General features: G+C 50.0%; 108 protein-coding genes, 3 pseudogenes and 3 other annotated features (1 of these 114 only partly in view). Of the genes and pseudogenes, 58 read left to right on the forward strand and 53 right to left on the reverse strand.

The window, feature by feature from the left end:
* From C1714_RS09890 to ppdK, 3 genes are all read left to right on the forward strand, one after another.
* A protein-coding gene (locus tag C1714_RS09890; protein ID WP_102343012.1) for a valine--tRNA ligase crosses the window boundary here: on the forward strand, nucleotides 1-259 show its 3' portion. It extends 2,354 nt beyond the left edge of the window; only the last 259 of its 2,613 coding nucleotides appear in the window; its start codon lies off the left edge, out of view; it ends in the stop codon at nucleotides 257-259.
* 112 nt (nucleotides 260-371) lie between these two features.
* Nucleotides 372-1,304 (forward strand): alpha/beta hydrolase, encoded by a 933-nt coding sequence (locus C1714_RS09895; protein ID WP_102343013.1) that lies wholly within the window; start codon nucleotides 372-374, stop codon nucleotides 1,302-1,304.
* 81 nt (nucleotides 1,305-1,385) lie between these two features.
* Complete coding sequence (gene ppdK, locus C1714_RS09900; protein ID WP_102343014.1) at nucleotides 1,386-4,121, forward strand: pyruvate, phosphate dikinase; 2,736 nt, start codon at nucleotides 1,386-1,388, stop codon at nucleotides 4,119-4,121.
* Nucleotides 4,122-4,314: 193 nt separating this feature from the next.
* Here ppdK and C1714_RS09905 read toward each other — a convergent pair whose 3' ends face one another.
* Genes C1714_RS09905 through C1714_RS09915 form a run of 3 tightly spaced genes read right to left on the reverse strand, consistent with a single transcriptional unit; the run spans nucleotide 4,315 to nucleotide 6,534 of the window.
* Nucleotides 4,315-4,614 (reverse strand): hypothetical protein, encoded by a 300-nt coding sequence (locus C1714_RS09905; protein ID WP_102343015.1) that lies wholly within the window; start codon nucleotides 4,612-4,614, stop codon nucleotides 4,315-4,317.
* Nucleotides 4,611-6,026 carry an ISL3 family transposase gene (locus C1714_RS09910; RefSeq protein WP_167850012.1) on the reverse strand — a complete coding sequence of 472 codons (1,416 nt, stop codon included), beginning with the start codon at nucleotides 6,024-6,026 and terminating at the stop codon, nucleotides 4,611-4,613. The genes C1714_RS09905 and C1714_RS09910 overlap by 4 nt, the downstream gene beginning before the upstream one ends.
* A gap of 34 nt (nucleotides 6,027-6,060) precedes the next feature.
* Nucleotides 6,061-6,534, reverse strand: coding sequence for a DUF6431 domain-containing protein (locus tag C1714_RS09915; protein ID WP_135567918.1), 474 nt, complete (start codon nucleotides 6,532-6,534; stop codon nucleotides 6,061-6,063).
* A 1,254-nt stretch (nucleotides 6,535-7,788) separates the two neighbouring features.
* Here C1714_RS09915 and C1714_RS09935 point away from each other — a divergent pair.
* Together C1714_RS09935 and C1714_RS09940 are read left to right on the forward strand one after the other, a co-directional pair.
* Complete coding sequence (locus tag C1714_RS09935) at nucleotides 7,789-8,424, forward strand: CpXC domain-containing protein (RefSeq protein WP_102343019.1); 636 nt, start codon at nucleotides 7,789-7,791, stop codon at nucleotides 8,422-8,424.
* 2 nt (nucleotides 8,425-8,426) lie between these two features.
* Entirely contained in the window at nucleotides 8,427-8,696 is a 270-nt protein-coding gene (locus C1714_RS09940) for a hypothetical protein (RefSeq protein ID WP_102343020.1), read from the forward strand.
* A gap of 304 nt (nucleotides 8,697-9,000) precedes the next feature.
* On the opposite strand, the gene C1714_RS14685 is transcribed toward C1714_RS09940, so the two are convergent.
* Nucleotides 9,001-9,240: a winged helix-turn-helix domain-containing protein gene (locus C1714_RS14685; protein WP_102343021.1), complete on the reverse strand. Its 240-nt coding sequence runs from the start codon at nucleotides 9,238-9,240 to the stop codon at nucleotides 9,001-9,003.
* 64 nt (nucleotides 9,241-9,304) lie between these two features.
* Here C1714_RS14685 and glpK point away from each other — a divergent pair, with 64 nt between their 5' ends.
* From glpK to C1714_RS10025, 16 genes are all read left to right on the forward strand, one after another.
* Complete coding sequence (glpK, locus tag C1714_RS09950) at nucleotides 9,305-10,801, forward strand: glycerol kinase GlpK (RefSeq protein WP_102343022.1); 1,497 nt, start codon at nucleotides 9,305-9,307, stop codon at nucleotides 10,799-10,801.
* A 51-nt stretch (nucleotides 10,802-10,852) separates the two neighbouring features.
* Nucleotides 10,853-11,059, forward strand: a binding site (T-box leader).
* A gap of 46 nt (nucleotides 11,060-11,105) precedes the next feature.
* Nucleotides 11,106-12,887 (forward strand): threonine--tRNA ligase, encoded by a 1,782-nt coding sequence (gene thrS, locus C1714_RS09955; RefSeq protein WP_102343023.1) that lies wholly within the window; start codon nucleotides 11,106-11,108, stop codon nucleotides 12,885-12,887.
* 102 nt (nucleotides 12,888-12,989) lie between these two features.
* Nucleotides 12,990-13,958 carry a carbohydrate kinase family protein gene (locus tag C1714_RS09960; protein WP_102343024.1) on the forward strand — a complete coding sequence of 323 codons (969 nt, stop codon included), beginning with the start codon at nucleotides 12,990-12,992 and terminating at the stop codon, nucleotides 13,956-13,958.
* Between the two features lie 6 nt (nucleotides 13,959-13,964).
* On the forward strand, nucleotides 13,965-15,848 hold the full coding sequence (locus tag C1714_RS09965) for an alpha-amylase family glycosyl hydrolase (RefSeq protein ID WP_102343025.1): 1,884 nt from the start codon (nucleotides 13,965-13,967) through the stop codon (nucleotides 15,846-15,848).
* A complete protein-coding gene (locus C1714_RS09970; protein ID WP_102343026.1) occupies nucleotides 15,845-16,669 on the forward strand; it encodes an HAD family hydrolase in 825 nt (274 codons plus the stop codon). The genes C1714_RS09965 and C1714_RS09970 overlap by 4 nt, the downstream gene beginning before the upstream one ends.
* A gap of 22 nt (nucleotides 16,670-16,691) precedes the next feature.
* Nucleotides 16,692-18,554, forward strand: a complete 1,863-nt coding sequence (locus C1714_RS09975) for a PTS sucrose transporter subunit IIABC (RefSeq protein ID WP_102343027.1) — start codon at nucleotides 16,692-16,694, stop codon at nucleotides 18,552-18,554.
* A gap of 385 nt (nucleotides 18,555-18,939) precedes the next feature.
* Nucleotides 18,940-19,431 carry an NADH-quinone oxidoreductase subunit NuoE family protein gene (locus tag C1714_RS09980; RefSeq protein ID WP_102343028.1) on the forward strand — a complete coding sequence of 164 codons (492 nt, stop codon included), beginning with the start codon at nucleotides 18,940-18,942 and terminating at the stop codon, nucleotides 19,429-19,431.
* Nucleotides 19,428-19,784 (forward strand): hypothetical protein, encoded by a 357-nt coding sequence (locus C1714_RS09985; protein ID WP_102343029.1) that lies wholly within the window; start codon nucleotides 19,428-19,430, stop codon nucleotides 19,782-19,784. Before C1714_RS09980 ends, C1714_RS09985 begins: the two co-directional genes overlap by 4 nt.
* Complete coding sequence (locus C1714_RS09990; RefSeq protein ID WP_245305095.1) at nucleotides 19,781-20,206, forward strand: ATP-binding protein; 426 nt, start codon at nucleotides 19,781-19,783, stop codon at nucleotides 20,204-20,206. The genes C1714_RS09985 and C1714_RS09990 overlap by 4 nt, the downstream gene beginning before the upstream one ends.
* Nucleotides 20,203-21,402, forward strand: a complete 1,200-nt coding sequence (locus C1714_RS09995; protein ID WP_102343030.1) for a [Fe-Fe] hydrogenase large subunit C-terminal domain-containing protein — start codon at nucleotides 20,203-20,205, stop codon at nucleotides 21,400-21,402. The genes C1714_RS09990 and C1714_RS09995 overlap by 4 nt, the downstream gene beginning before the upstream one ends.
* Nucleotides 21,399-21,725 (forward strand): DRTGG domain-containing protein, encoded by a 327-nt coding sequence (locus C1714_RS10000; protein WP_102343031.1) that lies wholly within the window; start codon nucleotides 21,399-21,401, stop codon nucleotides 21,723-21,725. Before C1714_RS09995 ends, C1714_RS10000 begins: the two co-directional genes overlap by 4 nt.
* Nucleotides 21,725-22,426 carry a PHP domain-containing protein gene (locus tag C1714_RS10005; protein ID WP_102343032.1) on the forward strand — a complete coding sequence of 234 codons (702 nt, stop codon included), beginning with the start codon at nucleotides 21,725-21,727 and terminating at the stop codon, nucleotides 22,424-22,426. Before C1714_RS10000 ends, C1714_RS10005 begins: the two co-directional genes overlap by 1 nt.
* Nucleotides 22,419-22,973, forward strand: a complete 555-nt coding sequence (locus C1714_RS10010) for an ATP-binding protein (RefSeq protein WP_102343033.1) — start codon at nucleotides 22,419-22,421, stop codon at nucleotides 22,971-22,973. Before C1714_RS10005 ends, C1714_RS10010 begins: the two co-directional genes overlap by 8 nt.
* Complete coding sequence (locus tag C1714_RS10015; RefSeq protein WP_102343034.1) at nucleotides 22,970-23,347, forward strand: (2Fe-2S) ferredoxin domain-containing protein; 378 nt, start codon at nucleotides 22,970-22,972, stop codon at nucleotides 23,345-23,347. The genes C1714_RS10010 and C1714_RS10015 overlap by 4 nt, the downstream gene beginning before the upstream one ends.
* A gap of 3 nt (nucleotides 23,348-23,350) precedes the next feature.
* Nucleotides 23,351-25,147, forward strand: a complete 1,797-nt coding sequence (gene nuoF, locus C1714_RS10020; RefSeq protein ID WP_102343035.1) for an NADH-quinone oxidoreductase subunit NuoF — start codon at nucleotides 23,351-23,353, stop codon at nucleotides 25,145-25,147.
* A gap of 12 nt (nucleotides 25,148-25,159) precedes the next feature.
* Nucleotides 25,160-26,926, forward strand: coding sequence for an NADH-dependent [FeFe] hydrogenase, group A6 (locus C1714_RS10025; RefSeq protein WP_102343036.1), 1,767 nt, complete (start codon nucleotides 25,160-25,162; stop codon nucleotides 26,924-26,926).
* A 41-nt stretch (nucleotides 26,927-26,967) separates the two neighbouring features.
* Here the strand turns inward: C1714_RS10025 and C1714_RS10030 are convergent, their stop codons facing one another.
* Entirely contained in the window at nucleotides 26,968-27,537 is a 570-nt protein-coding gene (locus C1714_RS10030) for a DUF5662 family protein (protein ID WP_102343037.1), read from the reverse strand.
* Between the two features lie 110 nt (nucleotides 27,538-27,647).
* On the opposite strand from C1714_RS10030, the gene nusB reads away from it, so the two are divergent.
* The 24 genes and pseudogenes from nusB to C1714_RS10140 all read left to right on the forward strand — a co-directional run bounded on the left by nusB (nucleotide 27,648) and on the right by C1714_RS10140 (nucleotide 51,812).
* The gene (gene nusB / locus C1714_RS10035) at nucleotides 27,648-28,037 is read left to right on the forward strand and encodes a transcription antitermination factor NusB (protein ID WP_102343038.1); all 390 of its coding nucleotides are present in this window, start codon (nucleotides 27,648-27,650) and stop codon (nucleotides 28,035-28,037) included.
* The gene (xseA, locus tag C1714_RS10040) at nucleotides 28,034-29,368 is read left to right on the forward strand and encodes an exodeoxyribonuclease VII large subunit (protein WP_102343039.1); all 1,335 of its coding nucleotides are present in this window, start codon (nucleotides 28,034-28,036) and stop codon (nucleotides 29,366-29,368) included. The genes nusB and xseA overlap by 4 nt, the downstream gene beginning before the upstream one ends.
* Before the next feature lie 5 nt (nucleotides 29,369-29,373).
* Nucleotides 29,374-29,595, forward strand: a complete 222-nt coding sequence (gene xseB / locus C1714_RS10045; protein WP_102343040.1) for an exodeoxyribonuclease VII small subunit — start codon at nucleotides 29,374-29,376, stop codon at nucleotides 29,593-29,595.
* Nucleotides 29,576-30,421, forward strand: coding sequence for a polyprenyl synthetase family protein (locus C1714_RS10050; RefSeq protein ID WP_102343041.1), 846 nt, complete (start codon nucleotides 29,576-29,578; stop codon nucleotides 30,419-30,421). The genes xseB and C1714_RS10050 overlap by 20 nt, the downstream gene beginning before the upstream one ends.
* Nucleotides 30,422-30,428: 7 nt before the next feature.
* Nucleotides 30,429-32,300, forward strand: a complete 1,872-nt coding sequence (gene dxs, locus C1714_RS10055) for a 1-deoxy-D-xylulose-5-phosphate synthase (RefSeq protein WP_102343042.1) — start codon at nucleotides 30,429-30,431, stop codon at nucleotides 32,298-32,300.
* Nucleotides 32,297-33,943: a DNA repair protein RecN gene (recN, locus tag C1714_RS10060; protein WP_102343043.1), complete on the forward strand. Its 1,647-nt coding sequence runs from the start codon at nucleotides 32,297-32,299 to the stop codon at nucleotides 33,941-33,943. Before dxs ends, recN begins: the two co-directional genes overlap by 4 nt.
* Complete coding sequence (locus C1714_RS10065; protein WP_102343044.1) at nucleotides 33,943-35,118, forward strand: DNA polymerase IV; 1,176 nt, start codon at nucleotides 33,943-33,945, stop codon at nucleotides 35,116-35,118. The genes recN and C1714_RS10065 overlap by 1 nt, the downstream gene beginning before the upstream one ends.
* A gap of 14 nt (nucleotides 35,119-35,132) precedes the next feature.
* Nucleotides 35,133-36,083 carry a tyrosine-type recombinase/integrase gene (locus C1714_RS10070; protein ID WP_102343045.1) on the forward strand — a complete coding sequence of 317 codons (951 nt, stop codon included), beginning with the start codon at nucleotides 35,133-35,135 and terminating at the stop codon, nucleotides 36,081-36,083.
* Nucleotides 36,084-36,176: 93 nt separating this feature from the next.
* Nucleotides 36,177-36,388: a binding site (T-box leader), on the forward strand.
* A 143-nt stretch (nucleotides 36,389-36,531) separates the two neighbouring features.
* Nucleotides 36,532-37,476 (forward strand): transporter substrate-binding domain-containing protein, encoded by a 945-nt coding sequence (locus C1714_RS10075; protein WP_102343046.1) that lies wholly within the window; start codon nucleotides 36,532-36,534, stop codon nucleotides 37,474-37,476.
* 12 nt (nucleotides 37,477-37,488) lie between these two features.
* Nucleotides 37,489-38,154 (forward strand): amino acid ABC transporter permease, encoded by a 666-nt coding sequence (locus C1714_RS10080; protein ID WP_102343047.1) that lies wholly within the window; start codon nucleotides 37,489-37,491, stop codon nucleotides 38,152-38,154.
* The gene (locus C1714_RS10085; protein ID WP_277662582.1) at nucleotides 38,147-38,887 is read left to right on the forward strand and encodes an amino acid ABC transporter ATP-binding protein; all 741 of its coding nucleotides are present in this window, start codon (nucleotides 38,147-38,149) and stop codon (nucleotides 38,885-38,887) included. The genes C1714_RS10080 and C1714_RS10085 overlap by 8 nt, the downstream gene beginning before the upstream one ends.
* A 15-nt stretch (nucleotides 38,888-38,902) precedes the next feature.
* Nucleotides 38,903-40,579 (forward strand): M14 family metallopeptidase, encoded by a 1,677-nt coding sequence (locus C1714_RS10090; RefSeq protein ID WP_102343048.1) that lies wholly within the window; start codon nucleotides 38,903-38,905, stop codon nucleotides 40,577-40,579.
* Nucleotides 40,580-40,707: 128 nt separating this feature from the next.
* Nucleotides 40,708-41,721, forward strand: a complete 1,014-nt coding sequence (locus C1714_RS10095) for a sigma-70 family RNA polymerase sigma factor (protein ID WP_102343049.1) — start codon at nucleotides 40,708-40,710, stop codon at nucleotides 41,719-41,721.
* 61 nt (nucleotides 41,722-41,782) lie between these two features.
* Nucleotides 41,783-43,288 (forward strand): Y-family DNA polymerase, encoded by a 1,506-nt coding sequence (locus C1714_RS10100; RefSeq protein WP_425349054.1) that lies wholly within the window; start codon nucleotides 41,783-41,785, stop codon nucleotides 43,286-43,288.
* The gene (locus C1714_RS10105) at nucleotides 43,285-43,764 is read left to right on the forward strand and encodes a hypothetical protein (protein ID WP_102343051.1); all 480 of its coding nucleotides are present in this window, start codon (nucleotides 43,285-43,287) and stop codon (nucleotides 43,762-43,764) included. Before C1714_RS10100 ends, C1714_RS10105 begins: the two co-directional genes overlap by 4 nt.
* 121 nt (nucleotides 43,765-43,885) lie before the next feature.
* Nucleotides 43,886-44,368, forward strand: coding sequence for a helix-turn-helix domain-containing protein (locus C1714_RS10110; RefSeq protein ID WP_102343052.1), 483 nt, complete (start codon nucleotides 43,886-43,888; stop codon nucleotides 44,366-44,368).
* Nucleotides 44,369-44,483: 115 nt separating this feature from the next.
* Nucleotides 44,484-46,649 carry an FMN-binding protein gene (locus C1714_RS10115; protein ID WP_102343053.1) on the forward strand — a complete coding sequence of 722 codons (2,166 nt, stop codon included), beginning with the start codon at nucleotides 44,484-44,486 and terminating at the stop codon, nucleotides 46,647-46,649.
* A gap of 385 nt (nucleotides 46,650-47,034) precedes the next feature.
* Nucleotides 47,035-47,262, forward strand: a pseudogene (locus C1714_RS14690) (relaxase/mobilization nuclease domain-containing protein); the annotation flags it as partial.
* A 37-nt stretch (nucleotides 47,263-47,299) separates the two neighbouring features.
* Nucleotides 47,300-48,031: a relaxase/mobilization nuclease domain-containing protein gene (locus C1714_RS14435; protein ID WP_245305096.1), complete on the forward strand. Its 732-nt coding sequence runs from the start codon at nucleotides 47,300-47,302 to the stop codon at nucleotides 48,029-48,031.
* Nucleotides 48,032-48,154: 123 nt separating this feature from the next.
* Entirely contained in the window at nucleotides 48,155-48,412 is a 258-nt protein-coding gene (locus C1714_RS14290) for a hypothetical protein (protein WP_210115293.1), read from the forward strand.
* Nucleotides 48,413-48,907: 495 nt separating this feature from the next.
* Nucleotides 48,908-49,360 (forward strand): sugar transferase, encoded by a 453-nt coding sequence (locus C1714_RS10125; protein ID WP_210115294.1) that lies wholly within the window; start codon nucleotides 48,908-48,910, stop codon nucleotides 49,358-49,360.
* 226 nt (nucleotides 49,361-49,586) lie between these two features.
* Nucleotides 49,587-50,297 carry a YveK family protein gene (locus C1714_RS10130; RefSeq protein ID WP_102343054.1) on the forward strand — a complete coding sequence of 237 codons (711 nt, stop codon included), beginning with the start codon at nucleotides 49,587-49,589 and terminating at the stop codon, nucleotides 50,295-50,297.
* Between the two features lies 1 nt (nucleotide 50,298).
* Nucleotides 50,299-51,036, forward strand: a complete 738-nt coding sequence (locus tag C1714_RS10135) for a CpsD/CapB family tyrosine-protein kinase (protein ID WP_167850013.1) — start codon at nucleotides 50,299-50,301, stop codon at nucleotides 51,034-51,036.
* Complete coding sequence (locus tag C1714_RS10140) at nucleotides 51,033-51,812, forward strand: tyrosine-protein phosphatase (protein WP_102343056.1); 780 nt, start codon at nucleotides 51,033-51,035, stop codon at nucleotides 51,810-51,812. Before C1714_RS10135 ends, C1714_RS10140 begins: the two co-directional genes overlap by 4 nt.
* A gap of 55 nt (nucleotides 51,813-51,867) precedes the next feature.
* On the opposite strand, the gene C1714_RS10145 is transcribed toward C1714_RS10140, so the two are convergent.
* Nucleotides 51,868-52,980 carry a transposase gene (locus C1714_RS10145; RefSeq protein ID WP_102341502.1) on the reverse strand — a complete coding sequence of 371 codons (1,113 nt, stop codon included), beginning with the start codon at nucleotides 52,978-52,980 and terminating at the stop codon, nucleotides 51,868-51,870.
* A 59-nt stretch (nucleotides 52,981-53,039) separates the two neighbouring features.
* Here C1714_RS10145 and C1714_RS10150 point away from each other — a divergent pair, with 59 nt between their 5' ends.
* Both C1714_RS10150 and C1714_RS10155 read left to right on the forward strand, forming a co-directional pair.
* On the forward strand, nucleotides 53,040-54,038 hold the full coding sequence (locus C1714_RS10150; protein ID WP_102343057.1) for a glycosyltransferase family 4 protein: 999 nt from the start codon (nucleotides 53,040-53,042) through the stop codon (nucleotides 54,036-54,038).
* Nucleotides 54,039-54,171: 133 nt separating this feature from the next.
* Nucleotides 54,172-55,455: a helix-turn-helix domain-containing protein gene (locus C1714_RS10155; protein WP_102343058.1), complete on the forward strand. Its 1,284-nt coding sequence runs from the start codon at nucleotides 54,172-54,174 to the stop codon at nucleotides 55,453-55,455.
* A gap of 240 nt (nucleotides 55,456-55,695) precedes the next feature.
* Here C1714_RS10155 and C1714_RS10160 read toward each other — a convergent pair whose 3' ends face one another.
* Genes C1714_RS10160 through C1714_RS10170 form a run of 3 tightly spaced genes read right to left on the reverse strand, consistent with a single transcriptional unit; the run spans nucleotide 55,696 to nucleotide 57,915 of the window.
* Complete coding sequence (locus C1714_RS10160; protein ID WP_102341322.1) at nucleotides 55,696-55,995, reverse strand: hypothetical protein; 300 nt, start codon at nucleotides 55,993-55,995, stop codon at nucleotides 55,696-55,698.
* Nucleotides 55,992-57,407: an ISL3 family transposase gene (locus tag C1714_RS10165; protein ID WP_167849870.1), complete on the reverse strand. Its 1,416-nt coding sequence runs from the start codon at nucleotides 57,405-57,407 to the stop codon at nucleotides 55,992-55,994. The genes C1714_RS10160 and C1714_RS10165 overlap by 4 nt, the downstream gene beginning before the upstream one ends.
* A 34-nt stretch (nucleotides 57,408-57,441) precedes the next feature.
* Nucleotides 57,442-57,915 carry a DUF6431 domain-containing protein gene (locus tag C1714_RS10170; protein ID WP_135567852.1) on the reverse strand — a complete coding sequence of 158 codons (474 nt, stop codon included), beginning with the start codon at nucleotides 57,913-57,915 and terminating at the stop codon, nucleotides 57,442-57,444.
* 434 nt (nucleotides 57,916-58,349) lie between these two features.
* Here C1714_RS10170 and C1714_RS10180 point away from each other — a divergent pair.
* From C1714_RS10180 to C1714_RS10190, 3 genes and pseudogenes are all read left to right on the forward strand, one after another.
* A pseudogene (locus C1714_RS10180) lies at nucleotides 58,350-59,311 on the forward strand (UDP-N-acetyl glucosamine 2-epimerase); the annotation flags it as partial.
* A 146-nt stretch (nucleotides 59,312-59,457) separates the two neighbouring features.
* Nucleotides 59,458-60,960: an LCP family protein gene (locus C1714_RS10185; protein WP_102343059.1), complete on the forward strand. Its 1,503-nt coding sequence runs from the start codon at nucleotides 59,458-59,460 to the stop codon at nucleotides 60,958-60,960.
* A 256-nt stretch (nucleotides 60,961-61,216) separates the two neighbouring features.
* A complete protein-coding gene (locus C1714_RS10190) occupies nucleotides 61,217-62,440 on the forward strand; it encodes an ATP-binding protein (RefSeq protein ID WP_210115295.1) in 1,224 nt (407 codons plus the stop codon).
* A 370-nt stretch (nucleotides 62,441-62,810) separates the two neighbouring features.
* On the opposite strand, the gene C1714_RS10195 is transcribed toward C1714_RS10190, so the two are convergent.
* The 3 genes from C1714_RS10195 to C1714_RS10210 form a co-directional block, all read right to left on the reverse strand.
* Entirely contained in the window at nucleotides 62,811-64,202 is a 1,392-nt protein-coding gene (locus tag C1714_RS10195) for an ISL3 family transposase (protein ID WP_102341307.1), read from the reverse strand.
* Nucleotides 64,203-64,420: 218 nt separating this feature from the next.
* Nucleotides 64,421-64,963 (reverse strand): hypothetical protein, encoded by a 543-nt coding sequence (locus C1714_RS10200; RefSeq protein WP_102343061.1) that lies wholly within the window; start codon nucleotides 64,961-64,963, stop codon nucleotides 64,421-64,423.
* An 833-nt stretch (nucleotides 64,964-65,796) separates the two neighbouring features.
* Complete coding sequence (locus C1714_RS10210; protein ID WP_135567930.1) at nucleotides 65,797-65,991, reverse strand: hypothetical protein; 195 nt, start codon at nucleotides 65,989-65,991, stop codon at nucleotides 65,797-65,799.
* Between the two features lie 141 nt (nucleotides 65,992-66,132).
* On the opposite strand from C1714_RS10210, the gene proB reads away from it, so the two are divergent.
* Nucleotides 66,133-66,909, forward strand: coding sequence for a glutamate 5-kinase (gene proB / locus C1714_RS10215; protein WP_102343064.1), 777 nt, complete (start codon nucleotides 66,133-66,135; stop codon nucleotides 66,907-66,909).
* A 2-nt stretch (nucleotides 66,910-66,911) separates the two neighbouring features.
* Nucleotides 66,912-67,757: an aldehyde dehydrogenase family protein gene (locus tag C1714_RS10220; RefSeq protein WP_102343065.1), complete on the forward strand. Its 846-nt coding sequence runs from the start codon at nucleotides 66,912-66,914 to the stop codon at nucleotides 67,755-67,757.
* A 25-nt stretch (nucleotides 67,758-67,782) separates the two neighbouring features.
* Here the strand turns inward: C1714_RS10220 and C1714_RS10225 are convergent, their stop codons facing one another.
* From C1714_RS10225 to C1714_RS10350, 26 genes are all read right to left on the reverse strand, one after another.
* Entirely contained in the window at nucleotides 67,783-68,082 is a 300-nt protein-coding gene (locus C1714_RS10225; RefSeq protein WP_102343066.1) for a hypothetical protein, read from the reverse strand.
* Entirely contained in the window at nucleotides 68,079-69,494 is a 1,416-nt protein-coding gene (locus C1714_RS10230; RefSeq protein WP_167850016.1) for an ISL3 family transposase, read from the reverse strand. The genes C1714_RS10225 and C1714_RS10230 overlap by 4 nt, the downstream gene beginning before the upstream one ends.
* Nucleotides 69,495-69,528: 34 nt before the next feature.
* Complete coding sequence (locus C1714_RS10235) at nucleotides 69,529-70,002, reverse strand: DUF6431 domain-containing protein (RefSeq protein ID WP_135567918.1); 474 nt, start codon at nucleotides 70,000-70,002, stop codon at nucleotides 69,529-69,531.
* 414 nt (nucleotides 70,003-70,416) lie between these two features.
* Nucleotides 70,417-70,587: a hypothetical protein gene (locus C1714_RS14295; protein ID WP_210115296.1), complete on the reverse strand. Its 171-nt coding sequence runs from the start codon at nucleotides 70,585-70,587 to the stop codon at nucleotides 70,417-70,419.
* A gap of 312 nt (nucleotides 70,588-70,899) precedes the next feature.
* The gene (locus C1714_RS10245; protein WP_102343068.1) at nucleotides 70,900-71,181 is read right to left on the reverse strand and encodes an HU family DNA-binding protein; all 282 of its coding nucleotides are present in this window, start codon (nucleotides 71,179-71,181) and stop codon (nucleotides 70,900-70,902) included.
* A gap of 76 nt (nucleotides 71,182-71,257) precedes the next feature.
* Nucleotides 71,258-72,229 (reverse strand): DHH family phosphoesterase, encoded by a 972-nt coding sequence (locus tag C1714_RS10250; protein ID WP_102343069.1) that lies wholly within the window; start codon nucleotides 72,227-72,229, stop codon nucleotides 71,258-71,260.
* On the reverse strand, nucleotides 72,226-73,422 hold the full coding sequence (locus C1714_RS10255; RefSeq protein WP_102343070.1) for an acetate/propionate family kinase: 1,197 nt from the start codon (nucleotides 73,420-73,422) through the stop codon (nucleotides 72,226-72,228). The genes C1714_RS10250 and C1714_RS10255 overlap by 4 nt, the downstream gene beginning before the upstream one ends.
* 1 nt (nucleotide 73,423) lies before the next feature.
* Nucleotides 73,424-73,753 (reverse strand): YlxM family DNA-binding protein, encoded by a 330-nt coding sequence (gene ylxM / locus C1714_RS10260; RefSeq protein WP_102343071.1) that lies wholly within the window; start codon nucleotides 73,751-73,753, stop codon nucleotides 73,424-73,426.
* Nucleotides 73,740-74,711, reverse strand: coding sequence for a signal recognition particle-docking protein FtsY (gene ftsY, locus C1714_RS10265; protein WP_102343072.1), 972 nt, complete (start codon nucleotides 74,709-74,711; stop codon nucleotides 73,740-73,742). Before ftsY ends, ylxM begins: the two co-directional genes overlap by 14 nt.
* The gene (locus C1714_RS10270) at nucleotides 74,708-77,644 is read right to left on the reverse strand and encodes an AAA family ATPase (RefSeq protein ID WP_102343073.1); all 2,937 of its coding nucleotides are present in this window, start codon (nucleotides 77,642-77,644) and stop codon (nucleotides 74,708-74,710) included. The genes ftsY and C1714_RS10270 overlap by 4 nt, the downstream gene beginning before the upstream one ends.
* 69 nt (nucleotides 77,645-77,713) lie before the next feature.
* Nucleotides 77,714-78,145: a large-conductance mechanosensitive channel protein MscL gene (gene mscL, locus C1714_RS10275; protein WP_102343074.1), complete on the reverse strand. Its 432-nt coding sequence runs from the start codon at nucleotides 78,143-78,145 to the stop codon at nucleotides 77,714-77,716.
* Entirely contained in the window at nucleotides 78,120-80,312 is a 2,193-nt protein-coding gene (locus C1714_RS10280) for a peptidase U32 family protein (RefSeq protein ID WP_102343075.1), read from the reverse strand. The genes mscL and C1714_RS10280 overlap by 26 nt, the downstream gene beginning before the upstream one ends.
* Nucleotides 80,293-80,802: a DNA-deoxyinosine glycosylase gene (locus tag C1714_RS10285; protein ID WP_102343076.1), complete on the reverse strand. Its 510-nt coding sequence runs from the start codon at nucleotides 80,800-80,802 to the stop codon at nucleotides 80,293-80,295. Before C1714_RS10285 ends, C1714_RS10280 begins: the two co-directional genes overlap by 20 nt.
* Nucleotides 80,799-81,797 carry a DNA polymerase III subunit delta gene (holA, locus tag C1714_RS10290; protein WP_102343077.1) on the reverse strand — a complete coding sequence of 333 codons (999 nt, stop codon included), beginning with the start codon at nucleotides 81,795-81,797 and terminating at the stop codon, nucleotides 80,799-80,801. Before holA ends, C1714_RS10285 begins: the two co-directional genes overlap by 4 nt.
* Nucleotides 81,798-81,804: 7 nt before the next feature.
* Nucleotides 81,805-83,730, reverse strand: a complete 1,926-nt coding sequence (locus C1714_RS10295) for an MBL fold metallo-hydrolase (protein WP_102343078.1) — start codon at nucleotides 83,728-83,730, stop codon at nucleotides 81,805-81,807.
* Nucleotides 83,727-84,203 (reverse strand): helix-hairpin-helix domain-containing protein, encoded by a 477-nt coding sequence (locus C1714_RS10300; RefSeq protein WP_102343079.1) that lies wholly within the window; start codon nucleotides 84,201-84,203, stop codon nucleotides 83,727-83,729. The genes C1714_RS10295 and C1714_RS10300 overlap by 4 nt, the downstream gene beginning before the upstream one ends.
* A gap of 77 nt (nucleotides 84,204-84,280) precedes the next feature.
* Nucleotides 84,281-84,751, reverse strand: a complete 471-nt coding sequence (gene greA, locus C1714_RS10305; protein WP_102343080.1) for a transcription elongation factor GreA — start codon at nucleotides 84,749-84,751, stop codon at nucleotides 84,281-84,283.
* Between the two features lie 61 nt (nucleotides 84,752-84,812).
* Complete coding sequence (gene udk, locus C1714_RS10310; RefSeq protein WP_102343081.1) at nucleotides 84,813-85,445, reverse strand: uridine kinase; 633 nt, start codon at nucleotides 85,443-85,445, stop codon at nucleotides 84,813-84,815.
* On the reverse strand, nucleotides 85,442-85,831 hold the full coding sequence (locus tag C1714_RS10315; RefSeq protein WP_102343082.1) for an NUDIX hydrolase: 390 nt from the start codon (nucleotides 85,829-85,831) through the stop codon (nucleotides 85,442-85,444). Before C1714_RS10315 ends, udk begins: the two co-directional genes overlap by 4 nt.
* Before the next feature lie 11 nt (nucleotides 85,832-85,842).
* Nucleotides 85,843-86,940: an endolytic transglycosylase MltG gene (gene mltG, locus C1714_RS10320; protein WP_102343083.1), complete on the reverse strand. Its 1,098-nt coding sequence runs from the start codon at nucleotides 86,938-86,940 to the stop codon at nucleotides 85,843-85,845.
* Nucleotides 86,915-87,214, reverse strand: a complete 300-nt coding sequence (locus C1714_RS10325; protein WP_102343084.1) for a DUF1292 domain-containing protein — start codon at nucleotides 87,212-87,214, stop codon at nucleotides 86,915-86,917. Before C1714_RS10325 ends, mltG begins: the two co-directional genes overlap by 26 nt.
* A gap of 54 nt (nucleotides 87,215-87,268) precedes the next feature.
* Entirely contained in the window at nucleotides 87,269-87,691 is a 423-nt protein-coding gene (ruvX, locus tag C1714_RS10330; protein ID WP_102343085.1) for a Holliday junction resolvase RuvX, read from the reverse strand.
* Nucleotides 87,688-87,954, reverse strand: a complete 267-nt coding sequence (locus C1714_RS10335) for an IreB family regulatory phosphoprotein (protein ID WP_102343086.1) — start codon at nucleotides 87,952-87,954, stop codon at nucleotides 87,688-87,690. Before C1714_RS10335 ends, ruvX begins: the two co-directional genes overlap by 4 nt.
* A 64-nt stretch (nucleotides 87,955-88,018) precedes the next feature.
* Complete coding sequence (locus C1714_RS10340; protein ID WP_102343087.1) at nucleotides 88,019-88,924, reverse strand: helix-turn-helix domain-containing protein; 906 nt, start codon at nucleotides 88,922-88,924, stop codon at nucleotides 88,019-88,021.
* A gap of 130 nt (nucleotides 88,925-89,054) precedes the next feature.
* The gene (gene alaS, locus C1714_RS10345; protein WP_102343088.1) at nucleotides 89,055-91,700 is read right to left on the reverse strand and encodes an alanine--tRNA ligase; all 2,646 of its coding nucleotides are present in this window, start codon (nucleotides 91,698-91,700) and stop codon (nucleotides 89,055-89,057) included.
* Nucleotides 91,701-91,768: 68 nt separating this feature from the next.
* Nucleotides 91,769-91,970: a binding site (T-box leader), on the reverse strand.
* A gap of 41 nt (nucleotides 91,971-92,011) precedes the next feature.
* Nucleotides 92,012-92,242 carry a hypothetical protein gene (locus C1714_RS10350; RefSeq protein ID WP_102343089.1) on the reverse strand — a complete coding sequence of 77 codons (231 nt, stop codon included), beginning with the start codon at nucleotides 92,240-92,242 and terminating at the stop codon, nucleotides 92,012-92,014.
* Between the two features lie 246 nt (nucleotides 92,243-92,488).
* Here C1714_RS10350 and C1714_RS10355 point away from each other — a divergent pair, with 246 nt between their 5' ends.
* From C1714_RS10355 to C1714_RS10365, 3 genes are read left to right on the forward strand one after another with little or no spacing between them, the layout of a single operon-like run.
* Nucleotides 92,489-93,499 carry an ABC transporter substrate-binding protein gene (locus C1714_RS10355; protein WP_210115297.1) on the forward strand — a complete coding sequence of 337 codons (1,011 nt, stop codon included), beginning with the start codon at nucleotides 92,489-92,491 and terminating at the stop codon, nucleotides 93,497-93,499.
* Nucleotides 93,500-93,502: 3 nt separating this feature from the next.
* A complete protein-coding gene (locus C1714_RS10360; RefSeq protein WP_245305097.1) occupies nucleotides 93,503-94,456 on the forward strand; it encodes an ABC transporter permease in 954 nt (317 codons plus the stop codon).
* Nucleotides 94,457-94,467: 11 nt separating this feature from the next.
* Nucleotides 94,468-95,265: an ABC transporter ATP-binding protein gene (locus C1714_RS10365; protein WP_102343212.1), complete on the forward strand. Its 798-nt coding sequence runs from the start codon at nucleotides 94,468-94,470 to the stop codon at nucleotides 95,263-95,265.
* A gap of 553 nt (nucleotides 95,266-95,818) precedes the next feature.
* Here C1714_RS10365 and tnpC read toward each other — a convergent pair.
* The 14 genes from tnpC to C1714_RS10435 all read right to left on the reverse strand — a co-directional run bounded on the left by tnpC (nucleotide 95,819) and on the right by C1714_RS10435 (nucleotide 109,177).
* A complete protein-coding gene (gene tnpC, locus C1714_RS10370; RefSeq protein WP_102343091.1) occupies nucleotides 95,819-97,660 on the reverse strand; it encodes an IS66 family transposase in 1,842 nt (613 codons plus the stop codon).
* A gap of 18 nt (nucleotides 97,661-97,678) precedes the next feature.
* Nucleotides 97,679-98,074, reverse strand: coding sequence for a hypothetical protein (locus C1714_RS10375; RefSeq protein ID WP_102343092.1), 396 nt, complete (start codon nucleotides 98,072-98,074; stop codon nucleotides 97,679-97,681).
* 87 nt (nucleotides 98,075-98,161) lie between these two features.
* Entirely contained in the window at nucleotides 98,162-98,551 is a 390-nt protein-coding gene (tnpB, locus tag C1714_RS10380) for an IS66 family insertion sequence element accessory protein TnpB (RefSeq protein ID WP_102343093.1), read from the reverse strand.
* Entirely contained in the window at nucleotides 98,544-98,888 is a 345-nt protein-coding gene (gene tnpA / locus C1714_RS10385) for an IS66 family insertion sequence element accessory protein TnpA (protein ID WP_102343094.1), read from the reverse strand. The genes tnpB (C1714_RS10380) and tnpA (C1714_RS10385) overlap by 8 nt, the downstream gene beginning before the upstream one ends.
* A gap of 350 nt (nucleotides 98,889-99,238) precedes the next feature.
* Complete coding sequence (locus tag C1714_RS10390; protein ID WP_210115298.1) at nucleotides 99,239-100,447, reverse strand: BRCT domain-containing protein; 1,209 nt, start codon at nucleotides 100,445-100,447, stop codon at nucleotides 99,239-99,241.
* 64 nt (nucleotides 100,448-100,511) lie between these two features.
* Nucleotides 100,512-100,961 (reverse strand): hypothetical protein, encoded by a 450-nt coding sequence (locus tag C1714_RS10395; protein ID WP_102343096.1) that lies wholly within the window; start codon nucleotides 100,959-100,961, stop codon nucleotides 100,512-100,514.
* A complete protein-coding gene (locus C1714_RS10400) occupies nucleotides 100,958-102,304 on the reverse strand; it encodes a DUF1351 domain-containing protein (RefSeq protein WP_102343097.1) in 1,347 nt (448 codons plus the stop codon). Before C1714_RS10400 ends, C1714_RS10395 begins: the two co-directional genes overlap by 4 nt.
* A gap of 19 nt (nucleotides 102,305-102,323) precedes the next feature.
* Nucleotides 102,324-102,539 carry a leucine-rich repeat protein gene (locus C1714_RS14695; RefSeq protein ID WP_102343213.1) on the reverse strand — a complete coding sequence of 72 codons (216 nt, stop codon included), beginning with the start codon at nucleotides 102,537-102,539 and terminating at the stop codon, nucleotides 102,324-102,326.
* A 723-nt stretch (nucleotides 102,540-103,262) separates the two neighbouring features.
* The gene (locus C1714_RS10410; RefSeq protein WP_102343098.1) at nucleotides 103,263-104,567 is read right to left on the reverse strand and encodes an RNA-guided endonuclease InsQ/TnpB family protein; all 1,305 of its coding nucleotides are present in this window, start codon (nucleotides 104,565-104,567) and stop codon (nucleotides 103,263-103,265) included.
* A gap of 172 nt (nucleotides 104,568-104,739) precedes the next feature.
* A complete protein-coding gene (locus C1714_RS10415; protein ID WP_102343099.1) occupies nucleotides 104,740-106,719 on the reverse strand; it encodes an IS66 family transposase in 1,980 nt (659 codons plus the stop codon).
* Between the two features lie 18 nt (nucleotides 106,720-106,737).
* Nucleotides 106,738-107,133, reverse strand: a complete 396-nt coding sequence (locus C1714_RS10420; protein ID WP_102343092.1) for a hypothetical protein — start codon at nucleotides 107,131-107,133, stop codon at nucleotides 106,738-106,740.
* Nucleotides 107,134-107,220: 87 nt separating this feature from the next.
* The gene (gene tnpB / locus C1714_RS10425) at nucleotides 107,221-107,610 is read right to left on the reverse strand and encodes an IS66 family insertion sequence element accessory protein TnpB (RefSeq protein WP_102343093.1); all 390 of its coding nucleotides are present in this window, start codon (nucleotides 107,608-107,610) and stop codon (nucleotides 107,221-107,223) included.
* Nucleotides 107,603-107,947 (reverse strand): IS66 family insertion sequence element accessory protein TnpA, encoded by a 345-nt coding sequence (gene tnpA / locus C1714_RS10430; RefSeq protein ID WP_102343094.1) that lies wholly within the window; start codon nucleotides 107,945-107,947, stop codon nucleotides 107,603-107,605. Before tnpA (C1714_RS10430) ends, tnpB (C1714_RS10425) begins: the two co-directional genes overlap by 8 nt.
* 732 nt (nucleotides 107,948-108,679) lie before the next feature.
* Nucleotides 108,680-109,177, reverse strand: coding sequence for a hypothetical protein (locus C1714_RS10435; protein WP_102343100.1), 498 nt, complete (start codon nucleotides 109,175-109,177; stop codon nucleotides 108,680-108,682).
* 351 nt (nucleotides 109,178-109,528) lie between these two features.
* Here C1714_RS10435 and C1714_RS14700 point away from each other — a divergent pair.
* Nucleotides 109,529-109,591: pseudogene (locus tag C1714_RS14700) on the forward strand (hypothetical protein); the annotation flags it as partial.
* An 18-nt stretch (nucleotides 109,592-109,609) separates the two neighbouring features.
* Here C1714_RS14700 and C1714_RS14440 read toward each other — a convergent pair.
* Nucleotides 109,610-109,867 carry a hypothetical protein gene (locus C1714_RS14440; protein WP_245305118.1) on the reverse strand — a complete coding sequence of 86 codons (258 nt, stop codon included), beginning with the start codon at nucleotides 109,865-109,867 and terminating at the stop codon, nucleotides 109,610-109,612.
* Here C1714_RS14440 and C1714_RS10440 point away from each other — a divergent pair.
* Together C1714_RS10440 and C1714_RS10445 are read left to right on the forward strand one after the other, a co-directional pair.
* Complete coding sequence (locus C1714_RS10440) at nucleotides 109,838-110,827, forward strand: IS30 family transposase (protein ID WP_245305117.1); 990 nt, start codon at nucleotides 109,838-109,840, stop codon at nucleotides 110,825-110,827. The genes C1714_RS14440 and C1714_RS10440 overlap by 30 nt on opposite strands.
* 1 nt (nucleotide 110,828) lies before the next feature.
* Nucleotides 110,829-111,182, forward strand: coding sequence for a hypothetical protein (locus tag C1714_RS10445; protein WP_102343102.1), 354 nt, complete (start codon nucleotides 110,829-110,831; stop codon nucleotides 111,180-111,182).
* Nucleotides 111,183-111,383 lie beyond the last annotated feature (201 nt).

Here is a 111,383-nt window from a genome sequence, read left to right on the forward strand (position 1 = left end):
GACGGTTGCGACGGTTACGGGCGGAAGTATTTATATTCCTTCGCAGGAGCTTCTCGATGTTGAGGAAGAGAAGAAGAAGCTGACCAGTGAGCGTGTGCGTCTGGAAGGTGAGGTTGCCCGTTCGACGAAGATTCTTTCCAATCCCGGTTTCCTTGCCAAGGCGCCGGCGGCCAAGGTTGAGGCGGAGAAGGCAAAGCTGGCTGACTATGAGAAGCAGCTGGCGGTTGTCATTGCCCGTTTTGAAGCCATTGCCAAATAAAAGCATGCTATAATCGGCCAGAGAGGTATCGGGCGAAGAATGAGAGGAAGAAGGGAAACGTCTAAGTATAGCAACGGGTCCGTTTCTTCCTTTTTTTCGGAAAGGAGAATTCATGTCTGACAGGGAAAATAAGAAGCACTCGTTTCTGAGAACGATCGGTACGGTTGCGGCAGCGGGGACGGCGGCCTATGGCGGTCTTTCGTGGCATCTGTTCAATAAGCTGTTTGATCTGGAACGGAATACGCTGCATTCCGTCAGTCTGCGTCAGGACGGGGATGAGGAGGCTGTGAACCGGTGGCTGGTGCAGGCGAAGCGGACGGATGCGTATCTGCAGTCGTTTGATGGGCTGACGCTGCATGCCATTGTGATCACCAATCATTCGGAAGGTCATCGCTGGGTTCTTCTGGCCCACGGCTTCGGGCAGAGTGCGATGGATATGGCCGGGTACATGCTGGAAGCCGACAAACGGGGCTACAACATTCTTGCCATTGATCAAAGAGGATGCGGCGGCAGCCGTGGCCGTTATTGCGGGATGGGCTGGCTGGAGCACTACGATGTGATCAGCTGGTGCAGCTGGCTTTGTGAGCATGACAGTGACTGTGAGATTGCTTTGATCGGCGTGGATATTGGTGCCAATGCCGTCATGAATGCGGCGGGCGATTATCTGAGTCCGCATGTGAAGTGCGGCGTTGAGGACGGGGGCTGCAGCGATCTGAAGGAGGAGCTGCTGTATCTTCTGAAGAGTGAACCCGATCTTCCGAGCGGTGCCTTCATTGTCGGCATTGACTTCTTCGTGAAGCATCTGCTGCATTTCTCGATCTATGAGTATTCGACGCGGCGGCAGCTTCTGACGGCAAGGATTCCTCTGCTGTTTATTCACGGCAATCAGGATGCGTTTGTTCCTGCAAGCATGGCGATTGCGTGCAGCGATGCCTGCAGTTCCAGGAAGGAACTGGCGCTGTATGATCAGTGCGGCCACAATGAGGCAGTTCGGCAGCCGGATTACTTCGATAAGGTGTTCGGTTTCATCGAAACCGCGTTTTAATCAAGGTTTGGTGCCATCCGATTCTTGTTTCTTGAAAATCGGTAGCATATAATCATTACGGTAATTTTATAGGGAGGCTGTATGGCTAAGAAGTATGTCTATAAGTTCTCCGAAGGAAACGGCTCGATGCGTGAGCTGCTCGGCGGCAAAGGTGCAAACCTTGCTGAGATGAGCAACCTGGGCATGCCGGTTCCGTCGGGCTTTACCATCACGACTGAAGCGTGCATTCGCTACTACGATGATGGTCTCAAGATTGCGCCGGAGATTCAGACGCAGATCGATAAGTATACGGCATGGCTTCAGAAGGCAACCGGCAAGAAGCTGGGCGATCTGAAGAATCCGCTGCTTGTTTCGGTCCGTTCCGGTGCGCGTGCTTCGATGCCGGGCATGATGGACACGATCCTGAACCTGGGCATGAACGACGAAGTTGTAAAGGTTGTTGAGGAGAAGACGCAGAACAAGCGTTTCGCTTACGATTCCTATCGCCGTTTCATCCAGATGTTCGGTGATGTCGTTATGGGACTCAACAAGTCCAAGTTCGAGGAACTGATTGATGCCATGAAGGAAAAGAAGGGCGTCAAGCAGGATGTCGATCTCGATGCGGATGATATGGTTGAGCTGACGAAGCAGTTCAAGGCATTCTATAAGAAGAATCTGGGCGAGGACTTCCCGCAGGATCCGCTGGTTCAGCTGAACCGTGCAATCATGGCTGTCTTCCGTTCCTGGAACAACGAGCGTGCTATCTATTATAGACGGATGAACGATATTCCTGATTCCTGGGGAACCGCTGTATCGGTCATGGAAATGGTCTTCGGAAACATGGGCAATGACTGTGGTACCGGTGTTGCCTTCTCGCGCAACCCTGCTACAGGTGAGAACAAGCTGTTCGGTGAGTTCCTGATGAACGCACAGGGCGAGGATGTCGTTGCCGGTATCCGTACGCCGCAGCCGATTGCTGAGCTCAAGAAGACGATGCCGGGCGCTTACGCTGACTTCGCCCGTATCTCCAAGACACTGGAGAATCATTACCATGATCTGCAGGATATGGAGTTTACGATTGAGCATGGCAAGCTGTTCATGCTGCAGTGCCGCAATGGTAAGAGAACGGCAAACGCTGCTCTGAAGATCGCGGTTGACATGGTCAAGGAAGGCCTGATCACGAAGGATGAGGCTCTGCTCAAGGTTGAGCCGAAGCAGCTCGATGACCTTCTGCATCCGACCTTCGATAAGGCAAGCCTGAAGGAAAAGGCCGGCGATGTAATCGCCAAGGGTCTGGCTGCTGCTCCGGGTGCTGGATGCGGTGCAATCGTGTTCAACGCCAAGGATGCTGAGGCACAGGCTGCTGCCGGCAAGAAGGTTGTTCTGGTTCGTCTTGAGACGTCGCCGGAAGACATTGCGGGTATGCATGTTTCCCAGGCGATCGTTACGGTTCGCGGCGGCATGACGTCGCATGCGGCTGTTGTCGCCCGTGGTATGGGTGCATGCTGTGTATCCGGCTGCGGTGAAATCAAGGTTGATGAAGCCGGAAAGAAGTTCACGGTGAACGGTGAGACCTTCAACGAAGGTGACATTATCTCCGTTGATGGTAATACGGGCCTTGTTTACAAGGGAGAGGTTAAGAGTGTTCCGGCTACAATTTCCGGAAACTTCGCTACCTTCATGAAGTGGGCTGATGAGCGTCGTACGATGAAGATCCGTACCAATGCGGATACGCCGGAAGATGCTGCTCGTGCAGTTGAGTTCGGTGCGGAAGGTGTTGGTCTGGTTCGTACGGAGCACATGTTCTTCAACTCCAAGGAGCGCATTGAGGCAATCCGTATGCTCTGCGTATCCCGTACTCCGGAGCAGCGTCAGAAGGCTCTCGATCTTCTTGAACCGTACCAGACAGAGGACTTCGAAGGCATCTTCGAGGCTATGAAGGGCCGCAGCGTTACGATTCGTCTGCTGGATCCGCCTCTGCATGAGTTCCTGCCGCAGACGGATGAGGCAATCAAGGAAGTTGCTGATAAGATGGGCATCTCCGTTGAAGATGTCAAGGCTGCGGATGTTGAGCTGAAGGAATTCAACCCGATGATGGGTCATCGTGGATGCCGTCTGGATGTTACGTATCCGGAGATCGGTGTCATGCAGACGCGTGCCATCATCAATGCTGCCATCAATGTAAACAAGAAACATCCTCGCTGGCACCTGGAGCCGGAAATCATGGTTCCGCTGGTTGGTGAGAAGAAGGAGCTCGATTATGTCGCTGACATCATCCGTAAGACTGCGGATGAGACGATCGCTGCTGCCAAGGTCAAGATGGTCTACCACATTGGTACGATGATCGAAGTTCCGCGCGGCGCTATCAATGCCGGTGAACTGGCTGAAACGGCTGAGTTCTTCTCCTTCGGAACGAACGACCTGACGCAGATGACATTCGGCTTCTCGCGTGATGATGCGGGCAAGTTCCTGAAGTCCTACTATGATAAGCACATCTATGATTCCGATCCGTTCGCTCATATCGACGTAAACGGTGTCGGCAAGCTGGTGCGCTGGGCTGCTGAGCACGGTCGTGCAACACGGAAGGATATCCATCTGGGTGTCTGCGGTGAGCACGGCGGCGATCCGGCTTCCATCGAGTTCTTCCAGACCCTTGGTCTTGACTACGTTTCCTGCTCGCCGTTCCGTGTACCGCTGGCTCGTCTGGCTGCTGCACAGGCTGCGATCAAGGTTGACGCTGCCAAGAAGGCTGAAAAGGCTGCTGTCAAGAAGACAACAGTTAAGAAGGCCGCTGCCAAGAAGCCTGCTGCTAAGAAGGCTGCTTCCAGAAAGAAGTAATCGTCATCACAAAAGCATTCCTGCAATAACAGGAGTGCTTTTTTTTCTGGCGATCTAAATTTATCTGGGGAGGCCTCGAAATCGAAGTGAAATAACCTGGGGTCTCGGGGCACCCCAAAAAGGTTTATCCGCCATGAAGCCGTCTGGTAAAACAGGCGGTTTTTCTTATGGAAACGAAAAGGAGACGGGCCCGTTAAGGCTGCGTCTCCAGCAGTTCTTCGTATTCGTCCAGAAACATCTCGCAACAGATGGCGATGTGGGCAAGCATCTCGTCTGTACTCAAGGCATACAGGATCCTGTTGTTCGTATGGTCGTGCTGCTTCAGCTCACTTTCAATGCCGCGCATTAATCGCTGCGCTGAGCGGCACATTCGGTTCATGGAACGAATGCGGGCCTGCAGATATTGTTCTGCTTCTTTGCCATACAAACGGGCTCCTTCTGCAGTGATCCATGCCTGTTCGGGACTCAGGGGCTGAAAGCTGGTTGAAGTCATTGCTTAACCTTCTTTGGCGGAATGACAGGATTCAACATTGGCTTGGAGCTCTTTCTGAGCACATAGAGGCAGCGGCTGCGGAACCTGTCCCAGTTGGTATATCCGTTGGCTGCTTTCTTGATCGTCTTGATGATTGAGTTCCGGTTCTCCATCAATCCGTTATTCAGTTTTATGTCGGACACTACCACCTGGCCTGTGTCCTTATCGACTGTATGACGCTGCTTTACGACGATGAAGGAGTTGATAATCTCCTCTCTCCAGCTGATCAGGGTGCGGGAGAACTCTTTCATTTCCGGAATACCACTGGCTGCGAAGGACTGAATCAGTTTGTTCAGCTCCTGGGGAGCAGTATCGTAAGTGCAGTTGTCATAGAAGTCCACAACGTCATCCTTGAGGTCCCATGCCTTTTTCAAATCGGGATGAACGGCTTCGATCATGGCTTTAATTTCGTAATAATTGAGGAACCGGTTCAGCTTGCGGTTCATTTTCCTTGGATGGCCGGGATCGAACAGCTTTTTACCATCTTTGTCTCTGGCGTCCAGCCGCTTGAATATCATCCAGTTGAATGTCTTCAGCAGATAATACTCGTTGGTTTGTGTTTTTGTGCCTTCAATATATTTTGGAGTCCGCTTCATTACTCTGATCCGGACGCTGTCAGCCTTTCTGGAGAGCTCCTGGCTGACATGATAATGGTCAACGGAATGATAGGCCTTAGGGAACAGCTGACGTATGATGGCGCGGTATTCACTATACATGTCCGTGGCAATCATTTTGACGCGCTTTCGCTCTTCCACTGGGATTTTGAGAAAGTAGCTGAGCAGATAATCTTTTCTTCTGCTTGGCAGGATATCCACCGGCTCCTGTGACTCAAAGTCGAGAATAACGAACACATATTTTGAGTTCTCTCCCGGATGATAAAATGCGTAGTTCTCATCCCAGCACATCAATGTGGGCAGAGGTCTTCGCGCCTCCTTTACGTGGGCATCGAAGACGGAGGCAGCGGTTGTGGGAGAGATGTGATACCGCTTAGCGACGGAAGCGAAGGTCTCGGTCTGAATCTTCAAATCGTTCAGAATGTTTTCAACCGTGAGGGCGGAGATGTGCTGCTTCCTGAAACAGAATGGATTGTTCTCATAGTACGTTCGATGACAGACAGGACAGATGTACCTGCGGGCATGATAGAAGATGGTGCACTCACGATCAGTAAAGACGCCGTGGCTTATCTTCTTGTCAATGTAGTCCTTAACCCTTGGCAGGGTACAGCCGCAATCGGGACAAGGCGGATGATCCGGCCGCAGTAAAACATGGACAGACGCACTGCCATTGTCATTATGGAAGATGACATTCTCCACACTGCCTGTATCGAGGTTAAAGAATTCAAGAATGGCCTGTTTATCAGATTGTTCGGACATAGATCTTCTCCTTTGAGCCCAGCATAGGGGAAGATCAGGAAAGGCCCAAGTCAAAGTCATTTGGCCTATTCAGGCAGAGATTGATTCCGGCCACCCAGCCACTGGAAGAATCATATTCTGGAGCCCGGCGGACATCACGCCGGAATAGAACACGAAGCTGTTGAAGCAGCGAATCAGGCGGATCAACCAGCTTCAGGAAAATCCGGAGCTGCACAATGAGCTTATCGAGCCATTTGTTCCAACGGTAAACGGAAGAATCGGAAGGAAGCGAATAACGATCAAGATCCAGATCATTGTCCAGAGCCGATTCGATGGTCTGCACCGAGTAGTGCTTGTAAGGGACAAGGAAATCAGGGAGAACACGGTGATGTCTTCCGTTGGAAGAGACGGCGACAGGAATCCAGATCCAGTAAGAACCTTTTGGCGTTTTAACGCACCTTCTGGCAGTTCCGCAGAATCTCATTGGCAGGCCTGTTTCAGGATCCAAAACAGGTTCGCTGCATTTCATCAAAAATCATTCGGATGATTAGGATGTTTAACAATTTTGTATTGTGAATGTGGTACACTAACCATGGTTTTGGTTACGGGTTCAGAGAGTGCTGGGAAGCTTTGTCTCTGAACCTTTTCCTTTCTATTGATGTCTCTAACCGCATGATAATCGGTAAATTCGAAAAGGAGAAGGCCGTTGTGCCTCCCCATGAGGGTTTACAGCTCTTTAACTCCTCCCGGATCATCAATCCCAGGATTTCTTAGAGGCACCCCCAAACCCCATCTATTTTTAGATAGTCTTTTTTCTGGGCTATGGAAGAGTCTGTTCATGCTTACAGAGGATGGCACCATCTGCTATGATTCACACAGTATGAATTAGTATTTGCTAACTATCACGCACGTTGATCACGCATCTCAACAGTTGCGTGATACCGGATATGAAACAGTCTGGAGGAAAACATCAGAGTTTACGAGTACGGAGCTGAAAGAAAACCAGTCATGATCATGGGGCCGGGATCGTTTTGCCCGGCGTCCGCTCTTCTTCTAGTGGACAGACTGCAGGCAGAGCGTCACATCCTTGCGTTGGACTGCAGCGGGCAATACCCGAACAGTGCTTCGCTTATTTCCATACAGGAGGAAGCGGAAGCTGTACTTCAGGAGATTCAGCGGCGCGGAATCCTCAGCGTGCAAATGGTTTACGGTCAGTCGATGGAAGCGGAGATTGGACTGACGCTCATGCACCTGATGGAGAATGCAGAGATTAGTGTTAAGTCAGCATTCCTTGACGGTATGCCGGCGGGATCCTCCTATGTACTTGAGGGGTTCACTTCAATTCCGGAGCTTTTCTTACGCTCCTGCAAAAGCTTCAGCAGGCTGCCCGTGTGATGAGCGATGAAACAGTACACAACGAGGCCCTCAGCTGCATGCACTTTGCGTTTCCATCCATTTCTGAACAGCTGGAGGAACATACCTTGTTTCTGTATGGACACAAGGAGCCGGCCTGCCGGCTGTTTTTCAAGGATGTTGTAAGAGCATATCCCCTGGCAAGGACGAACTTGATTCCGGGTGAGCCCCATTGCAGTTTCTGCTCAAAAGGCCGGATGAGTATACGGAACTTCTTAAAAGAGTCTGTGAAGAATCTGAGTGATGACAGATTTTTCCGGTGCGTTCATAGCAGCGGGGTCATAATTCTGATGAACTGCTCAGACGCACCTGCAGGAATGCAGGCGAAGGGCAGCCGGAAGAAAAGGGATCCTTCTGATACAATCGGAGTATGGAAAAAGTAAGGAATTTCGAATTTGTCTGCCCCCATTGCAGGAAACGGGGAACGATGGCTGAATATCCCGTCATCGATATGCAGCAATCTCCTGATCTGAAGGAAAGGATCCTGGATGGAAGCCTGTTTTCGTATACCTGCCGTTTCTGCGGCTATACGACGCTGGTGGCGTATGACTGCCTCTATGTTGATGAGGCTGCACACTTATTGATTCATCTTGTTGAGCATGGCGATGACGGTACTGCCGGGAAAGAGGAAAACAGGTATTCGGGATTTCAACTGCGGCGGGTACGTGATCCCAATGAACTGATGGAAAAGATTCTGATCTTTGATGCGGGGCTGGATGATCGGGCTGTTGAGCTGCAGAAGCATCTGCTGATAGATCAGATTCATCAACAGAAACCGGATCTGCAGATTCACGCTCTGTATTTTTCTCCGGAGGATGATGGCTATCAATTTGCCGTACTGAGCGATCAGGGCTTTGAAGGATCGATTCCGATGGAGCGGAATCTGTATAAACAGATCTGTACGCAGGTGCTGCCGGAACTGAATGATCCGGTTGGTAACTATCCCTTCATCAACCAGGGCTGGGCGCAGCTGGTATTTGATGGAATGGATCAGGTAAAGGAGTAAGTATGTTTCGGCTGCTTGTGATATTTGATCTTCCTGCAGATGTGGAGATGGTTGATGCATTGGACGCCGTTCAGCGTCAGCTCGCGGATTCATCACTGATTGTTTCTTCCGAGGCCGGCGCAGATCCACAGCGAAACCGTCTTTCCATCATTGCCGATTTTGCGACTGCCGCGGATGCGGATACCTGGCTGGCAGGAAAAGAGAAGCGCAATATTGATTTTGAACTTTGTGATCCGCAGGAAACGGTGATCTGTTACTACCGCGGTGATTGAATCTGCTTGCCTGATTCCACACAGATTCCTGATTCATTCCCCACGGGCTTCCTATTGCCGCACTATTCTGAAACTGTTTTGAAAGAAGCAGAAAGGAAGTAGTAACGAGAATGAAAAAAAAGTAATGATCAGTTCCATCCTGGCGGCAGGCGGCGATTGTTTCGGCTGCGTTCCTGGTGTTTCCGGCAACCATCCGGTTGTAGAACTGCTACAGAAACACCGTTTCAAGAGGCCAGAAAACAAGAAATATCCCGCAGCAAACGCCACAAAGCATCTCCAGAGCTTTGTGCTTAACGATGGCGTCCTATTCATTGAATTGATTACCGGTGCCGCGGATGGTATGAATCAGACTGCGGTAGGGGCCAAGCTTGCTGCGAAGAAGCTTGATCTGCCAGTCGACGGTACGGTCTGCTTCAAAGAAGTTATATCCCCATATGACATCCAGTATGGTTTCTCTTGAAAGACCGATGCCTTTTTTCCGGGCAGGGTATGCAGGAAGAGCGAATTCCTTGGGCGTAAGCTCTGTTTTGACGCCGTCATACAAGAATGAATATCAGGATTGAAAGCGCTGCCAATCGATTCTAAAATGTTTGAAAAGAGGTTGATCCATGGAAAAATACATCATGGCCATCGACCAGGGGACGACCAGTTCCCGGGCGATTCTGTTTAATCATGACAGTGAACCGATCGCTATGGCCCAGCGCGAGTTCACGCAGCACTTTCCGCAGCCCGGATGGGTGGAACACGATGCCAATGAAATCTGGATGTCTGTTCTCTCCGTCATGGCGTCCTGTCTGCAGCAGGCAGGCATTCAGCCCCAGCAGGTAGCAGGCATCGGCATCACCAATCAGCGTGAGACGACCGTCGTCTGGAACAGAACGACCGGTCTTCCGATTGCCAATGCCATCGTCTGGCAGTCCAGACAGACGGCCGAGATCTGTGATCAGCTGATCCGTGAGGGCTATGATGATCTGGTTCGTTCGCGGACGGGTCTGCGCATTGATCCGTATTTCTCGGCGACAAAGGTGCGCTGGATTCTGGATCATACGCCCAACGGGCAGAAGATGGCTGAAGACGGGGAACTGCTGGCCGGCACGATCGATAGCTGGCTCATCTGGTGTCTGAGCGGCAATCAGGTTCATGCGACGGATTACTCCAACGCCAGCCGTACCATGCTTTACAACATCTATGAAAAGAAATGGGATCCCGATCTTTGTGCAATGCTCAATATTCCCATGAAGATGCTGCCGGAAGTGAAGGACAGCTCTGGGATCTTTGCCTATACGGCGCCCTATCATTTCTTCGGACAGCAGGTTCCGATTTCCGGTGTTGCCGGCGATCAACAGGCAGCTCTCTTCGGGCAGAACTGCTTCCAGGAAGGGGATGTCAAGAATACGTATGGCACTGGGTGCTTCCTGGTCATGAACACAGGTGAGAAACCCCATGTTTCGGAACATGGTCTCTTGACGACAATTGCCTGGGGCTATCAGGGTAAGGTTTCCTATGCCCTGGAAGGATCGGTGTTCGTTGCCGGTTCCGCGATTCAGTGGCTGCGGGATCAGATGTCCTTCTTCCCGAAGTCTTCCGATTCTGAGGCGCTTGCCGAAAGTGCATCGCCGGACAGCGGCGTCATGATGGTTCCGGCATTTGTCGGTCTTGGTGCGCCATATTGGGATGATGCCTGCCGCGGAGCGATTCTCGGCATTACCCGTGGCACCACAAAGGCCGATATAACACGGGCCACCTTGAATTCGCTTGCCTATCAGACGCGTGATGTTCTGCAGGCGATGGAAGATGACTCCCATCGCCGGATCGCTCATCTCAAGGTGGATGGCGGGGCGAGCGCCAATGATTATCTGATGCAGTTTCAAAGTGATCTGCTGCAGACACAGGTTGAGCGGCCGAAGGTTCTGGAAACGACGGCACTTGGCGCGGCGCATCTGGCCGGCCTTGGGGTCGGATTCTGGAAAGGCCTGGATGAGTTCAGTTCCTCGACCGGCTGTATCTGGAATCCGAAGATGGATCAAGAAACGGCGGATCATTTCTACGGGCGATGGCAGAAGGCTGTGGCGGCCGTACGCATGTTCCCGGCGGAAAAAGAGTGACGATGGTCTTCGGCATTTGAATTATTCCATCACAGCGTTATAATAACGGCGTCAAAGGCAATGAACGGGACAAGGTATCCGTTGTTTCCTCTTAAGAGAGAATCCGGCCGGTGCAAGGATTCGGGGAAGATGGAATGCTACTACCCGGGAGCTGTTTCCGAAAGGAATACCGCTGGACCGCGTTACAGTCATTGAGAGTCTGTGCTTTTTCTCTGCACAGGAAACAAGGTGGTACCGCGCTGATGAGGCGTCCTTCGAGAGGTCGGGGGACGCCTTTTATGTCCCTGAAGGAGAATGAAACAGGATGATTAATTTCAAGGAAGACGAGAATCTGAGCGTTCTCAACCACAGCTGTGCCCATCTGATGGCACAGGCTGTCAAGCATCTGTACCCGCAGGCAAAGTTCTGGGTCGGTCCGGTCGTGGAAGAGGGATTCTACTACGATATGGATCTTGGCGATGTGACGCTGACGGATGAGGATCTGCCGAAGATCGAAAAGGAAATGAAGAAGTGCGCCAAGGCGGACAAGCTCATTGTCCGTCATGAGGTGACAAAGGAAGAAGCCCAGGAGATGTTCAAGGACGATCCTTACAAGGAGGATCTGATCAGCCGCATGGAACCGGGTCAGACGATCACGACCTATACGCAGGGCGACTATACGGATCTCTGCCGCGGTCCGCACGTGAAGAGCACGAAACAGTGCCGCTACTTCAAGCTTCTCAAGCATTCCGGAGCCTATTGGAAGGGTGACAAGAACAACAAGGTTCTGCAGCGTGTCTACGGCGTCTGCTTCCCGAGTGAAGAGGAGCTGGATGACTATCTGAAGCAGCTGGAAGAGATGAAGGAGCGTGACCACCGGAAACTGGGCAAGGACATGCAGATGTTCATGTTCTCGGATACGGTCGGTGCCGGTCTTCCGATGTGGCTGCCGAACGGCTTCACGGTCCGCCGCCTGTTGTCGGACTACATCATGGACAAGGAACTGGAGCAGGGCTACATCCATGTCAAGACCCCGTCCGTCGCTTCGACGAAGCTGTATAAGATTTCCGGACATCTGGCACATTACAAGAACGATATGTTCCCGGTTATGGAGCGGGATGGAGAAGATTTCGTCCTGCGCCCGATGAACTGCCCGGAACATATGATCATCTACAAGTCGACGCTGCATTCCTATCGTGATCTGCCGGTACGCATTGCTGAGGTTGCCGATGATTTCCGCTTTGAGGCATCCGGTGCCCTGACGGGTGTTGAGCGTGCCCGTGCCTTTACGCAGAACGATTCCCATATCTTCTGCCGTCCGGACCAGATCGCATCTGAAATCAAGGACGTTACGAAGCTGATTCTTGATGTGTATAAGGATTTTGACTTCAAGGATTATTCCTTCCGTCTGTCCCTGCGCGACAAGAACAATACGGACAAGTACTTCGGCAACGATGAACTGTGGGAGAAGAGTGAAGCAGAGCTTCGTGAAGTGCTCAAGGAAATGGGTGTACCGTACTATGAAGCCGAAGGCGAAGCTGCCTTCTACGGTCCGAAGATCGATGTTCAGGTCCGCTCGGTACTTGGCCACGATGTTACGCTGTCCACGATTCAGCTGGACTATCAGCTTCCGGAACGCTTTGAGCTGGAATATGTAGACAAGGATGGTCAGAAGAAGCGTCCGGTCGTCATTCACCGTGCGATTCTCGGTTCCCTGGACCGCTTCATTGCCTTCCTGCTGGAAGAGACGAAGGGCAATCTGCCGCTGTGGCTTGCGCCGACGCAGGCTGTCATCATTCCGGTTGGACCGGATAATGATGCCCATCTTGCCTATGCAAAGAAGGTTGCGGACCTTCTCCATCAGCACCATATCCGTGCAAAGGTTGACAGCCGCAACGAGAAGCTCGGTTACCGTGTCCGTGAGGCACAGATGTCCAAGACTCCGGTTGAGCTTGTTGTAGGCGACGGTGAAGCCGCTGACAATTCCGTCACGGTTCGCCGCTACGGTTCCAAGGATGCGGTGAAGATGGGGCTGGATGAGTTCCTGAACTCGATGATGCAGGAGATCAATGCCAAGACCATTAACCGCGGCATGGAAGAAAAGTAAGAAAGAATCATGAATTTCAATCCCCGGTGAAGTGCCGGGGATTTTTCTGAACTAGAGGACTGAGCGCGGTATAATGAAAGCGCTTAAAAGGGGATATAACAAATGCCAAAAACAATCGATGTCACTGCTCTCGGCGAGCTTCTGATTGATTTCATACAAAGCGGTACTTCACCGCAGGGCAATCCGCTGTTTGAAGCCAACCCGGGCGGAGCACCGTGCAATGTGCTGGCGATGCTGGCGAAGCTGGGCCATTCGACGGCGTTCATCGGCAAGGTGGGCGATGATGCCTTCGGCAGACAATTGAAGGATGCGATCGCAAAAGAAGGCATTTCCACGGCGGGACTGGTGATGGATGAAGCGGTACCGACGACGCTTTCGCTGGTCCATAAGCTGCCAAACGGGGATCGTGATTTTTCCTTCTATCGCAACCCGGGCGCGGATATGAATCTGAGGGCGGATGAGGTACGGCTGGATCTGATTGAGAATGCGCGCATCTTCCACTTCGGAACCTTATCGATGACACATCCGGGTGTCTATGACGCGACGCGCAGGGCAATTGAGGCTGCGGAAGCTTCCGGCTGCGTGCGTTCCTTTGACCCCAATCTTCGTCCGCCGCTGTGGCCTTCGTTGGATGCGGCACATGAGGCGGTTGACTTTGGCCTGCATCATTGCGATGTTCTCAAGATTTCGGATAACGAAATCCAGTGGTTTACCGGCAAACAGGACTACGAAGAAGGCATTTCGATTCTGCAGAATACCTATTCCATTCCGCTGATTACGCTTTCCATGGGGGCCGTCGGCAGCCGTGCCTATTACGGCAGCGTAAAGGTGGAAGTTCCAGCCTTTCTGCAGAAGAAAACGATCGAGACAACGGGCGCCGGTGATACGTTTGGTGCCTGTGTTCTGCATGGTGTTTTGACCTATGGTCTGAACAATCTTGATGAGGCGAAGCTGATTTCGATTCTGACCTTTGCCAATGCCGCGGCTTCCATTGTTACAACCCGCAAGGGTGCTCTTGCCGTGATGCCGACAGAGGAAGAAGTGAACGAACTGATTGGCGAAAGAAGGTGAGAAGCCATGAAGATGAAACCGGAATGGGATAAGGAGTTTACCGACCGCCTGCGTCCTGTCGAAGATGAGATGCACTGGCTCTACAACGAGCTCTATAACGATGATCATGCCTACGATTACTTTTTGACGATGCTGTGGAACAGTTATCAGGCGCGCTCGAAAGATCTGAGGGCATGGGACCGTAAGCGCATCAAAGCGGGGGACTGGTACAAGTCTTCGAAGATGCTCGGCATGTGCCTGTATACTGATTGCTTTGCAGGGACGATCAAGGGTGTTCAAAAACATCTGGACTACATTCAGGAATGCGGCTTCAACTATCTTCATCTGATGCCGCTGCTTGAATCGCCGAAGGGAAGAAGCGACGGGGGCTATGCGGTATCGGACTTCCGTAAAGTAGAGCCGGAGCTTGGCACGATGGAAGATCTTGCGAAGCTGAACCGTGCCTGCCATAAACGTGGAATTTCGGTATGTCTCGACTTTGTCATGAACCATACCAGTGAGGACCATATCTGGGCGAAGCGTGCAAAGGCGGGGGAAAAGGAATACCAGGACCGTTATTTCTTCTTTGATGACTGGACCATTCCCCGTGCCTTTGAAGAAACGGTTCCCCAGGTGTTTCCTACAACGGCCCCGGGCAACTTCACCTGGTGTCCGGAAGCCAACAAGGTCGTGATGACGACGTTCTATCCGTATCAGTGGGATCTGAACTACCGCAATCCGACCGTGTTCAATGACATGTGCGAAAACATGCTTTATCTCTGCAATCAGGGCGTGGATATCATCCGCCTTGATGCGGTGCCTTATATCTGGAAGACGCTCGGCACAAACTGCCGCAATCTTCCGCAGGTGCATACGCTGGTCAGGATCATGCATATCGCTTCCCAGATCGCTGCGCCGGGGACGCTGCTGCTGGGCGAAGTCGTCATGGAGCCGGATAAGGTTGTTCCCTACTTCGGCACGATTGAAAAGCCGGAGTGTCACATGCTCTATAACGTGACAACAATGGCAAGTACTTGGAACACGGTAGCGACGCGTGATGTACGGCTTCTGCAGCGGCAGATGAACGTGGTGTGCGGACTTCCGAAGCAGTATATGTTTCTGAACTATCTGCGCTGTCACGATGATATCGGCTGGGGGCTGGATTATGACTACCTGGCCCGCTTCGGCATTGAGCAGGTTGCCCATAAGAAGTATCTCAACTCCTTCCTGACGGGGAATTACTGGGGAAGCGATTCGAGAGGTGAGCTGTACAACGATGATCCGCGTCTGGGCGATGCGCGTCTTTGCGGGACGACGGCTTCGCTTTGCGGAACGGAAGCCGCTGTCTATGAGAAGAATGATTTCAAGCTGAAGGCTTCGATTGATCTTGATGTGATGCTGCATGCGTTCCTTCTGACGCAGAGCGGCATTCCGGTGCTGTATTCCGGTGATGAAGTCGGTAAGCTCAATGACTATTCCTATCATCAGGATCCGTTGAAAAAGGACGATTCGCGCTATCTGCACCGCGGAAAATTCGACTGGAATCTGGCGGAGATGCGCAAGGATCCTTCGACGCGGCAGGGGATGCTGTTTGAGCGTCTCATGAAGCTGATTGCGATCCGCAAGGAACATCCGCTGTTTGATGCGTCGGCTGATACCTGGGTGCTGCAGACGAACAATGACTGCGTGCTTGGATTGGGCCGTTATTACGAGGGTGAAAAGCTGCTGGCGCTGTTCAACTTCTCGGAGAATGATCAGACGGCATGGATCAATGAAGGTGAGACCTATACGGATCTGATCAGTGGTGAAACGATGGATGCAAAGGCGGTTGCCCTTGGTCCGCATTCCTTCCGCTGGCTGTATCTGAACTACAATGATCCGAAGTTTTCCGGGGAGAAGGAGGAGGCATGAAACTGATCTTCCTCGATATTGACGGGACACTGGTTCCCGCCGGTACCAATGTTCCTCCGGATTCTGCGCTGGCTGCGATTCGCGGTGCGCAGGCGGCCGGCAATCGGGTGTTTCTATGTACGGGGCGCAACTATGCGATGCTGAAGCCGTTGCTGGTGTATGGCTTTGACGGGATGGTGGCTTCGGCCGGCGGGTATGTGATGGCGGGGGATGAGGTTCTTTATGATCAACCGATGCCTGCTGAAGACTATCAGGAAACAGTTTCGTTATTACACAAAAACGGAGTCTTCTGCACGGTTGAGACGAAGAATACGACCTATGGCGATGAGAATCTTTCGGATTTTCTGAGTACGGCAAAAGGGGATAACTCTGAAATTGAGCGGTGGCGGCGTGCCTTGAAGGATCAGCTTGATATCCGTCCGCTGTCGCAATATCAGCAGGAGCCGGTTTACAAGGTTGTGATCATGTGTCAGAACATGGAACAGCTGAAGGAGCCGATGGCGAAGCTTTCGGACCGCTATGAATTTGTGGTTCAGGAAGTTGCTGCCCATGGCGGCTGCATCAATGGTGAGCTGATCAGCCGGGCGTTTGACAAGGGGCGTGGCGTACAACGGATGATGGAGCATTTCCACGTTACGAAGGAAGATACCTACGGCTTTGGCGATTCAATGAATGATCTGGCGATGGTGAAAGCCGTCGGCACTTCGGTCTGCATGGCAAACGGTGCAAAGACGCTTATGAAGCAATGCACACTGACGGTTCCATCTGTTGATGAAGATGGACTTGCGTTTGGCTTCAAACAGCTTGGGCTGTTGAAATAATTTAAGGAGAAGGGGATTTTGTATGGCATTGGATTATCGCAAGTGTGCTGAAGAGATCTTTTCACATCTCGGGGGCAAAGACAACATTGCGTCCGCCGCTCATTGTGCAACGCGCCTGCGGCTGGTCATCGTTGACAATTCCAAGGTCGATGAAAACGCGATCGAGAATGTTGACGGTGTCAAGGGCGTATTCGAATCAAACGGTCAGCTGCAGATCATCATCGGCACCGGCACCGTAAACAAGGTTTACGATGAGTTCCTTGCCATTACCGGTCTGAGTGCGGCTACAAAGGAAGAGGCGAAGGCGGCGGCTGCCAAGCAGATGCCGGTCTGGAAACAGGTGCTCAAAGCACTTGGCGATGTATTTGTTCCGATTCTGCCGGCGATCGTTGCTTCAGGTCTGATGATGGGCCTTGTGGAGGCTCTCGGTAAGGCGATTCCGGGCTTCTCGGCTACAGACTGGTACAGCTTCCTCGATATGGTCGCCAATACGGCATTTGCGTATCTTCCGGTGCTGGTTGCGATTTCGGCTGCCAAGGTCTTCGGGGGCAACGTCTATCTGGGTGCAGTCATCGGCCTGTTGATGATTCACTCGAATCTGATCAATGCATGGGCTGTCGCCAGCTATGAGGGTACGATTCCGGTCTGGCATCTATTGGGCTTCAGCGTACGTCAGGTCGGCTATCAGGGACACGTCATACCGGTCATCATAGCGGTATGGCTCATGTGCAGGATCGAAAACTGGCTGCACAAGCACATTCCGGAGATGATCGATCTCTTCGTGGTGCCGCTGGTAACGGTTCTGGTTACGGCTCTGTTAACCTTCTGCATTATTGGTCCGATCTTCTCGACGCTTGAAAACTGGGTTCTTGCCGGTGCGCAGATCCTGGTCAAGAATCCGTTCGGCGCGGCGGCGATGGGTGCTCTGTATCCATGGACGGTTGTCATGGGTCTGCACCATATGTACAACATCATCGAAGCTGGCATGTTGACGAGTGCGGGTCTGAATACATGGATGCCGATTGCTTCGGCGGCGAACTTTGCGCAGTTCGGTGCGTGCCTTGCGGTCGGTCTGCGTACGCATGACAATAAGCTGAAGCAGGTTGCCATTCCTTCTTCGCTGTCTGCTTCGCTTGGTATTACGGAGCCGGCGATCTTCGGTGTCAACCTGCGTCTGTTCAAGCCGTTTATTGCCGGCATGATCGGCGGCGCGGTCGGTTCGCTGTTTGCGGCCTTCTCCGGCATCGGAGCAACGGCCTACGGTGTCACCGGCATTCCGGGCTATCTCACCATCAATCGGCCGCTGGTTTACACGATTCTGCTTGCCATCTCCGGCGGTGTCGGATTTGTTCTGACCAACATTCTCTACAAGGAGGATCCGGAAAAGGAAGATCCGGAAGGCAAGGAACTCGATTCGCTGGATGAACAGTCAGCGGCAGCTTCTTCGATTCCGGATGCGACCGTGATCACGACGGAAAAGGGAACGGTTACGGCTCCGGTTGCAGGTACAGTCGTTGCAGCTTCCAAGATCCCGGATCCGATGTTTGCACAGGAAACCATGGGACCAAGCATCGGCATTGAACCGACGGACGGTGTTGTCTATGCGCCGTTTGACGGCACGGTACTGATGGTGTTCCCGACGAATCACGCGGTTGGCTTACGCTCTGACAGTGGTATGGAAGTTCTGATCCATGTCGGTGTTGATACTGTAAACATGAACGGTGACGGCTTTGAAAGCTTCGTAAAGCAGGACGATGCCGTCAAGAAGGGACAGAAGCTTCTGACCTTCGATCGCAAGAAGATCAAAGAGGCAGGCCATCCGGATACGGTCATCGTTGCGCTGACCAACGGTGCTGAATTCCAGAACATCACGAAGGCAGCCTGATTCTTCCTGACAGGGAAAGAAAGATAGCAAAGAACAAAACATTCTGCACATCCGCAAAAAAAGCGGTGTGAAGAATGTTTTTTTGTGTAACTGCGTCTGCATGTATGATTTCCTGCATGATCCATGTCCTCGTCCTCTGCGTTGATGGCTATATTCCTGTATGTTTACTCAATTGGCTTAATTATCCGCGAATTTACTAAATTGTGTAGGCAAACCGGCTTCTTGTGAAATATAATAACTGAAGTCACAAAAGTAAGCGCTTCCATTTTATTCGATACCGGTAATTGTTTGAGCAGCATATGAAACTGTGTTCACTTCCGGTATAATTATCAATCAGATAGATATTCATTTCACAACCATTGAAGGAGATCATTGGAGAACAGTTATGGAGAAATTGAATCAGGCATCATTGGCGAAGATTCAGACAATTGTTGCGGCGCACAAGGATGAGCCGGGCCCTGTCATCGTCATGCTGCACGAGGTGCAGGATACCTTCGGGTACATTCCCTTTGAAGCGATGAAGGAGATCGCCGAAGCTACGGGAACAAGTGTAGCTGAAGTCTATGGCGTTGTCTGCTTCTATGCCCAGTTTACGACGCAGCCGAAAGGCCGTCACGTCATCAATGTGTGCCTCGGAACTGCCTGCTATGTAAAAGGATCACAGGCTTTGATCGATGAAGCCATCAAAATGACCGGTGCCACGATCAACGGGACAAGCGAAGACGGCATGTTCTCACTGGATGCGACGCGCTGCCTTGGAGCCTGCGGACTTGCGCCGGTGTGTGTTATTGACGGTGCCGTTCACGGCAACTGCACCATTGCTGTTCTTGATAATGAAATCAACCGTATCCGTGCCCAGGAGGGTATGCTGGCATGAAGCTCGCCGAGGTCAGGAAACTGACGGGGGCTTCACCGCTTTCACCGCCTGCCAATGATGACAACTGTGAAGTTCACTCGGCATTTGCTTCGGATCTGATGAGCGATGCGCTGCGGATGATCGGCGACCAGTCGGAAGAGACAATGCTGGTCACGGGTCTATGCAATCCGCAGATACTCAAGACCGCTGAAATGCTTGATGTGCACGTCATTCTCCTGGTGCGTGGCAAGCAGCCGCAGGCAGATCTTGAAGCTCTTCTGAAGACGACGGATATTGCTGTACTTGGAACGGATCTTACGATGTATGAAGCCTGCGGACGGCTGTATGAAGGCGGATTGAAGGGATTGCAATGATTGTTCTGCATCAGACATGGAGTGTGGAGCGCGACGACTACGCGCATGCCGGTGATGCAAGCATGGCAATCAAGAGTGTTCTGAGCCAGGTTGGAATTCCTGCTCCGCTATTGCGAAGGATCGGAATCTGCTGCTACGAAGCCGAGATCAATATGATCATCCATGCCTATGGCGGCGTCATCACTCTTGATGTGGATGATCAGGGTCATCTGCAGCTGGTGTTCCGTGATCCGGGCCCGGGCATTGCCGACATTTCCCTGGCCATGACGCCCGGCTGGTCGACTGCCTCTGAAAAAGCAAGAGAAATGGGCTTCGGCGCCGGCATGGGCCTGGTCAACATTAAAGATCAGGCAGATACCTTCGACCTGCAGTCTTCACCTGCAGGGACGATTCTTACTATTGGTTTTCAGGTGAATGGATGACATTGAAAACAACAGTTACCTATACATTATCGCGATGTGTCAAGTGCCTGCGTTGTATACAAAGCTGTCCAACGTCTGCTTTGAGCATGCAGAACAACCGGATCCGGATCGATCAGAATCTGTGTCTCAACTGCGGCCAGTGCATCCGTACCTGCCAGTCCAAGGGCCTCAGCGCCCAGGGCAGTACGCTTGCCGATATCACGAATTATGATCTGACTGTCTGTCTTGTTCCATCCGCATTTACGACCCGGTGCTCCTCTGGCTTTGAGGCGCGGCAGATGTTCTATGCTCTCAAAAAGATCGGGTTTGATGAAGTCGTTGATTTATCGCCCTATGAGGGAAGAATCCATGACGAATTTGTTACGGCAGCATCCACGGAACTCGGGACATCGATTACATCCTTCTGCCCCGTGATCAACCGGCTGATCCAGCTGCAGTATCCCATACTTGCAGAAGCACAGGCGGCGCTACGCTATCCTTCGGAAGCCGCTGCCCGTGACCTTCGTCAGCGCATGAAAGGGCAGGGAACCGTTGGAATCTTCCTGCTCTGTGAATGTGAAGCAAAGCTTGCCCTGGCAAAATATCCCTACGGAAACAGTGAATACGAAGTGGACCACGCCATGTCCTCCGTCGATCTGATGCCGGTGCTGCGGAAACATCTGAGTGAAGGTGTCGATGAACTGACCCTCTGCCCCCAAGGGCTGCTGACGGCAAATCCTTCCCAGTTGGAAGATGATACGGACTTTCTGGTCGTGGACGGGCTTGAGCGCTGCGGCAGCGTGCTGTCCATGCTGGAATTCAATCAGCTTCCCATGTACCGGGGCATGGAACTGTATGCCTGTGCCAATGGCTGTATCGGCGGCCATCTACTCTGGGGCAACAGCTATGCGGCGAGGAAGAATACGTCCGTTTTGATCAATGATCTGAGGCATAAGGAAACCGCAGTTCTTTCTTCCTCTGCTCTGCATGTGTCAGAGAAGGCGTTTTTCACTTCCGATACGCGCACCTTTCAAGAGAAGCTTGCCGCCTTTCAGAAGATCCAGCAGATCCTGGAACAGCTGCCCGGCTTTGACTGCAGCGCCTGCGGTTTTCAGACCTGCCGCAAGATGGCGGAAATGATCGTTGAAGGCAAACGTACGCTGAATGACTGCCGTGTTCTTGCGGCAGAGAACAATCCAAAGGAGGATTCCGCATGAACGTTGGACAGCTGATTGAAAAAACGGGGTGGACATTGGTTTGCGGCGACGTGGACAAAGAAATCCGCGGCGGCTGGTGTGGAGACCTGCTGAGCCGCGTGATGGGTAGCGGACCCCTCGGAAGTGCCTGGATCACGGTGCAGGCACACCGCAACGTCATTGCGGTCGCATCGCTGCGTGAATTTGCCTGCGTCATCTTTGCGGAGGGAGTAAAGCCTGATGAGGCTCTGGTCAATCTGGCCAAACAGGAACATGTGACGCTGATCGTCAGTCCGCTGTCCATCTATGAGACGGCGAAAGCCATGGCCGCTCTCGGGATCTGATGCATTACGATCTCCACATTCACAGCTGCCTGTCTCCATGTGCCGATGATTCGATGACGCCGCACAATATCTGCAACATGGCAAAGATCAAAGGTCTCGATCTGATCGCCGTGACGGATCATAACAGCATGCGCCAGCAGAAGATGGTCTTGGAAGCTGCGAAACAGTGCGGCATCCGCATCCTGTATGGCGTCGAGATGCAGAGCCTTGAAGAAGTACACTGCCTGGCTTATTTCAACAGTCTTAAGCAGGTGGATGCCTTCCAGAAGTGGATCGATAAACATCTGCCTGCGGTTGCCAATGATCCCAACTGGTTCGGTCATCAGATCATCTGCGATGAAGATGATGAACCGGAAGCGTACGAGCAGCGCCTGTTGCTGGTGTCGCTGGATTGCGACCTGTCGGCCTGTGTCAGTGCCGTGCACCGGCTGGGCGGAGTTGCGGTAGCTGCCCATGTCATGGGCAGAGAAAACTCCGTAATGACGCAGCTTGGCTTCCTGCCGCAGAATCTTGCGTTTGATGGTCTTGAAACCAGGAATGAAGAGGAGAGAACGGAAATGATACGGCTTCATCCATGGCTGAAGGATCGTGACTGCCTGTGGCTTATCAACTCGGATGCCCATCAGCTGATCGATATCAGTGAGGCACAGTATTCTCTTTCCGGATCTGCTGCAGAAAGGCTGGGAGTTCAGAATGCTTGAAGATCTTTCGATGGGAATCTGGGAGCTGGTCAATAACAGCATCGCCGCCGGCGCCAGGAACATTGACATTTCGCTGCTTGCCGACAGGGACCGTGACCGGCTGGCGCTAACGGTCAAAGATGATGGCTGCGGCATGAGTCCCCAGCTGGCAAAGAAGGTGCTCGATCCCTTTACGACAACCCGCCGCACGCGGCGCGTCGGCATGGGTACGTCGCTTCTCGAGGAAACATGCACGCAATGCGGCGGAGAAATGAGCGTAGACAGCGCCCCCGGCAAAGGAACATTGATTGTCTGTACCTTTTGTGCCAGCAGCATTGATCTTCCACCGTTAGGAAACATTGGCGAAGTGATGATGGCTGCCGTTCAGGCAAACCGGCAGATCCGTTACCTGCTGCGTGTTGGGCGTGACGGGAAGCAGTTTGTGTTTGATTCAAAGGAAATTGCGGATCAGCTTGGCGGCGTGCCGCTCGATGATCCGGCCGTACTTTTATGGATACGGGATTATATCAATCAGGAAGTTCAGAACATCAAGGAGGATGGGTTATGAAAAGTGTTGCAGATCTGATCCGGATGCGGGACGAAGCCAGAAAGAAGGTGGACCTGCGTGAAGGAGACAAGGACTACCGCGTCGTCGTCGGCATGGCGACCTGCGGAATCGCAGCCGGCGCAAGGCCGGTACTCAACCGGCTCGTCGAAGAAACGGCGGCGCACGATTACAACTGCATCGTGACGCAGACCGGCTGTATCGGCATGTGCAGCTACGAGCCGATCGTCGAAGTATACGGCAAGGATGGCAGCCATACGACCTATGTCCACATGACGCCCGACAAGGCCGCCAGAGTTCTGGAAGAACATGTCGGCCATGGCACAGTCGTCGAAGAATATACCGTCGATGCGGCCCGCAGGAAAGAGGGGAACTGACGCATGTACCGGATGAATGTCATGTGCTGTGCCGGCACCGGATGCACAGCCTCAAAGTCAGGACAGATCTACGACAACTTTATTGAAACGCTGAAGCGCTATGGCCTGGAAGATGAAGTCAAGGTCGTTAAGACCGGATGCTTCGGCCTGTGCCAGAAGGGACCGATCGTCGCCATCTACCCGGACAAAATCTACTATTGCCATGTGAAGCCGGAAGACGTGGAACGCATTGTTTCGGAGCACATCTACAAGGGCCGTGTCGTCACGGATCTGCAGCTGTCGGATGAAGACCTCCATACCCATGAAAAGATCCTCGACATTGACAAGATCAAGTTCTACGAAAAGCAGCAGCGCATCGTTCTGCGCAATTGCGGCAAGATCAACCCGGAAGACATCACGGAATACATTGCCGTCGATGGCTATCAGGCCCTTGGCAAGGCACTGACGGAAATGACGCCGCAGCAGGTCATCGATGAAATCAAAGCATCGGGACTGCGCGGCCGCGGCGGTGCCGGCTTCCCGACCGGCGTCAAGTGGCAGTTTGAAAAAGATCAGCCCGGCGATGAGAAGTATGTCATCTGCAACGCGGATGAGGGCGATCCGGGCGCATTCATGGACCGCTCCCTTCTGGAAGGGGATCCGCATGCGGTGCTGGAAGGCATGGCGATCATGGGATATGCGGTCGGCGCCCATAAGGGTTACATCTATATCCGTGCCGAATATCCGATTGCGGTTCAGCGTCTGAAGATCGCGATCAAGCAGGCGGAGGATTACGGACTGCTTGGCAGGAACATTCTTGGTTCAGGCTTTGACTTTGATATCGAGATCCGCCTTGGTGCAGGCGCCTTTGTCTGCGGCGAAGAAACGGCTCTGATCGCCTCCATTGAAGGTCAGCGCGGCATGCCCCGTCCCAAGCCTCCGTTCCCTGCGGTGTGCGGCGTCTGGGGCAAGCCGACGAGCATCAACAACGTCGAAACACTCGGCAATATTGCCCAGATCCTTCTGCATGGTGCCAACTGGTTCGCTTCCATCGGTACCGAAAAGTCCAAGGGAACCAAGGTCTTCGCCCTCGGCGGCAAGATCAAGAACACGGGTCTTGTCGAGGTTCCGATGGGCACGACGCTGCGCGAGATCATTTACGAGATCGGCGGCGGATGCCCTAACGGAAAGGAATTCAAGGCAGTACAGACTGGCGGTCCTTCGGGCGGCTGTCTGACCGAGAAGGAACTGGATACGCCGATCGACTATGACAACCTGATCGCGGCGGGCTCCATGATGGGATCGGGCGGCATGATTGTCCTCGATGAGGACAGCTGCATGGTCGATGTTGCCAAGTTCTATATGGAATTCATCGTTGACGAGTCATGCGGAAAATGTACGCCGTGCCGCGTCGGTACCAAGCGTCTGCTGGAGATGCTGACGGCGATTACCGAAGGCAAAGGCACCATGGAAATGCTCGATGAGATGGAGAAGCTGTGCTACGAGATCAAGGATACGGCTCTGTGCGGACTTGGTCAGACGGCACCGAACCCGATTCTCTCGACCCTTCATCATTTCCGGGATGAATACGTAGCTCATATTGTTGACAAGCACTGCCCGGCAGGCGTATGCAAGGCGCTGCTGACCTATCAGATCAATCCGGATCTCTGCCGCAAGTGCTCGCTGTGTTCGCGCAGCTGCCCGGTCGGCGCCATCAGCGGAGAGCCCGGCAGGACGGCATATCATATCGATACCACCAAGTGCATCAAATGCGGTTCGTGCATGACATCGTGCCGCTTCGGCGCAGTCAGCCGCAGCTAAGGAGGGAAGACCATGACAGAGGTACATCTGAAAATTGACGGCCGTGTCGTAACGGCGCAGAAGGGTGACACGGTTCTGACCGCCGCCCGCAATGCCGGTATTCATATTCCTACCCTGTGCTATCTCAAGGGAATCAATGAGAGCGGCAACTGCCGCGTCTGCCTGGTGGAAGTCAAGAAGGCACGGACACTGTTAAGTGCCTGCACGACACCTGTCAGCGAAGGCATGGAGGTATTGACCCACAGTGAGCGTGTCCTGGAAGGAAGACGCAACACCGTGGAACTGATGATCTCAAACCATAATATGGACTGCCTCCACTGCATTCGTGATCAGAACTGTGAGCTGCAGAAGCTGGCCAGGGATCTTGGCGTGCGTGATACGAAGTTTTCCGGCGAACATACGCAGCCTGCCTACGATGATTTCAGCTATGGCATTGTCCGTGACACAAGCAAGTGCGTTCTGTGTCAGCGGTGCATCGAGACGTGCCGCAAGGTGCAGGGACTGGGAATCCTGGGCCTGGAGAACCGCGGTTTCAAGACCATCGTTGCCCCGGTCTTCAATTCATCGATGGCCGATGTCGACTGCATGCAGTGCGGTCAGTGTGTCATTAATTGTCCGGTTGGTGCATTAGCGGAAAAGGAAAATATCCGTGATGTGATCCAGGCCCTCAATGATCCAAAGAAGATCGTCGTCGTGCAGACGGCGCCGGCGGTACGGGCATCCCTTGGCGAAGAGTTCGGCATGCCGATCGGTACGCGCGTCACCGGTAAGATGGTTGCGGCTCTGCACCGGTGCGGATTCGACCGTGTGTATGATACGAACTTCGGCGCGGATCTGACGATCATGGAGGAAGGCAACGAGCTTCTGGAGCGGCTGAATCATGGCGGCGTTCTGCCGATGTTTACGTCCTGTTCGCCAGGCTGGGTGCGCTACATGGAATACGAGTATCCCCAGCTTCTGCCGCACCTTTCGACATCAAAGTCTCCGCATATGATGTTCGGCGCGATCGTGAAATCGTACTGGGCGAAGCTGCATGGCATTGACCCGAAGGACATCTTCGTTGTCAGTATCATGCCCTGCATTGCCAAGAAATCCGAGATCAAGCGTCCCGAGTGCAAAACAGCAGCCTATACCGATGTTGATGCGGTGCTGACGACCCGTGAATGTGCGCGTCTGATCCGTATGTTCGGCATCGACTTTGCCGACCTGCCGGATGAGGAATTTGACCCCGATCTGCTTGGCGACTATACGGGTGCCGGCGTCATCTTCGGTGCTTCCGGGGGCGTAATGGAAGCCGCCTTGCGGACCGTGAAGCAGAAGCTGGAAGGAAAGAAGCTTGAGAAGGTAGACTTCCTGGAGTGTCGTGGCATGCAGGGCGTCAAGGAGGCCGAGATTGAGATCGCCGGTCAGAAGATGTGGATCGCGATCACTTCATCCATGACCGCTGCAAAGCCGCTGCTGGAGGAAGTGAAGAACGGCACCTCGAAGTATACGTTCATTGAGGTTATGGGCTGCCCGGGCGGCTGTATCAACGGCGGCGGCCAGAGCATCGTTCCCAGCTCCATCAAGAACGGGAAGCTCGGTATGGGCTACAAGGAATTGCGCATGAAGGCTCTTTATGATGAAGATGTAGAGATGCCGCTGCGGGTATCGAGCGATAATCCGCAGATTCAGGAGCTTTACAGCAAATACCTTGGACAGCCGGGCAGTGAGAAGGCTGAACAGCTGCTTCATACGTCCTATTCCAGAAAAGAAAAGTTCCCGAAACTCGATGCTTGAGTTGAGAAAGGCAAACTAAAAAGCATACCGGAACGGAGAAATCAGTCTCCATAGATTCCGGTATGCTTTTTCAGACATTCGCGTATGATGCGGAAGGTTTCGTCTTCGCCTTTTTCGGCAAGCATCGTTAACATGCCTTCCAGTTCGCGCTCCGTTCTCTTTGCCAGCAGTCCGCCTTCCCTGACGCGCTGGAAGTAGGCCAGGGGAGCGTCGTTGGTGTATGCCTCTTTCTTGTAGGTCTTACTGGCGGCGATGCGGTCGCAGAACGATTCGACGATGTACTTTTCAGGCATTTCCATGGGAACCCATCTGCCTTTGATGCAGTCGGTCCAGTATTCCCAATGGTGCTTGTTATGGCCTTTGTGATGGAGCCAGCCGGGGGCGATGCCGTACAGTTCCTTTTCATAGGCATAGGGGGAACGGTTGCCCTGGAAGTAACGGACGGAAGGGATGAATTCCTGCGGACTGTATTTGGAAAGGTCATGGACCAGACCCTGCCAATAGAGGCCGCAGCGGAAACAGTATTTCCGTACCAGGGCACGATGATGGTGGACTGTGGCAAGATGTCCCCAGAAACGTTTCCAGAGTGATGGCTGAACTGTGTTATCCATGCAAAAAATTTTAGACAACTTGGATTGGCAATGCAATTGAAAAGCAAGTGCGGTACAATACAACGCGTTTGTTAAGATTCGATGCTAAAATAACCATCAGGAGGGATACCGTGGATCATAAAGTCGACCGTAAAAAAGACCGTGAAAAGGCAATGATTGCCGTGTATCAGAATCTGATCATGCCGCGGGATGTGCAGGAACTCCTGGATGACAATTTCACCGCAGAGGAACAGGAAGGTGATCCGTATATCATGCAGGTCGTGAAGCAGTCCATCGCCAACATGGATCGCTATCACGGATACATTGACAAGGTTCTCGACGATTGGTCGTTTGATCGGCTTGGCTATGTGGAGCAGGCGATTCTTTTGAACGGATGCGCGGAGTTCGATCTGAAGCAGATCGAAGCTGCCGTCATCATCAATGAATACATTGAGCTTGCAAAGCGGTTCTGTGAACCGGATTCCTACAAACTGATCAACGGCGTACTCGATCGGGTATGAGTGAGAAGGCTGTCAGTGTTTCAGCTCTTGTACGTTATCTGAAAGGGAAAATCGACTCTGATGCGCGTCTTCAGGGTCTTTTAATCGAAGGCGAAATATCCAACTTCAAGCCCTACAACAGCGGACACTGGTACTTTTCACTCAAGGATTCCTATGCCCAGATCCGCTGCGTCATGTTCGCTTCCTATAATCGCCGCACAGCCTTTCGCCCCAAAGACGGTGACAAGGTAATTGTCCGTGCCCATGCGACGGTATATGAGGGCCGCGGCGAGCTTCAGGTCATGGTTGTATCGATGACGCCGGCCGGAATCGGTGATCTTTATCTTCAGTTTGAGCAGCTGAAGAAGAAGCTGGCTGCGGAAGGTCTGTTTGATGAGGCCCATAAGAAGCCGCTGGTGCGCTATCCGTTTCGTATTGCGCTGGTGACAGGGAAAAATACGGCAGCCCGTGCCGATGTGCTCAATACGCTCGGCCGCCGCTGGCCGGTTGCCAGAATCGATGAATATCCTGTCCTTGTGCAGGGCACCGAAAGTGCGGGACAGATCATTGCGGCGTTACAATTGATCGATACCAGAGGCTATGATGTCATTCTTCTTGTCCGGGGCGGCGGATCGATCGAGGATCTTTGGTCGTTCAACGATGAGCAGCTTGCCCGCACGATCTATGCCCTGAAAACGCCGATCGTTACCGGAGTTGGTCATGAGGTGGACTTTACGATCGTCGACTTTGTCAGCGATCGCCGGGCACCGACACCGACCGGAGCTGCAGAAGTATGTGCACCGAATCTTGCGGATGTTCTGCAGGATCTTGAAATCAAAAAACAGCGGATGAACCAGGCGGTACAGGTACGCATGGCTAAGGAGGAGGAACATCTCCGTGTGCTGAAGAGTTCGGCGGTATTTACGGATCCTACCCGTCTCTATGCGCAGCAGGAGCTGCAGCTGCAGGCTGTCAGTGAACAGTTCATGCGCCAGCTTCATGGAAAGACCGCCGGCCTGAAGGCAGAGATGCAGGTGCTGGCGGCCCGTATGGAGACTGCTGTGCAGGCATCCACCGCTGATCGGAAGCTGGAAGTGGAACAGATCCGCCAGCGTATGGACAGTGCGGTAAATCTGCGGGATCAGATGGAACAGAAGAATCTTGCCGGTGCGGCAAAGCTGCTGGATGCGTATTCGCCACTCAAGGTTCTGGATCGTGGCTATGCGATCGTTCAGAACGAAAGCGGCGTTATGAAAACAAGTAAAGGGATTCAGCCCGGGGATGATGTACATATTCGTCTTGCCGAGGGCGGATTTCAGGCAAAGGTATCGGCAGTAGATAAGGAAGGGTGAGGATCATGGCAAAGAAGGAACTGACGTTTGAGCAGGCGATGGACCGTCTCGAAGTGATTGTTCAGGAGCTTGAGAAGAACGAGAAGCCGCTCGATGAGACGGTTGATCTGTTTGAGGAAGGGCTGAATCTTGTGAAGACGTGCAATGCCCGCCTTTCCAGCTTTGAAACGAAGATTGAGGAACTATCCGGTAAGAAGGAGACTGAGGATGACGGTGAAGGAAATTGAACAGCTGCTGGAGGAAAGCCTGAAGTCTTTACCGGACTGTCGGGTCAGGGATGCGATGCATTACTCACTGCTCGGTGGAGGAAAACGGATTCGTCCGCTGCTGCTGTTCTATGCGCTGAACGGCTATGGCGTGGATGAAAAGGCCGGTATTCCCTTTGCGACGGGTCTTGAAATGATTCAGACGTATTCGTTGATTCATGATGATCTTCCTGCCATGGATAATGATGATCTTCGCCGTGGGCAGCCGACGTGTCATAAGAAATTTGATGAAGCGACCGCGATTCTTGCGGGTGACGGCCTGTTGACGGAGGCGTTTTATCAGTGTGCCAGAAGCGATCAGCCGGCAGAGCGCGTTGTCAAATGCATTTCCATTCTTTCGGAAATGGCGGGGCCGGCCGGGATGGTATATGGCCAGTGTCTCGATACGCTGGAAAATCCGCAATACGACTGGGATATGCTGAAGAAGGTTCACCGTTATAAGACCGGCTGTCTGCTGGCGTCGCCCTTGATGATGGCGGCCGTCCTTGCGGGGAAGGATGATGCCGTGGTAAGCAAGTGGCAGAAGATCGGCTTTGAGCTTGGGCTTGCATTCCAGATTCAGGATGACATTCTGGATGAAACAAAGAGCGCTGCGGAACTTGGTAAATCCAATTCCGATGAGCGCAATCACAAAGTGACAAGCGTTTCGTTACTGGGGATGGAACGTGCGAAACAGGTGATGGAGCAGCTGTATGAAGGCTGCTGCACAGAAATGGAGCAGATGGGGGATTTTGACGCGACAGAAATCTGCGGCTTTGTTCGTAGAATTGCGGCGCGGCAGATGTAGGAGCCCTATGGATCTAACGAAAATTCAGAATCCGGATTTTCTCAAGAAAATGTCGGTTGCGGAGCTCAATGAGCTTGCGCAGGAAATTCGAACATTCCTGATTGAGAACATTGCCAATACGGGGGGACATCTGGCAAGCAATCTCGGTGTAGTGGAGCTGACCATTGCGCTCTACTATGTTTTCAATGCGCCGCAGGACAAGATCTTCTTTGATGTCGGCCACCAATGCTATACCCACAAGATTCTGACCGGCCGGGCGGCACAGTTTCCGACCCTGCGTCAGTATGGCGGCCTGAGCGGCTTTGAAAAGCGCAGAGAGTCTCCGTATGACTGCTGGGAAGCGGGACATTCGAGCACGTCTTTGAGTGCGGCCCTTGGCTTTGCGGTGGCACGGGATCTGAATCATGAAAACTATCAGGTGGTTCCGGTCGTCGGTGATGCGGCGCTGATTTCCGGTGAGTCGATGGAGGCGCTGAACCAGATCGGCTACGAGAATCGTCCGATGGTCATCATCTTCAATGACAATAACATGTCCATTTCGCGCAACGTTGGAGCCCTGACGCGTTCGTTTGCGCGTCTGCGGGCGGCCAAGGGGTACAACGACTTCAAGATGAATCTGAAGGATTCGCTGAATCGTACGGATTTTGGCAAGGCGATGTATCACGGGCTGAAGTCCTTCAAGGATTCGGTGCGCGATCAGGTCGTAGACAGCGGTATTTTCGGCGAATTCGGGCTGAGCTATCTGGGCCCGGTGGATGGTCATAATATCCGTGATCTGATCCGGGTTCTCGAAGTTGCCAAGACCCATGAGACGCCGACGGTCGTTCATGTGATTACGCAGAAGGGACATGGCTATGCGCCGTGCGAAAACGACCGCCGCGGTGTGTGGCACGGAGTCGGCCCGTTTGATATTGCGACGGGAAAACCGAAACATTCGACGCCGCCGGGATTTTCCTCCTGGTCAAAGCTGATGTCGGATACGGTTGCGGATTTTGCGGCGATTGATACGAAAATCATGGCCCTGACGCCGGCGATGATCAACGGCAGCAGTCTGGAGTCGTTCTTTGCCCGCTACCCGGACCGCAGCTTTGACTGCGGCATTGCCGAGGAACATACGGTGACGTTTGCGGCGGGCCTTGCGATTAACGGCATGCGGCCGTATGTCGCGATCTATTCTTCCTTCATGCAAAGAGCCTATGATCAGATCAATCATGATGTTTGCCGGATGGATCTGCCGGTTGTGTTCGGGATTGATCGGGCAGGCCTGGTCGGGGCGGATGGGGAGACGCACCATGGTGTGTTTGACATTGGTTTTCTAAAGCCTCTTCCGCATCTGATTCTTGCGGAGCCCAAGGATGCTAATGAAGCGCGCTGCCTTCTCTACAGTGCGTTCCATCAGAATCATCCGTATGCGATCCGCTTCCCGCGCGGAAACGTTGATGTGCGAAATCTCGAAAACTGCGAAGCGATCGAGACCGGAACCTGGACGATGTTCCATGATGCGCCGGATAACAGGCTGTTTGTTTTGACCTACGGTCCGGATGTGGATGCCATCACGAAAAAGGTGACGGTCAATGATCTGCCAGTGACCGTCGTTAACTGCCGCTTCTTCAAACCGATCGATGAGAAACTTCTTCTTGAAATTGCGGATCGGAAACGGCCGGTGATTGTCTATGAAACAGATGTAAAGGAGGGCGGTCTTGGGGCTTCAATTGCGGAATTCTGCATGGATCACAATCTCTGCATGCATGTTGTCCGGATGGGAATCGGTGACCATTACGTTTCGCAGGGCGATGTGACGCTGCTCAAGGCTGCGGAGCATATTGATCTGAATTCGCTCTATGAACGGATTCAGAAGATGCTTGGGGAAGACGCATGATCAGACATCTGTATATTCGCGATTTTGTATTGATTCATGAGCTGACGCTGGATTTCCGTGACGGGTTCAGCGCCTTTATCGGTGAGACCGGTGCCGGAAAGTCGATCTTCATTGATGCGCTGTCGGTTCTGTGTGCGGACCGGGCGGGCAGCTCTCTTGTTTCCAAAGGTGCCTCCAAGGCAATTGTCGAAGGGACCTTCGCCCTTGGAAATGATGAACATGCCGTGCAGGCTTTGACAGACGCCGGTTTTGATGTCGGTGAAGAAACAACCTTTACAAGAGAAATCGCATCCTCGGGGAAAAGTACGGCGCGCATTGATCATCGCATCGTGACGCTGTCATTGGTGAAGGATGTTCTGAAGAATCAGATGGACATCCACGGGCAGCGGGATTCGCAATATCTTCTGAATCCTTCGGTTCATGTGCATCTTCTGGATAAGTATCTTCAGGATGACAAAATCCTAAAGAAGACGGCAGAGGCCTATCAGAACTGGAAAGTCCTTGTCGATGAGAAGGAGGATGCCCTGAAGCAGCAGTATTCCAAAGAGGATGAGGAATACTTCCGCTACCAGATTCAGGAAATCCAGAGCGCCGGTCTGAAGGAAGGCGAAGAGGAGGAACTGGAATCAAAGGAGCGCAGCTTCCGGGCCGTTAAAAATTCGCTGGAAAAACTCAACCGCATCATCTCGAGCTGGGATGAGCAGATCAGTGAGCCTCTCTATGAGATGAACAAACTGGTGCAGGGACTGGATGACAGCGATGCATTGCGTCCGGTTCAGTCAACCGTCAATGACTCCTATTATGCACTGAACGATGCGATGGAGCAGTTGCGCAGCTCGCTCGATGATATGGATCTTTCCGAAGATGACATCAATGCGATGGAAGAGAGACTGTTTACCATTCAGCGTCTCAAGCGTAAGTACGGCGGTTCCGTCGCCGATATTCTTGCCCATCAGAAGGATCTTGAAGAAAAGATTGAACGAATGTCCGATCGCGAACACTATCTGAAGAAGATGGATGAAAAGATCGCAGAAGCTCTGAAAGCCTACAATGAAAGCGCCGGGGAACTTTCCCGGATCCGTCGGGATGGCGCTCCGAAGCTGGATGCGGCGATTGCTGCTCATCTCAAGGATCTGATACTTCCCAATGCATGCTTCCATACCGAAATAAAAGACACGGGCAGACCCACCATGGCCGGCTCGGATGCCGTGGAATTTCTGATTTCCATGAATAAGGGCGAGGATCTCACGCCGTTGGCCAAGACTGCATCGGGTGGTGAACTGAGCCGGCTCATGCTCGGTCTGAAGGCGGAGTTTTCACGTCTGCAGGGCATTGAAACTGTCATCTTTGATGAAATCGATACCGGTGTATCGGGGCCGGTGGCTTCCGCAATCGGGCGTAAGATGCAGGCGATTGCCAGGGACTGCCAGGTATTTTCCGTGACCCATCTTGCGCCGGTGGCTGCCTGTGCGAAGCAGGATTATCTAGTGTACAAGGAAGAGGACGATGGGCGTACGATCACCCATGTAAAAGAGATCAAAGGAAGTGCGATGATCGATCAGCTGGCATTGATTGCGTCCGGTGAAGTTACGAAGAGTTCGCGTGCCGCAGCGAAGGAACTGTATCAAAGGAGTCAGGCCTGATGGCGCATGTTTATTTTCATATTGATCTGAATGCGTTCTTTGTCAGTGCGGAGTGCATTCTGGATCCTTCCCTGAAAGGAAAGCCGGTGGCGGTGTGTGGTCAGACGCGGCGCAGTGTTGTGGCGACAGCCAGCTATGAGGCGCGCAAATACGGCGTTCACAGTGCGATGCCGGTTTCCGAAGCGCGGCATCTGTGTCCGGATCTGATTATGGTGGAGCCGCATTTTCAATGGTACCGGTCGCTTTCGGAAGAGTTCATGAACATCGTGTACTCGATTACGCCGGAGGTGGAGCAGGCGAGCATTGATGAGTGCTATGCGGATATGACGGTTCCGATTCAGGCATACGCAAAGCCGCTGGACCTGGCATGGAATCTGCAGCGCCGCATTCTCAGGGAACTGCAGCTGCCATGTTCGATCGGTATCGGGCCGAACATGTTTCTGGCAAAGATGGGATCGGACATGAAGAAGCCGATGGGCATCACCGTGATGCGGATCCGCGAAGTGCCGGCGAAACTGTGGCCCTTACCAATCAGGGATATGCGCGGCATCGGGGAACGTACGCTTCCGTATATGGAGGATCTTGGCATTAAGACGATCGGGGATCTTGCCAACTATTCCGATAAGCGGAGTCTTGAGGCCGTATTTGGAAAAAATACAGACAAGATGATCGCCAGGGCCAATGGCTATGATGACCGGGTGATTGTGAAGGAAACCGATGCCAAAAGCATGGGCGTTTCCGAGACGCTGCTGGAAGATGTAACCGATGAGGATGAGATCCGGGGTCTTTTTCGTACACTTTCGCGGAAGCTGGCAAAACGGCTGGAAGCAGAGCACAAGGCCGGCAGCCTTCTTTCGATCCGCATCAAGTACTATGACTTTTCCAATGCGGATCGTTCGCGCAAGCTGTCTGCTCCGGTATGGAAGGCGGAAGATCTCTATGAGCAGGCCATGGGCCTGTTTGAAGAGAACTGGGAAGGGGAGCCGGTGCGGCTGCTGGGACTTTCGGTGTCGGATTTTGCGGGAGCTTCCTGGGCTGCGCAACAGATGAATCTCTTTGATCCGGTGGAAGAGGCACATGAAGAAACCAGTTCCATTCTGCAGGAGCTGAACCATCAGCTGACGCTTGGGGGACATCTGGTGCGGGCAAGCTCGCTGCTGAAAAACGGTGAGTAGGGGAAGAAGAATCCATGAACCTGGATCTTGCCTATAAAAAATACATGAGCTGGCTGACGGTCAACGAGGGTAAATCTCCCAACACGATCGATAATTACGGCCGTGATCTGCGAGGGTATCTGGCCTGGCTGCAGCAGGAAGAGATCACCGACACCGATGCGATCAGCGGTCAGTTGATTGAGCAGTATCTTCAGTCGCAGAAGGATGTGAAGGCTGTTCGCAGCATTGCCCGTGAGGCTGCTGCGATCCGTTCGTTTCATCACTATCTAGCCTTTGTATATGATGCCAAGGATCCTTCGGTAAACATTGAAGTCCGCCACAGTGAAGACGATCTGCCGGTCTATGCGACCAGGGCGGAGATGGACCGTCTTCTTTCGTCGTTCACCAACGCCAATCCGAAGGAGATTCTGGACCATGCGCTGTTGGAGTTCATCTATGCCTGCGGATTACGGGTGTCGGAGGCGGTGAATCTGACACTGAACCGGGTGAATCTGGAAGAAGGGATGGTACGGGTGCTTGGTAAAGGCAACAAGGAGCGTCTGGTACCGGTCCCGAAAGGGTCTGTCCCCGTTTTGAAACGGTACCTGGAGATTGTGCGGCCGCTCTTTGTTAAGAAGCCGATGGCGCAGTTCTTTGTAAATTCCTGCGGGCGGCCGGTTACCGTGCGGTATGTGGAACTGCTGGTACGTGAAAAATGCGAAGAGGCCGGCATTGACAAGCATCTGACGCCGCATAAGCTTCGTCACAGCTATGCGACCCATCTTCTGCAGGGAGGGGCGGATCTTCGCAGCATTCAGGAACTGCTTGGTCATGCGGATATCGGTACGACCGAGATCTATACGCATGTGGCGGACAAGCAGCTGGTGGACAGCTATCAAAAGTTCAACCCGGTAGCTTCCCATCCTTCGCTGGATCATCTTGAGATACCGGAGAAGCCGGAAAGCACGAAGAAAAATGTAAAATAGTTTCATGTAATATATTTCATATTCTGTAACTTCATTGAAATAAAATTTCTTTTTCCTGTTGACATGCTTTTCATTCCAAATTAGAATCCCTTGCATAAATCAAGGAACGGAAGAGTAGTTACAGGGAAGCCTACAGCGAGCCGGAACAGAGTGGAAGTCCGGCAGGCGGAAATGCGATGAAGCGCATCCGGGAGATGTTCCTCTGAAGTGAATAGGAGGAAACGCAGGCGGCGTTAACGCATTGAGAGGTCAGGAACAGTTCTGGCAATAAGAGTGGTACCGCGGTTGATTCAGCCGTCTCTGTAATGGAGACGGCTTTATTTTATGTCCGGTCTTTGATGAGAAGGAAAGGAGGAGAACCCGATGGAAGAGCGACGACGTATTTCTCTGGAACGCATTACAGGCAGTGAAATGATAACAGAACAAAGAAAACTGAAGGAGAAAGAAAATGACAGGGAAAAAATTCAATGGAATCACGTTCGGAATGGTTTGTGCTCTTGCGCTTGCGGGCTGCGGCTCCTCCGCTTCAATGGCTGCTGAATCGGCAGCTTCCTCAACATCTGCTTCAACCTCAGCAGCTTCAACGGCGGCGGCCGATGCGACGGCTATACCGATGGCCAGTCTTGATCTGAGCAATGCGGATGGCGTTTTGAAAGATATTCTGGATAAAGGGGTTCTGGTTGTGGCAACGTCACCGGATTATCCGCCTGCTGAATTCGTCGACGCAGCCACCGGTGAAGTGAAGGGATCGGAAATGACGCTGGCAAAGTACATCGCGGACAACCTGGGCGTTGAGCTGCAGATTGAAGCGATGGATTTCTCGGGCGTCCTGACTGCTGTTGATACGGGCAAGGCGGATCTTGGCATCTCGGGCTTTGGCTATAAGAAAGACCGGGCGGAGAACTATGAGCTTTCGTTTGGCTATACAGGCAGCAGCGAGGCGGCGTGCCATGGTCTTCTGGTTCCGGCGGATCAGGTTGATTCCTACAGCAGCCTCTCGGATTTTTCGGGCAAGACGATTGATGCGCAGGCTTCCAGCCTTCAGGAAATGTATGTCGAAGACGAGATTCCGGATGCCAATCTGCAGCTGGTAACGTCACTGGATCAGGCGATTCTTGATCTTTCGACCGGCAAGGTGGATGCGGCAGCTCTTGACTGCAATACAGCGAAAAGCTACGCAGCCTCTTCGGATGGGAAGCTTGCCAAGTCCTCGGTGGAATTCGATCTGACACCGTATGAAGACTATGCAGGAAACGTCATCGCTGCCAAGAAGGGTGAAACATCTCTGATCAATGCAGTCAATGAAATCATTACGGTCGTCAACGATTACGAGCTCTATACCGACTGGTACAATCAGGCGAAGGTGGAAGCCGGAATTACGGACGAGGAATAACAGGAGAATAGTATGGGAGAGGGCATTATTCAGGTATTCATGGAATACTGGCCGATCTTCCTGAGAGGTGCCGCGGGGACGCTGGAATATGCGTTCATAGCGGTATTCTTCGGAAGTATCCTCGGTATTCTGGTGGCACTGATGCGGATTTCCCGCGTCGGGTGGCTGAGCAAGGCTGCGGCTGTCTATGCCAATGTGCTGCGTGGTACGCCATTGCTGGTGCAGATGTACATTGCCTATTATTTTCTTCCGATGGCAATTCCGGCGCTGAACGTGATGTCGCGTTCGTTCTGCGTTCTGCTGTCGCTGTCCCTAAACTCGAGCGCCTACGTTTCCGAAATCATCCGCTCTGGCATTCAGTCGGTGGATGTCGGACAGAGTGAGGCAGCGCGGTCGCTGGGCATGACGTACAGCCATTGCATGCGCCATATTGTGATGCCCCAGGCGGTGAAGTCGATTCTGCCGGCACTGGCAAATGAGTATATTGCGATGGTTAAAGAGACCTCTCTTGCGGGCACATTTATGTTATATGAATTGATGTACACGCGTACGCTGCTGGCCAACAAATTTCTGGTATGGCAGCCGCTGTTCATCATTTCGGGTATCTATCTGCTGATCACCATGGTACTGACATGGCTGGTGAAGAAAATGGAAAAGAGGCTTGCTGTAAGTGACTGAGAAAAAACCGATTATTGAAGTAAAGGATCTTCGTAAGAACTTCGGAGATCTCGAGGTGCTCAAGGGCATCAATGAATGCATTTATCCGGGAGAGGTGGTTACGATCATTGGTCCCTCCGGCGGCGGCAAGTCGACGTTTCTGCGCTGCCTGAACATGCTCGAGACTCCGACCTCGGGCCATGTTTACTTTAATGGCGAGGAACTGATCGCAGGTTCAACGAATCTGGATCTTCACCGCCAGCGCATCGGTATGGTATTCCAGCAGTTCAATGTGTTTCCGCATCTGACGGTGCTGGACAACATTACGCTTGCGCCGACGCTGGAGAAGCATGTAGACAAGGCGGCGGCCGAGAAGGAGGCAATGGAGCTTCTGAAGAAGGTCGGCCTCGAGGACAAGGCCAATGAATACCCAAGAAAGCTGTCCGGCGGCCAGAAGCAGCGTCTTGCGATTGTCAGAGCCATGGCGATGCATCCGGAAGTGATGCTGTTTGATGAGCCGACCTCCGCTCTGGACCCGGAAATGGTCAAGGGCGTTCTCGAAGTAATCAGGGAACTGACCGAATCGGGCATGACCTGCGTCATTGTTACGCATGAGATGGCCTTTGCCAAGGAAGTCAGTGACCGTGTTCTGTTCATTGATGGCGGTGTGGTCTGTGAAGAAGGGACGCCGGATGACATCTTCAACCATCCGAAACAGGCGCGTACGCAGGAATTCCTGTCTCAGGTTCTCTGATCGGAAAGGATCCCAATGAAAACGACATTTACCTATGACAGCTATTGGACTTACGAGACGCTGAAGTCCAATATTTTCAATCTGAAAGAATTATTTGCGAAACTGGTCAGCGTCGAAAGCATCTGCACGACACCGGAAGGAAGAAACATCTTTGCCTTGACCATTACTTCGCCTGACTCGGATCCGCTGAAGAAGCCGGCCTTCTATGTTGACGGCGGTACGCATGCCGGGGAAGTGACCGGTACAATGGCAGCGATGCATACGGCAGATTATCTGCTGACCAATTACGGAAGTGACGATGGTGTCACAAAGCTGATGGATCAGATGACGGTCTACGTTGTTCCCAGAGTTTCCCCCGATGGTGCGGAAACCTATCTGACGACGCCGTATTCGATCCGTTCCGCGGATCGTGTCTATAAGCCGGAAGCCGGCGGCATCTATGAAAAGGATCTCGATGGGGATGATGTGGTCCGGATGATGCGGATCAAGACGCCCTATGGTGCCTGGAAGATCGATCCCCAGGACGGGTCGACAATGACACTGCGAAAGCCGGATGATACGGAAGGAACCTTCTACGATATTTTCACGGAAGGGATGCTTGAGTCGTTTGACGGCGATGAGAATCTGAAGATGAAGAAGAAGGACTGGGCGCTGGACTTCAACCGCAACTATCCGTTCGGCTGGTTCCCGGACGGCCGTCAGCCCGGAGCCGGACCGTATCCTCTCTATAATCCGGAGACGCATGCGATGGTTGATTTCATCCTTTCCCATCCGAATATCTGCTGTGTTTCGACGAATCATACCAGCGGCGGACTCATCCTGTATCCGCCCGGAACCAAGCCTTCTACAAAAGCGCATCCGGAAGACATTGATCTTCTCAAGACACTGGCTGAAATGGGGCAGGAAGCGACGGGCTACGTGCCGCTGAACATCTTTGACAGCTTCATCCATGATCAGGAAAACTACGATTCCGGTGCCTTCGATGACTGGTGCTTCCAGAATGAAGGCATTCCGGCATATACGGTGGAGCTGTGGGATCTGGATTCGAAGGTTGGCGTCCCGAGAAACTGGGGTGGTCAGAAGGAAGACATGAAGACGGTGCTGAAGCGGTTCAATGCCTGCATGAAGTGGGTCAAGGAACATGCGCCGCAGTATTACAAGGACTGGACGCCGGTCGAGCATCCGCAGTTCGGCGAGGTTGAGGTCGGCGGCTTCAACTGGAAGTTTACGATCCAGAATCCGCCCGAAGACATGCTGCTGTCGGTGCTGGAGCCGATGACGAAGTTCATGATCTCCCTTGCAAAGGCGGCGCCTCATCTGGCGATTGATTCCTTTACAGCAAAGAAGGTAAAGGACGGTGTCTATGAAGTGGAAGCGATCATCGGCAACCATGGCTATATGAGCACCAGTCTCTCTGAATCGGCCAAGGATCTGAAGAAGGATACGCCGGTGAAGGTTGAACTGAGCGGCGGAACGATTCTTTCGCCTAAGACAAGCTTCGATATTCCTGAGCTGCAGGGATACGGTAGTTCGAAGACATTCATGAGCTTCTATGGAAACCTGACGACACAGGCCGCCGCCAGAGCGAAAAAGAAGGTGACCTGGATCGTGCTGGCCGCGGAAGGAACAAAGCTTGAGCTGAGTGTTTCAAATGCGAAGGCAGGGTGTGCAACCGCTTCCATTGTGCTGTGAGATTGTGAATATTTCGATAAGTTGTCAATAAAGTTGGATTTTCAACAATTTGTTTCACAAACCCATTGAAATGTTTCAATAAATATGCTTTATTACTTTCCGCATACATAAAAGATGGAGGTGGCGGAATGGAAGAGCAGAAGAACAGCGCAATGGATTTGGCTGAGCCGACAGATGAAGATATTCTGGCGGAAGAAGAGGAAGAAGAAGCAGAACCCGCGGATGATGAAGTAGAAGTTGACGAAGACGCGGAGAATAACGAAGATGAGTCTATCCTGGAAGAGACCAGCGTCGTTTATGCGGTTGGCTCTCTGGATGACCCGATCAAAGATTATATGCGCCGGATCGGCAGCTATCCGCTGCTGAGCCTGGAGAAGGAGCGCGAAGTTACAAAGGCAGCGAAGGCGGGCGATGAAGAGGCGCGACAGCTTCTGATCAATTCGAACCTTCGTCTGGTTGTTTCGATCGCCAAGAAGTACGCCAACCGCGGTATGCCTCTTCTGGATCTGATTCAGGAAGGCAACATCGGTCTGATGCGTGCCGTTGATAAGTTTGAGCCGGAGAAGGGCTTCAAGTTTTCGACCTATGCGACCTGGTGGATTCGTCAGGGCATTACCCGTGCCATTGCGGATAAGGGCAGAATCATTCGTATCCCTGTCCACATGCATGAGACGGCCTATCGTGTCAATAAGGCTGCCCGTGAACTGAATCAGGAGCTTGGCCGCAATCCGAATCCGGAAGAGATCGCAAAGTATCTCGGTGATCTGACGGCGGAGAAGGTGCGTGAGGTACAGAGCCTGACGCAGGAGACAGTTTCGATGGAGACACCGGTCGGCGAGGATGAGAATGCGCAGCTGGAAGACTTCCTGGAAGATGAGAAGTTCGAGACGCCGGAGCACAGTGCAAACCGGGCAGCTCTTTCTGATGAGCTGCAGGAGCTGCTGAGCCATCTGTCGGACAAGGAGGCTGCGGTAATCCGGATGCGGTTCGGTCTTGACGGTTCCCGTCCCAAGACTCTGAGCGAAGTCGGTGAGTCATTCGGCGTTACGCGTGAGCGTGTGCGTCAGATTGAGTCCACCGCTCTTGCCAAGCTGGCAAAGCCGGCAAACTCCAAGCGTCTGGCCGGATTCCTGCAGGCGTAATCTGAAACAAAGAACAGAGCTGGCACAAAAATGTGCCGGCTTTTTCTTATAAAATAGAGCCATGATGAAGCAGCGTACCTACATTGCGATTGATCTGAAATCTTTTTACGCCTCCCAGGAATGCGCAAGCAGGCATCTGGATCCTTTGAAGACGAATCTTGTTGTGGCGGATGCCAGCCGGACCGAGAAGACAATCTGTCTTGCCGTTTCACCTTCGCTCAAGGCGTACGGGATTCCGGGACGGGCGCGGCTGTTTGAAGTGCAGCAGGCCGTGAAGAAGATCAATGAGCAGCGTCTCAAGGCTTTGCACGGGAAGTACTTTACGGGGTCTTCGAGCAATGCCGATGAACTGAGGGAACATCCGGACTATAAGCTGGACTTCATCATTGCCTGTCCGCGGATGCAGGAGTATCTTCTTACCAGCCAGCAGATTTACGGGATCTATCTCAACTATGCGGCGGCTGCGGATATTCATGTCTATTCGATTGATGAGGTGTTCATTGATGCGACTTCGTATCTTTCGTCGGCAAATATGACGCCGTATGCCCTGGCGCGGAAGATGATTTTCGATGTGCTTCAGGCGACCGGCATCACTGCTACGGCAGGCATCGGTACCAATCTCTATCTTGCCAAGGTGGCGATGGATATTGTGGCCAAGCATATCCCGGGCGATGCGTACGGGGTTCGGATTGCGTCCTTAAACGAGTCAAGCTACCGGCGGCAGCTGTGGGCACATGAGCCGATTACGGATTTCTGGCGGGTCGGCCATGGCATTGCGGCAAGGCTGGCGGCATTGAACATTCATACGATGGGGGACCTTGCGGCATACTCTCTGAAGGATGAAGAGACTCTGTATAAAATTTTCGGCGTGAATGCGGAGCTGCTGATTGATCATGCGTGGGGTTATGAGCCGGTAAAGATTGCGGATATCAAGGCCTATCATCCGGAAGTCAAAAGTCTGTCGCAGGGACAGGTGCTTCTGAAGCCCTATACGCATGAAAAGGGGCTGCTCATCATCAAGGAGATGGCAGACCTTCTGGCGCTGGATCTTGTGAAGAAACACCTGATGACGCGGGAAGTGGGGCTGTATGTCGGCTTTGACCGTACAAGCAGCGAGGATGATGCGATCGAAGATCATCCCGGCGGCATGGCCATGGACTATTACGGCCGCAGAATTCCAGCCGGTGCGCATGCGGGGCTGCGGCTGGAGAACTGGACATCTTCCTCCGAAGAACTGACCAGAGCCTTTGTGAAGATCTATGAGGCGATTGCGGACCCGGCGATGTATGTGCGGCGGGTCTATCTTTCGGCCGGCAATGTTATCGATGAGAAGAAGGCGGAAGCCTATGGAGAAGTTGGCCGGTTTGATCTTTTTTCGGATGCGGATGCCCTGGATCAAAAGATACAGAAGGAGCGCAGCCGCCGCCAGCGGGAGACAAAGGCACAGAAGGCGATCCTCGAGATACAGCAGAAGTACGGAAAGAACTCCATTGTCAAGGCAATGGATCTTGAAGAGGATGCGATGACCATCAAGCGCAACCGGCAGATCGGGGGACATCACGCATGAGCGGGAAGGTTCGTGATCCGTACGAGGATCTGTATGATCGTCCCCGGCCGCAGTCGAAGTATCATCATCCGATGCCGATGGCTAAGCGGGCGGCACAGTTTCTTCCGTTCGATGCCCTCACCGGGTACAAGGAGCTGATTGCGGAAGAGGCGCGGACAACCGAGCAGCGTCGAATACTGAGTGAAGAGGAGCGTCAGATTCTGGATCAGAAGATTGCCATTCTGAGCCAGCTGAAGGATGTGCATCCGATGGTGCGTCTGCTTGTCTTTGTGCCGGATGCCGTGAAAGACGGCGGTATGTACCAGGAGGTCAGCGGCTGTCTGCGGCGGGTTGATGAGACGGAACATATCATTCAGCTGATGAACAAGAAGATGTACCGTGTGGAGGACATTGACGGAATCGAGTCGTCGGTGTTTGCCCGTGAAGAGGATATCTTCGAGGAAGAAAGGCAGCCGAATGATGCAGAACAGAAGTAAACAGGCAGGGAAAGCGGAGCTTGCGGGCCGTAAAGATGGATAAAAGAGGCTGTGCAAGAACCGCTTTCTTGAAGATCGGCGACTCTTCGCCTACAAAGAAAGAGCCGCAGGGAGAACAGGTATGGAATTTTCACAGCAGATCAGAGAAATCCGGAATAAGAACAGGCTGACCCAGGAAGAGATGGCACAGAAACTTCATGTGACGCGTCAGGCTGTTTCAAACTGGGAGAATGGAAAGAATCTTCCGGATCTCGGGATGCTGGTGGAGATTGCCAGAACCTTCCACGTGTCCCTGGACTGGCTGATCTTAGGAGGAGATGACAATATGAATGATATGACGGAAAAACTGATTGAAGATGGAAGTGAAGGAAGAAGAGCGAAGCGCATGATGGTCGCTGCCTGGGCGGGTGCGATTCTGGTGCTTTGCGGGGTTGCGCTGTTTCTGATCAAAGGTGCGACGGTTGAATACGTGGATGCCCAGGGCATTCTGCATGAGGATTTCTGGATGATCGGTGTGGGATGGATTCTGATCCTGCTGGGCGTGCTGGTGACGGTGGTCAACCTGGCAGTGAATCTTCTGCATAAGAAGACTGCAAGCAGGTGATTTTACTAATATTCTATTCCGGAAGCAGAAGTAATCAGATTTATTCAGGGGTCGCAAAATACGATCCCTTTTCTATTGTGGAAACTGCTACAATCTCTGCCGGAGGAAGAAGTGTATGAGAAAGTTAGCAGCAGTCGGTATCAGTGCTCTGCTTGCATTATCCCTGGCAGGATGTGCAGGAAGCAGCAATGCAGCGAACGATTCGGGCCTGAACGATGGCACTTACACAAGTCAGCAGCAGGGCTTTGGCGGCCCGGTTACGGTGACGCTTACCATCGCGGATGGAAAGATTTCGGATGTGGAACTGGTCGGTGACAGTGAGACACCAAGTGTCGGAGGTGCGGCGCTCGATACGCTGAAGGAAAACATTCTTTCGAGCAACAGCGCGGATTTCGACCTGGTATCCGGAGCAACCTACACGAGTACAGCGGTTCAGAAGGGTGTTGCGGATGACCTTGCCCAGGCGGCAGGAACAGCATCTTCTTCGGCAGCGGACGCGGTTGTGGCAGATGGGACCTACAATGGCAAGGCACCGTCCTTCGGCATCATGAAGGAAATGGAACTTGCCGTCACCTTCAAGGACAATAAGATTACAGACATTGAAACTGTGTGTGCAGGTTCGGCGACACAGGCAGACGAAGATGAATACAGTGCACAGTACAAGACAGTAGAAGACAATCTGTATCCGCGGATCATTGCTTCGCAGAGCCTGGCCGTGGATTCGATCAGCGGTGCTACCGTTTCCAGCAATGCGGCCAAGTCGATCATTGCCAATATCATCGATGAGAATGGCGGTGATTCGAGTCAGTGGTATACGCCGGTTGAAAAGAGCACGAAGACAGTGACGCTGGATGGCTATGATGCCATCATCGTTGGTCTTGGCTCGTCCGGTGTTGCGACCTATCTGAGTGCGGCGCTGAACGGTGCCACGGTCTTCGGCATGGAAACGGCAGCCAAGATCGGCGGCAACGGTACGAATACGGCCGGTCCTTTGGGCGTAAATCCCAAGGCACAGGTAGAAGCCAATGGCGGTGAGAAGTTTGTCGATGAGGACGAGCTGTTCAATGCCTGGATGGAATATACCGATAACGATGCGAAACCGGATATCGTAAAGATGTTCATCAATGAGTCGGGCAAGACCTTCGGGTGGCTGGAGGACAACTATGACTTCAGCTTCCTTCCGCAGATGTTTGCCTTCTATGATGCACACGGCTGGAAGCTGTGGACGATGTATTCCGGCAAGGACGGCGGTACAAAGGATGATGCCTACGTCAACAGTATGGAGAAAGCCAAGGCCATGAATGACAAGAACGACTATATGACCGAGCTGACCGCAAAGAAGCTGCTGGTCGAAGATGGCAAGGTCGTCGGCGTCGAGGGTGAGTACTACGACGGCACAATCTATGATGTGTATGGTGATTCCGTTGTTCTGGCGGATGGCGGCTTCATCGGAAACGCAGAGATGACGCAGAAGTATACGGGTGCGGTATGGCATACCAAGGGAATGACGCAGTGCAACGGCTTCGGCATCAATGCGGCGCTGGATCTCGGAGCTGCTCTCTACAATCCGGATGTTGCGGTAGAGGACCATATTGCGGCACTGGATACAATCATCCGCTCGGATGATTACAGTGATACGGACAAGAGTATTCTGTCTTCTCTGGTCAATGATATGAACTATACGATGATTGATTCGAAGGGCAATGAGTTCGATCCGAACTACAACGGTCTTGGCATTTCATTCAATGCGTGGGAAGCCGGTGCCAACTACTATGTGCTTCTCAACGAGGATGAGTACAACGCCATTAAGAACGACGGTTACAGCACCTATACGATTCCGATGTTCTTCTCACAGGTTACGGAGGATACGACGGAATTCACCAATGGTGACCCGGTCGCGAATCTTGATGACATCATGGCGATGGGTGAGAAGTTCAATGATGTATATGAAGCTGATTCCATCGCTGATCTTGGCAAGCAGCTTGGTATTACGATCAACCTGGATTCAATCCATGGCCGCTCCGATGGAAAGTTCTATGCCATCAAGGGTGCAGCTTATGTCTACTCGACATGCGGAGGTCTTGATATCGATACGAATATGAATGTACTAAAAGAAGATGGTACCCCGATTGATAATCTGTATGCGGTCGGAAATAACTCGCTTGGTACACTCAATGAGTCAAACAAGGCTTATGTCACATACGGCGGCTGTGCACAGGGCTGGGCACTGACATCGGGCCATCTCGTTGGTGAGACAATTGCCAACACATACGCTGACTGAGATTATTCTGAAGCAGCGATAACGAAACGATAACAATTCCTACGAAGAAGAGCCGCCTAACATGGAAAAGGGCGGCCCTTTGTTCGGGTCGGGTGAAAAAGGCCATTTGGTCAATTTTGCCCAGCTCTAACAGCGTTGGCTGGATGTGTGTATTACCACCGTGATCGGAGCCGGACTGTTCCTGATTCTGTTCGCTGCGTCATTTGTCATTGCAGTACTGGAGGAGGCGCGGAACGGACCGATTCACTTTCTGCATTCCTGATAGAATCTTTATGTCATTATGTGCCGGGTTATCTGTGCTATTTGTGCTGCGGATGATCCGGCATTCTTTTTTGCCTTGAGAAAAATGAAAGGAGATCCTATGGCAGCAACGAAACTGATTGCCATGCATGTGAATAAGGGCAAGACGGTTGCCCAGTGTCTGAATGAGCGTCTGGATTATACGCAGAATCCACTGAAGACAAAGCAGGGTGAGCTGATCAGTTCCTATGAATGCGAACCGGAAACCGCAGCAATGGAGTTCCTGTTATCCAAGCGGGAATATCAGCGGGTCACTGGCGAAGAATACAAGGGCAATATTATTGCTTACCAGATCCGGCAGTCCTTCAAACCCGGTGAAATTACGCCTGAGGAAGCCAATAAACTCGGATATGAAACAGCCATGCGATTCAACCAAGGGAAAACACGCTTTTACAGTTTCCACTCATACGGACCGTGCTCATATCCATTATCACATCATCTTCAATTCCACTACACGCGACTGTACCAGAAAATTCAAGAACTTCTTCTATTCAGGACTTGCGCTGCAGCATCTCAGCGACATCATTTGTCTGGAACATGGATATTCCATTATTGAAAAGAAACCATATGCTGATCGCAGTAAGCGTACGGTGTATCCGAAGCGGCATACGATGCGCAATGAACTGGGTTCTGTTATTGATTCCTGTCTGAAGCAGAATCCGGAAAATCTGAATGCTTTCTACCAGCTTCTGCCGGAACATGGATATGAGTTGAAATGTGGAAAGCATCCGGCTGTCAAAGGACGACGGCAGAAAAAATTCATCCGCTTGGATTCTCTTGGTGAAGACTATACGCAGGATGCTATTTCTGAGAGAATCGCCGGCGCAAACGTGCGGGAGCTACACCATGATGGACAAAGTTTGATACCTGATCTTCTGATAGTTATTGAGAATAGAATCCTCGACAAAGGTCGTGGTTACGAGCGCTGGGCAAAGAAAAAGAATCTCGGCATGACAGTCGATACGCTCCGTTTCTTTCAGAAAGAGAATATTCACAGCATGACACAGCTGTGGGAATCTGCGGAATCAGCGGTGCAGCGCTGCGAACAGCTGAAAGCAGATATCCGATCCAGGGAAACATGACTCTCTGAGATCAAAGAGCTGAAGACACACATCATTAACTACAGCAAGACAAGGGAAACTTACAAGCAGTATCGGGAAGCCGGCTACAGCAAGAAATTTCTGGAAACACATCGGGAAGAGATCATGCTGCACAAAGCTGCAAAGGAAGCCTTCGGCAACTTGCCGAATGGGAAGATCCCGAAGATTAAGGATCTGAATACGGAATACCAGCAGCTTATTCAAGAGAAGCAAAAACTCTACGCAGAATATAGAAAGGCCAAGGAACGCATGAAAGCTATGGAAAATGCCAGGAAGAATGCGGAGATGATCTTGGAAAAGATTATAGTGAACATGATGGGATGCAGAAACAAGCGTTCTCCGAACGCGCAGCCACCGACATAAATGTGCCGGTGTTCAAAGGGCTTGGGATGAATCCCAACCAGTTGCGGAAAGCGGATTGTGGCTACACAAACACTGCTCGCACAAAAATTGCCTTCTGAATAATTACCATTTGGAAAATTGAAACAAAAAGAAGGCTCCGTTCGCAGAATAAAATGGCAGTTCTACATTTTTTGCTGGGGAATTAATTATCACGTGCGAAAAAGTGAACGATTTGTTCATCGGTTCAAACTTGTTTATTGATTATATCCATGGTATAGTATATTAGTAATTTTTTCCAAGGGAAGTAGTTAATAAATATGAAAAAAGACTTTACAAATGATGATCTGGTCGGCATTATTCGACAGACAGACAGAGGAGTAGTCTGCCTTTTTTTGGTATCTATAAATACGCATATTGGAAAAAATAAGCAGGTTTTCTGCGCTTAAATAGCGCCGGAGACCTGCTTATTTGTTTGCGGTAAAAAGAGTGTGAGATGTGAGGGGAACAGAGTTAGTGATGGAGAAGATTAATGCGGATTGTGCGTCAGCACATTTGCAGGTGTATCTCTCATTTAAAAGGGGATTGAACATTATCCTGTCAGCTATCGCGTTTGCGATATTGCTGATCCCGATGATTGTGATCGGAATTCTGATCAAAATAGATTCTCCAGGACCAGTTCTTTTCAAGCAGGAGCGCCTGGGAAAGGATGGGAAGACGTTCATGATATATAAATTCCGACCCATGGTCGAAGATGCAGAAAAAGATGGCCCTAAATGGGCAGATAAAGATGATGGACGTTGCACAAGAGTGGGAATGTTTTTGCGAAAATCCCGGCTGGATGAACTTTCACAGCTGCTGAATATTTTAAAGGGAGATATGAGTCTAGTTGGACCGAGACCGGAGCGAGAATACTTTTATAAGAAGTTTTCAGAATATATACCGGATTTTCCAAAGCGACTTGAAGTGTAGCCGGGCCTTACCGGACTGGCACAGGTAAATGGAGGGTATGATCTCGGCCCGGAAGAAAAGCTTAAGTACGAAGTGGAATACATAAAAAAAGAAGCATCGGATTAGATTGCAGATGCATTATTAAGACAGCTCGATTAGTTTTTACACATGAAGGGGCAAGATGAAATATACGCTATCAGATGCTGGATAAGGCATTCGTTATGAGAAATCAGGAGAATAATTAGGAATGAACAATGAAAATACGAATCAAACTACGCAAGACACCTTTGATTTGCTGGATCTTCTAAGACAGATAAAAAAGTATTTCTGGCTTTTGCTACTCTTTGTAATTTGCATGGGAGCTGCCGGATACTTTTATTCCACATACTTTATTGTACCGCAGTACGAATCGTCGATCATGATGATAGTGAATACAAGAGAAAACAATAACAGCAATGTGACGAACGACAATATCATATCTGCTCAAAATCTTGTTTCTACCTATGCGGTCATTATTAAAAGCAATACTGTTTTAGACAGAGTGATTGATGATCTGAATTTGAATATAGAATATGACGACCTGAATGAAAATGTTTATGTAGATGCGGTGGATGACACTCAGGTTATGAGAGTGGCAGTTAGAAATGAGAATAAGGACCTATCTGCAGAAATTGTAGATGATATTGCAGAAGTTGCGCCGAATATTATTGTAGATGCGGTTGAAGCGGGCTCGTGCAAAGTAATTAGTCATGTGAAAACAAGTGATGATCCTGTAACACCTAATGTTGAAAAAAACACTTTGCTAATGGGGGCTTTAGGGCTACTTATTGCAATCATTGCTATAGTAATACGCTCATTGTTTACAGTAAGAAAAATCGTCGATGATAATGACGCGCAGAAATACATTGGTTTGCCAGTTCTTGGTGTTATTCCGGAACTTGGCGGAGGAAACAAGTAAGATGAATAAAAAGAAGAAACGTACTCCTCGAAAGCTAATGTTAGTGACAAATGAGAAAGCCCCTTTTAATTACAGAGAGGCTTATAAATCATTACGTACAAATTTGAAGTTTATTGCAGCAACGGAGAATGCTAAAAGTTTTGTAATAACCAGTGCATTGCAAACGGAAAGTAAAAGCAACGTATCAACAAATCTGGCAATCACTCTTGCCGAAGAAGGGAAAAGCGTTGTCCTTGTAGACTGTGATTTCCGAAAGCCTACCATTCATAGATTTTTACATATGCATAGCGAAGGATTTGGTATTACCGATGTTTTGATGGATACCTGTCCGATTGAAAAGGCAATATACCATCAAGAAGATTGGGGAATTTATGTATTACCTGTAGGGACTGTACCACCCAATCCAGCTGAGCTTATTTCTACTCCGAAAATGAAGTCGGTCTTGGATTCATTAAAAAAGGCATTTGATTATGTGATCATTGACACCCCGCCTGTCTCAGTCGTAACGGACGCAACAATAGTAGGCGGAATAGCAGATGGAGTACTTCTAGTAGTGCGCTCGGACTTCGCACCAGTTGAAATGGTTCAGCTTGCGAAGAAGAAGCTAGAAGATGTCAATGTAAAAATATTTGGAATAATACTCACAAGATTTGATGCGAAGAGAACTGGGCATCAGTCTGGCTATTACTATTCATACAACGATTACTACTATAGCTATGACAAAGATAAAAAGGAATGAAAGACGAGAATATAAAATCTCCATTGGCGGATTTGCATTGTCATATTCTTCCGCAAATTGATGATGGGGCAAAAGATGAATCTATTTCCATAAAAATGCTACAGATGGAATATCAGAGTGGCGTTACCGAAATTGCTATGACAAGCCATTTTGATTGCGAAAAAATAAAGTTAGATGACTTTTTAAAAAAAAGACTTGTTGCAAAAAAGAAATTAATGTCGAAAGCTATCTTAAATTTTAAAGCAGCGGCCAATATAAATATTAAGTTAGGAGCAGAGGTATATTATTCCCCAAATCTTTCTAGGATTGATGCAGGAAAATTATGTATTGAAGGAACAAACTTTATGCTTATGGAGCTTCCGACGGACAGAAAGCCTCCATACCTTGATGAGACAATTTATAGCCTTCAGTCAATGGGAATTACTTTGTTAATTGCTCATATCGAGCGATACCCATACGTAATGGACAATCTTCCGATCCTTTGTGACTGGATTGATAAAGGAATATTTACACAAATAAATGCTGGAACAATTTTACGGAAAGGAAGCCAAGCAAAAATATGCCATAAGCTAATTAAATGGAATCTTGTTCACGTTATGGCAAGTGATGCGCACTCTATTGATAAGAGGCCTCCCAATCTTGCAGAAGGATTAGATTTGTTAACCAAGGATGAGAAAAAAAGACTGATTCAAAATGCGCATAATATTTTTGGGGGAGTGACACCGGAGATAACTGAAATTTATTGCCCCAAGAAGTTTCTGGGGAGGTGGTATTGATGAAAAAGAAAAAAGCCGGTTTTGCACAGTGTTGCACTTAACACTTGAATAACGGCTATTTCTTCGCAAATACATCTCTGTATTTCAGAGTTTCTCGTGTATTGATCTCGAGCTCCAGCAACTTTTTGATCTTTTCCAGTTGGTCTTCCGGTGGATTCACAATGAAAGCAAATATGTTCAGATAATCATTCAGATCATCTCTTTTGAACCCACTGTGGGCACGCAGAAATTTCTGCAGAAGATTGTGCATCTGGTTTACTGTGTTCAGAGGATTCTCATTATCCGGAAGCCGCTTGATCTTTTTGGAATCGTGTTCTTCATTCTTCAAGCCCAATTTTCTGACCAGCATTCTATGCCCTGGATCTTTATCTGTGACAAGTTGTGAACCAGGTTTGATATGATCTTTCAAAGCATCATAAATCGTTTCTGCTTTTGGCTGACCTCGTCCAATGTATGTGACGTAGGTTTCCACGCCGGTGGTAGCTACAGCGATGCAGATCTGATTTATTGAGTGTCCTCTCAAGCGTTGACCGTTTTCCTTTCGGATAATGTCTTCACTGCGTACGGGAAGATATGTTTCATCATAGTAGATGCGGCCGCTTAATACGATGTTCTTCTGGCAGTCTTTAAGAAGAATACCAGTTTTGAGGAACCAGTATTTCGCAGTTGTCGCGGCATTTTTGTTATTCCATGAATCAGAGGACAAGCTTTCAAACCGGAAAAGATTACGCCAGTAATCTATCAATTCCGCAATCTGAATTTTATGGTTTTCCAGCAAGGTTCCTGTGGTCACCGTATAGGAATGGTGACAATGATTGCAGTAATAGCGCTGAATACCATTGCTAGTATGTCCGGCTCTTCTTATCGAGCCTGATCCGCACAAATGGCAGTTAGTGACTTCTATGGAATTCAAGAGATCGATCTCCGATGAACCTTTCAAAGAGGCATGTCTTTGTTCATACAGGATATTTACTTGATCACGAATAAAATTCTCAGTAGCTGAACGATCGTCAAAATCGTCCCAGGGCGTCTGCCTCCGAGATTTTGTATGGTATTTGTTATTCATGGGTGGTGGCCATGTTTTCAGGCAGACAGCCATGCCTGGCCACCACGCACGATTGCACAGCTGCCTGCCTGAAAATAATCTTTCTAGATCCTCACGGATCATTCAGATTATACAATCAGTGCAACACTGTGCAAAACCGGCTTTAAAAGAAAAATGATGTAATGCTTTTGTGTCAATTCTTTTATCCGGAATACAACTCCTCTGCTACTTTACCATGGGATACAGCGAAATACTTAGCAGATTCTGGATTGTCTGTAGGCGTGTTGTGTGGATATCCAAAAGAATATAACGCATTCGGAAAAGTTCCTGATGAAGAAAAAGTAGATAGCGTTTTTATAAAAAGAATTCATTATTTGCAATTAAAGAGAGGCAAAACCATAGCCCGGATTATTAATTATCTATCATTTACGTCTGGAGTAATACTGAATGTAAGAGTAATGAAGAAATACAAATGTATTATTGTTTATTCAAATCCGCCGATTTTACCGGCTGGAGCAATCTGGGCAAATATTTTATATAAAACAAGAATTATATTTGTCTCCTACGATGTGTATCCGGAGGTAGCTTATGCTTCTAATAGCCTGAGAAAAGATGGGATTATTGCAAAAGCTATGACTTGGATTAACAATTCTTTATTCAAAAGAGCTGATTATGTGGTGGCTCTTACGGATGAAATGAAGGAGTTCCTTCTCAGAAGGAGGCAGAATTTGTCGATAGATAAGGTGAGAGTAATCCCCAATTGGGCGCATGAGTCAGCCATTCGTGTAAAACGGGATACCTTTGAAAAGTTCGGGTATGATCAGAAGGATTTTATTGTTTCTTACTTTGGAAATATGGGCATATGTCAGGATATGGAAACAATCCTTGATGCAATGGAAATCCTGAAGGATGAAAGCCACATTAAATTTTTTGTTGTAGGACATGGTGGGAAAATGGCAGAAATTATCAGGAGAACTAGACCATTGCCAAATGTGCAGGTGATTAAATTTCTTACAGGCACAGATTTTGAAGAGGCTGTTGGAATTAGCAGCTGCGGTATTGTGAGTCTTGAAAAAGGTCTGAGAGGGATGTGCGCCCCAAGTAAATATTATAGCTATCTACAAAGTGGAATGCCGATCATTTCCGTAGTGGAGAACAGCTCTTATTTAGCTGTGAAGTGAAAAGTTAAATTCCACTTCAGGGAGTGCTAAGTGGAAGTATGTCTTTCACTAACTTCCAGTTGAATTTACTCTTTCATTCCTCTTGTATCATATTGGTAGGATCGACGGCTTCTTCTTGAAAGGAGGTTCCTATATGGAAGCCGCCAAAAAACAGTCGCATCTTACATTTGGTGATCGTCAGATCATTCAGAAAGGCATTGAAAACGGATCAAGCAAGAAAGCTATAGCGGATCTTCTCGGCAAGGATAAGTCTACAATCGGCAAAGAGATTGAGCGGCACAGAGAGCTTGCATACAAGTTCAAGCTGCCTCTGGAATGTGCCGCCTACCCTCACTGCAGGTTCAACAGGATCTGTACAACTAACTGTACGGATTTTGTTCAGTTTACCTGTGCGAGAAGAGACCGCTCTCCCGGGGCCTGCAACGGCTGCGGGAAGTATAACAGCTGCCGGTTTAACAAGTTCAAATACTATGCCGATCATGCCCACTCTGCTTACCGGGATACTCTCGTGGAATCTCGTTCAGGAGTTAACGCTACGGTCAGTACGATAAGGAAACTTGGTGAACTGATTAAACCCCTGCTTGAGAAAGGACAGTCCGTCTACGCCATTCTGGAAGCACATCCGGAGATTGGCCTGAGCGAAAAGACCATTTACACCTATATCGAAACCGGCGTGTTTACGGAAGCAGGCGTTCCCATCAACTGTCTGGATCTGAAGATGCAGGTCCGCAGAACCCCTTCCAAAAAGCGGCAATTTAAGCCTCGCAGAGACCTTTCCTATACCAAAGGCCGGACCAGTAAGGAATACGACGAATACATGGCCGCAAATCCCAATGCCAGAGTCGTACAAATGGACACTGTATATAACGATTCCATGAATGGTCCCTTTATTCAGACATTCAAGTTCCTCCGGTACGATCTTCTGCTCTGTCTGTATCATGAAGAGAAAACCGCACTTGATATGCTTGCAGGCATCAATCTCCTTGATGAGATTCTCGGACATGACTTGTTCAACAGGGAAGTAGAAGTCATTAAGACAGACAGAGGCTCAGAATTTACATGTGCGGACCAGGCCGAAGTCAGATCCGATGGAACACGCAGGACAAGGATGTTCTTCTGTGATCCGATGGCTTCATGGCAGAAAGGATCGATCGAAAACGTTCATCTCCTTCTTCGGGAAATCTGTCCCAAAGGCTGCGATCTTAAGGCAATCGGTCTTATTGACCAGCATGCATGCAATATCATCTCTGAAAACATCAACTCGTACCCAAAAGAAAAGCTGAACGGCAAGTCATCCTTTCAGCTTCTTGAATTTCTCAGCCACCCAACGGCAAAGAAATTCTATGAATTCGGGCTCCATAACATTTCAAATTCGGATGAAGTGGTTCTGAAGCCATACGTTCTAAAGAGACGATAATTCAGCGAAAGCCGTCGATCTGTTAGTAGATATTACTCTTTCACGACAATGAACTGCTAAAAGTTCACTGGTTTTCAATGCGTCTCTTTAGATCTCGGCGATCTAAATTTATCTGGGGATGCCTCGAAAACGAAGTAAAAAAACTTGGGGTGTCAGGGTACCCCATGAAGGTTTATCCCACCACGAAACCGTCTGGTAAAACAGGCGGTTTTTGAATGGAAAGGAAAAGGAGACCGCCTGTTACGGCTGCGTCTCCTGAAGTTCTTCGTATTCATCCAAAAACATCTCGCAATAGATGGCGATGCGGGCAAGCATCTCGTCTGTGTTCATGGCATACAGAGTCATACTGCTCGTTTGGTCACACTGCTTCAGCTCGCATTCAATGCCGCGCATTAATCGCTGTGCTGAGCGGCATATTCGGTTCATGGAACGAATGCTGGCCTGCAGATATTGTTCTGCTTCTTTGCCATACAAACAGGCTCCTTCTGCAGTGATCCATGTCTGCTCGGGACTCAGGGGCTGAAAGCTGGTTGAAGTCATTGCTTAACCTTCTTTGGCGGAATGACAGGATTCAACATTGGCTTGGAGCTCTTTCTGAGCACATATAGGCAGCGGCTGCGGAACCTGTCCCAGTTGGTATATCCGTTGGCTGCTTTCTTGATCGTCTTGATGATTGAGTTCCGGTTCTCCATCAATCCGTTATTCAGTTTTATGTCGGACACTACCACCTGGCCTGTGTCCTTATCGACTGTATGACGCTGCTTTACGACAATGAAGGAGTTGATAATCTCCTCTCTCCAGCTGATCAGGGTGCGGGAGAACTCTTTCATTTCCGGAATACCACTGGCTGCGAAGGACTGAATCAGTTTGTTCAGCTCCTGGGGAGCAGTATCGTAAGTGCAGTTGTCATAGAAGTCCACAACGTCATCCTTGAGGTCCCATGCCTTTTTCAAATCGGGATGAACGGCTTCGATCATGGCTTTAATTTCGTAATAATTGAGGAACCGGTTCAGCTTGCGGTTCATTTTCCTTGGATGGCCGGGATCGAACAGCTTTTTACCATCTTTGTCTCTGGCGTCCAGCCGCTTGAATATCATCCAGTTGAATGTCTTCAGCAGATAATACTCGTTGGTTTGTGTTTTTGTGCCTTCAATATATTTTGGAGTCTGCTTCATTACTCTGATCCGGACGCTGTCAGCCTTTCTGGAGAGCTCCTGGCTGACATGATAATGGTCAACGGAATGATAGGCCTTAGGGAACAGCTGACGTATGATGGCGCGGTATTCACTATACATGTCCGTGGCAATCATTTTGACGCGCTTTCGCTCTTCCACTGGGATTTTGAGAAAGTAGCTGAGCAGATAATCTTTTCTTCTGCTTGGCAGGATATCCACCGGCTCCTGTGACTCAAAGTCGAGAATAACGAACACATATTTTGAGTTCTCTCCCGGATGATAAAATGCGTAGTTCTCATCCCAGCACATCAATGTGGGCAGAGGTCTTCGCGCCTCCTTTACGTGGGCATCGAAGACGGAGGCAGCGGTTGTGGGAGAGATGTGATACCGCTTAGCGACGGAAGCGAAGGTCTCGGTCTGAATCTTCAAATCGTTCAGAATGTTTTCAACCGTGAGGGCGGAGATGTGCTGCTTCCTGAAACAGAATGGATTGTTCTCATAGTACGTTCGATGACAGACAGGACAGATGTACCTGCGGGCATGATAGAAGATGGTGCACTCACGATCAGTAAAGACGCCGTGGCTTATCTTCTTGTCAATGTAGTCCTTAACCCTTGGCAGGGTACAGCCGCAATCGGGACAAGGCGGATGATCCGGCCGCAGTAAAACATGGACAGACGCACTGCCATTGTCATTATGGAAGATGACATTCTCCACACTGCCTGTATCGAGGTTAAAGAATTCAAGAATGGCCTGTTTATCAGATTGTTCGGACATAGATCTTCTCCTTTGAGCCCAGCATAGGGGAAGATCAGGAAAGGCCCAAGTCAAAGTCATTTGGCCCATTCAGGCAGAGATTGATTCCGGCCACCCAGCCACTGGAAGAATCATATTCCGGAGCCCGGCGGACATCACGCCGGAATAGAACACGAAGCTGTTGAAGCAGCGAATCAGGCGGATCAACCAGCTTCAGGAAAATCCGGAGCTGCACAATGAGCTTATCGAGCCATTTGTTCCAACGGTAAACGGAAGAATCGGAAGGAAGCGAATAACGATCAAGATCCAGATCATTGTCCAGAGCCGATTCGATGGTCTGCACCGAGTAGTGCTTGTAAGGGACAAGGAAATCAGGGAGAACACGGTGATGTCTTCCGTTGGAAGAGACGGCGACAGGAATCCAGATCCAGTAAGAACCTTTTGGCGTTTTAACGCACCTTCTGGCTGTTCCGCAGAATCTCATTGGCAGGCCTGTTTCAGGATCCAAAACAGGTTCGCTGCATTTCATCAAAAATCATTCGGATGATTAGGATGTTTAACAATTTTGTATTGTGAATGTGGTACACTAACCATGGTTTTGGTTACGGGTTCAGAGAGTGCTGGGAAGCTTTGTCTCTGAACCTTTTCCTTTCTATTGATGTCTCTAACCGCATGATAATCGGTAAATACGAAAAGGAGAAGGCCGTTGTGCCTCCCCATGAGGGTTTACAGCTCTTTAACTCCTCCCGGATCATCAATCCCAGGATTTCTTAGAGGCACCCCCAAACCCCATCTATTTTTAGATAGTCTAGATCTCTTGATACCTTTATTCTGAGGTCCACAAGGCAAAAACGCAAGCAAAAAGCGATGACAGAAAGCAGAATTCAGCCCTGTTCATCGCTTCTGTACGACTAATTTCTACCAACCTTCTGAAGTGGAATTTAACTTTTCACTTGAGCCTATTATCTGAACGCGGTTGGAAAGGATCTCGGCGAAACAATCGAAAACATTATAGCGAAAACTTATGATCTAATGGTAGAGGAAAAGCCGGATGCCGTGCTTGTTCTTGGGGACACAAACTCCTGTCTTTCTGTAATAGGAGCGAAACGTCTGCACATACCGATCTTTCATATGGAAGCAGGAAATCGATGCAAAGATGAGTGCCTGCCTGAGGAAACAAACCGCAGGATAGTGGATATTATCAGTGATGTAAATCTGTGCTATTCCGAACATGCCAGAAGGTATCTGGCGGAAGGCAGTCTTCCCAAGGAGCGGACATTTGTAGTCGGGTCTCCGATGGCAGAAGTGCTGCATAAGAATCTGAAGCAGATTGAAGATAGCAATGTGCTGGATCGGCCTCATCTACAGAAAAAAAGTATATCCTTCTGTCCGCCCACAGGGAAGAGAATATTGATACGGAAGAGAATTTTAGTTCGTTATTCAACGCAGTGAATGAGATGGCCAGAACTTATGATGTGCCGGTTCTCTACTCCTGCCATCCAGGCAGTAAAAAACGGCTCGCAGAAACCGTATTTGAATTGGATCCGCGGGTGATCTGTCATGAACCGCTCGGCTTTCATGACTATTACTGTCTCCAGATGAACGCAATGCCTGTTGTATCTGACAGCGGGACACTTCCGGAGGAAAGCAGTTTCTTTACATCTATCGGCCAGTCTTTCCCGGCTGCCTGTATCCGGACATCTACGGAGCGGCCGGAGGCGATGGATAAGGGATGCTTCCTTCTGGCAGGCATCAAGACGGATACCCTTCTGCAAATGATCGATATGGCAATCCAAATGACGAATGCCGGAGAATACGGAATACTGGTACCTGATTACCTGGAGGAAAATGTTTCTTCCAAGGTCGCGAAAATTATTCAGAGCTATACTGGAATTGTCAACAGAATGGTATGGCGTAAAGACTGAATTTTGGTATCGCGGCTTCCATAATATATAAAAATGCAGGAACCTTGAAAAGAGGAATGTGAAAGAGCACATGAGAGACAAGAAACCCGTTATTCCTGCCTTGATAAAGAAAATGTCCCTGTCCGGGGCCTAGGAAGGAGTACAATATGCCAAAGAAAAAATGGTTTCCAATTGCCTTTTTGATTTTTGCTCTGCAGTTGATTCTGGAACTTATGATTCTGCTGAAGGTCATCAAGCTGAATGTCCTGCCGGATAAGTATCTGCTGTTTTTGATTATTGTGCTGATGTCAGCTCTTGTGGGTGCCGCACTTCTCCTTTTTGCCGGTGCAGGGAAAAGTCCTTCCCGGCCAAGAAAGGTTCGGCGGATTTTTGCGGTGATTCTGGCAGCAATCATGGGCTGTGTATCTTTCTTCGGAACTACATATCTGGACAAGGTTGACAATATGATTTCTTCTGTAACGGAACAGCAGACGGTGAGTTATTCAACGATTGGTGTCTATGTGCTAAAGGATAGCAAGGCAGAAGAGATTTCAGATTTGGCGGAAGACATATTTGCGGTTTCCAAATCGACCTATGCGACCTATATGGAGGAAGCCATTGAGAAGATCAATACTGCCGTATCCGGTAAAATCACGACCCGAAATTTTGATTCTACAGACGAGGCTGCCCGGGCGCTTTATGAAAAGAAGACAGATGCACTCATTATGAATGAAACATTTGTCAATATCCTGAAGGACACGGAAGACTTCAGCGATTTTGAATCAAAGACCCGCCTGATTTATGAGATCTCTGTTGAAGCAACGGATAGTGTGGCTCCTTCTCCATCCGCAACTGCGGATTTGCAGGATGAAATACAGATCAAGCCATTCATCCTGTATATCAGCGGCTCAGATACCAGAAGCAAAGTACTGGATGTCAGTCGAAGCGATGTCAATATTCTGATGGCGGTAAATCCGCAGACGAAACAGGTGCTTCTGCTGAACACACCGAGAGATTACTATGTGAAGAATCCTGCCGGAGGCAACTCGTATGATAAATTGACGCATCTGGGCATTTATGGTGTGGATTGTTCGATGAAGGGACTGGGCAATCTCTACGGAGTTGATGTGGATTACTATGCGCAAATCAATTTTACAGGTTTTGAGACATTGATCGATGCGATCGGCGGCATCACTGTAGATTCTGATGTTGCCTTTTCTGTCGGAAAATATGACTTTGTAGTGGGACCGAATGAAATGGATGGCGCCAAAGCGCTGGCTTTTGCAAGAGATCGGCATCATCAGGTCTCCGGAGATAACGCGCGTGGAAAACATCAGATGATGGTGATTGAAGCAGTGATCAAAAAAGTTACATCCGGGACAACACTGTTGAATAATTTCAGCGGAATCATGGACAGCCTGAGCGGGATGTTTCAGACCAGCCTGTCGACCGACATTTTTACCTCTCTGGTGAAAATGCAGCTGGAGGATATGTCATCTTGGGACATCAGGCAGTATGCAGTCACCGGGAGCGGAGGAAGTGATTATACCTATTCCATGCCGAATACAAAAGTTTATGTTATGTACCAGGATGAGGAGAAGGTTTCGAAGGCCTCCGCACTTTTAAAGAAAATCCTGAATGGAGAAGAATTATCAGATTCGGATTTTTAAATGGATTTCAAATGTGGGCGTCAAGTAAAATCTGACTGCCGTCATACGAGTAATTTATAACCCGCAGGGCTGTCAGGTAAGAAACCTGAAGGTCTGCGGGTTCTTTCTGTTTTGCAATTTTCGGAGGGATCATGATTATGAAAAGCTATTCGGAGGATAACGATCGCCGCGGCAGTGTAGGCAAGAACTTTCATATCCATTAAAACGTTCAGAAATCATTGTGCAGGGAGAACGGATCAAAGCGCAGAATAGCTTGGTGGGTGATTATGGTGCAGCTGTAATCGGTTTTAACATCATCGGAGAGTCTGGTAGCGGAAAGACGAGTGCACTTCGTATTGCCTTAGACTACTATCCGAAAGTAATTCGGCACACGAATGAAGATGGCTCGAAGACAATTCAGATCCCTTATATTCTTGTTACATGCCCGCCTAATTCAAACTTCCGCGTTCTTTATCAAGATATCGGCAGACAGCTTGACTTGTATCTTGGAAATCCAAACAACGAATGTGAGATGATGATCCGCGGGAATTCCAGAAGTACGCTTGGCGACATGCTGAGAAGGGTGGAATCAGCCATTCAGCAATATGCGATTGGTTTGATCGTGTTCGATGAAGTCCAGCAAATGAATTTCGAATCCAAAACGGAGAATAGTTTCAACGCCTTGATGTCTCTTGCAAACCAGACGCAGGTTGCAATCGGCGTGGTCGGAACCACCGAGGCAATCAGCAGCATCACTCGGGTGGAGCAGATAGCCAGGCGGGTAGGGCTTCAAATCCCGATTGATCGTTATAAGGCCGATGAAGAATACTTTAATACGATGTTTGAGGTTATCGCTCAATACCAGTGGTTTAACAGGCGGATCGATTTTACTCCGGAAATGAAGCACGAGATTTATATGGCTTCCCATGGCGTGATTGCCTACATCATACTCATTTACATCACCATTTCGGCTGATTATGTAAGCAAGCCAAATCCGCCAGAAGTTACCTTGGCTTACATTCGGGATGTTCTAAATCGACGCTTTTCGATGATGAAGAAAGCACTTAGTCAGAACAGCTCGAACACCTTTAAACATGAAGCTGATTTGGCCAAGGCATATAAGGAATCCTTGGATAATACGCATAACGCTATGGATAAGCAATCCGAAGAAGAAAAGAAAGCCATTGCATCGAAGACTATGAGTCAGGCACCGGAGAAAATGGTGAAGGAAGAAGTACTGGCCAACGTAAAAGGGATGTTTCCAGACACTTACTCAGATCAACATATCAGGGAAGCGGTTGAAGCCATCCATAAAAAGCATCCGGAGCTTGATGATGCGTCTGAATTGACCGGATTGGTTGTAAAGAAGCTATTAAACGGGAATACAGACAAGAGGCGCGTTGGCAGACCGAAAGGGGCTACAACGGCAAAGGTTGAAGCTAACCCTATGCTTCAGTTCGTACTACAAGACCGTGGCGACCCAAATGACCCTCTTAAATGATCAGCTTTGAAGAGCGATTATTAGATATATTTGCGATTGAGTGAATATAACAAGAACGTAAAGATCTCGTTATATTCGCGATAGATACGCTATATTCGCGATAGTCTCGACGATTGATAAGATGCCGGAAAGTTCAATTTGATATTCTTATATAAATCGCATAACATACATTATGCGAAGTACGTGCAATTCGTCGTTCTTTTGAATTTCAGAGCTTTTTAGGCGCTTTTGAAATGTGTGGGGTTAGAGTCAAACCGGAGCGATAAATCTCTGGGGTAACTGGCGCCCCATAATCATGAACTCAGCGCCCGAGTCATCTGAAGTAAGACATGACCTTACAACTGGTTTGAACAGCTGTGAGGCCAAGTTTTTATTTCGCCGTTTTTGTGACATTCGAGTGTATCGGGTTCAATGAGTAGGTCGCATCCTTGTCCAGAACGTACATGAGGCGGTTGCGGAATCTGTCCCAGTTGTGATAGCCGTTCGCATTCTTCTTGATGCACTTACAGATTGAGTTTCGGTTTTCAATGATCGCATTGGTCATCCGCTTATGATAGGCATTGGGTTTGCCGGTCTTGGAATCGACCTTGTAGATGTAGCCGTAGGTAGTAAGAGAATTGATGATTTCGGTCCGCCATTTGGTCAGTGTGCTGGCGAAGTGACGCATTTCCGGTACCTGAGACTTCCTGAACTCCGTAATCAGTTCGTTCAGTTTCTGCTCCCTATCGTTGGGCGTGGCGGTCTCATAGTAGTCGTATACTTTTTCTTTCAGATTCCATGACTCCATCAGCTCAGGGCTTATTTTCAGGAGCTTCTCGCGGAGATCATAGTAGTTAATCGGAAATTTGAAATGATTGTTATATCTTCTCTGTCCGTTTGGATCGAACAGCTTCTTACCATCTTTTGTGCTGCTGTCGGAATGCCTGTAGAGAATCCAGTTGAACTTCTTGAGAAGATAGTATTCATCGGAACCTTTTGTGGTTCCTTTCATGGCACGGATTCGAACACTGTCGGTCTGGCGTCCCAGTTCCTGGCAGAGATGGAATCTGTCCACGATACCGATACTGTTCGGGAAACACTTCTTCATGACCGTTCGATAGGTATCGTACATATCGAAGGAACAGGCTTTGACTTTCTTCCGCTCTTCCAGCGGGATCTTCATAAAGTAGCTGAGCAGCCGATCTTCCCGTCTGGAGTTCAGGAAATCAATGGGCGTCTGTCTCTGGAAATCCATAAGAACACAGACGAATTTCTCGCTGTAGTTGCGGAAGGCATAGACTTCATCAAAGCTGATCATCTCCGGCAGAGGTTTCCTGGGAAGACTGACGTGATCATCAAACAGATAGGCAGCTGTGGCAGGAGAGAGATGATACCTGCGCGCAACGGAAGAGAATGTCTCGTTATAGTTCTTCAGATCCGTGAGCACTCTCTGAACCGTGAATGCGGAGATACTCATACTGCCAAAGGAGAATGGATTCTTCTCTGCATAGGTTCGATGACATACCGGACAGACATATCGTCTGGCCCGGTAAAGCAGCGTACATTTACGATCAGAAAGAACACTGTGCGTAATCTTCTTCCAGTAATAATCTTTGATCCTTGGAGTTTTACAGCCGCATTCCGGGCAGGGCTCATAGTGCGGAACGAGCCGGACTGAGATCTGTGCATTTCCATTCAAGTTCTGATACTGGAAGTCCTCCACATCACTGTCTTCCAGGCCGAAGAGCTCCATGATGTCCTCTTTATTCGTGTTAAGAGACATACCGATGACCTCTGATTCTGCAGGGAATCGATTGAATACCGTATACCATGCATGAATTCCTTTCCGGAAAGCCGAATCAAAATGATGAACGAAGGGCTTTTCTTCAAAATGATGAGGTGAAACGTTCCTTCGTTCGGTATTGATCGGCTTTCATCCCTTCTGCCCTCAGAATAGGAACGCAGAGGCTTCTTTGATATTCCTGCTGTGAGAAAAAGAGGTCATGTGAAAACGAGCTGGCAGCGCAGCTTTCTGTTCTGCAGGAACTGCCTGCCAAGCAGGGTAATACAATTCGTGGTTATATCCGTATTGAGGTAAATGCGCCTGGTATTGAGAATACTCTGCCAGTACCGGTTGAACTTCCAGCGGATCAGCCGTACAGCGTCATAGTCAAAGGAATTACCGCTTTCTTCAACGGTAAAGGATCGATCCCCGCATGAAGCAAGAACAGCGGTAAAATTGTCCGCGGTGCGGCTGCTGTAGGGGATCATGAAAGACAGCAGAACTGCATCTGCAGACGAGCCTTTCCGGTAAACACGCTTAATGATCAGTGGCACAGTATGATCAAGAATGGTAAATCTTCTGCTGTACTTTGCGTAATACAGATAGCCATTATTCACAATCAGTTCGGAAACCGACTGATCATAAAAGACCTGAACAGCTCTTGTAATGATTTCCTGTGTGGAAGAATCGTTTGAGGAATGAATCAGGCGATTCTTAACAAACTCCACGAGCTTGTGCAAATGACAATGAATCATGATCATCAGACAGGTCTATAATGGAGTCGCTGGCATATGCTGGACTGCGAAGGGTTTGGGGATGCCAGCTTTTATTATTGCCAGGAGCTCAACATTCCTCCTTTACCTGAAGGATAGTCTTTTTCATCCAATTCGAACAATACCTGTACAAAAAAAGCAAACCCCAGAGTCTTAAACTTTCACAGACATACATAAAAGATGGCAACCCCATCACCTTGAAATGCAGGTCACCATCCCCTCAAATTTTTAAATATCCGCTTTTTATATCATTTTTTTCGAATCGACCCGTTGTAATACGAGTGTTTTTCCGCTGCACCACTCTCATGATCTGTAGGAGCTTTTCACGGCTCATCGTTCGATTGTCTTTATCCTGTCCAACTGCTTGTTCCTGACGTATCTGCATGAGGAATGTAACACCTCGGACGGACTACGGACGGATCTCTGTCTTTTCACGGTTACTAGCCCGTATGGTTTTTCCTGGAGAATAATGCTGCCAAGACCATTATTCATTTATGGCTGCGGCTGAGGACACCGCTCAGGCTGTTCCGTTACGAAGAATGCATTGAGCATCAACTGTTTCCTGGGTCAATCGCCGGTGCATAATTGATATTTCTTTTTCTGAATATTTTCTGATTATCTGAGCGGGCTTTACAAATGGATAGATATCAGTTATGTGAAACAGATCACAAAATTGGTTCTTTATTATTGTGTTCTTTTGTTCTATTGTTTGCTGCAGCGGTAGCCGATTGCAGTTGAACATGTTTTGCCTGAATGTTGCCTTACCTTTTCCTCTGCTTAACTAGAGTGCCCCTTCCGCTCCCCTGCTGAAACCTGTTTGATCACAGGGCACTGGAAATGATCATCATAACCACGATGACAATCAGAATGATCGCAAGAATTTTCTTGTCTTTCTGGTTCTTCAGGAATTTTGAATGACTGGATTCATGATTCTGGGAACGCTGGGAGTCGTACTGCTTCGAAAAGGCATCATTCTTATCCATTGCGTTTCGCTGATCCATTTTAGGGTCGATCATCTTATTTTCCTCGCTTTGGTCTGATTATACCGGATCCAAAGATATTCGCGAACGTTCTGTACCTTCAAGTGCAGAAATCCGCCTCAACGGCTTTGTATTTTCGTATAATCAAGGAAATATTCAAATTTGCGGAGGTATTGAATGTCACGTATCGTAGTCAAGGTTGGAACTTCTACGCTTGTATATCCATCGTTCGGTCTGAATATCCGGCATGTGGAACGTCTTGTCAAGATCCTTTCGGATCTGCAGAATGCCGGCAATGAAATGATTCTTGTCTCTTCCGGCGCCATCGCGATGGGCGTCAATAAACTTCGCTTTGCCAAGCGGCCGACTTCTGTCGTCGAGAAACAGGCATATGCTTCCGTCGGACAGTGCGAGCTCATGTATACCTATGACCGCCTCTTCGAGGGATATGGTGAAACCGTGTCCCAGATTCTGATCACCGGCGACGATATGGCCAGCGAAGAAAAAGTTGCAAGCTTCCAGGCAACCATGGAGTATCTCATCCATCACAGCGTCATCCCGATCATCAATGAAAATGACACCATGAACGCTGCCGAAATCATATCCATCGGCGATAATGACACACTTGCGGCCATCGTAGCCTGCCACTGTCACGCTGATCTGCTGGTTCTGTATTCCGATATTGACGGCCTTTACACGGCCGATCCCAACAAGGATCCCAATGCGACTCTGATCCATGAAGTCCACGGCATCACTGAAGACATTGAAAAGCTCGGCGGCGACTCCATCAGCGGCCAAGGCACCGGCGGAATGGTTACCAAGCTTCATGCCGCCGACATGTGCACAAAAGCCGGCATCGACATGGCCATCCTCAACGGCAGCACCCCCGAGCTGATCTATGACCTGCTTGAAGGAAAACCTGCCGGAACTCTCTTTCTTGCCCAGGGGAAATAAACATGATCACGACCGAAGAAATTCTTGCCCGTGCAAAGGCCGAAAAGAACAATCCGATTCCCGATGACACTGCCATCAACCGTGCGCTTGCCGCAATGGCAGATCATCTGATCGCTGATAGCAGCGCCATCCTTGCCGCAAACCAAGAAGACTGCAATGGTGCAGAAGGAACGGTCTCTACCGTCATGCTGGATCGGCTAGGTCTCAATTCTTCACGGATTCAGGCCATGGCCGAAGGCATCCGCTCCCTTATCGCCCTGCCCTCTCCCGTCCATCAGATTCTGGAAGACTACACCACAGACAACGGCCTCCATATCCAGAAGGAAGCCGTACCCTTCGGAGTTCTTGCGATCATCTATGAATCCCGTCCCAACGTCACCAGTGACGCCGCAGCCCTCGGTTTAAAGAGCGGAAACACGGTTATTCTGCGCTCCGGACGCCAGGCATGGAATTCTGCCCATGCCATCGTAAAATCGCTCCAGAACGGCCTGGAAGAGGCCGGATTGCGCAGGGATCGCATCCAGCTGATCGAAGACACATCACATGCCTCGGCCAACGCCCTCATGACTGCCAACGGCTATGTAGATCTCTTGATTCCACGGGGCGGGAAAAATCTCATCTCTGCCTGCGTAGAAAATGCGACCGTTCCCGTCATCGAAACCGGAACCGGCATCTGCCACGTCTATGTCGAACAGACGGCCGATCTTGCCATGGCATTGAAGATTATTGGGCGATCTAAATTTATCTGGGGATGCCTCGAAAACGAAGTAAAAAAACTTGGGGTGTCGGGGTACCCCATGAAGGTTTATCCCGCCACGAAACCGTCTGGTAAAACAGGCGGTTTTTGAATGGAAAGGAAAAGGAGACCGCCTGTTACGGCTGCGTCTCCTGAAGTACTTCGTATTCGTTCAAAAACATCTCGCAATAGATGGCGATGCGGGCAAGCATCTCGTCTGTGTTCATGGCATACAGAGTCATATTGCTCGTTTGGTTACGCTGCTTCAGCTCACATTCAATGCCGCGCATTAATCGCTGTGCTGAGCGGCATATTCGGTTCATGGAACGAATGCTGGCCTGCAGATATTGTTCTGCTTCTTTGCCATACAAACGGGCTCCTTCTGCAGTGATCCATGCCTGTTCGGGGCTCAGGGGCTGAAAGCTGGTTGAAGTCATTGCTTAATCTTCTTTGGCGGAATGACAGGATTCAACATTGGCTTGGAGTTCTTTCTGAGCACATAGAGGCAGCGGCTGCGGAACCTGTCCCAGTTGGTATATCCGTTGGCTGCTTTCTTGATCGTCTTGATGATTGAGTTCCGGTTCTCCATCAATCCGTTATTCAGTTTTATGTCGGACACTACCACCTGGCCTGTGTCCTTATCGACTGTATGACGCTGCTTTACGACAATGAAGGAGTTGATAATCTCCTCTCTCCAGCTGATCAGGGTGCGGGAGAACTCTTTCATTTCCGGAATACCACTGGCTGCGAAGGACTGAATCAGTTTGTTCAGCTCCTGGGGAGCAGTATCGTAAGTGCAGTTGTCATAGAAGTCCACAACGTCATCCTTGAGGTCCCATGCCTTTTTCAAATCGGGATGAACGGCTTCGATCATGGCTTTAATTTCGTAATAATTGAGGAACCGGTTCAGCTTGCGGTTCATTTTCCTTGGATGGCCGGGATCGAACAGCTTTTTACCATCTTTGTCTCTGGCGTCCAGCCGCTTGAATATCATCCAGTTGAATGTCTTCAGCAGATAATACTCGTTGGTTTGTGTTTTTGTGCCTTCAATATATTTTGGAGTCTGCTTCATTACTCTGATCCGGACGCTGTCAGCCTTTCTGGAGAGCTCCTGGCTGACATGATAATGGTCAACGGAATGATAGGCCTTAGGGAACAGCTGACGTATGATGGCGCGGTATTCACTATACATGTCCGTGGCAATCATTTTGACGCGCTTTCGCTCTTCCACTGGGATTTTGAGAAAGTAGCTGAGCAGATAATCTTTTCTTCTGCTTGGCAGGATATCCACCGGCTCCTGTGACTCAAAGTCGAGAATAACGAACACATATTTTGAGTTCTCTCCCGGATGATAAAATGCGTAGTTCTCATCCCAGCACATCAATGTGGGCAGAGGTCTTCGCGCCTCCTTTACGTGGGCATCGAAGACGGAGGCAGCGGTTGTGGGAGAGATGTGATACCGCTTAGCGACGGAAGCGAAGGTCTCGGTCTGAATCTTCAAATCGTTCAGAATGTTTTCAACCGTGAGGGCGGAGATGTGCTGCTTCCTGAAACAGAATGGATTGTTCTCATAGTACGTTCGATGACAGACAGGACAGATGTACCTGCGGGCATGATAGAAGATGGTGCACTCACGATCAGTAAAGACGCCGTGGCTTATCTTCTTGTCAATGTAGTCCTTAACCCTTGGCAGGGTACAGCCGCAATCGGGACAAGGCGGATGATCCGGCCGCAGTAAAACATGGACAGACGCACTGCCATTGTCATTATGGAAGATGACATTCTCCACACTGCCTGTATCGAGGTTAAAGAATTCAAGAATGGCCTGTTTATCAGATTGTTCGGACATAGATCTTCTCCTTTGAGCCCAGCATAGGGGAAGATCAGGAAAGGCCCAAGTCAAAGTCATTTGGCCTATTCAGGCAGAGATTGATTCCGGCCACCCAGCCACTGGAAGAATCATATTCTGGAGCCCGGCGGACATCACGCCGGAATAGAACACGAAGCTGTTGAAGCAGCGAATCAGGCGGATCAACCAGCTTCAGGAAAATCCGGAGCTGCACAATGAGCTTATCGAGCCATTTGTTCCAACGGTAAACGGAAGAATCGGAAGGAAGCGAATAACGATCAAGATCCAGATCATTGTCCAGAGCCGATTCGATGGTCTGCACCGAGTAGTGCTTGTAAGGGACAAGGAAATCAGGGAGAACACGGTGATGTCTTCCGTTGGAAGAGACGGCGACAGGAATCCAGATCCAGTAAGAACCTTTTGGCGTTTTAACGCACCTTCTGGCAGTTCCGCAGAATCTCATTGGCAGGCCTGTTTCAGGATCCAAAACAGGTTCGCTGCATTTCATCAAAAATCATTCAGATGATTAGGATGTTTAACAATTTTGTATTGTGAATGTGGTACACTAACCATGGTTTTGGTTATGGGTTCAGAGATGGCTGGAAACTAGTCTCTGAACCTTTTCCTTTCTATTGATGTCTCTAACCGCATGATAATCGGTAAATACGAAAAGGAGAAGGCCGTTGTGCCTCCCCATGAGGGTTTATAGCTCTTTAACTCCTCCCGGATCATCAATCCCAGGATTTCTTAGAGGCACCCCCAAACCCCATCTATTTTTAGATAGTCGATTATTGAAAATGCCAAGTGCTCCCGTCCCTCCGTATGCAACGCAGAGGAAGTACTGCTCGTCGAAGAACCGGTTGCCGCACAGTTTCTTCCGCAGCTGAAGAAACGTCTCGTCGATGAGCGTACGGCAAAGGGTCTAGTCCCGGTCGAGCTGCGCCTGGATCCGCAAGCGGCTGCGATCATTCCGGGAACGCCAGCCGGCCCCAAAGACTTTGATACGGAATTTCTTGACTATATTCTTGCCGTAAAGGTTGTTCCGGATACGGAAACCGCCATCGCCCATATCAACGCCCATTCCACCCATCACTCGGAAGCGATCATCTCCAACAGCGCCAGGGACATTGCTTCATTTGCCTCCCGCATCGACAGTGCCTGCCTCTACGTCAACGCAAGCACACGCTTCACTGACGGCGGCTGTTTCGGCATGGGATGCGAAATGGGCATCTCTACCCAGAAGCTCCATGCCCGCGGACCGATGGGCCTGAGGGAGCTGTGTACCTATAAATACATGATTATCGGAAACGGACAGGTACGCTGAAACATAATAAAAGGCAGAACAGCGGGAATGTTACTTCCACCGTTCTGCCTCTTTTATTCTGCTCGATGCAGAGAAGAATGCTCAGCGAACCTCGTCCTTCAGAGACTTGGAAGCCTTGAATCCCGGGATCTTGGAAGCCGGAATCTCAATCTTCTCCTTTGTCTGCGGGTTGATGCCTTCACGTGCTGCACGTGTCTTGACTTCGAACTTCCCGAAGCCTGTAATATCAACCTTATTGCCATCCTTGAGGGCAGCCGTCATCAGCTCGAATACTTCGCTGACAATATCACCGGCCTCTTTCTTGGTCAGGTTGTGATCTTCTGCAATCTTTTCAGAAATGCTCTTCTTGTTTACTGTTTCCATGTGTTATTTCCTCCACGTGATTCCATATTATCACCATGTTTTATGCATTCAATACTTGACAAATGAAGTACGCCAATTAGCTTAAGTAAGCCTCTGCACGCTCACTCATCTGCCCCAGCAGCTGCTTGAGATCCTCATAGCTCAGATTCTTCACCCCGCAGGCATTCCTGTGGCCACCACCATGATAGTTCGCCGCCAGATCATTGAGCTGCACATGGGCCGACCGCAGACTGCCATCGAATAGAACGGAACCATCCTCACCGGTTTTCTCCGTAAATACCGCCCAGCACTCGATCTCCCTGACGCCCATGAACTGCGACACAAAGGACCGCGCATCACCCGGCGCCATGTTCCAGCGGCTCATGTCTTCCCGGCTCACAACGACATACACGGTATGATTCCCGACAAACTGGGCCTGCGAGCGGATGAAGCCGGCAAACTGAAACTCATGGAGACTGACATCAAACACCCCGTGCCACAGCTCCGGGATCGAGATGCCCTTCGAAGCGATATACGCCCCTGTCGCCAGCGTATGCGGCGTCGTATTGGTCGTCTTGAAGCTCAGCGTATCCGTCAGTAAGCCTGAAAAGATATATTCCGCAGCGGATCTGGAGAACACAAGATTCTCCTGCGTCTCCATCTGCTGAAAGAAATCAGCCAGAATCTCACAGGTAGCGGCCGCATCCGTATAGACAAACTCCAGTTTCGCATAGGAATCCACCAGCGGATGATGATCGATCTTGACGATTGAAGCTGCACTCAGAAAGCGATGATCATCCACCCGCGCAATGTCCGGCGTATCCAGAACAATCGCAAGACTGCTTCTGACCACCGCATCATCCACATGATCAGGCTTCGGCCACTTTGGACTGGAGATGCTTTCATTGCCAAGCGCATAGACCTTCTTTTCGGGGAAGTTTTCTTCCAGCCAAGTCTTCAGACCGAGTTGTGAACCGACGGCGTCACAGTCCGGATTTTCATGACGGAACAGCGTGATCACAGAGGCCTGCCGAATTTCCTCCAGCAGGCCTTCAAAACTGCGGCTCATAAACCGAGCAGACGCACGGTATCACGCGCAATCATCAGTTCTTCATTGGTCGGAATGACCCAGACCTGAACCTTGGAATCCGGCTTCGAGATCAGAGCCTCCTTACCATGGATCGTATGATTCAGCTCATAGTCAATGGACAGTCCCATGCCCTCTTCCAGGCCCTTCAGGATCCGCTCACGCGTCATATCATCGTTCTCGCCAAGGCCGGCTGTAAACACGATCGCATCCGTATGGCCAAGTTCCATGTAATAGCCGCCGATCACGTTGACTGCACGGTTGGCATACAGGTTGACCGTCAGAATTGCACGCTCATTGCCCTCGTTGACAGCCGCCTGAATATCACGGGCATCCGAAGAAATGCCGGAAACACCAAGCATGCCGCTCTTCTTGTTCAGGATCGTATCCATATCATCCGGAGAAAGATTGAGAACCTTTTCCATATAGAAGACAACCGTCGGATCAATATCGCCCGAACGCGTACCCATCATGATGCCTCCAAGCGGCGTCAGACCCATCGACGTATTAATGCACTTGCCGCCACGGATGGCCGTGATGGATGCACCGTTGCCAAGATGGCAGGTGATCATGTTCAGATCCTCAACCGGCCTGCCCATCAGTTCAGCAGCGCGGCGGTTGACATAGTAGTGCGACGTACCGTGAGCACCATAACGGCGCACCTTATGATCCGTATACCACTCATACGGTACAGGGAAGAGATAGCTTTCCGGGCCCATCGTCTGATGGAACGCCGTATCAAACACAAATACATGACCAACATGCGGAAGTGCCTCCTTGAATGCACGGTAGCACACCAGATGGGCCGGATTGTGCAGCGGAGCCAGCGGCGCCAGTTCCTCGACCTTGTCTTCAACATCCTTCGTCACAACAACCGACTGATCAAAGTAGGAACCACCCTGGACGATGCGGTGTCCTGCACCCTTGATCTCATCCAGACTCTTGACGATGCCCTCATCCACCAGAGCCTTCAGAAGAAGATCAACCGCCTTCTTGTGATCCGGAATCGGAAGCTGCTGTACATGTTTCTCACCGTTCACCTTGATTGTGAACTGTCCCATGGCCTGCCCGATCCGCTCTGCCTGACCCGAGGTGAGAACCTTCTCACTCGGCATGTCGAACAGCTGGAACTTAAGGGATGAAGAACCCGAATTGACTGCAATAACCTTGCTCATACTACTCTCCTTCTGTCTCAATCTTTCTGAGTTGTTTCACTATATTCTTTACGGCCGGATCCGTTGTTGCGTTGTCCAGCGCCTCATACAGCGCATTGCGGCGCTGCGCATTTCCATACAGATGCAGCACAGACTCATAGTTCTCCAGCTGCGTCCGCGAAACACTGATAGTATCATATACCGCCGTGCGGGAAATACCTTCATTTTCCGCGATTTCCTGATAGGAAAGATCCTTTTCGAAGTAATACCGGCAAAGAGTACGCTGCCGCTCCGTCAGAAGATTTCCATAGTAGTCCAGCAGCGCATTCGCCGTAATCTTATCCAGCATCATCCAGACCCTGCGAAATGCTGTACAGATACGAATCCAGATCAAACGGACGCAGATCTTCCTTCTTCTCCCCAAGACCGATGAAGAGAACAGGCAGATGCAGCTTCTGCTTGATGCCGATCACAATGCCGCCCTTGGCCGTACCGTCCATCTTCGTCAGAATGATGCCCGAAAGATCCGTCGCCGCATCAAACAGTTCCGCCTGCCGCAGACCGTTCTGTCCCGTCGTCGCATCAAGAACCAGCCACGTATTGTGCGGCGCCCCGGGAATCTCACGGCCCGCAACACGGTTCATCTTGCCAAGCTCCGCCATCAGGCCGGCTTTGTTCTGAAGGCGGCCTGCCGTATCGCACAGCAGCACATCGATATTGTTCTCCTTCGCATACCGGCAGCCATCCACGATCGCCGCCGAAGGATCACCGTTTTCACGGCCCTTGATGCAGGGAACATTGAGACGCTCAGCCCAGGTGTCCAGCTGATCGATGGCGCCGGCGCGGAACGTATCTGCCGCCACCAGCGCAACCTTCTTTCCTTCCGCCTGGTATTTAGCCGTCAGTTTGGCGGCCGTCGTCGTCTTGCCGGACCCGTTGACACCTTCCAGGAAGATCACGGTCGGACCGTTCTCATTCCAGCGGATGGGCTCATCGGGTACCTCTTCGTATAAATCCTTCATCGACTGGATCACAAAGTTGACGGCCCACTTCCACGACACATTGACATACTCATCCGCCGTCTTCTTCATGTTTTCGCAGATCGCATCCGCCGTTTCGACACCGATGTCGCTTTCCAGCAGAACGATCTCGAGCTGTTCCAGGAACTCATCATCGACGCCCTTGAAGTTCTTCTTCAGGCTGCTGCTTTTTTCCTGCAGTGAATCCTTCGATTTCTTGAAGCCGCTGAGATAGACAGCCTTATCATCCTTCTTCTGGAAGATGGATTTCAAAGAATCAAGAATACTCATGCCTGCGCCTCCTTTTCCGGCTCCGCCATACCGACGGCATCCTTCAGCTCAACTTTGAGCATCTGGGAAACACCCTGATGCTGCATCGTGACGCCATACAGCGTATCACAGTTCTCCATCGTGCCCGGACGATGCGTCACAACAAGGAACTGCGTCTGATCCGTATACTGGTGCAGATACTGCGCAAAGCGTTCAACGTTTCCCTGATCCAGCGCCGCTTCAACCTCATCGAGAATGACCAGCGGAACCGGCTTCACCTTGAGGATTGCAAACAGAACACAGAGCGCAATCAGCGACTTCTCACCGCCCGAAAACAGCATGTTGTTCTGAACCGCCTTTCCCGGAGGCTGGGCATCGATGTCAATGCCCGTATTGAGAATGTCCGAAGGATCCTCGAGAATCAGCCGCGCCTTACCGCCGCCGTACAGCGAACGGAAGATATCGTTGAAGCTGCCGTTGATCCGGTCAAACATCTCCTTGAACTGCTTCACCATAACCCGGTCCATCTCATCGATGGCGGCCAGGATTTTGTCGCGGCTCTCGGTCAGTTCCTCGATCTGTTTCTTAAGGAACTCGTAGCGCTCATTGACTTCACTGTACTGTTCAGGAGCCTCCATGTTCACGTTGCCAAGACGCTCGATATCCGCCCGCAGCTGCAGTACTTCTTCGCGCGCATTTTCGACCTTTTCACCGCTGACCTTGGTTCTGGCGAATTCATAGGTCAGCTGATATTCCGACGCAAGCCGCTGCAGATTGTTTTCAATCTTCGCCTCGAGCCGGCCTTCATCCACCTTGATGGCACTAGCTGCCGCATCGGCACGTTCCTTGTCCTTGCGCAGTTGATGCAGCTGCTGGTCCTTACGGTCAATATCCTGCTGCAGCGACTGCTTTTCTTCACGCTTGGTCCGGATCTCGGCAGTAATGGTGTCACGCCGCTGGTAGGCTTCATTGAGCTTTGCGATGGTCTCATTCTGAGCCTCGTCCGCGGTTTCCTCACTCTTGGCGCCAAGCAGGGCCAGATCATTGGACAGCTTGTCCATCTTGGCTTTCTTGGCATCCATGACCGGTTCCAGCGACGCTTTGGAGACACGGTTCTGACTCAGACGGCTCTTCAGAGCCTCCACCTGCGCAGAGGCATCCATTTCCGCCTTCTGCAGCAGCTTGACCTTTGCCGTCTGGGCATCGATGCCCTCCTTGACGCGGGAGAGCTCACGGGCCACAGTAACAGGGGTCGTATTGTGCTTCTGCTTGCCGCCGGTCATCGAACCGCCGCGGTGAATCACTTCCCCGTTCAGGGTCACGATGTTATAGGCACGGTTGGTCAAAGAGGAAAGATTGTTGCCGGCTTCCATTGAATCAACGACAAGTACATTGTTCAACAGCGCATCGACAACAGGCTGAAACTTTGCATCCGTCTCAACAAATGACGATGCCGTACCAAGATATCCCTGCGTACCGCTGCAGATGGCAAGGGCTTCCTGCGACACATAGCGCGGCCGGCAAACCGTCAGCGGCAGAAACGTCGCCCGACCCGACTGGTTGCGGTTCAGAAAACGGATCGCATCACGGGCAGACTGCTCATCCACGGTCACAATGTTGTACATCGCTCCACCAAGGGCTTCGGAGACAGCCTGCTCATAGCCATCCTTGGCATGAATCTCCTGCCCGATGACGCCGAGAATGCCGTGCAGCGCATTGCGGTTTTCCATGATGGAACGGGTACCGGACTGACGTCCCTGGAACGGGTCGCGCATCATGTTTTCAAGATAGGTCTGCTGATTCTGCAGGCTGCGCAGCAGCGACTGTGCCTGTTCAAGGGCACTGCGCTGATCGAAGAGGTTCTGTGAACTCTGGGTCAGCTTCTCCTCATCCAGCTTCATGGCCTGATCCAGTGCCGTATAGCGGTTCCTACGGTCTTCGTATTCCTGTCGCGCCGTCTCGAGCAATGCCTGTGTTTCCTTGATCCGCTCCTCGCGGCTGCCGGTTTCAATGATGTATTTGCGCCGCTCATCCATCTCGGTACGCCTTGCTTCCAAAGACGTGACCGCATCGACATTCTTGAGCAGTTCCTCCTGGAGGGCGTTGATTTCCCGGTCCAGCTGTGAGGACTGCTGACGCTGCTGCCCGAGCCTGGTTTCCGATACCTGGATGCTTGTGGAGGCGATCTGCGCCGCACTTTCGGCATCTAACAGAGACTTTCTGGCATCATCGACCTGAACATTGAGATCATCGATCTCCTGCACCAGCACAGTGATTTCAATCTCTTCGAGACGCTTTTTCTTTGCCCGGTAGATTTCGGCCTTATGCGCCTGCCGCTTCAGCGGCGAAACCTGCTTTTCAAGTTCCGCCAGAATATCCTGGGAACGGTCAAGATTGGTCTTCGTACGATCCAAACGTGACAAAGACTCGATCTTGCGCTTCTTGTATTTGGCAACGCCGGCGGCTTCTTCAAAGATCGGCCGACGGTCCAGAGGCTTCGCCTCCGCAAAGGCGATAACATTGCCCTGCGAGATGATGCTCAGAGAATCCTTGCCCAGTCCCGTATCCAGAAACAGGTCCACGACATCGCGCAAACGTACATTCTGACGGTTGATCAGATATTCCGCATCACCGGAACGATACAGGCGGCGTGTCACTTCCAGCTCCTGCTGATCACTGTTGAGCACATGCGACGCATTATCAAAGACCAGCGTCACCTCGGCCATGTTCATGGGTCTGCGGTCAGCGCTGCCGGAAAAGATGACGTCGCTCATATGTTCGCCGCGCATGGAACGGGACGACTGCTCGCCTAATACCCAGCGCACGGCATCTGTAATATTCGATTTTCCGCAGCCGTTCGGCCCGACAATCCCCGTAATCGGATCATCAAACGTAATAATGGTTCGATCCGCAAAGGATTTGAATCCCTGCATTTCGATGCGCTTTAAAAACATGAAAAACCTCCAGTATCTCAATCACGCAAAACAGCAGAGACACGAAGTCTCTGCCGTGTGCACTCCATTTTACTTCTTTTCCGCCTGTGCCTTCAGAAGATCGCGGATCTCTTCCAGTGCGACCAGCTCGTCGCTCTTCTTCGGCGCCTCGGCCGGTGCTTCTTCCTTCTTGGCAAACTTTTCAGCTTCCGTACGGGCCCGGTTAACAGCCTTGACCATCAGGAACAGGATCAATGCCATGAGCAGGAAATTGATAACTGCCGAAATGAAGGATCCGTAATTCAGAACAACCGAAGAATCCGCATCCGCTCCCTGCTTTAGAACGACGCTCATGTTGTCCAGATTTACCGTTCCAAACAAGCCAAGCAGCGGGCTGATGATGTCATTGACAAACGAATTGATAATTGCCGTAAAGGCGCTGCCGATGATAATACCGACAGCCATGTCGAATACATTGCCCTTAAACGCAAACGCCTTAAACTCTTCCAAGAACTTCTTCATATGCCTCTTTGATAACCTCCCTTTGTTTTGATGCCGTTTCCCCGCTGAAGATAATGAAGCTTCCATAGCAGTACTGGTTCCGCGAACGATAAGGTTCCGGTGCCAATATTTTAGTAAGGAACGGGCCCTGACGCAATGGATAGATGCGCCCCTCCAGATCCTCAAGCGCATCTGCCGATGCTTCCATGAACCCGCCTTTGACGTACATCAGCGTCCGGCGCCCGTATACCAGCCGGTACGTAACCGGCACAAAGCCATAGGTGGAGCGGAATACCTTGAGACTGTGCGCAATCTCCAGCTCCGGAACCTCCGAGGAAAAGATCACCGACGAACATCCATGGCAAAGCGCAAAGGCGATCGCCGCACTATTGGAAAGATTCATCGTCATACCCGCGATATAACCTGTTTTCCCGCTCGAAACAAAGAAATCGCCAGCCGAAGAAAGTACCGATCCCGGACCGTATTTTTCAGCGGACACAGCGTTTTCATGAACCACTGGCATAACGGCATCTGCGTCAAGAAAGCGGGTGTCAGAGTTAGCGGATTCTTCACTTCCACTGCTTACCAGAATCCGCCATGGCTCAGCATGCGGTTTTGAAACCTCGAGACGGTACGGCTGCACAGAACTGCGTTCATGCACAACCGTCAGCGCATCCATCAGCTTTCCGTAGAGATTTCTTCGCAGCTCATTGAGCATCGATACGGGAATAAAGACATTTCCAAGAACCGACGCAGAATGATCAAAGACGGCCGTAAACGGGGCGGTATCCGTTTTGGCCAGGGAACCTTCAAGCTTTTCCCGTGTTAAAGGCGCATTGCGTGCAGCCAAGAGCGCCTGCTCACTGACAACCGATACGGATGTACCGCCAAGCACTGCCGTCAACCGCAGCGGTTCATTGACGTTTGCCTGATAGCTGACGGTAGCTTCACGCCGTTTGGGCTGATCAGCAATCTCGCGGTCAATTTCATCCAGCAGCTCGGCACTGCTTGTTTTCAATACCTTCTGTCCCCGTTTCGGGACCGGTTTGGAATGGCATTCCAGCCATACTTTATCGCCCGCCTCAGCACTGTTGACCAGCAGGCCGTTTTTTTCAATCTTGACCGCCGTCAGACCTGTATCAACCGGCGTATTGACAATGCGCAGACCATCGTGCTGGTGCAGCGGCTGACACAGCTGAACAAGTACTCTACCATTCCGGAACTGAACCACCGTTCCGATTTCAATGCCGCGATGATTCGGACGATAATGCGACATCCGGTCCTCAACGGACGCTCCTGCAAAATGACCCTCAGAGAAGCCGCGGTTGAACATCAGCTTCAGCTGCTGATCACGCTTGGCACTCAGGTGATACGGCTGATTGGCATAGCAGGCATCAATTGCTTCCCGGAACGTCTTTACCGCCAGATATACATATTCCGGCCGCTTCATCCGCCCTTCAATCTTCAAAGAAGAGACCCCGGCCGCAATCAGATCCGGAACCCGCTCAATGAGATTGATGTCCTTTGGCGAAAGGACATAATCTCCATCCGGGCACGGCTGCGGTTTCCCGTCTTTGAGCGGTGTGTAGCGAAGGCGACACATCTGTGCACACATGCCGCGGTTTCCGGAGCGGTTTTTCACCTCTGCCGACATCAGGCACTGCCCCGAATAGCTGATACAGCTTGCTCCGTAACAGAACACTTCGATATCGACGCCTGTGCTGACGCATTCCTGAATCAACTGTAACGGCGTTTCACGGGCCAGAACGACACGTTTCGCGCCTTCCCTCTTCATGAACCGGCAGCCGTCCGCATTATGAATGTGCATCTGCGTGCTGCAGTGCAGATCAAAATCCGGATAGCAGATACGAACCTTCTGAAACAGGCCGAGATCCTGTACCAGCAGCGCATCTGCATCAGCGTGATAGAGAAAGTCCACCTCTTCCATCGCCCTGTCAAGTTCGTCTTCAAACAGCAGCGTATTCATGGTGACATAGACGGAAACACCGCGCTGGTGGCAGTAGCGGATCGCCTCCTTCATCTGTTCATGATCAAAATTGCCCGCAAAGGCACGGGCCGAAAACGAAGTGCTGCCAAGATATACCGCATCCGCTCCGGCACTCACCGCCGCATGGAGCGCATCCATATTGCCCGCCGGCGCGAGCAGTTCAACCTTCTTCAACATCATTGCGTACCACCTTGTAATAGGGAATCAGATCCTGCAGTTTCATCCGCGCATTGGCGGGTGAAGTGCTGGGAAGACATACGGCATCGATTGTACAGGGACGAAAGCGTTCATACAGCTCAAATGCCCGCGACCCCGCCGTATAGATGTGAGAGATCCGACTTTCATCCACCAGCGACTGGATGTCGTTGACCTTCACATCCTGAATGCTCGCATCGCTGCTGGCATGAATCGTACACGAGGCAATCACATCCCAGAGCGCCACATGGTGCCGGTGCAGAAACGCCGTGCGCTCTTCAATCGTTCGGCCGCTTTCATCATCGAAGACCGCGGAAAGAACGGGCCAGAACCGGTTGCGGGGGTTGGCATAGTAGAAATTCTGCTCGCGCGAGACAAGCGAAGGAAAGGAGCCGAGAATCAATACCCTGGAGTCAGTGTCAGAGATCGGCCCGAAGGGATGAACAACCGCTTCCCGTTCCGGATTCTTCTTCATAGGTGTCTCCAGAGAACCTGTTCCAGGGCGAGGTTTCCATTGGCAATCGACCCGTTCTTGATGCCCTGATCAACATCCGCCAGCTCCACCAGAAGCTGCAGATAGTACCGGCTTCGTTTGCCGCCGGCACTGCGGCGGTCAAGATCCGGGAAGCGGATGCCGTATTGGGTACGTATCATCTCATCCGGCATCCCCTTTTCATAGCAGCGAAGACTGATGTACATTCGGCGGAATACCATGGCCATCGAGGCAATCAGCTGCTGAACGGATGTCTCGGTCAGCGATGTCAGCTGGTGGTAATAGCGGATCGTATCACGGGCGCTGCCGGCACTCATCGCATTGCAAAGCTTCCAGATCAGCTGTTCCGTATTGATCGAAGTCAGATGTTCAATGTCTTCCAGGCTGTAGGTACCTTTGCCGTACAGTTCCAGCTTGTCGAGCGTCTGTTCCAGTTGCGAAAGACTGCCGTCAATCCGTAACAGAAGCTCCTGTTTTGCGGCTTCATCCACGCGCAGATGCCGTGCCTTCAGACGATCATCCAGCACCTTCGGCATTTCCCACGCCTTATAGGTTTTGACGGAGTATTCGCTGATCAGACCCTTGTCAATCAGCGGCTTCATCAGCTTGTATTCACGGGTACGCTGGTCCGCCGCAAACCCGTCGCAATAGAAGATCAGATCGCAATCCGGATTGGGATTCTGCAGGTAGGAGGCCAGAATTGACGCATTGTCACCGGTGTTTTTCTTTGCTTTGGCAGGCTTGTCAGTCCCTTTGCGGTTGGGATTCAAAAACCACGGATCATCCAGCACAACAACACGCCGATCCGAAAACAGGGAAAACGTGGAACAGGCCGCAATCGCATTCTCAATGTTGAATTTGGGATTGGACGCATCAAAAACCGTAATGTTTTCCGCAGCTGCGCCGGTCTTTTCAATAATTTCCTTCCGCCGTTTGACCAGAAGATAGATTTCTTTTCCACTCAGAAGATAGATCACGGCTCAATTATAACCCGCCGCGGGCAATCAGGCCGATGGTTGGATGGCTTGTAACAAGGACATTGAAGGGACCGATCGCAAAGACGGTGATGTCGCCCTGTTCTCTGGTAAGAACATAGGGAATATGACGCTTCAGCAGCCGCTGGATGACGATCGGCGAAGGATGATGGTAAAGACCGTAGGCGCCGCAGGAAATAATGCCCAGAGCCGGCTGAACGTGATCGAGAAAGCGTTCGCTGTTTCCGGTTGCGCTTCCATGGTGTGCGAGCATCAGTACATCCGCACCAAGATCAAGGTATTTTCTGCGGATTGCTTCTTCCGTCACTTCATCTCCATCGCCCATGCAGAGATAGCGGATGCCGTTAACTTCCGTATAAAGGACAAGGGAACTCTGATTTTCATCCTCCGTCTTCAGTTCATTGAGGTCATAGAAGGTAAAATCGCCAGCCACTATCTTTTCCTGATGATCAATCACGATCTGCAAGGGCTGATAGGCTTCGGCAATATCTGTAACTCCACCCGAATGGTCCGAATCGCTGTGGGATATCAGCAGCGCATCAAGCCGGATGATTCCCTTGGCCTGAAGAAAGGCCATCACGTTGTCTGCTTCGGCCGGCTTTCCCGTATCCAGCAGGACGGCCGAGCGATTGAAGGGCCCTTTGAAAAGGATGCTTGTCCCCTGGCCGACATTGATGGCCGTTACTTCCGCAAAGGGATGAAACAGCCCGAGCCTTAGAAATACAAGCAGAATGACAATGCCGTAACGGTAGCGGTGTTCCCGCTGCCAGATCAAAGAACAGGCGATCACAAAGAGCACCAGGCCCGGGCCAACAACACTTCCGGCAAACCGGAACCGTTCGATCAGCACCAGAACGGAATCCAGAAGATAAACACTGCCAAGCCAATGAAAACCTGACAATACCGTGATCAGCGCCAGCAGCCAGACCCCTCCCTTGACAGCCATGAGGAATGAAAAGCCGATCATCGTTAGCGGAAATACCTGATGAAACAGCACACTCTGCACAAGAAGACTGTAAAACAGGGCAGCGCTGCGCCGGCTTCTTTCTTCGGCGAACGACCCGGCCATCCGCATGGCACACGGCAGCAGAAACGCGGCGCTGTATGCACTCTCTGGTTTCCATGACAGTAATGCAATGATCCATACGGATGTCCTTTGCCGGCCGTTCCAGGACGAAAAGCGAAGAAGCGATGCGATCAACCGCGACACCAGCAGGATCGGAAAATGGTAGAAGACGCTTAAACCGATACAAAGAGCCAGTTCGATCCGGTTCCTCTCCTTCTCGTGGAAGAAACGCTCCAGCATCATCCGCACCAGCAGAATGACGCCGCTGACCGAAAAGCCTCCCGCCTCCAGTTGACTTTCAAATAGATCCTCCTGCAGACGTACACCGAAAAGAATGCGCATCGCCAGCATGCGGCTTTCTTCCTCTTCGATCGACAGCACCCTCCTTTGAAGAAGGCCGCGAAGAGAAACCGTCTGCTTCACAACATTCACACTGTCCGCCCGCAGGGTGTAATAAATCCCGTTTCTTCTTCCCCAGGAAGAAAAGTCAAAGCGGTAGAACCCGGGTGTTTCCTGTACACTACCCAGCGTTCCGGAAACCGTTACAGTACTGTCCAGAACAGGAACATCCGAACAGTAGACAAGAACTCTCTGCCTTCCGCGTTGAAGCCAGAAAGACCCGGCGGAGATATGGACAACGCGGCCTGTGCTGATCGTTGGCGGCTGGCTGGAGAAGCGGGGAAAAAGAATCATCAGGAATACCGCTGCGGCAAGCAGCCACGATCGCTTCTCTTTTCCCTCCCGCATCAGGAGAAACACCATGGCAAGACAGCCGGCCGTTACGGGTGCCCTGTCTTTTGCCAGGGCGCAGAAGATGGAAAGAACGGATATCAGGACGATGGATTTCAAAGCCGGATCCGATCCTTCAGTTTTTCCAGCGATGCCTCTCCGATTCCTTTGACGCGCGTCAGATCTTCAATCGTCTGAAAGAGGCCGTTTTCATTGCGATCGGCGATGATCCGCTGGGCCATGGCGGGACCGATGCCGGGAAGAGTTTCGAGCTCCTGCTGGCTGGCCGTATTGATCGAAACCAGTGGAAGGTCCCCTTCCTCCTTTTTCGCCGGGACATTCAGCACATCCCTGTCCGCAAGAATGGCGAGTGGATTGAGGCTGGAAAGATCCGCGGTTTCCTTGATACCCGCCTTCTGCAGGCCGTCTTCGATGGTTGCGTAACGCTCGAGCCGATAGGTGCCGGGCTGTTCCACTTCGCCCCGGATCGTTACCTGAATCGAATCGCCCTGCAGAGCTTCGAGATTCATCAGATCAAAGGGCGTAAAAAATGCGGCGATGACAAGCAGCGCAAAGATGATGATTCGCTTCATAAAAAAACTCCCTTCTGTCTGTTTCTAGACAAAAGAGAGTAACGTTCCGAAAAGAAATTGAAATGAAATGGCCGGGATTACTTAACGGAAATGATCGTAACCTCGTACGGCTTCTTGCAGTTGACTTCAACTGTCTGGCCGACACGCTTATCAAGGATGGCCTGGGCAAGCGCTGTTTCGTTGGAAATCTTGCCGTTCAACGGATCTGCTTCGGTACGGCCGACGATCGAATAAACCGCCTCTTCCTTCGTATCCTGGAACTGCAGCTGAACTGTCGAACCGATGCGGACCGTCTTCGAATTTCCCTTGGTCGAAATGATCTCATAGTTCTTGAGCATTTCTTCCAGTTCCGCAATCCGGTTTTCAACCTGCGCCTGCTTATCACGCGCCGCATCGTAATCCGCGTTTTCGGAAAGGTCACCCAGCGAACGTGCTTCCTTGAGTTCCGCCTTGACCTCTTCACGTGTCACATGAACCAGTGTGTTGTATTCATCCTGCAGGTCTTTCAAACCCTGCTCTGTTACATAAGTCTTCTTTGCGTCTGCCACAGTTAAAACCTCCCGATTTTTGCTTAGAAATTATAGCGCAGAGATCCGGCCTCCGCCAGCCTCAGTCCAGCGGATGATGGATGATACTCGCGATTTTTGTATTCAGAAGATCCACGGCGACCTCATTCTGACCGCCCTGGGGAATAATAATGTCCGCATAGCGCTTGCTCGGCTCAATGAAAATGTCATGCATCGGACGAACCGTACCGAGATACTGATCCACAACCCAGTCCAGATTCCGTCCCCGCTCCTTGACGTCACGTATCAGACGGCGAATGAAACGAACATCGGCCGGCGCATCGATGAACACCTTAATGTTCAGCAGCGACCGGATCTGCTCATCCTCCAGAACAAAGAGCCCTTCCACAACGATGACATCGGCCGGCTCACAATGTTCCGTCAAAGGACTGCGCGTCAGCTTCACAAAATCATAGGTCGGTTTCTCAATGGCCTGATGATTCATCAGCTGCTTCAGCTGCGCAACGAACAGATCATTGTCGAAGGCAAAGGGATGATCATAGTTGACCTTCGTCCGCTCATCCATCGTCATGTCCGACTGATCCTTGTAGTAGTCATCCTGCCGGATGATCAATACCGTGTTCGTGTCTCCGAACTCCTGCTGAATCCGCCGCGAAACACTCGTCTTGCCCGAAGCACTTCCCCCGGCAATTCCGATCAGCACTGGCTTTTTCATAGTTCTCCCTCCGCCGGCAGTTCTTTCACTTCCACCAGCTGTCCCTGCGCATCATAAACCATGTGATAGAAAAACGGCACATCCTTCTTCAACATCCGTTCCAGAAAAATCCGGTCTCCGGGCCAAAGATGAAGTTTCATAACATCCTCTTCCCGGATCCAGCCAAGCGTACCTTCCGGATCCGGCTGCAGACTTCCCGTCCACGACGATGCAGTATATACCGAAATCACTTCCCTCAGGGCACAGTCACGAATCGTTTCAGCGGCTTCTTTCTTACCGCCGATGCCGATCCAATAGCCATGATTCAGGTCGTTTTTCTTCCGGTTGCGTTCCAGGAAAAGCCACTTCCTGTCTTGAATCAGATAGACACAGCTGCTTTCAATCATTGTCCGCCCGCTCAGTTCACCTGGTCGTATTTCTTTACATTGGCGTTATGTTCCTCAAGGGTCTTGGCATAGTAGATCTTCCCTGTCGTCACATCCGCCATGAAATAGTAATAGCCGTCCATCGATGTATCCGGATTCAGCACCGCATTCAGCGCATCCCGCCCCGGATTCAGAATGGGTCCCGGCGGAAGACCCGTATGAAGATAGGTATTGTAGGGACTGTCATAGTCCGAGTTTACTTCACACGCCTTCCAGCTGTCCGTATCCCGGTTCAGATCAATCGCATAGCACACCGTCACCGAACTCTGCAGCGGCATATCGATCGCCAGCCGGTTGTAGAACACCTGCGCAACCTTGGCCATATCTTCCGGCGTACTGGCTTCATACTGAATAATCGAAGCCAGCGTATAGATCTGATGAATGGTGAGACTGGAAGCACTCATCTGATCCTTCAGCTCGTTGTAGACGGTGAGCTGGCCGTTGAGCAGCGTCCGCGTAATCGTATCCGCATCCGTCTCGGGGTAGAAGTTGTAGGTATTGGGAAACAGATACCCCTCCAGAAGGCACCGCGTATCACTGTTAAACACATCTTCCGTCAAGAACGGATAATCGCTCATCAGTGAACGGACGTAATCCTTATCATTCCACTTGGCAATCAGATCATCGCTGCTCACATTGGTCGCAGCTCCGATCTTGTTTGCCACATCCTTTGCCCAGTCGCCTTCGACAATCGTCACCGTCACCTGGTCTACGATCGCCGCCGTCGGATCATTGAGCGTCACAAGAATCGTATTCAGATCCCAGGACGCATCGAGATTGTAGATACCCGCCTTAATGGCCGTCAGATCGTGCTGACGCGCATAAAGGTAGGCCATCGTCCCGTCCCGGATCACGCCCGCATCCTGCAGCTGCGCAAGCGCATTGCGCGCCGAAACGCCGGAGTCAATCGTAATCGTCACCGGCGTACTTTCCTGCTGCACAGGCTTCTGTGCCGAACGGTAGCGGAAGCCGATCACAAGAAAAACCACCAGCACCACCAGCAGAATGAGACAGAATACAGCCTTCAGATTCAGATGACGGCTCTTAGTTCTCTTTTTTTTCTTCGTCATCGGTCTTCAGCAGTCCTTCCACGCCCTGCAGAGCGTCCAAAACCTCGGCACAGAATTCTCTGTCTTCCGGATCCGTAACATCCACCAGGTTGAAATCATCCTCTGTACAATACATCGGATAAACGCTGTCCTCATCCTCATCGGCCGGATCCTTGATCAGCACAAAGTGCTTCAGCCCGTCTTTGGAATCAAACTCAGCAATCTTTTCCACCCTGTATTCATTGCCGTCTTCATCCTGGATCGATACCAGGCGGTCATCTTCTTCCATATTCATCTCATTCTCCTAATCAATGCACAAGAAAAGGCGTGCAATACTACGCCTCCTGTTTTACTTCACGGATCCCTGCGCGTCCAGATATCTCTGCAGAATCTGTACCGCCGCCAGCTGATCGATCTTCTTTTTGCGATGACGCCGCGAAACATCGGCCATCAGAAGAATTTCCTCCGACTCCTGCGTCGTGTTGCGCTCATCCTGCATCGCCACCGGGACACCGCTTTCCTTCTCCAGTTCCTTTCCGAAGGCAAGCGAAATCTGGGCACGCTCCGCCGCATCTCCATTTTCCAGCAAAGGAAGACCAAGCACGATCTGATCCGGCTTCATCTCCCTGACCACTTCCAGGATCAGATCGAGAGCCGTATCATAGTCATCCTTCGGAAACCGCAGCGTCTTTACCGTACCGGCAATGAAGCCCGTTTCGCTCCAGCTGATTCCGCACGTCACACTTCCCAGGTCCAGCCCGAGATATTTCACTTCGAATTTTCCTCAAGATAGAAACGCACAAGCTCCTCAATGATCTCGTGACGTTCCACCGACTGAATGATGCTGCGGGCATTCTTGTGCGAAGAAATATAAGCCGGGTCATTGGAAATCAGATAGCCCGAGATCTGGTTGATCGCATTGTATCCGCGCTCATCCAGCGCATCACGCACCAGCATCAATACCTGCCGGATATTCTCACGTCTAACCTCTTCCGCATCAAAACTGACGGTCGGGGTAACATCTTGTCTGCTCATAATTCCCCTCCTGTTATTTCCTTAATTTTAGAACAAATAACTGAAAAAGTATACCGGACAGAACTTAAAACGGCAGATCGTCCGCATCGATCGATTCCGCAGCAGACAACGCCTCCGCACGCTTCAGATAGCGGCTGATCGTCGACTTGGAAACACCATAGGCCACCGCCAGCGCCGCGCGCGTCATACCGTCCTGCGCATCCTGATAAACCCGCAGCGACAGCACATCCAGCTCACTCAGCCCCTCATTCTGCGCATATTCATCCGACTCCGTACCTTCTTCCTGAGGATCCGCCGGATTCATATCCACCTCAGGATCCGAAACAGTCTCATCCAGGCTCCCATCTTCCTCAACAACCGGCAGACTGTCATCAAAGCGAACATTGTACGAACGGTGCTCCAGCTTATCCAGGCCGCGTTCCACCGCCTGCGCCTCATACCTTGCCCCGGCCATCAGATCCAGAAGATGCAGCGCATCCTTCGCCTCCCGGCGCTTCCGGCGGCTCTCACTCAGCCGGTGAGCCACATCCACCGCCTCCGCATCCGCCAGATCATTCAGTTCCAGATAATGCAGAAGATCCTGAGTCCTCAGATCCTCTTCCCTCAGGCGCGCCGTGTAAGTCTTCTTATATTCGTTAAAATGTGCCATCAGCTCTGCCCAGTTTCCAGCAATCCGCTCAATTTCATCAAGGCTAAGAATCGGTGCTTCGGACTCCTTCGCCTCCATGGCACCATCCGTATCAGCATCAGCCACCGACTGACCATTGTCACCGTCCACCTCAACAATCCGCAGCGAAGAACCCGGATGCTGACCACTCAGACGATTCGAAGCCGAACGCATCGAGTTTTCGGCTGCCTGCTTTGACCGCCACACATATCCCTTTTCCGAGATTGTCTTCTGATCCTGTTCCAGGTACTGACATCCGACAATATCATCGGAAATCACCTGAACCATATATCCTTTTTTCATCGTTCCTCCTGCCGCGTCAAACACATCTTTCCTATCATACACAGGAAGTAGCCGGAATGCCAAAAAAAGGGACGCGCGGCCAGACGACTGCACATCCCGGTTCTTATCTTTTTACAGCTGAAAACGTAGTTTAAGCAGCCTTCACCAGCGCACGCACCGCATCCTCGGCTTCCGCCACTTTGGAACTGTCTTTGCCGCCGGCCTGTGCCATGTCGGGCCTGCCGCCGCCATTGCCACCGCACACCTGTGCGGCTGCCTTGACAAGATTGCCTGCCTTCAAACCCCTGGCAATGGCGCCCTTGCTCGAGGCGCACACAAACGTCACCTTGCCATCACCAACGCTCGTCACGAAGACAACGCTCTCACCAAGCTTCGCCCGCAGCGCCGAGGCATAATCCTTCATTGCCGAAGGATCCATGTCCTTGCGCTGTGCAAACAGGAGCTTGATGCCATTGTAGTCTTCGGCCTTACTGAGCATTGCGTCGGTATCCGCGAGCATGGCCTTTTCATCCGCAGCTGCAGCCGCCTTGCGCAGCTTCGCATTTTCTTCCTGCAGATGCTGAATCCGCTCGATGATGCCGGCCGCATCCTTCAGATGCAGCAATGCTGAGATGTCGCTCAGTGTATCCTGCTGCGCACGGAAGTCTTCATAAGCCTTCATCTTGGTCTCGCAGGTAATACGGCGAACGCCCGATCCGACCGATTCCTCGGAAATGATGCGGAACACACCAAGATCCCCGGTATTGGACGCATGGGTTCCGGCACAGAACTCCTTGGACACATCGCCCATCGAAACAACCCGAACCTCATCGCCGTACTTCTCATCAAACAGAGCGATGGCACCGGTCTTCTTCGCCTCTTCAATCGGAAGCACCTGCGTCGTGATCGGCAGATCCTCTTCGATCCACGTATTGACCAGACGCTCCACTTCCTTCAGCTGCTCAGCACTCGGCTTCTCAAAATGCGTAAAGTCGAAGCGCGCATAATCCGGTCCATTGTAGGAGCCCGCCTGTGCGACATGGCTGCCAAGCACCTGGCGCAGCGCACTCTGCAGAAGATGCAGCGACGAATGGTTGGCACGCGTCTTCTGACGGTCTTCATAGTTATAGGCACCCTGTACAGTGTCACCGACATGAAGAATGCCTTCAACATTGACGATATGGTGCATCGGCTGCTTGTGGGGCGCCTTGCGGACATCGTTGACATCGGCCTTGAACACGTCATTCCAAAGCTTGCCGGTATCAGCCGTCTGGCCGCCGGACTCCGCATAGAAGCAGGTCTTCGAAAGGATGACATCGCCCTCATCTTCCAGTTCATCGACGGACACACCATCCTTGAACAGCCCGATGACCGTACCTTCACAGGTTGAATCCGTATATTTTGTCTCGACAGACGGCGTCACGAAGTCCATCAGATCCTTGGACTGTCCGTGCATCGACTGCAGATTGCCGCGCGCTTCTCTTGCCCGCTGCTTCTGCGCCTCCATCTCCTTTTCAAAGCCTTCCTCATCTACGGTATAGCCGGCATCGGCGGCGATTTCCTCCGTCAGCTCCTTCGGATAGCCGTAGGTGTCATACAGCTTGAAGACAACCTCACCCGGAAGACGCTTTGTGTCCGCATGGCTCGCCAGCGCATCATTCAGAAGCGCCTCACCGTTGGCCAGCGTCTTATGGAACGACTCCTCTTCATTGCGCACCAGATGGGAGATCAGAGCCACCTTGTCCTCGAGATACGGATAGAAGTCCTTCATATTGTCCGCAACCACCTGGACCAGTTTGTACATGAAGGCATCCTCAATGCCCAGCTTAATGCCATAGCGCACGGCACGGCGCAGAACGCGGCGCAGAACATAGCCGCGGCCCGCATTCGAGAACGTCGCACCATCCGCAATCGCAAACGTTACGGTACGGATATGATCCGCAATGACACGGTACGCCATCTTGTATTCCGGCTCATCGTAGCTGTGCTTAGCATACTTTTCGGTCGCATGAATGATCGGCAGGAACAGGTCCGTATCAAAGTTCGTATCACCATCCTGAACCATGCATACAAGGCGCTCCAGGCCCATGCCCGTATCAATGTTCTTCTGCGGCAGCTCCTTGTACTGGCTGCGGGGTACTTCGCCCGGACGGCAGTCATACTGCGAGAAGACGATGTTCCACAGCTCAACGTACCGGTCGTTCTCAACATCGTCGAAGAACAGCTTCTCACCTACATGATTTGGATCAAAGCGCTCACCGCGGTCGTAATACAGCTCCGTATCCGGTCCGCCAGGTCCCCTTCCGATTTCCCAGAAGTTGTCCTCGCTCTTGCGGATATGGGACTCAATCATGCCGTTGGCAACCCAGTAGTTGTAAGCCTCTGTATCATCCGGATACACCGTCACATAGAGACGCTTCGGATCAAAGCCGATCCATTCGGGGCTTGTGAGGAATTCCCAAGCCCAGGCAATGGCTTCCTTCTTGAAGTAGTCGCCGATCGAGAAGTTGCCCAGCATCTCAAAGAACGTATGATGCCGTGCCGTACGGCCGACGTTTTCAATGTCGTTGGTACGAATCGATTTCTGCGCATTGCAGATACGGTTGCTCGCCGGCTTCTCCGTGCCATCAAAGTACTTCTTCAGTGCCGAAACACCTGCATTGATCCAAAGCAGCGTCGGATCATCGTGCGGAATCAGGCTCGCGCCCGGCTCCACCATGCAGCCCTTGGACTTGAAGAAGTCCAGGAACATCTGCCGGATCTGATTGCCGCTCAGCTGTCTGTTTTCACTCGTCATCGTTTTCCTATCTCCTGTTTCCCTTCATTTTTCCGCCTTTACCAAAATAAAAACATTCCGGCAAAGACTGCAGGAACGTTCATCACGCGGTACCATCCTGTTTCGTCAGCAGCGCTGACGCACCTCACTTATGCCGGTAACGGCGGCTTCCGGCGCCGATTAAGCGCTCATCCAAAGCAGCTTCAGAAAGCTACGGCCGCAGATTTTCACCAACCATCTGCTCTCTTAAGGATCCGTCACGCTCCCTACTTGTCTTTTTCATCGATTTCCCGCATATCTTAGCATGAAACAAGGCCAATGAAAACAGAGAACTAACTCAGTTTCTCTTCTTCCGTATCCACGAATCGCATGATTTTCAACTTCAACAGAAGCCACGGCTGAAACCTGGAAAAAATCAAAGCCAGCCCGATTTCGATCAAAAAGGCGGCCAGCTGCAGATCCACTGTAAAGACCATTCTTCCCGCAATCGCTCTCGACAAAAGATCCAGCAGTTTCAGAACCACAAACATCTCGATGAACAACAGAATCCAGTTGTACTTCACAACAAACGTTCTGCTGCATTTTCTGCAGGTATAGCGATCGTGCCATGGAGATGATTTACTTTGATCCAGCTGCAGTTTTCCCCCGCAGCAGGGACAAGGAAGATTAGGGGGTACACTTCATATCTATATCCTGCTGGAAAACAAACGCGTTTTCAAGCCCACAATTCTTCTTTCGCACGTTGACGAATACCTATCTTTGTAATATATTTTCAATGTTGTAAAAGCTTACAAAGGGGAATGAAAACTATGAAAAAATTCACAGCATCCGTATTGGCATCCATGATGTGCCTTTCCATGGCTGGATGTGGATCTTCCGGCTCCGCATCTGCCGCATCGACTGCAGAAGCCGCTGGCAGCGCATCTGCAAGTGAAACGGCAACCCATCTCGTCGGCATCATTCAGCTTGTGCAGCATCCGGCCCTCGATCAGGCAACCCAGGGTTTCGAAGATGAGCTGAAGGCAGAGCTTGGCGACAACGTTGAATTCGATTATCAGAACGCATCGGGCGATTCGCCTACCTGCACAACGATTGCCAACCAGTTTGTCAGCGAAGGCGTCGACCTGATCATGGCCAACGCAACAGCCGCTCTCCAGGCAGCCGCATCCGCAACCGACACGATTCCGGTTCTCGGGACTTCCATTACGGAATACGGAGTAGCTCTGGGCATCGATAACTTCAACGGCACCGTTGGCGGCAACGTCTCCGGTACAAGTGATCTTGCTCCGCTTGATCAGCAGGCGGACATGTTCGATGAACTGCTCCCGGATGCAAACACCATCGGCATCCTCTACTGCTCCGCAGAAGCCAATTCCGTCTATCAGGCAAATGTAGTCAAGGCCGCCCTTGAAGCAAAGGGCAAGACCGTCACTGTCTACACCTTTGCCGATTCCAATGATGTCGCTTCCGTCACGCAGCAGGCCTGCTCCGAATGTGACGCTCTCTATATCCCGACCGATAACACGGCAGCCTCCTGCACCGAAGCCATCAACAACGTAGCTTCCCAGGCGGGTACACCGATCATTACCGGCGAAAAGGGAATCATGGAAGGCTGCGGCATCGCCACCCTCTCCATCGATTACTATGAGCTTGGCAAGACAACCGGTGCCATGGCTGCCAGGATTCTCAAGGGCGAATCCGACATCTCCACGATGCCGATTGAGTACTACTCCAATCCGGAAAAGCTCTACAACCCGGAGCGCTGCACGGCCCTGGGCATCACGGTTCCGGATGACTATACCGCTGACGAAGGAGAATAAGCAGTGCCGATTTCCTATGCATTAAATCCCGCAGCCCTTTTTGCCAGCATGCCTGCCGGCATCGCACAGGGTCTGATCTGGGGTATCCTTGCCCTGGGTGTTTACATTACGTTCCGCATTCTCAACATCGCCGATCTGACCGTCGAAGGAACATTCACCACCGGCGGCGCAGTCACGGTCATGTTAATTCTGGCCGGATGGAATCCATGGTCAGCCATGCTGATTGCCGCACTGGCAGGTCTTGCTTCGGGTGCCGTGACGGGCATCCTGTATACCCTGCTCGGCATTCCTTCGATTCTTTCCGGCATCCTGACGCAATACGCACTGTATTCCATTAACCTTGCCATCATGGGCATGGCTGCCAACAAGGCCCTTCCCGCCTCCACAGCCACCCTGGCCATCACGTCCCGCTCCATTCCGATGGCACTGGTGACCGGTATTCTTACGGCCGCCATCCTGATTGCCGTTCTGTACTGGTACTTTGGTACGGAGCACGGATCCGCGATGCGTGCAACCGGTGCCAATCCGGAAATGGCCAAGGCACAGGGCATCAACATCAAGTCCATGTATGTCATCGGACTGGCTATTTCCAATGCACTGGTTGCCTTTGCCGGCGGCCTGATGGCACAGTTTCAGGGCTTTGCCGATATCAATATGGGCCGCGGCTCCATCGTCATCGGTCTGGCGGCCGTGATCATCGGCGAAGTGCTCGGCGAAGCACTGCTTGGCAAGCATCTGAATTTTGCGGGTCGCCTCTCCTTCATGGTGTGCGGCGGCATTCTCTACTACATCATCGTCGTGCTGGTTCTGTGGATGAAGCTCAATGCCAATTTCCTCAAACTCTTCACGGCTGTCATTGTCGGTATTTTCCTTGCCGTTCCCTATCTGCAGGGCAAGCGGCGCTCCTCCTTTGCCAAAGCGAAACGGCAGGCAAAGAAGTATGAAACGGAGGCGTGATCATGCATACAATGCTTGAACTGCGTCATGTTTCCAAGACCTTCAATCCCGGTACAATCACCGAGAAACATGCCCTCAACGATCTTTGCCTCACGATGGAGGATGGTGATTTCATTACCGTCATCGGCTCCAACGGTGCCGGCAAAAGTACGATGCTCAATGCCATCGCCGGCGTCTGGCCGATTGATGACGGAGCCATCCTGATCGACGGCCATGATGTCACGGGACTCGCGGATTATCAGCGTGCTGCCCTGATCGGACGTGTGTTCCAGGATCCAATGACCGGAACCGCCGCCGACATGCAGATCGTAGAAAATCTGGCTCTCGCCGCCCGGCGCGGTAAGAAGCGCGGCCTGCGCTGGGGCGTAACCAGCGAAGAAAGCGAAGCCTACCGCCAGCAGCTGAAGCGGCTCAACCTGGGCCTGGAGGATCGGCTCACCGTCAAGGTAGGACTGCTCTCCGGCGGCCAGCGTCAGGCGCTCACTCTGCTTATGGCAAGTCTGCAGAAGCCGAAGATTCTGCTTCTGGATGAGCATACGGCAGCCCTGGATCCCAAGACTGCCCGCAACGTTCTTGATCTGACGCAGCAGGTTGTCGATGAAAACCATCTGACGACCCTGATGGTCACCCATAACATGAAGGATGCGATTGCCGTTGGCAACCGCCTCATCATGATGCATGAAGGCAGGATCATCTACGACGTACGCGGCGAAGAAAAGAAGCGTCTCAAGGTAGAAACGCTTCTCAAGAAATTTGCCGAAGTATCCGGTGAAGAGTACGCCGATGATCAGGCACTTCTCGAATATTAATTTTTATATGCATAATTTATTATAACGATTATTCCTGCAATACAATGCGGTATTTATTAAATTTGCACATATTCAGTGATTGCAGACATAACCCCATATTAACAGATGGCATAATTGCAGTAATGCTCATGAAGATTTTGCGGAATCAGAAGCAGCCACAATGCAGTTATGTTTGCCGCTTCTGCACATTATGATACCTTATCAGATTTGCAATTATGCGCAAAATCAACTGACCCTCCCATCCTTTCGGACTGCTGCCTGGAAACAGTGTCGGCTGTCGTCTGTGTAATAACAATCTGGTTTTCATAGTACGCAAAACAGCAAATGCATATTTTTGAGCTGAATAATATTTGCAATCTATGAGCACTAATATTCTATGTTCATTTTTCATGAAAAAAGAAAAGAAAAAAGGAGGAAAGAAAGTAAGCGTCTAATACAGGGTGAACTTATTTCATAAGAGCAGGACAATATAATGAGCGCGAAGGCGACCGGACTTTAAAGAACCCAGTGCTGGGTCAGTAAAGCTCGATCGCCTTTTGATGGCGAATCTGATTTACGCAGATGGCTGTATCAATTTCTTCTTTCCATCCACAACCCGGACCTTCGGAGGCTTGTCTGGACCGGTTCCCATGTAATCAACGATCTCTCGCTTCTTACCGGCTTCATATTCATGATAGGAATCGCTCCAGGGCATCAGTTCTTTCAGAAACGATTCTGTAATGCGGGCAGATCTGTTTCTGTCCATCATGCGATCGATCAGATACTGAAAGTAGATTCTCGGATTGGCATGGTTTGCCTTTGCCGTTTCTGCCAGGGATTCGATGATCGCATTATCTTCTGCTCCGGTGATGGAATAGCTGAATAGAGAGTTCATCCTGAGCTGGCAGATACTTCTGACACTTCGTTCGGAAAAACCATTGTCCAGCGGTACCTGCGGATCATCAAGAAACTCCCGCAGTCCTTCTTCGTGGTTCAGGGCATATCTGATTGCAGAGGAAAGATGCTCGCTGAAAGCAGGATCCTCTGAATCCAGGGAATGCATGTATCCGAAGAAGGCATCGACTTCCGGCTTAACCAGTTTCTGGCGTCCTTTGAGTCTTTCTCCATCTGACAGATCCTTCAGCTTGTTCTCTTCCACATAAATTCTGCGGATCAGTTCTATCGCTTTGAATTCCGGAAAGGTCTCCAGTTCTTCTTCTCTGAGCTTTGATGAATTCAGAAGACGTGCTGCACGGATGAATTCTCTGCGGCAGTGCATCCAGCATAATGTGTTGATGACAGACCCATTTCTCTCGGAGGCGTAAAGCGAATATGCCGCATAGGCATCAGAGGTGATCTTTCCTTTGAAATCATCTCCGTAGAATTCTCTGAGATGATCCGTGCTGCGGGTCAGCTCAAAGCAGAAACAGATAATCTTATTGCCGGTATAGAACTCGCTGGAAGTATGAAGCCAGTAATAGCTTGTTGACCCTGCGGACCTTCCGTCATTGATCACACGTCCGAAGGTTTCATCTGCCTGCTGGTGGTCCTGCTGTTTCAGAAGATCAGCCATGTACTGCCATACCGGGAGAAAGCACTGATCAGTGAATGTCATGATCCATACTGACATCGTTCCTCTGGTCAGCCGGAAACCTTCTGCGGCCATGTCTTTTTCCATCCGGTAGTACGGCACATACAGACAGAATCGGGAATACAGAATATCGGCAAGCAGCGATGATGAAACAATAGAACCTGGAAGAGGCTTTCCTTCATAAGGGGTATATTCAATCTCTCTGCAGCACGTTCCATGCGAAATGACAGGAACATAGACGCACTGAACATAATGACGGCTCGGAACGCATTCAACGGTCCTGTATTTCTTCCAGGAAAAGATATACCAGCTGGTTCCATACTGTTCGTTCAGCTGATCAGGATTGATCTGGTAAATGTTTCGGACCGGAAGACCGGACAGATCCTTCTCCCGCTGTCCTTTCTTCCGTATGCCATGACCTTTATGATCAGAAAACGCAGATCTTGAAGTAATAACCGGTGCTTTCGGAGATTCTTCCGCTTCTTCTGCCAGCGGATCCTCTGCGATTTCTTCTTCCTGTGCAATCTCTGACAGCTTTTCTGTTCCGCGACCGAACAGATCGTTATTCCGCATCTGAAGCTGCTCCGTGCACTTCTGAAGTAAGCCGCTCAGCCGTTCATTCTCACGCTTAAGGGTTTCTGACAATTCCTTCATTGTCTGATAATCCCGGGTCATGTTTTTCTCGGCTTCTTCATGACCGTCAAGAATCGCAAGAACTTCAAGATGAGAAGCGATGACATTCCTGAGAGCGCAATTCAGCTCCGGCTTTTTCAGTTCCGGAAGTTTCCGATTCAGCTCATTCAGCTCAGAAGAAGTCATCACCATAGCTGCAGTTCTCCGGGATTATTTCAGAAGATCACTGCTGGCTGTTCTGATCCGTTCTGCCAGACTGTCAGTCTGCTTCAGTGCATATAAAAGCCGATCATTTGTTTTCTGCAGGCTGCGCAGTTTCTCCTCGCACTCTGCCAGCTGCAGCTGCAGTTCTTTATTCTCTCTGCATTTTTCCTCATACTGCTTTTTCAGTTCTTCCTGATCTGCTGCAGCGGCAGTCACAGCAGGAACTTCTTTTGGCTTTCTCCCGCGCTTTCCAGTAGGAATAATCTCACCGGTTGCCGGATCAATCTTTCCGATCACTCTTCTTCTGGAGCGTGACTGTTTCTTCTCCGGATCCCAGTAGCTTTCCGATTCGTAAACGTAAGTGGTATCGGTGTCCTTGTGATACTGCCTGATCTGTGCCATAAGCCCTCCAAGTTACATTGCAATAATAATATATCACTTGTTATGACACGTGTCAAGAATAAAAAGTGACATTGTAGAATATAAATGTCACTTTGTCTCACTCTTATCATTATTTTCTGGAGTTCTGTTACGGTTCGGAAATGTCTCTCTGATCGTTCCCTCAATGGCGATTCCGGCCATCAGTCTCTGATACTGCTCAGGAGTGATCAGTCTGGCTTCATCACTATTCCGCGGCCACTGGAATCGGTTGCCTTTGGAAAGCCGAAGGGTATACATTCCCATTCCGATCCCTTCAAAGCAGATCCCGCGAATCCGATCGCACTGGTTTCCGCAGAAGAGATAGAGGACTCCTTTTTCGAATGGATCCAGTTCATAGTTAAGTCTCACGTAGGCTGCCAGTCCATCCATTCCGCGCCGAAGATCAACCCGGCCGCAGCAGATAATGACCCGCGAGAATCCAGTTCCGTCTTTAAGCATCTTTCAGCACCCGAAGCACCATGCGGAGCGTGCTCTCGCTTGAAGGATGATTCACTGTCACTTTACAGCGGTTCACTTCAATCTGAACCGGAGCAGATTCTGCATCAGAAATCGCAGCAGGCAATGCCGGGCTTTCCAGATATTCTGTGATATCCACAACATCACAGCTGCTCGATTCCTGCTCTCTGATCCGCTTCGCCCAATAGTAGAATCTGCGTTCCTTTATTCCGTGTTCCTTACACCAGGTTCTGGTCTTGATCTCCGGGCTGCGCCGTTTCCATTCCTCCACAAGCTTCCGCCAGTATTCTTCATTTTCCTGACGCGTCAATCCTTTCATGAAAATCACCTCCAGGTTTCTGATTGATAATCACAATCAGTCTACCCAGAGGTGCTCTTCATTTCAGTTCACCTTGTATTAGACGCTTACACTGAACCTTACCGCTTTCCAGTTCGGGCAGAAAAGAAATCAGTTTTTCATACATGATCTCATCCTCCAGTTTTATTATCATTGCCGGGGATGACGTTTTTCACGCCAGCGGGTCCATCTGTACCCCGATAACTCTATGCAAATTTTTATGTTTGAACTAAATAACAATACTTAGTTTGAAAATGGCGAAAATAAATGTTTACAGTTCTCCTAACAGATCTCCGAGATCCTCTGAGTCACTGACTGTTTCGATTGACAGTTTATAAGCTTTTTCCACTTCCTGAGTATACATAGCTGCTCTTCCTGACGGATAACCCCTTCAATCTTTCAAGATATTTCAGCCCATACTCTATTGACCGGTCAAAGAACTCACTAAAATCCAGTATTGATTCTTCCGAACTGTCAAAGAACTTTAACAGTTCTTCCCGCGTCATAGTCCTTGCTCCAGATTTCCATTCTGTACTATTGGAGTTGCACAAAGAAGCATACATCTCATCAATGTCCTGTTTGACAAAAAAGTCCAGAAGTTCCTCCCAAGTATTAGCTACAGGATTATCTTTGATATTCTCTGTTTCGGGATCAACTCCATACAATCGTATTACAGAATATAACTGTGCTTTTCCCATTTCTGAGATTTTCTTCAGAATTGGCGGCATATCCCTCTTGCAATCATCAACCGTTCGGACCTCTGGATCCTCCGAATTCCAGACCTGAATCTTGCCGTTTTTAGTTCTTATATATTCTATGTAATAATACCCAGGCCCTTGGAATTCCATGTCTCCTTCAATTATTGCTTCAGGATATGTTTTCCTAATCATCTCGGCAATATGCAGCAGCGATGAATCGTCTTGTCCGAAATTATCACTGTACGAATTCTCTCCCATCAGCACATCAGCCAATACAAAAGCCGTATCATCTGCACTTAATGTCTGCAGTATGACCTTATCCTTTTGTTTTTCCGTCTTACACAAGTCTTTTTCGACAATTGCATGCCGTGCTTCAGTAAATCTTTTGCTTTCATGGGATAACGGTACGTATTCCACATTCCACGGATTTGGTCCGGTTTCTATTTCTTCGTTACCGATACCCATACCGTTTAATATCATTTCCGTATACGCGCACATCAGGAGATCTTCCAGATCCTTTTTATCTGCATCCGGACACTTGACTGAGATCATGTTGCTTGGTTCATCTTCATCTTTCTCAATGTAGTTTTCTCCAAACATATCAAGAAACTGTTTCTCTGTAATAATCTGAATATTGAGTTCTTTAGCCTTCTTGTTTTTTCCAGATTGAGATTCAAAATCATTATTGATCAGATAATTTGTTTTGGAGGTCACGCTGGATCCGACAACTCCTCCCTCTGATTCAATATAGTCAATCAATTCTTCACGATTAGCAAATACTTTCAGCTTTCCTGTTACTACAAATTTCAATCCTTCACATGATGTATATTCTGTCTTTGACATATGGTTATATCCTCCTCGTATATCTAAATGATTACAGAACATCTTCGTATAAAATACGCTATCACTATTTTGCCTGTCGGATGACTGCCCGTTTATAGTTGGTAGATAACCGGCAGAGTTCTTTCGTTATCTGTCTACCCTCTTCAGCAAGATCGATCAGTTCCTGTGTTGTTGTATTCTTCTTGATCAATGCATGGATCAACCCGTTTCTCTTATTCTTCCATGTACGGATCTGCTCCATAAATTCAATAGTGAAATACTTTCTTGCCAGGCCTTTCTTGTTTTCAGCAATCTTCTCTATCTTGGTAATCTTTCTATCAATTGACACAAAACCATTGCTGTTAATTGTATTGCCTTCATAACGAAGAATGGATTCCGTCCTGTCTTCCATGATTGCATATTCAATGAATACGGCTTCCAGATAAAATTCATTTTGTAGTGCTTTGGTCAGTCTTTTATTCTGCTCTTTATAGTTTTCATATTTGAGCATGTTATCTGGCATTGCTTCTGTCATGATTGTTCTCCCAACTCTTTGAGTTTAAAGAATACATCCACATTCACCTGTGCATCATTGTAGGCTCTGTGATGTGCATTGTCTTCGACACCAAACTGACCGGCAAGATATTCAAGTTTTACATTATCCCAGCTCTCCTGTTCTTTGAATTTCTTGGCATATACATATGTATCAAAGAATTCGTTTTCGAATGCAATGCCATTCTTTCTGCCGGCAGCAGAAATATACGGCAGATCAACTGATTTGATGTTATGTCCTACCAGGACAAAATCTCCGCAGTATTCTTTAAATGCCTTGATCACTTCTGAAACCGGAGGTTTATCCTTGACCATTTCATTTGTGATATGGGTCAGTCTTTCATTCTGTGGTGTGATCTTCCTGCCAGGGTTTGCCAACATATCAAAATGATCCACAACCTTCCCATTTACAACTTTGACCGCACCGATTTCCGTAATTTCCGGTGGAACATCTCCATTAGCAGCTCCGAATGTTCCGGAATGCTCAATATCAAATGCCACAAAAGAATCAAAATCAGGAGTATGCAATTCCGTGAAATCCTGCGGCATTCCGTCTTCGATTTCTTCCACATCAATACCCAGGAGTTCCATCTGATCCATGATCTGTGTAATCTGACTCCTTGTTCCCGAAATCTTTAATACTTTATAGCCAACGACCTTGTCGTCTTCTTCGCTCCTGAAAACAGTATTTCCAGCAATAGAAGCAGCATCTTCCAGTTCCTTCTGATACTTTTTAACTTCTTTGATATCCAATGTCTCAAAGTACCGTGTGAGCAACGCTGCCGTATTCATCCCGCCGGTGGCCTGAATGGAAGAAATATCTTTTTCTGATTGAATGACTTTCGCTTTAACTTCATCCTGCCATGTTTTAACACCTGTTGATTTATTGTCCCATTTGGACTCATAGAAATACGGTGACTCCAGCAACCTGTCTGCCATTTCATTCAGATTCATTGAATGCTGTCTGTAATATGCAACAACCTGATCATGTCTTTCTGCTTTTTCGGCATTATCAACTTGTGTCAGAAAATCGTTGATCAGTCTGATTGGTTCATCAATTAAGTTGACCAGTTCTTTAATCTTGGCTTCTGTTTCTAGATAAGGTGCCATATAGACTGATTTGATTTCTTTACGCTTTGTATCTATTGCCCTCTTAAGCTTTGTCAACTCAGTCTTATCTTTCTTTGCTTCCTTGTAATTATCAGGTGTATATACGATTGTTTTATACTTTGTAAGATTCTGCTTCAACTGACTTTTCAATTCATCAAAGTTTTCTACTGATGAAACACCTGGCTTCTCTACCGTAATTAGTTCCAAATCATTCATTAATTTCGCCTCACATTTATTAGGTCTGCACTATATAAGGGATGTTGTTTCCTATTGCGAACTCAATTGCGTATGAGTTAATTGGAGCAATAATCGTTGCTTTGCATCCGATGAAAGCATCTTTCGCAATAAAGGAAATGCTTTTAGGAATATGAATTGTTTCAAATGAAGAACTGTAGAAAAAGGCACGCGTATTAATTCTTTCTACCCCCTCAGATATCTCTAGGGATTTTATAGTTCGTTGATATGCTAGCGATTATACTCCAATTTGATTTACCAAAAGGTAATTTTTGCAGTTTATCAGTTAATTCCAAGCCACTAAATAAGTCATATATCATTGTCGTTCCCCCTAGCTACATATATTCACAAATCGATTGATTGTTTGCTTTTTCCACAAAAGTTATTGCTATGAATATTATAAATCTTTATAAACGAGAATTCTTGCTCTTAATCAGCATTGATTTCATCCAACTTCCCCTCAATTATTGCACAGATCTTCATGAGATATGTGTTGTTCATGTTATAAATCGTCTCAGGAGAAGGCATAATGAGATACTCAGTGCCTGAGACTTCGTTGTACTCATATCTGAGAAGCTCTTCCATTATTCCCCTACGGATCTAGTAGCATTCTTCCAGCGTCTTGTTCTCATTAGCCGATTTGAACGCTTCTGGAGACAGCATCATTCATCATCTTCCTCCTCCCTTTCTTCAGCAAGTTCAGCAATTAGGTGATCTTCTGAGATAAACCTTACGATACAGCAGCATTCTTCCGGAATCTTGTCGTGACTCACTCCACCGATATTTGAGAAACAATATGGATGGAGCTTCTTAAGACGGTGCTGCACTCTCTGAACTGGAAGTTTTGTATTTCTACAAAATACCAATGCAGGGAATGCCTCCTATCAGGGGCCGTCACGAACCCGCTATCCCTTTGACAGGACTACTTGTCTGCTGGCTGTTATGCCATGCAGTCATGAAAATCCTTGAAATTCATGACCCTGATATTCTGCAGGAAGCTGAAATCGGTAATTCCTGCAAAGGCAAAGGGCATTGCCTTTCTTAGAATATTGGCTGCGCCGTTCAGATCGGCATTGATGACAGTGCCGTTTTTTGAACGATACAGTCCTCGCTTGATACGTTCTCCGCTGAAGGACACATTGGCATCATTCTTCCCATATACAGGAATATCGTCCTGATCCAGAAAGCTCGCTTTGGAAGTATAGGATTCCTCCTGCTCAATGACGACAATGCCGGCCCGTTCCGCTTTATACCGAATCATGCGGATCAGACTGTACAGCGGAATCTGTACAAAGTTTTGGCTGGACTGCTTTGACATGCCGGTCTTCTGCTTCCAGAATTTGTTTCTCCCGATCACCAGATACCGGATATGCCGGATCCTGCATTGCCGGACGATGTCAGAGCTGATCTTATGCAACTCATCACGCATCTGGAGCGCACGGTTTCTGCCAAGACTCTGCATCATTTTTGTTGTCGGGCATCGATAGGCTTTCGGATCGTGACCTCCCATAAGAGTGCTCCTGCAGGCTCCCATCTGCTTGTTGTACCACTGATTCCTGGATTTCAGATAACCGCCCTTGTACAGAATCGATGGCGAACCATCATTACTTACGAAAGCTGCGATATTATCGATTCCAAGATCAATAGCACCCGCATGTGTACCCTGCGGGAGACTCATATTTACGGTTTCTTCAAACGTAACCAAAATACGGAACTTCTCATAAAACGGAACAACTTTAACCTCTTTCATTCTGCCTTGCGAAGGTACTCTGCCCAGCAGAACAACGGCATCCGTCATCGGTAGCTTCAGATACGGAGTTCCATCCTTATAGTTCATCCGGCAGTCCTGGTTTGTGAAGCATACTGTTGTCAGATCCCCCCTGACATAATGCGGCATCTTCGGTCTCCCAGTAAACAGAGACGGATTCTTCTGATAAGACCTGCATGCGGCCATCCAGCTGGCAAAGTCACCAGTCCGCATTTTCAGCACATGCTGTGCCGCCTGCATAGGCAGACCGCCAAAGAAGTCGGGATTCTGGTTGACACGCATCAGCTTTTCCAGGAAGGCATAACCAATCTGTCTTCCCGGTGCCGTCATTCCCGTTGAGGCAATTGTTCTGCGGATCTCTTCCTCTACTTCAAGCTGTGCGGGTTGAAGATCAGCCTCTTCTTTGCCATAGGCCGTATAGTGCTGCCGCAGACGAAACGTCGCAGCATTAGAAAGAAGCTTTGCTTTCCGGCACATGATATCGCACCATGAAAAGAGATCTTTCTGATCATCGCTTAGTAAGCGTCTAATACAGGGTGAACTTATTTCATAAGAGCAGGACAATATAATGAGCGCGAAGGCGACCGGACTTTAAAGAACCCAGTGCTGGGTCAGTAAAGCTCGATCGCCTTTTGATGGCGAATCTGATTTACGCAGATGGCTGTATCAATTTCTTCTTTCCATCCACAACCCGGACCTTCGGAGGCTTGTCTGGACCGGTTCCCATGTAATCAACGATCTCTCGCTTCTTACCGGCTTCATATTCATGATAGGAATCGCTCCAGGGCATCAGTTCTTTCAGAAACGATTCTGTAATGCGGGCAGATCTGTTTCTGTCCATCATGCGATCGATCAGATACTGAAAGTAGATTCTCGGATTGGCATGGTTTGCCTTTGCCGTTTCTGCCAGGGATTCGATGATCGCATTATCTTCTGCTCCGGTGATGGAATAGCTGAATAGAGAGTTCATCCTGAGCTGGCAGATACTTCTGACACTTCGTTCGGAAAAACCATTGTCCAGCGGTACCTGCGGATCATCAAGAAACTCCCGCAGTCCTTCTTCGTGGTTCAGGGCATATCTGATTGCAGAGGAAAGATGCTCGCTGAAAGCAGGATCCTCTGAATCCAGGGAATGCATGTATCCGAAGAAGGCATCGACTTCCGGCTTAACCAGTTTCTGGCGTCCTTTGAGTCTTTCTCCATCTGACAGATCCTTCAGCTTGTTCTCTTCCACATAAATTCTGCGGATCAGTTCTATCGCTTTGAATTCCGGAAAGGTCTCCAGTTCTTCTTCTCTGAGCTTTGATGAATTCAGAAGACGTGCTGCACGGATGAATTCTCTGCGGCAGTGCATCCAGCATAATGTGTTGATGACAGACCCATTTCTCTCGNCTATCGCTTTGAATTCCGGAAAGGTCTCCAGTTCTTCTTCTCTGAGCTTTGATGAATTCAGAAGACGTGCTGCACGGATGAATTCTCTGCGGCAGTGCATCCAGCATAATGTGTTGATGACAGACCCATTTCTCTCGGAGGCGTAAAGCGAATATGCCGCATAGGCATCAGAGGTGATCTTTCCTTTGAAATCATCTCCGTAGAATTCTCTGAGATGATCCGTGCTGCGGGTCAGCTCAAAGCAGAAACAGATAATCTTATTGCCGGTATAGAACTCGCTGGAAGTATGAAGCCAGTAATAGCTTGTTGACCCTGCGGACCTTCCGTCATTGATCACACGTCCGAAGGTTTCATCTGCCTGCTGGTGGTCCTGCTGTTTCAGAAGATCAGCCATGTACTGCCATACCGGGAGAAAGCACTGATCAGTGAATGTCATGATCCATACTGACATCGTTCCTCTGGTCAGCCGGAAACCTTCTGCGGCCATGTCTTTTTCCATCCGGTAGTACGGCACATACAGACAGAATCGGGAATACAGAATATCGGCAAGCAGCGATGATGAAACAATAGAACCTGGAAGAGGCTTTCCTTCATAAGGGGTATATTCAATCTCTCTGCAGCACGTTCCATGCGAAATGACAGGAACATAGACGCACTGAACATAATGACGGCTCGGAACGCATTCAACGGTCCTGTATTTCTTCCAGGAAAAGATATACCAGCTGGTTCCATACTGTTCGTTCAGCTGATCAGGATTGATCTGGTAAATGTTTCGGACCGGAAGACCGGACAGATCCTTCTCCCGCTGTCCTTTCTTCCGTATGCCATGACCTTTATGATCAGAAAACGCAGATCTTGAAGTAATAACCGGTGCTTTCGGAGATTCTTCCGCTTCTTCTGCCAGCGGATCCTCTGCGATTTCTTCTTCCTGTGCAATCTCTGACAGCTTTTCTGTTCCGCGACCGAACAGATCGTTATTCCGCATCTGAAGCTGCTCCGTGCACTTCTGAAGTAAGCCGCTCAGCCGTTCATTCTCACGCTTAAGGGTTTCTGACAATTCCTTCATTGTCTGATAATCCCGGGTCATGTTTTTCTCGGCTTCTTCATGACCGTCAAGAATCGCAAGAACTTCAAGATGAGAAGCGATGACATTCCTGAGAGCGCAATTCAGCTCCGGCTTTTTCAGTTCCGGAAGTTTCCGATTCAGCTCATTCAGCTCAGAAGAAGTCATCACCATAGCTGCAGTTCTCCGGGATTATTTCAGAAGATCACTGCTGGCTGTTCTGATCCGTTCTGCCAGACTGTCAGTCTGCTTCAGTGCATATAAAAGCCGATCATTTGTTTTCTGCAGGCTGCGCAGTTTCTCCTCGCACTCTGCCAGCTGCAGCTGCAGTTCTTTATTCTCTCTGCATTTTTCCTCATACTGCTTTTTCAGTTCTTCCTGATCTGCTGCAGCGGCAGTCACAGCAGGAACTTCTTTTGGCTTTCTCCCGCGCTTTCCAGTAGGAATAATCTCACCGGTTGCCGGATCAATCTTTCCGATCACTCTTCTTCTGGAGCGTGACTGTTTCTTCTCCGGATCCCAGTAGCTTTCCGATTCGTAAACGTAAGTGGTATCGGTGTCCTTGTGATACTGCCTGATCTGTGCCATAAGCCCTCCAAGTTACATTGCAATAATAATATATCACTTGTTATGACACGTGTCAAGAATAAAAAGTGACATTGTAGAATATAAATGTCACTTTGTCTCACTCTTATCATTATTTTCTGGAGTTCTGTTACGGTTCGGAAATGTCTCTCTGATCGTTCCCTCAATGGCGATTCCGGCCATCAGTCTCTGATACTGCTCAGGAGTGATCAGTCTGGCTTCATCACTATTCCGCGGCCACTGGAATCGGTTGCCTTTGGAAAGCCGAAGGGTATACATTCCCATTCCGATCCCTTCAAAGCAGATCCCGCGAATCCGATCGCACTGGTTTCCGCAGAAGAGATAGAGGACTCCTTTTTCGAATGGATCCAGTTCATAGTTAAGTCTCACGTAGGCTGCCAGTCCATCCATTCCGCGCCGAAGATCAACCCGGCCGCAGCAGATAATGACCCGCGAGAATCCAGTTCCGTCTTTAAGCATCTTTCAGCACCCGAAGCACCATGCGGAGCGTGCTCTCGCTTGAAGGATGATTCACTGTCACTTTACAGCGGTTCACTTCAATCTGAACCGGAGCAGATTCTGCATCAGAAATCGCAGCAGGCAATGCCGGGCTTTCCAGATATTCTGTGATATCCACAACATCACAGCTGCTCGATTCCTGCTCTCTGATCCGCTTCGCCCAATAGTAGAATCTGCGTTCCTTTATTCCGTGTTCCTTACACCAGGTTCTGGTCTTGATCTCCGGGCTGCGCCGTTTCCATTCCTCCACAAGCTTCCGCCAGTATTCTTCATTTTCCTGACGCGTCAATCCTTTCATGAAAATCACCTCCAGGTTTCTGATTGATAATCACAATCAGTCTACCCAGAGGTGCTCTTCATTTCAGTTCACCTTGTATTAGGCGCTTACGTTCGATTGATGTCATGATTTGTCCTCCTCTCAGCCATTCAGGCATCAAAAAAGACATACCCATCTGCCCGCTGCTTATGCGTAAGCATTCCGCAGAAGTTCAGCCGATTCACGGCGTTCTGATCACACACGCAGAGAAATGGTTGCGTGCGTAACTTCAATGGAATGACCTGCAATGCAGGGCTTCAAAGTATGTCTTTATCGATTAAATGATAGCATGGTTCAGAAAATATTAGCGAGATTTCAGATTTTAAATGTGAACCTCCCCGCCTAAGTCCTAACGTACTATAGACGGAGCTTCCAAGGGCTTGTGTGCCCTCAGACTTCCGTCTGCTAAACGATTCGGTGACAGCACAGCACACAAGCCGAAACTTATGTACCCATCTGCACTAACGTTTCTCAGACTTATGTCAGGATCGTCAGACTGCCATAGGAAGCAGAGGGTACAAGACCCTGTTGATCTTCCACAGGTCAGCTAACGTCCTTTGGGTTCCACTCCCGATCCCAGAGATTTTGGTCATAAGATCGGGTGATTCCATAAACAGCCCGCGGATCTACAGGGACCACTTTATGCAAATACGGCTTTTTTAATTACATCAACGATTCCAGATTGTTTGCTCGTGAATTAGGAATCTGCATCAATCAGGTTCCATGCTTTTTATTGACAGTAAAAGTGTATTCTTCCTTATCCCGGGTTTCATAAAATCTTCTGACACACTTCAACACGCCTGTGGCTTTGGTATATTTGTACTTTTCGTATGGTTGGTACGAATTGTCAGATGAGTTTTCATTCGAGCCTTCACCAGTGAATGAGACGTCCGGCATGGATTTTGCAAGCACCATTGCCAGCAGTGTAGGAAAATGAATTTCGTCTTTGCCTGTCTGTGTCCCGAACCACAGGCTGATTTCCGCCTGCATGGCATCGTTTTTGCAATAATAGAAATCGAGGAAATCTTCGCAGGTTACATCGTTGGCTGGCATGATGTAGTTTCCTATTTCAACCTGCACATCGCTCAGATTTTCCATCGCAGGCCATCCCCAATCCTGATGCTCCCTGGCGAAATCAGAAATAACCTTGGCAGCTTGTTCTGCGTCTTCCTTGTTCTTGTACTGAATTTTGAAAAACATCCATTCCTGCATATTATTACTCCTCCTAATGGTTCAATATACTGATGAGCCAAATGACTACGATTGCGATAAACTGTATATCGTCAAGTAAGTATCCCTGAAAATATTACAGACTTTATATCAGATTATCTGTCTCAACACCCTCTCATAATATTCTTTATAGTTTCCATTGAAATGATACTCAATTGCAGAAGTGAACGCAAGGGATCTGTTGCATTAACTTAATCGAAACAGAAACCATGATGCTGTTGCAATCAGTTGCTTTGATTCCGAATAATGATTTCAGGTCAGGTATAGCCGATGAAAGAACTAGGAGGAACTTTCATCATGACTGCTTTTTCTAAGCTGGATCTTAATAAAAGAATGCAGATCCAATCATTTCTTTCAGAAGGATTATCTCTTTCTGCCATCGCTCGTAAGATTGGTGTTACCACTTCTACCGTTTCAAGAGAGATCAGGCATTTCCGAGTTGAAGATGGCCGCCCTGGACGTTTCAGCAGGAACAGCTGTGCGTTTCGCAAAGAATGCAAGCGTTGCAATCTCTGCGCAGCAATGGAAACCACATGCCGAAGAAGAGGGAAATCCTGTGCTCACTGCAGATCGATCAACTGCAATACCGTCTGCAAGGATTACAGAAAAGAAGTATGCCCCAAACCGGATCGCCCTCCTTATGTGTGCAACCATTGCAATGAGTTTATCCATGGGAAGTGCCCTCTGACAAAGTATTTCTACAAAGCAGCAGAAGCACAGGAAGCCGCCCGAACACTGCGCTCTTCTTCCCGTTCAGGTCTGAATCTCACGGAGCAGGAGATTCATGAAGCCGACGTGCTTCTTTCTCCGCGCATTCGCAAAGGTCAGTCTATTCACCACATCATGGTTTCTGAACCAGAGGTATTCAATTTTTCTGAGCGTCAGGCTTATATCCTGGTCAATGCCGGGCTGATCTCTGCTCGCCCTATCGATATGCCACGAACTGTGCGAATGAGGCCGAGAAAGCGGAAATCCGTGGAAAAGAAGGTAGATCGCAGCTGCCGCATCGGCCGAACTTACGATGACTTTTTAAGATACATGGATAAGCATCCGGATGAGCCTGTCCTAGAAGGAGATACGGTTGAAGGGGTTAAAGGAGGAAAGTGCATTCTTACCCTCACCTGGCGGCAATGGTCTTTTCAGATCGGATTCCTGCGGGATCATAACAATTCGGAGTCTGTAACTCAGATCATTAACAGCCTGTATGAATCATTAGGCTGCGATAAGTTCCATCAAGTTTTTCCTTCCGTCTGGCTGTTTGACAATGGCTCTGAATTCTCTGATCCGAAAGAGATTGAAAAGTTCGGTGTATTGGTGTTTTACTGCGACCCTTCTTCGCCCTATCAGAAGGGATGCTGTGAAGTGACACATGAATACGTACGCAGAATTCTGCCCAAAGGGACATCATTTGATGATCTGGATCAGGGGTTTATTGATTACATGTATAGCCATATCAACAGCGAGCGCAGAAAAAAGCTGAATAACCTCTCACCCTTTGAGGCATTCAGCTCCGTTCTGGGAAAGGACGTAATCGAGAAGTACTTCTGTATCAGATGGATTGATCCTCGTTTTGTCCAGCTGAATCAATCTCTGAAGTCCACATGGCTTTTCTGTGAAAAGGAGGAAAACTGAAATGAGAAACCACCACACTACTTTTGAATCTGATGAGCTTCTCCTCACTCTTCGTACAGTGTTGCCTCTCTACAAGGATGTTGAGAATCCACAGGTGATTATGTGGATCTGGGATATCGAATGCGCACGCTGGTGCTATGTGATGGGGTATGAATCTGAATGCGGCCCGGATCTCATCATGTCTCTCGTATATAACGAAAGCTGGGATTATTACGAAATGGGAGATGTCTGTGAGAATGAATTCGATAACAGACATTACATATATGGCATTTATCCATCCGGATCCAGGCCTAAAGTCAATACGATCATCAAACATCTGCGCAAACTGAAGCACGGCACACCAGTCGTCGGTTAGTGCCCTGTCACGGCTGTATCTGACCACCGAATAGACCAGCAGATACCAGTCGACATAACTTTATCCGAAAAAGTAAGTAAGCGTCTAATACAGGGTGAACTTATTTCATAAGAGCAGGACAATATAATGAGCGCGAAGGCGACCGGACTTTAAAGAACCCAGTGCTGGGTCAGTAAAGCTCGATCGCCTTTTGATGGCGAA

Origin of the sequence: Galactobacillus timonensis (assembly GCF_900240265.1) — a bacterium.
Taxonomy (GTDB): Bacteria; Bacillota_I; Bacilli_A; order Erysipelotrichales; family Erysipelotrichaceae; genus Bulleidia; species Bulleidia timonensis.

Coding starts and splice junctions, on each gene's coding strand:
- C1714_RS10095 (WP_102343049.1), top strand. CDS start 40,708: ATGGAAGAGCAGAAGAACAGCGCAATGGATTTGGCTGAGCCGACAGAT.
- C1714_RS10270 (WP_102343073.1), bottom strand. CDS start 77,644: ATGTTTTTAAAGCGCATCGAAATGCAGGGATTCAAATCCTTTGCGGAT.
- C1714_RS14290 (WP_210115293.1), top strand. CDS start 48,155: ATGCTGCACAAAGCTGCAAAGGAAGCCTTCGGCAACTTGCCGAATGGG.
- C1714_RS09970 (WP_102343026.1), top strand. CDS start 15,845: ATGAAACTGATCTTCCTCGATATTGACGGGACACTGGTTCCCGCCGGT.
- xseB (WP_102343040.1), top strand. CDS start 29,374: ATGGCAAAGAAGGAACTGACGTTTGAGCAGGCGATGGACCGTCTCGAA.
- C1714_RS09960 (WP_102343024.1), top strand. CDS start 12,990: ATGCCAAAAACAATCGATGTCACTGCTCTCGGCGAGCTTCTGATTGAT.
- C1714_RS10255 (WP_102343070.1), bottom strand. CDS start 73,422: ATGAGCAAGGTTATTGCAGTCAATTCGGGTTCTTCATCCCTTAAGTTC.
- C1714_RS10325 (WP_102343084.1), bottom strand. CDS start 87,214: ATGAATATGGAAGAAGATGACCGCCTGGTATCGATCCAGGATGAAGAC.
- C1714_RS10110 (WP_102343052.1), top strand. CDS start 43,886: ATGGAATTTTCACAGCAGATCAGAGAAATCCGGAATAAGAACAGGCTG.
- C1714_RS10230 (WP_167850016.1), bottom strand. CDS start 69,494: ATGTCCGAACAATCTGATAAACAGGCCATTCTTGAATTCTTTAACCTC.
- C1714_RS10025 (WP_102343036.1), top strand. CDS start 25,160: ATGACAGAGGTACATCTGAAAATTGACGGCCGTGTCGTAACGGCGCAG.
- C1714_RS10070 (WP_102343045.1), top strand. CDS start 35,133: ATGAACCTGGATCTTGCCTATAAAAAATACATGAGCTGGCTGACGGTC.
- C1714_RS10145 (WP_102341502.1), bottom strand. CDS start 52,980: ATGATCCGTGAGGATCTAGAAAGATTATTTTCAGGCAGGCAGCTGTGC.
- C1714_RS10090 (WP_102343048.1), top strand. CDS start 38,903: ATGAAAACGACATTTACCTATGACAGCTATTGGACTTACGAGACGCTG.
- C1714_RS10335 (WP_102343086.1), bottom strand. CDS start 87,954: ATGAGCAGACAAGATGTTACCCCGACCGTCAGTTTTGATGCGGAAGAG.
- proB (WP_102343064.1), top strand. CDS start 66,133: ATGTCACGTATCGTAGTCAAGGTTGGAACTTCTACGCTTGTATATCCA.
- udk (WP_102343081.1), bottom strand. CDS start 85,445: ATGAAAAAGCCAGTGCTGATCGGAATTGCCGGGGGAAGTGCTTCGGGC.
- C1714_RS09980 (WP_102343028.1), top strand. CDS start 18,940: ATGGAGAAATTGAATCAGGCATCATTGGCGAAGATTCAGACAATTGTT.
- C1714_RS10155 (WP_102343058.1), top strand. CDS start 54,172: ATGGAAGCCGCCAAAAAACAGTCGCATCTTACATTTGGTGATCGTCAG.
- C1714_RS10420 (WP_102343092.1), bottom strand. CDS start 107,133: ATGGCACAGATCAGGCAGTATCACAAGGACACCGATACCACTTACGTT.
- C1714_RS10165 (WP_167849870.1), bottom strand. CDS start 57,407: ATGTCCGAACAATCTGATAAACAGGCCATTCTTGAATTCTTTAACCTC.
- C1714_RS10170 (WP_135567852.1), bottom strand. CDS start 57,915: ATGAAATGCAGCGAACCTGTTTTGGATCCTGAAACAGGCCTGCCAATG.
- C1714_RS10135 (WP_167850013.1), top strand. CDS start 50,299: ATGAATAAAAAGAAGAAACGTACTCCTCGAAAGCTAATGTTAGTGACA.
- tnpB (WP_102343093.1), bottom strand. CDS start 98,551: ATGCTTAAAGACGGAACTGGATTCTCGCGGGTCATTATCTGCTGCGGC.
- C1714_RS10050 (WP_102343041.1), top strand. CDS start 29,576: ATGACGGTGAAGGAAATTGAACAGCTGCTGGAGGAAAGCCTGAAGTCT.
- C1714_RS10030 (WP_102343037.1), bottom strand. CDS start 27,537: ATGGATAACACAGTTCAGCCATCACTCTGGAAACGTTTCTGGGGACAT.
- C1714_RS10115 (WP_102343053.1), top strand. CDS start 44,484: ATGAGAAAGTTAGCAGCAGTCGGTATCAGTGCTCTGCTTGCATTATCC.
- C1714_RS10395 (WP_102343096.1), bottom strand. CDS start 100,961: ATGACAGAAGCAATGCCAGATAACATGCTCAAATATGAAAACTATAAA.
- C1714_RS09910 (WP_167850012.1), bottom strand. CDS start 6,026: ATGTCCGAACAATCTGATAAACAGGCCATTCTTGAATTCTTTAACCTC.
- C1714_RS10340 (WP_102343087.1), bottom strand. CDS start 88,924: ATGAAAAAAGGATATATGGTTCAGGTGATTTCCGATGATATTGTCGGA.
- nuoF (WP_102343035.1), top strand. CDS start 23,351: ATGTACCGGATGAATGTCATGTGCTGTGCCGGCACCGGATGCACAGCC.
- C1714_RS09940 (WP_102343020.1), top strand. CDS start 8,427: ATGTTTCGGCTGCTTGTGATATTTGATCTTCCTGCAGATGTGGAGATG.
- C1714_RS14435 (WP_245305096.1), top strand. CDS start 47,300: ATGAAACAGCCATGCGATTCAACCAAGGGAAAACACGCTTTTACAGTT.
- C1714_RS10210 (WP_135567930.1), bottom strand. CDS start 65,991: ATGATCGACCCTAAAATGGATCAGCGAAACGCAATGGATAAGAATGAT.
- C1714_RS10365 (WP_102343212.1), top strand. CDS start 94,468: ATGCTTGAACTGCGTCATGTTTCCAAGACCTTCAATCCCGGTACAATC.
- glpK (WP_102343022.1), top strand. CDS start 9,305: ATGGAAAAATACATCATGGCCATCGACCAGGGGACGACCAGTTCCCGG.
- C1714_RS10355 (WP_210115297.1), top strand. CDS start 92,489: ATGAAAAAATTCACAGCATCCGTATTGGCATCCATGATGTGCCTTTCC.
- C1714_RS09995 (WP_102343030.1), top strand. CDS start 20,203: ATGACATTGAAAACAACAGTTACCTATACATTATCGCGATGTGTCAAG.
- C1714_RS10315 (WP_102343082.1), bottom strand. CDS start 85,831: ATGATTGAAAGCAGCTGTGTCTATCTGATTCAAGACAGGAAGTGGCTT.
- C1714_RS10185 (WP_102343059.1), top strand. CDS start 59,458: ATGCCAAAGAAAAAATGGTTTCCAATTGCCTTTTTGATTTTTGCTCTG.
- C1714_RS10280 (WP_102343075.1), bottom strand. CDS start 80,312: ATGATGTTGAAGAAGGTTGAACTGCTCGCGCCGGCGGGCAATATGGAT.
- tnpA (WP_102343094.1), bottom strand. CDS start 98,888: ATGAAAGGATTGACGCGTCAGGAAAATGAAGAATACTGGCGGAAGCTT.
- C1714_RS10195 (WP_102341307.1), bottom strand. CDS start 64,202: ATGTCTCTTAACACGAATAAAGAGGACATCATGGAGCTCTTCGGCCTG.
- C1714_RS10400 (WP_102343097.1), bottom strand. CDS start 102,304: ATGAATGATTTGGAACTAATTACGGTAGAGAAGCCAGGTGTTTCATCA.
- mscL (WP_102343074.1), bottom strand. CDS start 78,145: ATGAAGAAGTTCTTGGAAGAGTTTAAGGCGTTTGCGTTTAAGGGCAAT.
- C1714_RS10075 (WP_102343046.1), top strand. CDS start 36,532: ATGACAGGGAAAAAATTCAATGGAATCACGTTCGGAATGGTTTGTGCT.
- C1714_RS09935 (WP_102343019.1), top strand. CDS start 7,789: ATGGAAAAAGTAAGGAATTTCGAATTTGTCTGCCCCCATTGCAGGAAA.
- C1714_RS10105 (WP_102343051.1), top strand. CDS start 43,285: ATGAGCGGGAAGGTTCGTGATCCGTACGAGGATCTGTATGATCGTCCC.
- C1714_RS10250 (WP_102343069.1), bottom strand. CDS start 72,229: ATGAGCCGCAGTTTTGAAGGCCTGCTGGAGGAAATTCGGCAGGCCTCT.
- alaS (WP_102343088.1), bottom strand. CDS start 91,700: ATGACGAGTGAAAACAGACAGCTGAGCGGCAATCAGATCCGGCAGATG.
- C1714_RS10080 (WP_102343047.1), top strand. CDS start 37,489: ATGGGAGAGGGCATTATTCAGGTATTCATGGAATACTGGCCGATCTTC.
- recN (WP_102343043.1), top strand. CDS start 32,297: ATGATCAGACATCTGTATATTCGCGATTTTGTATTGATTCATGAGCTG.
- dxs (WP_102343042.1), top strand. CDS start 30,429: ATGGATCTAACGAAAATTCAGAATCCGGATTTTCTCAAGAAAATGTCG.
- ppdK (WP_102343014.1), top strand. CDS start 1,386: ATGGCTAAGAAGTATGTCTATAAGTTCTCCGAAGGAAACGGCTCGATG.
- ftsY (WP_102343072.1), bottom strand. CDS start 74,711: ATGAGTATTCTTGATTCTTTGAAATCCATCTTCCAGAAGAAGGATGAT.
- C1714_RS10410 (WP_102343098.1), bottom strand. CDS start 104,567: ATGTGCCGGAAAGCAAAGCTTCTTTCTAATGCTGCGACGTTTCGTCTG.
- C1714_RS10220 (WP_102343065.1), top strand. CDS start 66,912: ATGATCACGACCGAAGAAATTCTTGCCCGTGCAAAGGCCGAAAAGAAC.
- C1714_RS09915 (WP_135567918.1), bottom strand. CDS start 6,534: ATGAAATGCAGCGAACCTGTTTTGGATCCTGAAACAGGCCTGCCAATG.
- C1714_RS10225 (WP_102343066.1), bottom strand. CDS start 68,082: ATGACTTCAACCAGCTTTCAGCCCCTGAGCCCCGAACAGGCATGGATC.
- C1714_RS10150 (WP_102343057.1), top strand. CDS start 53,040: ATGCTTTTGTGTCAATTCTTTTATCCGGAATACAACTCCTCTGCTACT.
- C1714_RS10200 (WP_102343061.1), bottom strand. CDS start 64,963: ATGATCATGATTCATTGTCATTTGCACAAGCTCGTGGAGTTTGTTAAG.
- C1714_RS10125 (WP_210115294.1), top strand. CDS start 48,908: ATGGAGAAGATTAATGCGGATTGTGCGTCAGCACATTTGCAGGTGTAT.
- C1714_RS10245 (WP_102343068.1), bottom strand. CDS start 71,181: ATGGAAACAGTAAACAAGAAGAGCATTTCTGAAAAGATTGCAGAAGAT.
- C1714_RS09990 (WP_245305095.1), top strand. CDS start 19,781: ATGATTGTTCTGCATCAGACATGGAGTGTGGAGCGCGACGACTACGCG.
- C1714_RS10285 (WP_102343076.1), bottom strand. CDS start 80,802: ATGAAGAAGAATCCGGAACGGGAAGCGGTTGTTCATCCCTTCGGGCCG.
- C1714_RS10130 (WP_102343054.1), top strand. CDS start 49,587: ATGAACAATGAAAATACGAATCAAACTACGCAAGACACCTTTGATTTG.
- C1714_RS10390 (WP_210115298.1), bottom strand. CDS start 100,447: ATGTCAAAGACAGAATATACATCATGTGAAGGATTGAAATTTGTAGTA.
- C1714_RS09985 (WP_102343029.1), top strand. CDS start 19,428: ATGAAGCTCGCCGAGGTCAGGAAACTGACGGGGGCTTCACCGCTTTCA.
- C1714_RS10140 (WP_102343056.1), top strand. CDS start 51,033: ATGAAAGACGAGAATATAAAATCTCCATTGGCGGATTTGCATTGTCAT.
- C1714_RS10005 (WP_102343032.1), top strand. CDS start 21,725: ATGCATTACGATCTCCACATTCACAGCTGCCTGTCTCCATGTGCCGAT.
- C1714_RS10100 (WP_425349054.1), top strand. CDS start 41,783: ATGATGAAGCAGCGTACCTACATTGCGATTGATCTGAAATCTTTTTAC.
- thrS (WP_102343023.1), top strand. CDS start 11,106: ATGATTAATTTCAAGGAAGACGAGAATCTGAGCGTTCTCAACCACAGC.
- xseA (WP_102343039.1), top strand. CDS start 28,034: ATGAGTGAGAAGGCTGTCAGTGTTTCAGCTCTTGTACGTTATCTGAAA.
- C1714_RS10010 (WP_102343033.1), top strand. CDS start 22,419: ATGCTTGAAGATCTTTCGATGGGAATCTGGGAGCTGGTCAATAACAGC.
- C1714_RS10065 (WP_102343044.1), top strand. CDS start 33,943: ATGGCGCATGTTTATTTTCATATTGATCTGAATGCGTTCTTTGTCAGT.
- C1714_RS09965 (WP_102343025.1), top strand. CDS start 13,965: ATGAAGATGAAACCGGAATGGGATAAGGAGTTTACCGACCGCCTGCGT.
- C1714_RS09975 (WP_102343027.1), top strand. CDS start 16,692: ATGGCATTGGATTATCGCAAGTGTGCTGAAGAGATCTTTTCACATCTC.
- C1714_RS14440 (WP_245305118.1), bottom strand. CDS start 109,867: ATGGATAAACTCATTGCAATGGTTGCACACATAAGGAGGGCGATCCGG.
- tnpB (WP_102343093.1), bottom strand. CDS start 107,610: ATGCTTAAAGACGGAACTGGATTCTCGCGGGTCATTATCTGCTGCGGC.
- C1714_RS10435 (WP_102343100.1), bottom strand. CDS start 109,177: ATGCAGGAATGGATGTTTTTCAAAATTCAGTACAAGAACAAGGAAGAC.
- C1714_RS10160 (WP_102341322.1), bottom strand. CDS start 55,995: ATGACTTCAACCAGCTTTCAGCCCCTGAGTCCCGAGCAGACATGGATC.
- C1714_RS10000 (WP_102343031.1), top strand. CDS start 21,399: ATGAACGTTGGACAGCTGATTGAAAAAACGGGGTGGACATTGGTTTGC.
- C1714_RS10375 (WP_102343092.1), bottom strand. CDS start 98,074: ATGGCACAGATCAGGCAGTATCACAAGGACACCGATACCACTTACGTT.
- C1714_RS10300 (WP_102343079.1), bottom strand. CDS start 84,203: ATGAAGCGAATCATCATCTTTGCGCTGCTTGTCATCGCCGCATTTTTT.
- C1714_RS10445 (WP_102343102.1), top strand. CDS start 110,829: ATGAGAAACCACCACACTACTTTTGAATCTGATGAGCTTCTCCTCACT.
- mltG (WP_102343083.1), bottom strand. CDS start 86,940: ATGACGAAGAAAAAAAAGAGAACTAAGAGCCGTCATCTGAATCTGAAG.
- C1714_RS09895 (WP_102343013.1), top strand. CDS start 372: ATGTCTGACAGGGAAAATAAGAAGCACTCGTTTCTGAGAACGATCGGT.
- tnpA (WP_102343094.1), bottom strand. CDS start 107,947: ATGAAAGGATTGACGCGTCAGGAAAATGAAGAATACTGGCGGAAGCTT.
- tnpC (WP_102343091.1), bottom strand. CDS start 97,660: ATGGTGATGACTTCTTCTGAGCTGAATGAGCTGAATCGGAAACTTCCG.
- C1714_RS10015 (WP_102343034.1), top strand. CDS start 22,970: ATGAAAAGTGTTGCAGATCTGATCCGGATGCGGGACGAAGCCAGAAAG.
- C1714_RS09905 (WP_102343015.1), bottom strand. CDS start 4,614: ATGACTTCAACCAGCTTTCAGCCCCTGAGTCCCGAACAGGCATGGATC.
- ylxM (WP_102343071.1), bottom strand. CDS start 73,753: ATGATGCTGGATAAGATTACGGCGAATGCGCTGCTGGACTACTATGGA.
- C1714_RS10235 (WP_135567918.1), bottom strand. CDS start 70,002: ATGAAATGCAGCGAACCTGTTTTGGATCCTGAAACAGGCCTGCCAATG.